The sequence below is a fragment of the Flavobacterium cyclinae genome, from assembly GCF_021172145.1.
Lineage (GTDB): Bacteria > Bacteroidota > Bacteroidia > Flavobacteriales > Flavobacteriaceae > Flavobacterium > Flavobacterium cyclinae.
In genome coordinates this window covers 115,343-230,685 of record NZ_CP089095.1, presented here as the reverse complement: position 1 = coordinate 230,685, position 115,343 = coordinate 115,343, and the positions used below count along the sequence as shown (strand labels likewise).

Annotated in this window: 109 protein-coding genes and 1 pseudogene (2 of these 110 running past the window's edge); 47 read left to right on the top strand and 63 right to left on the bottom strand. The window is 31.8% G+C overall.

Annotated features, from left to right (window positions below; genetic code table 11):
- The 4 genes from LOS86_RS01115 to LOS86_RS01100 form a co-directional block, all read left to right on the top strand.
- Positions 1–93 carry the 3' portion of a GIY-YIG nuclease family protein gene (locus LOS86_RS01115; RefSeq protein ID WP_231842833.1) on the top strand. Its footprint begins 213 nt before the window's first position, so the window shows 93 of its 306 coding nt (coding positions 214–306); the start codon falls outside the window, past its left edge; its stop codon occupies positions 91–93.
- Positions 94–134: 41 nt separating this feature from the next.
- Positions 135–914, top strand: coding sequence for a 16S rRNA (adenine(1518)-N(6)/adenine(1519)-N(6))-dimethyltransferase RsmA (rsmA, locus tag LOS86_RS01110; RefSeq protein ID WP_231842832.1), 780 nt, complete (start codon positions 135–137; stop codon positions 912–914).
- Positions 904–2,256: a magnesium transporter gene (gene mgtE / locus LOS86_RS01105; protein WP_231842831.1), complete on the top strand. Its 1,353-nt coding sequence runs from the start codon at positions 904–906 to the stop codon at positions 2,254–2,256. The genes rsmA and mgtE overlap by 11 nt, the downstream gene beginning before the upstream one ends.
- Before the next feature lie 67 nt (positions 2,257–2,323).
- The gene (locus LOS86_RS01100) at positions 2,324–3,934 is read left to right on the top strand and encodes a DUF4139 domain-containing protein (RefSeq protein WP_231842830.1); all 1,611 of its coding nucleotides are present in this window, start codon (positions 2,324–2,326) and stop codon (positions 3,932–3,934) included.
- 68 nt (positions 3,935–4,002) lie between these two features.
- On the opposite strand, the gene LOS86_RS01095 is transcribed toward LOS86_RS01100, so the two are convergent.
- The 3 genes from LOS86_RS01095 to LOS86_RS01085 all read right to left on the bottom strand — a co-directional run bounded on the left by LOS86_RS01095 (position 4,003) and on the right by LOS86_RS01085 (position 6,914).
- Positions 4,003–5,043, bottom strand: a complete 1,041-nt coding sequence (locus LOS86_RS01095; protein WP_231842829.1) for an aldo/keto reductase — start codon at positions 5,041–5,043, stop codon at positions 4,003–4,005.
- 102 nt (positions 5,044–5,145) lie between these two features.
- Positions 5,146–6,111, bottom strand: coding sequence for an OmpA family protein (locus LOS86_RS01090; RefSeq protein WP_231842828.1), 966 nt, complete (start codon positions 6,109–6,111; stop codon positions 5,146–5,148).
- Between the two features lie 41 nt (positions 6,112–6,152).
- Positions 6,153–6,914 carry an exodeoxyribonuclease III gene (locus LOS86_RS01085; RefSeq protein ID WP_231842827.1) on the bottom strand — a complete coding sequence of 254 codons (762 nt, stop codon included), beginning with the start codon at positions 6,912–6,914 and terminating at the stop codon, positions 6,153–6,155.
- A 194-nt stretch (positions 6,915–7,108) separates the two neighbouring features.
- On the opposite strand from LOS86_RS01085, the gene LOS86_RS01080 reads away from it, so the two are divergent.
- The gene (locus tag LOS86_RS01080; RefSeq protein ID WP_231842826.1) at positions 7,109–8,899 is read left to right on the top strand and encodes a GNAT family N-acyltransferase; all 1,791 of its coding nucleotides are present in this window, start codon (positions 7,109–7,111) and stop codon (positions 8,897–8,899) included.
- An 8-nt stretch (positions 8,900–8,907) separates the two neighbouring features.
- Here the strand turns inward: LOS86_RS01080 and LOS86_RS01075 are convergent, their stop codons facing one another.
- The 13 genes from LOS86_RS01075 to LOS86_RS01015 form a co-directional block, all read right to left on the bottom strand.
- Entirely contained in the window at positions 8,908–9,459 is a 552-nt protein-coding gene (locus LOS86_RS01075) for a hypothetical protein (protein ID WP_231842825.1), read from the bottom strand.
- A gap of 16 nt (positions 9,460–9,475) precedes the next feature.
- Positions 9,476–10,270: a M48 family metallopeptidase gene (locus LOS86_RS01070; RefSeq protein WP_231842824.1), complete on the bottom strand. Its 795-nt coding sequence runs from the start codon at positions 10,268–10,270 to the stop codon at positions 9,476–9,478.
- Entirely contained in the window at positions 10,254–10,700 is a 447-nt protein-coding gene (locus LOS86_RS01065) for a magnetosome magnetite crystal formation protein family (RefSeq protein ID WP_231842823.1), read from the bottom strand. The genes LOS86_RS01070 and LOS86_RS01065 overlap by 17 nt, the downstream gene beginning before the upstream one ends.
- Complete coding sequence (locus LOS86_RS01060; protein WP_231842822.1) at positions 10,697–11,110, bottom strand: DUF2752 domain-containing protein; 414 nt, start codon at positions 11,108–11,110, stop codon at positions 10,697–10,699. The genes LOS86_RS01065 and LOS86_RS01060 overlap by 4 nt, the downstream gene beginning before the upstream one ends.
- 2 nt (positions 11,111–11,112) lie before the next feature.
- Positions 11,113–11,454, bottom strand: a complete 342-nt coding sequence (locus tag LOS86_RS01055; RefSeq protein ID WP_231842821.1) for a TM2 domain-containing protein — start codon at positions 11,452–11,454, stop codon at positions 11,113–11,115.
- Between the two features lie 120 nt (positions 11,455–11,574).
- The gene (locus LOS86_RS01050; RefSeq protein ID WP_231842820.1) at positions 11,575–12,522 is read right to left on the bottom strand and encodes a 2-hydroxyacid dehydrogenase; all 948 of its coding nucleotides are present in this window, start codon (positions 12,520–12,522) and stop codon (positions 11,575–11,577) included.
- Position 12,523: 1 nt separating this feature from the next.
- Complete coding sequence (locus LOS86_RS01045; RefSeq protein ID WP_231842819.1) at positions 12,524–13,762, bottom strand: murein hydrolase activator EnvC family protein; 1,239 nt, start codon at positions 13,760–13,762, stop codon at positions 12,524–12,526.
- 48 nt (positions 13,763–13,810) lie between these two features.
- Positions 13,811–14,575, bottom strand: a complete 765-nt coding sequence (gene lolB1 / locus LOS86_RS01040; RefSeq protein ID WP_231842818.1) for a lipoprotein insertase outer membrane protein LolB1 — start codon at positions 14,573–14,575, stop codon at positions 13,811–13,813.
- Entirely contained in the window at positions 14,576–15,943 is a 1,368-nt protein-coding gene (locus LOS86_RS01035) for a tetratricopeptide repeat protein (RefSeq protein WP_231842817.1), read from the bottom strand.
- Positions 15,944–16,954 carry a sugar nucleotidyltransferase gene (locus tag LOS86_RS01030; protein ID WP_231842816.1) on the bottom strand — a complete coding sequence of 337 codons (1,011 nt, stop codon included), beginning with the start codon at positions 16,952–16,954 and terminating at the stop codon, positions 15,944–15,946.
- A 114-nt stretch (positions 16,955–17,068) separates the two neighbouring features.
- Positions 17,069–17,503, bottom strand: coding sequence for a dUTP diphosphatase (dut, locus tag LOS86_RS01025; protein ID WP_231842815.1), 435 nt, complete (start codon positions 17,501–17,503; stop codon positions 17,069–17,071).
- A 72-nt stretch (positions 17,504–17,575) separates the two neighbouring features.
- Positions 17,576–19,036 (bottom strand): lipopolysaccharide biosynthesis protein, encoded by a 1,461-nt coding sequence (locus LOS86_RS01020; protein WP_231842814.1) that lies wholly within the window; start codon positions 19,034–19,036, stop codon positions 17,576–17,578.
- 29 nt (positions 19,037–19,065) lie between these two features.
- Positions 19,066–19,518 (bottom strand): hypothetical protein, encoded by a 453-nt coding sequence (locus LOS86_RS01015; RefSeq protein ID WP_231842813.1) that lies wholly within the window; start codon positions 19,516–19,518, stop codon positions 19,066–19,068.
- Between the two features lie 50 nt (positions 19,519–19,568).
- Between LOS86_RS01015 and LOS86_RS01010 the strand changes: the two genes are divergently transcribed.
- Positions 19,569–21,725, top strand: coding sequence for a prolyl oligopeptidase family serine peptidase (locus LOS86_RS01010; protein ID WP_231842812.1), 2,157 nt, complete (start codon positions 19,569–19,571; stop codon positions 21,723–21,725).
- Between the two features lie 65 nt (positions 21,726–21,790).
- Here the strand turns inward: LOS86_RS01010 and LOS86_RS01005 are convergent, their stop codons facing one another.
- From LOS86_RS01005 to LOS86_RS00930, 16 genes are all read right to left on the bottom strand, one after another.
- Entirely contained in the window at positions 21,791–22,219 is a 429-nt protein-coding gene (locus LOS86_RS01005) for a GNAT family N-acetyltransferase (RefSeq protein WP_231842811.1), read from the bottom strand.
- A 1-nt stretch (position 22,220) separates the two neighbouring features.
- Positions 22,221–24,563, bottom strand: a complete 2,343-nt coding sequence (locus tag LOS86_RS01000; RefSeq protein ID WP_231842810.1) for a S9 family peptidase — start codon at positions 24,561–24,563, stop codon at positions 22,221–22,223.
- A gap of 572 nt (positions 24,564–25,135) precedes the next feature.
- Entirely contained in the window at positions 25,136–25,771 is a 636-nt protein-coding gene (locus tag LOS86_RS00995; RefSeq protein ID WP_231842809.1) for a hypothetical protein, read from the bottom strand.
- Between the two features lie 211 nt (positions 25,772–25,982).
- The gene (atpG, locus tag LOS86_RS00990; RefSeq protein ID WP_231842808.1) at positions 25,983–26,840 is read right to left on the bottom strand and encodes an ATP synthase F1 subunit gamma; all 858 of its coding nucleotides are present in this window, start codon (positions 26,838–26,840) and stop codon (positions 25,983–25,985) included.
- A gap of 76 nt (positions 26,841–26,916) precedes the next feature.
- On the bottom strand, positions 26,917–28,494 hold the full coding sequence (atpA, locus tag LOS86_RS00985) for a F0F1 ATP synthase subunit alpha (protein ID WP_231842807.1): 1,578 nt from the start codon (positions 28,492–28,494) through the stop codon (positions 26,917–26,919).
- Positions 28,495–28,517: 23 nt separating this feature from the next.
- Positions 28,518–29,051, bottom strand: a complete 534-nt coding sequence (gene atpH, locus LOS86_RS00980) for an ATP synthase F1 subunit delta (protein WP_231842806.1) — start codon at positions 29,049–29,051, stop codon at positions 28,518–28,520.
- Positions 29,052–29,055: 4 nt separating this feature from the next.
- Positions 29,056–29,556 (bottom strand): F0F1 ATP synthase subunit B, encoded by a 501-nt coding sequence (locus LOS86_RS00975; RefSeq protein ID WP_231842805.1) that lies wholly within the window; start codon positions 29,554–29,556, stop codon positions 29,056–29,058.
- 89 nt (positions 29,557–29,645) lie between these two features.
- Positions 29,646–29,843 (bottom strand): ATP synthase F0 subunit C, encoded by a 198-nt coding sequence (atpE, locus tag LOS86_RS00970; protein ID WP_057670617.1) that lies wholly within the window; start codon positions 29,841–29,843, stop codon positions 29,646–29,648.
- 35 nt (positions 29,844–29,878) lie between these two features.
- Entirely contained in the window at positions 29,879–31,021 is a 1,143-nt protein-coding gene (gene atpB / locus LOS86_RS00965) for a F0F1 ATP synthase subunit A (protein ID WP_231842804.1), read from the bottom strand.
- 117 nt (positions 31,022–31,138) lie between these two features.
- Positions 31,139–31,516: a hypothetical protein gene (locus tag LOS86_RS00960; RefSeq protein WP_231842803.1), complete on the bottom strand. Its 378-nt coding sequence runs from the start codon at positions 31,514–31,516 to the stop codon at positions 31,139–31,141.
- Entirely contained in the window at positions 31,509–31,736 is a 228-nt protein-coding gene (locus tag LOS86_RS00955) for an AtpZ/AtpI family protein (RefSeq protein WP_231842802.1), read from the bottom strand. The genes LOS86_RS00960 and LOS86_RS00955 overlap by 8 nt, the downstream gene beginning before the upstream one ends.
- A 56-nt stretch (positions 31,737–31,792) precedes the next feature.
- Positions 31,793–32,146: a bactofilin family protein gene (locus LOS86_RS00950; protein WP_231842801.1), complete on the bottom strand. Its 354-nt coding sequence runs from the start codon at positions 32,144–32,146 to the stop codon at positions 31,793–31,795.
- Between the two features lie 21 nt (positions 32,147–32,167).
- Positions 32,168–34,792 (bottom strand): type IX secretion system periplasmic lipoprotein PorW/SprE, encoded by a 2,625-nt coding sequence (gene porW / locus LOS86_RS00945; protein ID WP_231842800.1) that lies wholly within the window; start codon positions 34,790–34,792, stop codon positions 32,168–32,170.
- A gap of 106 nt (positions 34,793–34,898) precedes the next feature.
- Complete coding sequence (locus LOS86_RS00940) at positions 34,899–35,564, bottom strand: aspartate kinase (RefSeq protein WP_231842799.1); 666 nt, start codon at positions 35,562–35,564, stop codon at positions 34,899–34,901.
- Between the two features lie 61 nt (positions 35,565–35,625).
- Entirely contained in the window at positions 35,626–35,985 is a 360-nt protein-coding gene (locus LOS86_RS00935; protein WP_231842798.1) for a YraN family protein, read from the bottom strand.
- A 40-nt stretch (positions 35,986–36,025) separates the two neighbouring features.
- Entirely contained in the window at positions 36,026–36,982 is a 957-nt protein-coding gene (locus LOS86_RS00930; RefSeq protein ID WP_231842797.1) for a S66 peptidase family protein, read from the bottom strand.
- Positions 36,983–37,077: 95 nt separating this feature from the next.
- Between LOS86_RS00930 and metG the strand changes: the two genes are divergently transcribed.
- The 4 genes from metG (at position 37,078) to LOS86_RS00910 (ending at position 41,414) form a co-directional block, all read left to right on the top strand.
- Complete coding sequence (gene metG / locus LOS86_RS00925) at positions 37,078–39,135, top strand: methionine--tRNA ligase (RefSeq protein WP_231842796.1); 2,058 nt, start codon at positions 37,078–37,080, stop codon at positions 39,133–39,135.
- 72 nt (positions 39,136–39,207) lie between these two features.
- Positions 39,208–39,894 carry an HAD family hydrolase gene (locus tag LOS86_RS00920; RefSeq protein ID WP_231842795.1) on the top strand — a complete coding sequence of 229 codons (687 nt, stop codon included), beginning with the start codon at positions 39,208–39,210 and terminating at the stop codon, positions 39,892–39,894.
- On the top strand, positions 39,891–40,514 hold the full coding sequence (locus tag LOS86_RS00915) for a chloramphenicol acetyltransferase (RefSeq protein WP_231842794.1): 624 nt from the start codon (positions 39,891–39,893) through the stop codon (positions 40,512–40,514). Before LOS86_RS00920 ends, LOS86_RS00915 begins: the two co-directional genes overlap by 4 nt.
- Complete coding sequence (locus LOS86_RS00910) at positions 40,515–41,414, top strand: histone deacetylase family protein (RefSeq protein WP_231842793.1); 900 nt, start codon at positions 40,515–40,517, stop codon at positions 41,412–41,414.
- Here the strand turns inward: LOS86_RS00910 and LOS86_RS00905 are convergent.
- The 5 genes and pseudogenes from LOS86_RS00905 to LOS86_RS00885 all read right to left on the bottom strand — a co-directional run bounded on the left by LOS86_RS00905 (position 41,411) and on the right by LOS86_RS00885 (position 43,591).
- Entirely contained in the window at positions 41,411–41,857 is a 447-nt protein-coding gene (locus tag LOS86_RS00905) for a hypothetical protein (protein ID WP_231842792.1), read from the bottom strand. The two genes, LOS86_RS00910 and LOS86_RS00905, sit on opposite strands and share 4 nt — an antisense overlap.
- 134 nt (positions 41,858–41,991) lie before the next feature.
- Positions 41,992–42,438, bottom strand: a complete 447-nt coding sequence (locus tag LOS86_RS00900) for an HRDC domain-containing protein (RefSeq protein WP_231842791.1) — start codon at positions 42,436–42,438, stop codon at positions 41,992–41,994.
- 7 nt (positions 42,439–42,445) lie between these two features.
- On the bottom strand, positions 42,446–42,769 hold the full coding sequence (locus tag LOS86_RS00895; protein ID WP_166235216.1) for a single-stranded DNA-binding protein: 324 nt from the start codon (positions 42,767–42,769) through the stop codon (positions 42,446–42,448).
- Positions 42,770–42,833: 64 nt separating this feature from the next.
- The gene (locus tag LOS86_RS00890; protein WP_231842790.1) at positions 42,834–43,154 is read right to left on the bottom strand and encodes a single-stranded DNA-binding protein; all 321 of its coding nucleotides are present in this window, start codon (positions 43,152–43,154) and stop codon (positions 42,834–42,836) included.
- A gap of 109 nt (positions 43,155–43,263) precedes the next feature.
- Positions 43,264–43,591, bottom strand: a pseudogene (locus LOS86_RS00885) (four helix bundle protein).
- Between the two features lie 186 nt (positions 43,592–43,777).
- On the opposite strand from LOS86_RS00885, the gene LOS86_RS00880 reads away from it, so the two are divergent.
- The 6 genes from LOS86_RS00880 (at position 43,778) to LOS86_RS00855 (ending at position 49,180) form a co-directional block, all read left to right on the top strand.
- Entirely contained in the window at positions 43,778–45,304 is a 1,527-nt protein-coding gene (locus LOS86_RS00880) for a carbon-nitrogen hydrolase family protein (protein WP_231842789.1), read from the top strand.
- A 55-nt stretch (positions 45,305–45,359) separates the two neighbouring features.
- Entirely contained in the window at positions 45,360–45,836 is a 477-nt protein-coding gene (locus LOS86_RS00875; RefSeq protein ID WP_231842788.1) for a DUF6265 family protein, read from the top strand.
- A gap of 3 nt (positions 45,837–45,839) precedes the next feature.
- Positions 45,840–46,982: a hypothetical protein gene (locus LOS86_RS00870; RefSeq protein WP_231842787.1), complete on the top strand. Its 1,143-nt coding sequence runs from the start codon at positions 45,840–45,842 to the stop codon at positions 46,980–46,982.
- Positions 46,975–47,325 (top strand): hypothetical protein, encoded by a 351-nt coding sequence (locus tag LOS86_RS00865; RefSeq protein ID WP_231842786.1) that lies wholly within the window; start codon positions 46,975–46,977, stop codon positions 47,323–47,325. The genes LOS86_RS00870 and LOS86_RS00865 overlap by 8 nt, the downstream gene beginning before the upstream one ends.
- Positions 47,326–47,420: 95 nt before the next feature.
- Entirely contained in the window at positions 47,421–48,254 is an 834-nt protein-coding gene (locus LOS86_RS00860; RefSeq protein ID WP_231842785.1) for an SDR family oxidoreductase, read from the top strand.
- Between the two features lie 2 nt (positions 48,255–48,256).
- Positions 48,257–49,180, top strand: a complete 924-nt coding sequence (locus LOS86_RS00855) for a DMT family transporter (RefSeq protein ID WP_231842784.1) — start codon at positions 48,257–48,259, stop codon at positions 49,178–49,180.
- Positions 49,181–49,316: 136 nt separating this feature from the next.
- Here the strand turns inward: LOS86_RS00855 and LOS86_RS00850 are convergent, their stop codons facing one another.
- The 3 genes from LOS86_RS00850 to LOS86_RS00840 are packed head-to-tail and all read right to left on the bottom strand — an operon-like array spanning position 49,317 to position 56,407.
- On the bottom strand, positions 49,317–51,389 hold the full coding sequence (locus LOS86_RS00850) for a M13 family metallopeptidase (RefSeq protein ID WP_231842783.1): 2,073 nt from the start codon (positions 51,387–51,389) through the stop codon (positions 49,317–49,319).
- 3 nt (positions 51,390–51,392) lie between these two features.
- Complete coding sequence (locus tag LOS86_RS00845) at positions 51,393–53,003, bottom strand: S8/S53 family peptidase (RefSeq protein WP_231842782.1); 1,611 nt, start codon at positions 53,001–53,003, stop codon at positions 51,393–51,395.
- 14 nt (positions 53,004–53,017) lie between these two features.
- The gene (locus tag LOS86_RS00840; protein ID WP_231842781.1) at positions 53,018–56,407 is read right to left on the bottom strand and encodes a T9SS type A sorting domain-containing protein; all 3,390 of its coding nucleotides are present in this window, start codon (positions 56,405–56,407) and stop codon (positions 53,018–53,020) included.
- A gap of 132 nt (positions 56,408–56,539) precedes the next feature.
- Here LOS86_RS00840 and LOS86_RS00835 point away from each other — a divergent pair, with 132 nt between their 5' ends.
- The 4 genes from LOS86_RS00835 (at position 56,540) to LOS86_RS00820 (ending at position 62,134) form a co-directional block, all read left to right on the top strand.
- Positions 56,540–57,235: an SCO family protein gene (locus LOS86_RS00835; protein WP_231842780.1), complete on the top strand. Its 696-nt coding sequence runs from the start codon at positions 56,540–56,542 to the stop codon at positions 57,233–57,235.
- Positions 57,236–57,333: 98 nt separating this feature from the next.
- Positions 57,334–57,561 carry a FeoA family protein gene (locus LOS86_RS00830; protein WP_231842779.1) on the top strand — a complete coding sequence of 76 codons (228 nt, stop codon included), beginning with the start codon at positions 57,334–57,336 and terminating at the stop codon, positions 57,559–57,561.
- A 5-nt stretch (positions 57,562–57,566) separates the two neighbouring features.
- Positions 57,567–59,669 (top strand): ferrous iron transport protein B, encoded by a 2,103-nt coding sequence (gene feoB / locus LOS86_RS00825; protein ID WP_231842778.1) that lies wholly within the window; start codon positions 57,567–57,569, stop codon positions 59,667–59,669.
- Positions 59,670–59,902: 233 nt separating this feature from the next.
- The gene (locus LOS86_RS00820) at positions 59,903–62,134 is read left to right on the top strand and encodes a TonB-dependent receptor family protein (protein WP_231842777.1); all 2,232 of its coding nucleotides are present in this window, start codon (positions 59,903–59,905) and stop codon (positions 62,132–62,134) included.
- A gap of 202 nt (positions 62,135–62,336) precedes the next feature.
- Here LOS86_RS00820 and LOS86_RS00810 read toward each other — a convergent pair whose 3' ends face one another.
- Both LOS86_RS00810 and LOS86_RS00805 read right to left on the bottom strand, forming a co-directional pair.
- The gene (locus LOS86_RS00810; protein ID WP_231842775.1) at positions 62,337–63,155 is read right to left on the bottom strand and encodes a ZIP family metal transporter; all 819 of its coding nucleotides are present in this window, start codon (positions 63,153–63,155) and stop codon (positions 62,337–62,339) included.
- A 2-nt stretch (positions 63,156–63,157) separates the two neighbouring features.
- Complete coding sequence (locus tag LOS86_RS00805) at positions 63,158–63,805, bottom strand: metal-dependent transcriptional regulator (protein ID WP_231842774.1); 648 nt, start codon at positions 63,803–63,805, stop codon at positions 63,158–63,160.
- A gap of 84 nt (positions 63,806–63,889) precedes the next feature.
- On the opposite strand from LOS86_RS00805, the gene LOS86_RS00800 reads away from it, so the two are divergent.
- The 8 genes from LOS86_RS00800 (at position 63,890) to LOS86_RS00765 (ending at position 71,610) form a co-directional block, all read left to right on the top strand.
- On the top strand, positions 63,890–66,082 hold the full coding sequence (locus tag LOS86_RS00800) for a TonB-dependent receptor (RefSeq protein WP_231842773.1): 2,193 nt from the start codon (positions 63,890–63,892) through the stop codon (positions 66,080–66,082).
- Positions 66,082–67,224 carry a lycopene cyclase family protein gene (locus LOS86_RS00795; RefSeq protein ID WP_231842772.1) on the top strand — a complete coding sequence of 381 codons (1,143 nt, stop codon included), beginning with the start codon at positions 66,082–66,084 and terminating at the stop codon, positions 67,222–67,224. Before LOS86_RS00800 ends, LOS86_RS00795 begins: the two co-directional genes overlap by 1 nt.
- The gene (locus LOS86_RS00790; protein ID WP_231842771.1) at positions 67,221–68,120 is read left to right on the top strand and encodes a hypothetical protein; all 900 of its coding nucleotides are present in this window, start codon (positions 67,221–67,223) and stop codon (positions 68,118–68,120) included. The genes LOS86_RS00795 and LOS86_RS00790 overlap by 4 nt, the downstream gene beginning before the upstream one ends.
- 119 nt (positions 68,121–68,239) lie before the next feature.
- Complete coding sequence (locus LOS86_RS00785) at positions 68,240–68,650, top strand: BrxA/BrxB family bacilliredoxin (protein WP_231842770.1); 411 nt, start codon at positions 68,240–68,242, stop codon at positions 68,648–68,650.
- Positions 68,651–68,695: 45 nt separating this feature from the next.
- Positions 68,696–69,079: a hypothetical protein gene (locus LOS86_RS00780; RefSeq protein ID WP_231842769.1), complete on the top strand. Its 384-nt coding sequence runs from the start codon at positions 68,696–68,698 to the stop codon at positions 69,077–69,079.
- Between the two features lie 94 nt (positions 69,080–69,173).
- Entirely contained in the window at positions 69,174–69,911 is a 738-nt protein-coding gene (locus LOS86_RS00775) for a lysophospholipid acyltransferase family protein (protein ID WP_231842768.1), read from the top strand.
- A gap of 1 nt (position 69,912) precedes the next feature.
- Entirely contained in the window at positions 69,913–70,911 is a 999-nt protein-coding gene (locus tag LOS86_RS00770; protein WP_231842767.1) for an acyl-ACP desaturase, read from the top strand.
- 54 nt (positions 70,912–70,965) lie between these two features.
- Positions 70,966–71,610: an HD domain-containing protein gene (locus LOS86_RS00765; protein ID WP_231842766.1), complete on the top strand. Its 645-nt coding sequence runs from the start codon at positions 70,966–70,968 to the stop codon at positions 71,608–71,610.
- Between the two features lie 51 nt (positions 71,611–71,661).
- Here LOS86_RS00765 and gdhA read toward each other — a convergent pair whose 3' ends face one another.
- From gdhA to LOS86_RS00735, 6 genes are all read right to left on the bottom strand, one after another.
- Positions 71,662–73,005, bottom strand: coding sequence for an NADP-specific glutamate dehydrogenase (gene gdhA / locus LOS86_RS00760; protein ID WP_231842765.1), 1,344 nt, complete (start codon positions 73,003–73,005; stop codon positions 71,662–71,664).
- A gap of 107 nt (positions 73,006–73,112) precedes the next feature.
- Positions 73,113–73,889, bottom strand: coding sequence for an enoyl-CoA hydratase/isomerase family protein (locus LOS86_RS00755; RefSeq protein WP_231842764.1), 777 nt, complete (start codon positions 73,887–73,889; stop codon positions 73,113–73,115).
- Between the two features lie 15 nt (positions 73,890–73,904).
- Positions 73,905–75,317, bottom strand: coding sequence for a sensor histidine kinase (locus LOS86_RS00750; protein ID WP_231843954.1), 1,413 nt, complete (start codon positions 75,315–75,317; stop codon positions 73,905–73,907).
- A gap of 70 nt (positions 75,318–75,387) precedes the next feature.
- Complete coding sequence (locus LOS86_RS00745; RefSeq protein WP_231842763.1) at positions 75,388–75,942, bottom strand: CopD family protein; 555 nt, start codon at positions 75,940–75,942, stop codon at positions 75,388–75,390.
- Positions 75,943–76,040: 98 nt separating this feature from the next.
- Complete coding sequence (gene hemH, locus LOS86_RS00740; RefSeq protein ID WP_231842762.1) at positions 76,041–77,063, bottom strand: ferrochelatase; 1,023 nt, start codon at positions 77,061–77,063, stop codon at positions 76,041–76,043.
- Positions 77,064–77,154: 91 nt separating this feature from the next.
- A complete protein-coding gene (locus LOS86_RS00735) occupies positions 77,155–78,030 on the bottom strand; it encodes a helix-turn-helix domain-containing protein (protein WP_231842761.1) in 876 nt (291 codons plus the stop codon).
- 231 nt (positions 78,031–78,261) lie between these two features.
- On the opposite strand from LOS86_RS00735, the gene hemA reads away from it, so the two are divergent.
- The 7 genes from hemA (at position 78,262) to hemF (ending at position 85,584) form a co-directional block, all read left to right on the top strand.
- Positions 78,262–79,518, top strand: coding sequence for a glutamyl-tRNA reductase (gene hemA / locus LOS86_RS00730; protein WP_231842760.1), 1,257 nt, complete (start codon positions 78,262–78,264; stop codon positions 79,516–79,518).
- A complete protein-coding gene (gene hemC / locus LOS86_RS00725) occupies positions 79,515–80,435 on the top strand; it encodes a hydroxymethylbilane synthase (protein ID WP_231843953.1) in 921 nt (306 codons plus the stop codon). Before hemA ends, hemC begins: the two co-directional genes overlap by 4 nt.
- A 12-nt stretch (positions 80,436–80,447) precedes the next feature.
- Complete coding sequence (locus LOS86_RS00720; RefSeq protein ID WP_231842759.1) at positions 80,448–82,190, top strand: TrkH family potassium uptake protein; 1,743 nt, start codon at positions 80,448–80,450, stop codon at positions 82,188–82,190.
- 10 nt (positions 82,191–82,200) lie between these two features.
- Positions 82,201–82,908 (top strand): potassium channel family protein, encoded by a 708-nt coding sequence (locus tag LOS86_RS00715; RefSeq protein ID WP_231842758.1) that lies wholly within the window; start codon positions 82,201–82,203, stop codon positions 82,906–82,908.
- A gap of 1 nt (position 82,909) precedes the next feature.
- Positions 82,910–83,563: a uroporphyrinogen-III synthase gene (locus LOS86_RS00710; RefSeq protein ID WP_231842757.1), complete on the top strand. Its 654-nt coding sequence runs from the start codon at positions 82,910–82,912 to the stop codon at positions 83,561–83,563.
- 29 nt (positions 83,564–83,592) lie between these two features.
- Positions 83,593–84,618 carry a uroporphyrinogen decarboxylase gene (gene hemE / locus LOS86_RS00705; protein WP_231842756.1) on the top strand — a complete coding sequence of 342 codons (1,026 nt, stop codon included), beginning with the start codon at positions 83,593–83,595 and terminating at the stop codon, positions 84,616–84,618.
- 63 nt (positions 84,619–84,681) lie between these two features.
- A complete protein-coding gene (hemF, locus tag LOS86_RS00700; protein ID WP_231842755.1) occupies positions 84,682–85,584 on the top strand; it encodes an oxygen-dependent coproporphyrinogen oxidase in 903 nt (300 codons plus the stop codon).
- Positions 85,585–85,639: 55 nt separating this feature from the next.
- Here the strand turns inward: hemF and LOS86_RS00695 are convergent, their stop codons facing one another.
- Positions 85,640–87,532: a DUF4836 family protein gene (locus LOS86_RS00695; protein ID WP_231842754.1), complete on the bottom strand. Its 1,893-nt coding sequence runs from the start codon at positions 87,530–87,532 to the stop codon at positions 85,640–85,642.
- A 7-nt stretch (positions 87,533–87,539) separates the two neighbouring features.
- Positions 87,540–88,172 carry a hypothetical protein gene (locus LOS86_RS00690; RefSeq protein WP_231842753.1) on the bottom strand — a complete coding sequence of 211 codons (633 nt, stop codon included), beginning with the start codon at positions 88,170–88,172 and terminating at the stop codon, positions 87,540–87,542.
- A gap of 101 nt (positions 88,173–88,273) precedes the next feature.
- Here LOS86_RS00690 and hemB point away from each other — a divergent pair, with 101 nt between their 5' ends.
- A complete protein-coding gene (hemB, locus tag LOS86_RS00685) occupies positions 88,274–89,272 on the top strand; it encodes a porphobilinogen synthase (protein ID WP_231842752.1) in 999 nt (332 codons plus the stop codon).
- 69 nt (positions 89,273–89,341) lie between these two features.
- The gene (locus LOS86_RS00680; protein ID WP_231842751.1) at positions 89,342–89,755 is read left to right on the top strand and encodes a c-type cytochrome; all 414 of its coding nucleotides are present in this window, start codon (positions 89,342–89,344) and stop codon (positions 89,753–89,755) included.
- Between the two features lie 2 nt (positions 89,756–89,757).
- On the opposite strand, the gene LOS86_RS00675 is transcribed toward LOS86_RS00680, so the two are convergent.
- Entirely contained in the window at positions 89,758–90,444 is a 687-nt protein-coding gene (locus LOS86_RS00675) for a response regulator transcription factor (RefSeq protein ID WP_231842750.1), read from the bottom strand.
- Positions 90,437–91,705 carry a sensor histidine kinase gene (locus tag LOS86_RS00670; RefSeq protein ID WP_231842749.1) on the bottom strand — a complete coding sequence of 423 codons (1,269 nt, stop codon included), beginning with the start codon at positions 91,703–91,705 and terminating at the stop codon, positions 90,437–90,439. The genes LOS86_RS00675 and LOS86_RS00670 overlap by 8 nt, the downstream gene beginning before the upstream one ends.
- Positions 91,706–91,851: 146 nt before the next feature.
- Here LOS86_RS00670 and LOS86_RS00665 point away from each other — a divergent pair, with 146 nt between their 5' ends.
- The 4 genes from LOS86_RS00665 (at position 91,852) to LOS86_RS00650 (ending at position 95,145) form a co-directional block, all read left to right on the top strand.
- Positions 91,852–92,355 carry a DUF1573 domain-containing protein gene (locus LOS86_RS00665; RefSeq protein WP_231842748.1) on the top strand — a complete coding sequence of 168 codons (504 nt, stop codon included), beginning with the start codon at positions 91,852–91,854 and terminating at the stop codon, positions 92,353–92,355.
- A 67-nt stretch (positions 92,356–92,422) separates the two neighbouring features.
- Positions 92,423–92,896, top strand: a complete 474-nt coding sequence (locus LOS86_RS00660) for a methylated-DNA--[protein]-cysteine S-methyltransferase (RefSeq protein WP_231842747.1) — start codon at positions 92,423–92,425, stop codon at positions 92,894–92,896.
- A 59-nt stretch (positions 92,897–92,955) separates the two neighbouring features.
- Positions 92,956–94,119, top strand: coding sequence for a serine hydrolase domain-containing protein (locus LOS86_RS00655; RefSeq protein WP_231842746.1), 1,164 nt, complete (start codon positions 92,956–92,958; stop codon positions 94,117–94,119).
- A gap of 312 nt (positions 94,120–94,431) precedes the next feature.
- A complete protein-coding gene (locus tag LOS86_RS00650; protein ID WP_231842745.1) occupies positions 94,432–95,145 on the top strand; it encodes a 3'-5' exonuclease in 714 nt (237 codons plus the stop codon).
- A 48-nt stretch (positions 95,146–95,193) separates the two neighbouring features.
- On the opposite strand, the gene LOS86_RS00645 is transcribed toward LOS86_RS00650, so the two are convergent.
- Positions 95,194–98,151, bottom strand: a complete 2,958-nt coding sequence (locus LOS86_RS00645) for a S8 family serine peptidase (protein WP_231842744.1) — start codon at positions 98,149–98,151, stop codon at positions 95,194–95,196.
- A 123-nt stretch (positions 98,152–98,274) separates the two neighbouring features.
- On the opposite strand from LOS86_RS00645, the gene LOS86_RS00640 reads away from it, so the two are divergent.
- The 3 genes from LOS86_RS00640 to LOS86_RS00630 are packed head-to-tail and all read left to right on the top strand — an operon-like array spanning position 98,275 to position 102,527.
- Positions 98,275–99,714, top strand: a complete 1,440-nt coding sequence (locus LOS86_RS00640) for a spore maturation protein (RefSeq protein WP_231842743.1) — start codon at positions 98,275–98,277, stop codon at positions 99,712–99,714.
- Positions 99,715–99,721: 7 nt separating this feature from the next.
- Positions 99,722–100,870: a DUF6438 domain-containing protein gene (locus LOS86_RS00635; RefSeq protein ID WP_231842742.1), complete on the top strand. Its 1,149-nt coding sequence runs from the start codon at positions 99,722–99,724 to the stop codon at positions 100,868–100,870.
- Between the two features lie 55 nt (positions 100,871–100,925).
- On the top strand, positions 100,926–102,527 hold the full coding sequence (locus tag LOS86_RS00630) for a fumarate hydratase (protein ID WP_231842741.1): 1,602 nt from the start codon (positions 100,926–100,928) through the stop codon (positions 102,525–102,527).
- A gap of 61 nt (positions 102,528–102,588) precedes the next feature.
- On the opposite strand, the gene LOS86_RS00625 is transcribed toward LOS86_RS00630, so the two are convergent.
- The 10 genes from LOS86_RS00625 to trhO form a co-directional block, all read right to left on the bottom strand.
- Entirely contained in the window at positions 102,589–103,206 is a 618-nt protein-coding gene (locus LOS86_RS00625) for a hypothetical protein (RefSeq protein WP_231842740.1), read from the bottom strand.
- A gap of 187 nt (positions 103,207–103,393) precedes the next feature.
- Complete coding sequence (locus tag LOS86_RS00620) at positions 103,394–104,560, bottom strand: class I SAM-dependent rRNA methyltransferase (RefSeq protein ID WP_231842739.1); 1,167 nt, start codon at positions 104,558–104,560, stop codon at positions 103,394–103,396.
- Between the two features lie 132 nt (positions 104,561–104,692).
- Positions 104,693–105,352 (bottom strand): CoA transferase subunit B, encoded by a 660-nt coding sequence (locus LOS86_RS00615; RefSeq protein ID WP_231842738.1) that lies wholly within the window; start codon positions 105,350–105,352, stop codon positions 104,693–104,695.
- A 134-nt stretch (positions 105,353–105,486) separates the two neighbouring features.
- Positions 105,487–106,185 (bottom strand): CoA transferase subunit A, encoded by a 699-nt coding sequence (locus tag LOS86_RS00610; RefSeq protein WP_231842737.1) that lies wholly within the window; start codon positions 106,183–106,185, stop codon positions 105,487–105,489.
- Between the two features lie 19 nt (positions 106,186–106,204).
- Entirely contained in the window at positions 106,205–108,499 is a 2,295-nt protein-coding gene (locus tag LOS86_RS00605; protein ID WP_231842736.1) for a transglycosylase domain-containing protein, read from the bottom strand.
- Between the two features lies 1 nt (position 108,500).
- Positions 108,501–108,998, bottom strand: coding sequence for a gliding motility lipoprotein GldH (locus LOS86_RS00600; protein WP_231842735.1), 498 nt, complete (start codon positions 108,996–108,998; stop codon positions 108,501–108,503).
- Complete coding sequence (locus tag LOS86_RS00595) at positions 108,979–110,142, bottom strand: PSP1 domain-containing protein (RefSeq protein WP_231842734.1); 1,164 nt, start codon at positions 110,140–110,142, stop codon at positions 108,979–108,981. Before LOS86_RS00595 ends, LOS86_RS00600 begins: the two co-directional genes overlap by 20 nt.
- A gap of 178 nt (positions 110,143–110,320) precedes the next feature.
- Positions 110,321–110,551, bottom strand: a complete 231-nt coding sequence (locus tag LOS86_RS00590; protein ID WP_231842733.1) for a ferredoxin — start codon at positions 110,549–110,551, stop codon at positions 110,321–110,323.
- The gene (locus LOS86_RS00585) at positions 110,551–111,792 is read right to left on the bottom strand and encodes a peptidase U32 family protein (RefSeq protein ID WP_231842732.1); all 1,242 of its coding nucleotides are present in this window, start codon (positions 111,790–111,792) and stop codon (positions 110,551–110,553) included. Before LOS86_RS00585 ends, LOS86_RS00590 begins: the two co-directional genes overlap by 1 nt.
- Entirely contained in the window at positions 111,792–113,150 is a 1,359-nt protein-coding gene (gene trhO / locus LOS86_RS00580) for an oxygen-dependent tRNA uridine(34) hydroxylase TrhO (protein ID WP_231842731.1), read from the bottom strand. The genes LOS86_RS00585 and trhO overlap by 1 nt, the downstream gene beginning before the upstream one ends.
- A 196-nt stretch (positions 113,151–113,346) precedes the next feature.
- On the opposite strand from trhO, the gene recA reads away from it, so the two are divergent.
- The 3 genes from recA to LOS86_RS00565 form a co-directional block, all read left to right on the top strand.
- On the top strand, positions 113,347–114,351 hold the full coding sequence (recA, locus tag LOS86_RS00575; RefSeq protein ID WP_231843952.1) for a recombinase RecA: 1,005 nt from the start codon (positions 113,347–113,349) through the stop codon (positions 114,349–114,351).
- A 94-nt stretch (positions 114,352–114,445) separates the two neighbouring features.
- A complete protein-coding gene (locus tag LOS86_RS00570) occupies positions 114,446–114,847 on the top strand; it encodes a hypothetical protein (RefSeq protein WP_231842730.1) in 402 nt (133 codons plus the stop codon).
- An 11-nt stretch (positions 114,848–114,858) separates the two neighbouring features.
- Positions 114,859–115,343, top strand: partial view of an RNA polymerase sigma factor gene (locus tag LOS86_RS00565; RefSeq protein ID WP_231842729.1) — the 5' portion only. Its footprint extends 58 nt past the window's final position; only the first 485 of its 543 coding nucleotides appear in the window; it begins with the start codon at positions 114,859–114,861; its stop codon lies off the right edge, out of view.

Below are 115,343 nucleotides of genomic sequence, written 5' to 3'. Positions count from 1 at the left end.
AAATGGAATCGTAAATGGAAAATCGATTTAATTGAAAAAGAAAATAAAGATTGGGAAGATTTATCACTTGATTGGTACAATCATTCTAATTGAAAGATTCCCGATTTCTCGGGAATGAAAAAAAAGGAAGACACATGGAAAAAGTAACCGCAAAAAAACACTTAGGACAACATTTCCTAAAAGACGAAAGCATAGCAAAAGATATTGCTGATACACTTTCGCTAGAAGGCTATTCTAAAATTTTGGAAATTGGTCCAGGAATGGGTGTTTTAACCAAATATTTATTAGACAAACCAACCGAAACCTATGTAATTGAAATAGATAAGGAGTCGGTGGAATTTTTGGGTGTTCACTATCCAAAATTAGACAATCATATCATTTCAAAAGACTTCTTAAAATACAATTTAAACGAAGTTTTCAATGGCGAACCTTTTGCTATCATTGGAAATTTTCCGTATAATATTTCAACACAAATTGTATTCAAAACCTTAGAAATGCGTGATCAAATTCCCGAATTTGCTGGAATGTTTCAAAAAGAAGTTGCCGAAAGAATTTGCGAGAAAAAAGGTAGCAAAACCTACGGAATTTTATCCGTTTTAACCCAAGCTTTTTATGAAGCGGAATATCTATTTACAGTTCCGCCAGGCGTTTTTAATCCACCACCAAAAGTAGATTCAGGTGTAATGCGTTTACGACGAAAAGCAGATTATTCGTTACCATGTGATGAAAAATTATTCTTCAATGTGGTAAAAACGGCTTTTAATCAAAGAAGAAAAACATTGCGAAACAGTTTAAAATCGTTCAATTTCTCTGATAATTTAAAAGAAGATAGTATCTTTGACCTGCGTCCGGAGCAACTTTCGGTGGAACAATTTATCGAAATTACCCAAAAAATAGCAGCCGATGGAGTTTAAAATCAGCAGAGATTTTCTATCTGAAATAGAACAACTTATAAGTGAAAACAAGTCGCAAGAATTACTTTTGCTTCTTGAAGATATTCACTTTGCTGATATTGCAGAAATCATGGAAGAACTCGATGATTACGGCGCTTCCTATATATTTAACACTTTAGATTCTGAAAAAACAGCCGAAATTCTTCTGGAATTAGATGAAGAAGTTCGTGAAAAAATCTTGCGCAATTTATCTCCAAAAGAAATTGCAGAAGAGCTTGACGAATTAAGTACAGACGACGCTGCCGACATTATTGCCGAGTTACCTCAAGACAAAAAAGAGCAAGTAATTTCGGAGTTAGAAGACGTTGAACACGCAAAAGACATTGTTGACTTATTACGCTACGATGAAGATTCTGCCGGTGGTTTGATGGGAAAAGAGTTGGTAAAAGTAAACGAGAATTGGAATGTTTTAACTTGCGTGAAAGAAATGCGAGCTCAAGCAGAAAATGTTTCAAAAGTACATTCGATATATGTAGTAGATGATGAAGAACGATTAAAAGGTCGTTTATCGTTAAAAGATTTATTGACAACCTCAACGAAAACTCCTATTAGCGAAGTTTACATCAAAAAAGTAGATTACGTAAAAGTAGATACCAAAGATGTAGAAGTAGCGCGCATCATGCAAAAGTACGACTTGGAAGCCATTCCCGTTGTAGATGAACTAGGCCGTTTAGTTGGACGAATTACCATTGATGATATTATTGACGTCATCAAGGAAGAAGCCGACAAAGATTACCAGTTAGCAGCCGGGATTTCACAAGACGTTGAAGCGGATGATAGTGTTTTAGAATTAACAAAAGCGCGTTTGCCTTGGTTGGTTTTAGCTTTATTTGGTGGCTTTATTTCGGTACACGTTTTAGGAATTTTCGAACCGGTGATGGATTTACATCCTGAATTGTTTTTCTTCACCCCGCTAATTGCTGCGATGGCAGGTAATGTGGGAGTTCAATCCTCTGCGATTATTGTACAGGGTTTGGCAAACAATACTATAATAGGTCCAGTAGTGGAGCGTTTATTAAAAGAGCTTTCCTTAAGTTTACTTAACGGAATTATACTTTCTGCCATATTACTTTTAGGTAGTTACTTTTTATTAGGATACGAAATTCATGTTGGCTATACCGTTTCAATTGCCTTACTTTCTGTAATTATTATGGCGTCTTTAATTGGAACTTTTATACCAATTATTTTAAATAAGTACGGAGTTGACCCTGCATTAGCTACTGGTCCGTTTATCACAACTAGTAACGATATTTTAGGAATCTTGACCTATTTCACGATTGCTAAGATTATTTTGGGGATTTAATTTCACTTCCTTCCCAACCTTTTCCATTTTATTTCACTCTATAGTAGAAATACTAAAATTTATAGAGATGAAAAAAATATTCGTTTTAACCTTGTTCTGTTTTTCAGCAATGGTATTTGCTCAAAAACCAATTTTTACTTCAGCAAAAATTAAAAGCGCTACAGTTTATAGCAATTCGGCTGAATTATTACAATCAGCTTCCGTTACACTTCCATCAGGAACAAGCGAAATTGTTATTAAAAACGTAGCCGATTACGTAAATGAAAACACCATTCAAATTGGCGCTCCAGCTAATGTTACCGTTTTGTCGGTTCAGTTTACACGGAATTTTATTTCGGAATATGAAATTGACGAAAGTAATCCTGCAATCAAAAAAGTTCGTGATAGCATTGCCATCATTGAAAAAGAAATGGGCAAAATCACCAATGAAAAAGTTTCTTATTCCAAAACGATTGATTTATTAGATAAAAATCAAACGGTGGCTGGACAAAATTCAGGTTTAAATGTAACCGAATTAATGAAACTTGTAGATTATTATAGAGCGAAAAGAAATGAATTAAGTAATTTAATTGATTTGCTTTATGAAAAAGAAAACAAACTAAAAGACAAATTAGCTAAACTAAATTCTAAATTAGAATTGAATACCCAAAAGCAAGAAAAAACGTCACAAGGAAAACTAGTTTTACAAGTTATGACAAATGTAGCAAGTTCAGTGAATTTAGACATCAATTATTTAACGAATAACGCTTCTTGGTCACCATTTTATGATTTACGTGCCGACAATATCAATTCGCCAATCAATTTAATGTACAAAGCTAAAGTGGTACAAAACACAGGAATCGACTGGAAAAAAGTTAAACTAACCCTTTCTAGTGGCAATCCAAACCAAAACAACACAGCCCCTATTTTACAAGCTTGGTTTTTACGATTTGGCTATCCAAGAGTTTATCAATACGATAATTCCAATGCAAAGTTAAACACAGTTGTTATTTCAGCTGGCTACTTGAAAAAAGACAAAGCAGAATTAGACGAGTCATCAATCTCCAACTATACTACTATCAACGAAAACCAATTGAACATTTCATTTGACATTGATATCCCTTATGATATATTATCTAATGGAAAAGCACACAGTGTTGCTTTGAAAGATTTGAAATTACCTGCAACATATAAATATTACGCAGTACCAAAAGTAGAAAAAGAAGCTTTCTTGTTAGCTGAAATTAGCGAATATTCAAAATTCAATTTATTGCCAGGTGAAGCGAATATTATCTTTGAAGGAATGTATGTTGGTAAAACGATGATTAACCCAAATCAAACTTCAGATACTTTGAATTTGAGTATGGGAAGAGATAAAAAAATCGCTATCAAACGTGAAAAAATTGCAGATAAATCGGGAACTAAATTCTTATCAGGATATAAAGAACAAACGTTTACTTACGATATCACCGTGAAAAACAACAAAAAAGAAGCGGTTGAAATGTTGCTAAAAGATCAATATCCAATTAGCACAGATAAAGAAATTACGATTGAATTATTAGAAAACGGAAAAGCAAAAGTAAACCCAGAAACGGGAATCTTAACTTGGGATTTGAAACTTGGAGCAGGAGAAACCAAGAAATTCAGAATCAGTTATAAAATAAAATATCCAAAAGATAAGTATATAGACAATTTATAAAATAGTCACAGTTGACGGTCTCAGTTTTCAGTGCAATACTGCTAACTGAGACTGAAAACTGTTCACTATTAAGGCGCTGGATTCGGGATTAATTCTTGAATTTTCTCAATTTCAGCTATAATTTCATCTGATAAAATGGTGTCAAAAGCTTGAATGTTTTCTTGCAATTGTTCCATCGTAGTAGCACCGATAATAGTTGAAGTCACAAATTTTTGGCGGTGTACAAAAGCAATCGCCATTTGCGTTAACGTTAATCCGTTGGTTTCCGCTAATTCTTTGTATAATTTGGTTGCTTTGAAGCAATTTTCATTGGTATAACGAACGAAATTTCTAAACAAATCCAATCTTGAATTTTTTTGAATCCCATTCAAATGCTTCCCAGTTAAAAATCCGAAACCTAATGGCGAATACGCTAACAAACCAACATTTTCACGCATTCCAATTTCTGACAAACCAACTTCATATAAACGATTCAATAACGAAAAAGGATTTTGTATTGTGGAAATTCTTGGCAAACCGTGTTTTTCACTTTCCATTAAAAAGCGCATAACACCCCACGGATTTTCATTAGAAACCCCAATGTGTTTGATTTTTCCTTCTTTGATTAATCCGTCATACACTGTTAAAACATCAAAAATATTGTCTTGCCATTTGGTATCAATTTCTTGAACACCGCGCTTTTGAAACATGTTCATCACACGTTCTGGCCAATGCATTTGATACAAATCAATATAATCCGTTTGGAGATTTTTTAAACTCAATTCTACCGCTTCGTGAATACTTTTCTTAGAAAAATCTAATGGCTGACGAATGTATTCCATTCCTCTATTGGGTCCAGCAATTTTGGTAGCTAAAACTAATTTTTCACGTTCCGTAGCCCCAATTTTCTTAATCCATGTTCCAATGTGACGTTCAGTACTTCCAAAGATTTGAGCGTTGCCACCAATTGGGTACATCTCAGCCGTATCGATAAAGTTAATTCCTTTTTCAATGGCGTAATCCAATTGAGAATGCGCTTCACTTTCAGTATTTTGATTTCCAAAAGTCATGGTTCCTAAACAGATTTCACTGACTTTTAGTTCGGTATGAGGTAGTGTTGTGTAGTTCATTTTTGAGTTTAAAAATCTTAAAAGACAAATTTACAAAGTTTCAACCAAAGAAAAAGGCTTGAACTTAAAACTCAAGCCTTTTTATCAATCTTTTATGAAATGTTATAGTTCATTCATCAATTTTGAAATCTCATCTAACTTAGGTGTTAAGATGATTTCAATTCTTCTGTTTCTAGCTTTTCCTTCTGCCGTTTCGTTACTCATTAATGGTGCATATTCACCACGCCCTGCAGCAGTTAAATTCTTCTTATCGATTGCTTTGTTTTCAGATAAAATATTTACAATAGCAGTTGCACGTTTTGTAGATAAATCCCAGTTATTTTCTACTCCACCACCAATAGTTCCTGTAATTTTATCATTATCAGTATGTCCTTCAATCAATACAGAAATATCTGGATTTTGACCTAAAACATCTCCAACTAATTTAACCGCTTTTTTTCCTTCAACACCTACTGTCCAACTTCCCGATTCGAAAAGTAATTTGTTTTCCATAGAAACATAAACTTTTCCGTTTCTGTTTTCAACTGTTAAACCTTTACCTTCAAATGCTTTTAACGATTTAGATAAAGTTTCTTTTAACTTGTTCATTAATGCTTCTTTATCAGCAATCATTTTTTCTAAATCTGCTAATCTGCTAGAAGACGCTTCTAAATCTTTTTTCAATTTATTTAAACGGTCTTGCTCTGCAGCTAATGCTTTTTCTTTAGCTTCTAACTGCGCTAATAACTGTCTGTTTTTATTAATATTAGCTTCTAAAGCATCGTTACTATCTTTTTCAAGAGCCGCATAAGACGCTTTTAAATTGTCTAAATTCTTTTTAGTAGCCGCATAATCAGAAGCTAATTTATCGCGCTCTGCTTTTACCTTATCTAGTTCAGTTTGCAAGCTATTTTTATCTAATTCTAATTGGTTTTTATCTGTTTTAAGAGTTGTATTCTCATCAGATAACGCATTATTTTCTTTCTTTAAATCTGCGTATTTGTTTTCTAAATCTTGATAGATTTTTTTAGAAACACATGAAGTAGTTAAACTTAAAACTACACAGGCTAGGGCAATTTTTCTTATCATATTTTTGTGATTGAATTTTATATTTGAGATTGAATTTTTACTTATTTTATTTCTACTAAAACCGGACAATGATCAGAATGTTTAGCTTCTGGCAAAATTAATGCTCTTTGAATTTTATCTTTCAAAGGTTCGGCTGCCAAACAATAATCAATTCTCCAACCTTTATTATTATTTCGAGCATTGGCTCTGTAACTCCACCAACTGTAATTGTGTGGTTCCTTGTTTAAATGACGAAACGTATCGATGAAACCACTTTTCATAAAACCATCTAACCAAGCACGTTCTTCTGGTAAAAACCCTGAAATTTTTGCATTTCGAATAGGATCATGAATATCAATGGCTTCGTGACATATATTATAATCACCACAAATTACTAAATTTGGAACTTCTTTCTTTAACTCATTAATATAGTTTTGAAAGTCATCCATAAACATAAATTTATGTTCTAATCTATCAATATTTGTGCCAGATGGAAGATACAAACTCATAACAGATACGTCATCAAAATCGACACGTAAATTTCGACCCTCAAAATCCATATGTTGAATTCCAGTTCCAAAAACTACATTTTTTGGTTCCATTTTCGACAAAACGGCAACACCACTATATCCTTTTTTTTGAGCAGGAAAATAATATTGGTACGGATAACCGGCTGCTTCAATTTCTAGTTTTGGGATTTGGTCTTCAGTAGCTTTAATTTCCTGGAGACAAATGACATCGGGATTCGCTTGTTGTAACCATTCTAAAAAACCTTTGGTAATTGCGGCACGAATTCCGTTAACGTTGTAAGATATGATTTTCATTTACTCTTGTAGCTTTTGACCAAATATAAGGAAAAGCTTTCTAATATTAAAACTCAAAAAGGGTTCAATTTGTAATCAATTCGAAATCAGATTACTAAAAAATATAACAAATTTGTAGTTTTAAATACAAAATCTAATAGCACTCAATTCAGCAGAATTACTATCTTTGTTTCTTGCTCAATAAACAAAATTAAATGGGTTTAGTTACTGCTAAAGAAGTTGCAAAAGCAATCAATGCTGATAAATATGGGGTTTTCGGGACTTTCTCGGGTTGGTTACTCATGAAAGTGCTTAAGATTTCTACATTAAACAAGATTTACGATAGAAACAAACATTTGAGCGAATTGGAATTTTTAAATGCTATTTTAGATGAATTCCAAATCAAATTTGAAATCCCAGAAGAAGATTTAAAACGTTTGCCAAAAGACGGCGCTTATATTACCATTTCAAATCATCCACTTGGCGGAATTGACGGTATTTTACTTTTGAAATTAATGCTGGAAAGAGAACCTAATTTCAAAATTATTGCCAACTTTTTATTACATCGAATCGAACCGATGAAACCTTATATTATGCCGGTAAATCCGTTTGAGAATCATAAAGATGCTAAGTCTAGTGTTGTTGGAATTAAAGAAACCTTGCGCCATTTAAGTGATGGAAAACCTTTAGGGATGTTTCCTGCTGGAGAAGTTTCTACTTATAAAGATGGTAAATTAGTCGTTGACAAACCTTGGGAAGAAGGCGCTATCAAAGTTATTCGAAAAGCACAAGTTCCTGTAGTTCCTATATATTTTCACGCAAAGAACAGTAAGTTATTTTACTTCTTGTCAAAAATTGATGACACTTTAAGAACTGCAAAATTACCAAGCGAACTACTAACACAAAAAGATCGTGTAATTAAAGTTCGTATTGGTAAACCTATATCGGTAAACGAACAAAACGAATATCAAGACATTGAAAGTTATGGCGATTTCTTACGTAAGAAAACCTATATGCTCTCAAATGCTTTTGAAGATGAAAGTAAAATTAATTTGCCAAAATTAACGATTCCAAAACCACCAAAACAGATTGCCAAACCGGCTAATCATGATCAAATTTTGGAAGAAATGGCTTGTTTGAAAAAAGGTGATTATCGTTTATTACAAAGCAAGAATTATGAAGTGTATTTTGTAACTGCTGATAAAATTCCGAATATCTTACATGAGATTGGACGCTTACGTGAAATTACATTTAGAGAAGTTGGAGAAGGAACAAACGAATCGTTAGACCTTGATGATTACGATAAATATTATCACCATATGTTTCTATGGGATGATGATGCTCAATGCATTGCCGGTGCTTATAGAATGGGATTAGGTTCACGCATTTATCCACAACACGGAATTGATGGTTTTTATTTGCATGAATTATTCCGTTTTGAACCCGAGTTGTATGATATGATGAGCAAATCTATCGAAATGGGTAGAGCGTTCATTATTAAAGAATACCAACAAAAACCAATGCCTTTGTTCTTATTATGGAAAGGAATTGTGCATACAACTTTGCATTATCCTGAACATAAATATTTGATTGGTGGTGTAAGTATTAGCAATCAATTTTCGGATTTTTCAAAATCGTTAATGATTGAATTTATGAAATCGCACTATTACGATCCGTATATTGCGCAATACGTTCACCCGAAAAAAGAATACAAAGTAAAACTAAAAGACGCCGACAAAGATTTTGTATTTAACGAAACAGAAGCCGATTTGAATAAATTTGACAAAATAATTGACGAAGTAGAACCAGGAAATTTACGTTTGCCAGTTTTAATTAAAAAATACATCAAACAAAACGCTAGAGTTGTAGCATTTAATGTTGACCCATTATTTAACAACTCGGTTGACGGCTTAATGTACATTAAAATTGCCGATTTACCAGAAAGCACCGTAAAACCCGTTATGGAAGAATTTCAAGCGGAATTGGAAAGAAAAGAAAAAGGCTAATCGATTGATTAGCCTTTTATTATTAAATTTAGTCCACAATTCGGACATTCTAAAGTTTTTTCATCAATTGAACAATCACAACCTGGGCAATTATCCTTAATTAATTTAATTGGGGATTTAAATTCATTTGTTAATTTATCTATTAAATTGGAATCTTCAATTTTTTTAAAAATAAGATTCTCACTACTGCCTATCGCTTGTGAACTCAAAATTTCAAAAATATACTTCATATAAAACACATACCATCGTGTTAATTCTGCCCAATAAAAAGTATATTTTTTCTTTGAAACCGAATATCCAACAACAATAAACTCTTTTCGCACAGAATACATTTTTCTGAATGAAATACCTTTTTTGTATTCAAAAGGATTTAACTTACTCTCTTCTTTATTCAATCCTCTTTCACCAACAAATACAAGCTCTTGATTTTCCAAAAATTCAATAACATCATCTGAACTTAACTTTGGTGCAAATAAAAAAGGAATAAATAAATATTTAATCATCAAAAAAACTAGCGCGAAAAAAAATACAAATACAATAATCAATAAAATTATCTCCATTTAAACCTCAAATTTTTTACTCAAAATCCTCAACCTTTTCCTTAAACTCTTCCCAAGCTTCTTTAGTTAAAATTGGCTTTGATTTTATTTTTTTAGTTTTTAAATAATTCAGAATGGTTTTAGCTCTTGCTTCTGATTCAGGGTGTGTAGAAACCCAATACGTGTATTTGTGTATTTCATTATCTAAGGATAATTCATAAAGAAAATCAGCAAATGGCCTCGGGTCAACATTAGCATTTAACATGTATTTTACACTTTGCATATCGGCTTCGGTTTCTAAACTCCTATCGTAAGCTGATGAAGAAAGCGTTTTTAAAATTTCTCTTAAAACAGTACCATTTGAACCTGTTGTAATCGATAATAAAACGGAAAGTCCAATTTCTTTCGATAATTTTTTCATCACATGATTGCCTTCAATATGTGCAATTTCATGACCTAAAACACCTAATAAGGCTTGCTCGTTTTTACATTCTTTAATTAATCCCGTATACACTACCAAATGATTATCGGGCATAGCAAAAGCATTTACTTCGTCTTTATCAATGATATGCACTTTTAAACTGTCTCTTTCAATACCGTTTTCTTTGCAAATAGGCAATAATAAAGAATCTAATGTATTTACAATCGAATCATCTAAAATGATGGTTTCGGTATTTTCAATTTCATCCCAAATAACATCACCAAGCGTTTTTTCGGTTCCTGTTTTGGCTTCTTTTACTTTAAAATGTTTCACAAAATCAATTTGCGATAACAACATCCAAACACCAAAAAATAGTGCTACTACAATTAATCCTTTACTTAATACCTTCATTTGTTCTGCAAATTAAATTCGTAACATCTCCAAAAAAGAAAAATTCCGTGTGTTGTCCTTTTCTAACTTTAGTTGCTATAATTAAGGTTGAAAAAAACTCAATTAAGTTAAAAACAATTAAAGTTAAAATATAAGCAAAATAATAATTAGTAGCCGTTTCATCATAGAACAAAATAGAAACTGTCCACCAAAAACCAGCGCTGTTAAAGAAAAACAATCCTAACTGAGAAACCAAAGCTTGAGTACAATGCCATTTTACAAAAGCGGTACTTTTTCTGTTTCCTAAATAAAAGAACACACTTGCCATTAAGTTTAAGATGGGCAAAGGCAAACCACCAATTACAGCAACTAACGACATCAAATAGCTATTCGATGCACGTTCCAGTTCTGAATCGTGAGGTTGATAATTAAATTTTGTTGTTGTGATCATAGATTTTTTTTAATATTCCAAATCCAATTGGCAAGTACCAAAACAATAAGAACAATTGCAACTTTTCGTTTTCTTAAAGTGGATTCGATTTTTAAATAGGTTGTATAAAAAGATTGTTTTTTTTGAATAAGATCATAACTTATCCAAAGTGGAGCTATCACCATTATTAGTCCAACAATAATACCAAAAGGATTAATTAAAATTGCTGAGATACTATTTCCGCGCAAAAGTTGCATAACAGAACGTGTGGTTCCGCAAGAAGGACAAGGAACAGTGGTTACTTTTTTAAACAAACAAACGGTGAATTCTTGACTTTGAATTTCGTGTTCGTGTTGCAACGAAAAAAGCAACCAACTATACCCTACAAAACAAGCGAATAAAATAAAAAGATATAGCTTGTTTTTATTCATTATTAGAACATGAAAGTTCTGTTGAATAATTCCATGTTTTTCTCTTTGGTAGCACCTTGAATTAAGAACCAATCTACGATAGCCCAAACTCCTAAACCACCACAAGTAAGTAGTTTTCCAACTCCCATACCTGTATCACCGATATAGAAACGGTCAATTCCGTAAGCACCTGCAAAAATAGAAATTAATAAAGCAGTTGTTGGATCTTTAAATTGTAAGGTTTGAACCATTGGCCATTTATTATCATCCATTTGTAATAAACGTTCTCTGATGGCATTTAACTGATGACCTTCGAAAAATTTTGCATTTGACATCATGAACATGTCTACTTTTTGTGCTTCCATTGTAAAATTGATTGTTTTAGTTGTCTCCTACTCGTAAGGCTTTTCGGAATTCGCCATAAAGTGCTAATATAAAAATATTTTCCTTATTAGTCGAACACTTGTTAAAAAGTTACAATAGGGTTAAAACAAGTTTTTAATTTTATCTACTATGGTTTGGGCAAGTTTTTCATGACTTTCAAAAGTCCAGCCCGCTATATGGGGTGTTAACAGTACATTTTCAGCTTGTAAAAGATATTCAAAAGCGGCTGGTTTTTCACCTTCAAACAACGTTTCAAAAGATAGTTTTTCGTATTCCAAAACATCTAAACCAGCACCTATTATTTTTCCTGATTTCAACCCTTCAACCAAATCAGCGGTTACTACTGAATTTCCTCTAGCCGTATTTATCAACCAAAATGATTTTTTGAACTGATTAATGAAATCCGAATTAATCATTTTATCCGTTTCAGGTGTCCATGGTGTGTGCAAACTCAAAACATCGGCTCTTTCTTGAAGTTCGGATAATGAAACTTGCGTTGCATTGATATCACCCATATTCGGTAAAATATCATGACATAAAACGGTTACATCAAATCCACGAAGTTTCTTGGCGAATGATTTCCCCATGTTGCCATATCCAATAATTCCAACCGTTTTACCTTCTAATTCATGTCCTCTATTGGCTTCTCTTTTCCAATGACCTGATTTAACTTCGTTATTCGCTTTATTTAAATTATTGAAAAGGGATAATAACATTCCGAGTGCGTGTTCGCCTACAGCGTTGGCATTTCCTTCTGGAGCAGCGATTAGATGAATCCCCTTTTGAGTTGCATAATCACAATCAATACTTTCCAATCCAGCACCAACTCGGGCAATGAATTGCAAATTTGTGGCTTTATCTAAAAAGACTTTATCAATTTTAAAACGGCTTCTAATGACAATTCCGTGGTAATTTTCAATCTTGTTTTCCACTTCTTGCTTTGTAGACGTAAAATCAGCTTCGTTAGTGAAACCAGCTTGTTCTAATTGATCCCAAAGCAAAGGATGATTGCTATCGATATGAAGAATTTTGATGTCTTTTACTTTCATTTTAATTCAACCACAATTCAGGATTTAAATAAGTAGTGTTTTGTAAAACGGCAAATTTCATAGTAGTACTTCCAGAAGAATCGGTATGAATAGTTCCTAGCTTTTGTTTGATACTTACTTTTTGACCTTTTACCACATTAACCGAAGATAAATTCATGTAAATGGTAATAAAATCTCCGTGTCTTACATAAACGGCTTTCCAATTTCTATTATTTTCATTCACTTGGATTTGGAAAACTTCACCAGCAAATACAGCTCTTGCCGAAGCTCCTTTTTCTGTAGATATTTCTATACTACTATTATGAACCGTAAGGTTTTTATAAATAGGATGCGGTTGATCGCCATATTTTTGAAAAATATATCCTTTTTCTACAGGCCAAGGCAATTTCCCTTTGTTTGCTTTGAAATTGTTAGATTCAATCTTCCCTTCAGGAGTTAACATGAATTTGGCTGTACTAGCTGAACTAGATTTAGGAGCCGTTTTTCCTGTTTTGGCTGCATTTCTTTTATTTTCGGCAGCAATTTCGGCAGCAATAATCTGCTTAATTTTCTTTTCTAAAGCTTTTGCTTCTTTTTGCTTTTTATCAATTTCGGCAGCTAATTTCTTTTTATCTTTTTGAATTGCTTTTACTAAACGTTCTTGTTCTTGCTTTTCTTTTTCTAATTCTTGCTTTTCTTTTTCAGTTTCAACTAAAATAATTTCTTTTTCCTTTTTACTCTCAGTCAAACGCTTTTCTGCAACGGCTAATTTTTCTTGCTTTTCTTTGATTTCTTCTCCTTGCATTTTTCTAAATCCTGCATATTGTTTCATATACTGAATTCGTTTATAGGCTTGTAAAAAACTTTGAGAAGACAAAATAAACATGATTCTACTTTGTTCGTTTCTGCTTTTATATGATTTTACTATCATTTTTTGATAGTCTTCTTTCAACACTTTTAGTTCTCTGTTCAACTTGTTCATTTCTAATTGAGTTAGATAAATTTCATCACTCAATAAACGACTTTGCTTAGCAGTAGTAGACAACAATTGTTGTCTTAGTTGAATTAATTCTTTTTGTTGATCAATTTGTCTTAAAACCGATTTTTCTTTCTTTTTTTCAGATTCTAAACGCGTTTTATTTTCCGAAATTTCTTTTAAAATTTGGGCTTTTCGCGCCTCTAATTTTTGCTGTTCAGAAGGTTGAGCAAATGACAAAGAGGTTAAAAAAAAGAAAAATAATATTTTAAAAAAATAGTTCATGCAATTTTAAATTTTTACAAAGGTAATTTATTTCTTTCAATGAAAACATTAATTGATTTCAACTGCTGTATAACCGCTAGGAATTGAAAATGGATAACTCAAATTTTCATTAAATGTTGTGTGCTTATATTCGATATCAATAGTTACTTTATCTTTTTGTTCAGCTTTGATATTAATTTCGTTAGGTAAAAACATTCCTTTTTCTTCTTTAAAAGAAGGATACTGAATTTCTAAATTTCTATTTTGACTTGCCTGAGATAGGGTTTCTTTTTTGATTAAATAATTGGCTCCTTCAAAATAAAATTCTTTGGTAACATCTGTATTTTTAGGTAACGACAATTTGAACATTTTTTCTACAATTTCAGAAACCCATTTATCTTTTGTTAAATCGTCTATAGCTTTTCCAAGGAATAAATTTTGAACTTTTTGAAAATCCAAATCAGTTCCTAACCAATTGCTTAATAAACTAAAATCTCCTTCAAAATAAGTGTTATTTATCTTTTCGTAATAACTCACTTTTGTAGGAGTTATCAATGCTTTTGCCATAGGAATTCCTAAAAACTTAATATTGATCCAAATGATTTCATCTTTTTTAATACGAATATCAGCATTCATAGAATGGGATTGTTTCTCATCTTCGTATTTAGCATTCGCTCTAATGTTTAAAGTAGAGAAATCGTGTTCGTTTTTATAATGTCCTTTGATAACTTTAGAAACATCTGTATTCTCATTGGCAGCTGCTGTAGCAACCGTTTGCTTTGACTTACATCCGATTAAAAAAACGATTAAAATTGCTGATAGGATTGATTTCATTTAGTTTTGTAATTGCTTTAATTTGTTGGTGTACAATTGCACTTTTGCAGTATCATTTAAATTTTCATAACAAATGATTAACTGCTTGTAAAAATTGGCATTGAATCGATTGGTGTAAATTCCAGATTCAGATGGGCTAAATTCAACAACAAAATCTAAGCCATTTTCTAAAATGGTTTTTGCTTTCTTGTATTCTTTAAGTTGGTTGTATCCTAAACCTGCATAAAAATAAAAGCCAACTTGCGTAGGAAATGATTCTAAGAAATCTTCTGCCTTTTGAGTAAGCAATTGAAAATCTTGCTTTTGAATTAACACTTCTAAGTACAATTCCATTGCTTCTACATCATCAGGATTCTTCTTTAGACCTTTTTCAAAATAATACGCTGTTTTTTCCAAATCGTTCTTTTTCCAGAAAAATTTTGCCACTTCTTTTGCTACATTAATTTCTCTATCATCATCAAAATACGGAATGGCTTTATCGATGTTTTTTAAATAGGTTGGGTTTTTTACTGCAAAAATCAGGAATTCATTAAAAACACGATGCTTTATTTTTAAATCTACCTGATCATTTTCTATTACTTTGAACATGGATTTTGATGCATTTTCACCATCATTATTATTCAAGTGAAACTTCACCAAACTAACATGCGCCCAATCGGAATTAGGGATTTCTTTTTCCAATTGTTTGGCTACTTCAAACGCTTTATCTTCTTGATTAAAGCTCGTGTATAAAACAATTAAATCAATGTAATTTTGTTCAACTTTTGGATGCTTTTTAATTGCTTCTTCTAGTTGTTCTTTTTGAGGTTTTGCAAATCCATTGGCTTCTTGAATTTTTAACTTATAAAACTCCATTCTACTGGTTAATTTTGATGAAGCTTCCATTTCTGTCAATAATTCAAGTGCTTTTGCGTGCTGATTGGTATTCATGTAAAGTGAAACCAAATCTTCTTTCAAATTAGCATCAAACTCAATTAACTTTTCTACAATGGGAATTGATTTTTGAAAATCTCGGGTTTGATAATATACATCATACAATCCGTTCCAATACCATCGTTGTTTGTTATCTAACTCAACCGCTTTTTTGAAAGCATTTTCCGCCTCAACATAATTTTTTTGGCTCAAATAATTTTTGCCTAATTCATATTGAAATGCCGCATTTTTTGGGTCTTTTTCAATACATTTTTGAATCGCCACAATCGCTTTATCGTAATTTTCGATACCACGTTGTTTCATGGCTTCGTAAAAATTATTTTCCAATTGGTCATCCACCAAAGCAATCGCATCGGGATTTTCTTGCGCCAACAAGTGATTCCCAAAACTAAAAAGCAGGAATGTGAATAAAGCTATGTGTTCTTTCTTTATCATCTATTCTAAAACCGAATAATCTCCGATACTAATACTTGTAAAATTGCCATCAAAACTAGCGTGATTTCCTATCATTGCATTATCTAAATTGGCATTTTTGATATGAGCATGTGTTTGAATCAAACTATTTTTAATGGTTGAATTGATAACGTGACACCCTTTTCCTAAAGATACATTTGGACCTACTGTTGCATTAATCAACACCACATCTTCTGCAATAGAACAAGGCGGAATAATCGTTGCATTTTCCAATTTTACATCTGATGCTACTAAATTTTCACCATCGTTATGTAAAAAGCCTAACATTCTGGTGTTGGTTTCAACCGTAACGTTTTTATTTCCACAATCCATCCATTCGTCTACTTGACCTGGTACAAATTTCATGCCTTTTGCCATCATTTGTTTGATACCATCGTTGATTTGGTATTCACCACCATGAATAATGTTGTTATCTAACACCGATTGCAATTCGTTTTTCAACACCGCAATGTCTTTGAAATAGTAAATTCCTATAACCGCTAAATCCGATACGAATTCTTTTGGTTTTTCTACCAATTCGATGATTTCTCCATTAGCATTTAAGTTTACCACACCGAAAGCTTCTGGCTGATCCACTTGTTTTACCCAAATAACGCTATCAGCAGTAGTGTCCAAATCAAAATCGGCTCGAATTAACGTATCAGCATAAGCAATAACTGCTGGTCCACTTAAAGAATCCTTTGCGCACATAATGGCATGACCTGTTCCTAAAGCTTCATTTTGATAATAGATAGTTCCTTTTGCTCCTAATTTTTGGGCAATCGCAATTAAATCTGCTTCTACTTGTTTTCCAAAACTCTCATGTATAATAAACGCTACTTCGTCTATTTTCTGATTTAAAACGCCAGCAATATCTTCTACTAATCTATGAACGATTGGTTTTCCCGCTACTGGAATTAATGGTTTTGGAACTGTTAAAGTATGTGGGCGAAGGCGTGAACCACGACCTGCCATAGGTACAATTATTTTCATGTTTTTTATTTTAAACGCAAAGCTCGCAAAGGTTTTTCGCAAAGTTCGCTTAGATTTATTTTTATTTTATTCGGAACACTTTATACTGAAGACTGCGACTGAACACTGAAGACTTTACTTCACTCCTGTGCTGCCAAAACCACCTTCTCCTCTTGAAGTTTCAGATAATTCTGTTACTTCAACCCATTCTGCTCTTTCGTGTTTAGCGATGATTAATTGGGCGATTCTTTCTCCGTTTTCGATGACAAAATCTTCATTGGATAAATTTACTAAAATCACACCGATCTCTCCACGATAATCTGCATCTACTGTTCCTGGCGAGTTTAACACGGTGATTCCTTTTTTTGCTGCTAAACCGCTTCTTGGACGTACTTGCGCTTCGTAACCGATGGGTAATTCTATGAAAAGTCCGGTTTTTACTATGGTTCTTTCTAGTGATTTTAAAGTGATGGGGTCTGAAATATTCGCACGTAAATCCATTCCTGCCGAAGCAATAGTTTCATAATTTGGCAACTCGTGATTGGATTTATTGATGATTTTGATTTGCATTTTTAATTCTATTTTTTGGAACACAGATTTTAGAAATGGGAAAATCCTTACTTAATCTACAATCCAAAGTTATTATTTTCTTCTGATAATTGTTAAAATGGTTTCTTTTTCGTTTCGGTATACAAAGTAAGCAAAAAACAAGATAGCTACAATTCCAAACACATAGGTTTCACGTAAAATTTTCACATAAAACGAAATTCCAGAAAGTACAATTGCTAAACTTAAATAGGTAAATATTGATTTTTTATCGTAAGGAATTGGATATTTCTTTTGTCCCATATAATACGAAATCAACATCATTGCTCCGTATGCAAAAATTGTGGCAATTGCTGACCCCATATAGCTTATCATTGGGATTAAAATCAAGTTGAAAGCTAATGTTACTATGGCACCAACAATTGAAATATAGGCACCAATTTTAGTTTTGTCAATCAATTTGTACCAAACGGATAAATTGGTGTAAATCCCTAAAAAGAAATTAGCCAATACAATTAATGGCACAACTTCCATAGCATTCCAGTATATGGGGTTTGGTACTAAAATTAATTTCAAAATATCAGCAAAAACAATAACGCCTAAGCAAATAAACGAACCGAAAATAACAAAATATTTAGTTATCATGGCATAGGTTTGAGGAGCGTTTTCATCTTTAGCATGACTAAAGAAAAAAGGTTCAATTCCAAGAGTGTAAGCCGTACGAAATAACACCATAAACATCCCGATTTTATAACAAGCGGAATAGGCTCCAATATCTGCCATATCGACTTGCATCCAATCTAATAAGATTTTATCGAAATGTTCGTTGATAGCAAAGGCAATTCCGGCTATTAAAATAGGCAATCCATAATGCATCATTTTTTTCCATAAATCCGCATCAAATTGCCATTTAATTTTGAAATAATCGGGTAAAACAAAAAGAAGTGTTACCAAACTAGCAATTAAATTTGAAACGAAAATATAACCTATTTGAAAGTCATTATGATAGATAGTTTGTAATAACGGATTTGATGATTCATTGGCTAAATCAGGTAAATAGACTAAAAAGAAAATATTCAATAATAGATAAATTAACACATTGGTTATTTTTATTATTGCATATTTTATGGGACGTCCTTCCGCTCTTATTTTAGAAAACGGAATTATGGCTAAAGCATCCAATGTTAAAATCCAAATTGCAAAAACGATATATTCCACATTGATATTTGACCAATTTGCCAAGTTTTTTCGGAATAAAAGAAAAATGGCTAAGAATCCTAATGTTGACCAAAAAAGCGAAATAGTTGATGTTGAAATTACTTTACTTTTGTCTTCTACTTTGCTGTAAAAACGAAAAAAAGCAGTCTCCATTCCGTACGATAAAATAACATTGAAGAACACCAAATAGGAAAAAATAACGGAAACTTCTCCCATTTTTTCTTTATCCGATAGATAATAAACAAAAATTGGATTTAGAATAAAACTCATAATCCTTGGCAAGACTGTTGCGATGCCATAGATTGCTGTTTGTTTAAAAAGACTTTTGTAGAGACTCAATTCCGTATATTTTAGTTTAACAAATGTAATTAAAACTTTGGTTTTGCCGAAGGATATTCTAAAGCTGGTTTTTCAATAACTTTTGTTATTTTTTGTTGGTATTCTTTACCGTTTTTAGAAAAGATTAAAATAGCTTCATTTTCAGCTAAAGTTATAGCGTTTTTTGGACTGGAATAAATTTGAGAATCATCTCCATCATACTTTTGTTGATTGCCTTCTGTTTTTATTCTTGCCATAAAATGTAAGGCGTCTTGTTTTTCAAAAGGCACTTCATAACCTCTAAAAATCAACTTTTTTAATTGAATATTGCTAGGCAATTCTGATTTAAGTTCTAAAGAAAAATTAATTCCGCTTCCACCGCCACGAACACCGGCTATCCAGGTTTGATAGGTTGCAGATTCAATATTATCTTGAGCAATAATTTTTGAAGTGTTACAGGAAATTACTAAAATACTCATCAAAAAAATTGCAATATTTTTCATTTTCAATGCTTTTGAAATTAATTACTAATTTATAACAAAAAAAAGTCCAAATGAAAGTAAATCCAAATTTATTTGAATATTTTCGTGCTCAATTATTTTCTCACTTACATTATATGAAATCATACTTTTTCGCCTCTTTCTATTTAGTTTTCACATGTTTTAATTTGGCTTTTTCGCAACAAAAAGTTGACACTAAAAAACTTCCAACAACTTCATCTAAACACGGAATTACACTTCAAGATGATTACAATTGGTTAGAAAATACAACGGATAAAGAAGTAATTGATTGGGTTGAATTGCAAAATAATATCAGCGAACAAAAACTTAATGAAGTAGTTAAAAATTATAATTTCCCATTTAAAATTAAAGATTATGATTATTTATCTACCTATTCGATGCCGAAAAAAAAGGGAAAATATTTTTACATATCTTACAGAGTAGATAAAAAGAAACCAAGTGTATTGTATTACAAAGAAAGTTTAAATGATTTAGGTAAACCATTAGTAGACCCTTATGAAGTTTATAAAGACGAAAATGTGGTTTTATTAGGCTACTATCCTTCAAAAAACTCTAAATATTTAGCCTTTAAAATTAGTCCTAACGGAAGTGATCGACATGAAATTAAATTCAAAGACTTTGCTAACAAAAAATACCTTGATGATGCATTAACCGATATTAAATTTTCAAATGTAGCTTGGAATGATGATAAAGGAATTTTCTACAAAAAAAATTCTAATAAAGCGTTTTTTGAAAAAGATTCAACTTATCAATTGTATTATCATAAAATTGGAGATATTCAAAGTAAAGACAAATTAGTATTTGACACCACTAATAAAAAATCGAATTTTAGTTTTTTTACAAAAGAAAATAAACTGTTTATTATTGAAGCAAGTGAAGACGAAACTACAGTTAATTATTATTTTTCTGATTTAAATACAGAGTCGCTTCAATTCAATAATTTCTTAATAAATGACAAAAACAACATTGATTTTTTCAATATAAAGAACAATAATTTTTACTACTCTGATGAAAAATATCCATGGGGAAATGTGAGTTATTTCGATATTAACAATCCAGAAGAAAAACATATCTTAATCCCTCAAGTATATACGCATTTACTTATTGGAGCTACTTTTTTGGACAAATATATTATTTGTAAATATAAGAACATGGGTAAATATTATATGTCTATTTATGATTATACAGGCAAGTTTATTCGAAAATTTGAAGCGCCTCATAACATGGATTTTGATATTAATTATTGGGATGAAAAAACCGATGATCTTTTTGTTGTGTTTTATTCTTATACCATTTCATCACTTAATTATAAATTAAATATCACAACTGGAGCAAATGACATCTATTTTAATGATTTCATTCAACCAAAACCAACATTATTCCCTTTTAATTATTTTGAAACCAAAACAATTACATACAAAAGCAGAGATAATAAAGATATTCCAATAGTAATTATTCATAAAAAAGGCCTTGAACTGAACGGTAATAACCCCACTTTATTACAAGCTTATGGTGGTTTTGGTAGTGTTAGTAGTCCAAGTTACGATACTGGATTATTGCATTTTATGGAAAAAGGAGGTGTTTATGCTTTCGCTCAAATTAGAGGTGGTGGCGAAAAAGGTAAAAACTGGCACAAAGAAGGAAAAGGTTTGAAAAAAATTAATTCAATAAACGATTTTGTTGATGCTGCCGAGTTTTTAATTGCTGAAAATTATACCAATCCAAATAAACTAGCCATTAGTGGTGGTTCAAATGGTGGATTAGTAGTTGGTGCTGCAATGACACAACGACCAGATTTGTTCAAAGTTGTAGTGGCAAATGTTGGTGTTTTTGATATGATAAATGCTCAAAAATATACGGTAGGGAAATTTCATCTTGATGAATACGGAAATGCCGATATTAAAGAAGAGTTTCAGTCTTTATTAAATTATTCTCCGTTACACAACATTAAAGACGATGTAAATTATCCTACTTGTTTAATTATTACTTCTGAAAATGATGACAGAGTTCCGCCTTTTCATTCTTATAAATTTGTTGCAAAACTCCAAAATAGAACTGCACAAAAAAATCCAATTTATTTAAAAGTAAATAAAAATGCTGGTCATTATGGCAATATTTCAAGTTATGAGAACAGAGTAAAAAAAGAAAGTGAATTTTTCAGTTTTATTTGGGAATACTTGAATAATTAGGGTCAGCTGCAATAAGTTTGCAAGTAAACAACAATATTCTTTTTAAAAGCCACGGATTACACAAATTAATCCTTCAAATATTTCACAAAGTGAAACCCTTTGGGAACAAATCCGTGATTCATATAGAATTTTTGTGCTCCAAAATTTGTAGTATACGCATCTAAAGTAATCATATTACAATCTTCATCGATGGCTTTTTGATTGAGATATTCAGTCATAATGCTGCCAATTCCTTTGGAACGAAAATCTTCATGCACTACAACATTATCCATTTCTAGATATTTGCCACTCCATAGTTTAGTTGCAATCCAAAAACCTGCTAAACCCATCGTGATTCCGTTTTCCACTACAATTAATTGTTTGTAATTGTGCGGAATCATTTTGTCTAGTAAGTTGCCATAAATTTCAAGTGTATAATCGGGATATAATTGTTGGATAATGGATAATTGTTCCAACATTTCGGCTTTTGTTCCTAATTCAATTAACTGTGGCATTTTATTTTTGTACTAGATTTTCGTTGAATAAATTTAAAATCCTTCTGTATTCGTCTACCCAAGAATAGGTTTCCGTAAACCCATGAGATTCAACTGGAAAAACCGCTAAATCCCAGTCTTTCTTTCCTAATTCTATGAAACGCTGCGTTAATCGTACGATATCTTGAAATTGTACATTGTTATCCACCATTCCGTGTAACATTAATAATTTATCTTGTAAATTATTGGCAAAATAAATTGGCGAACTTTTTTTGTACGCTTCTGGATCGGTTTCAGGGAAGTTCAAAATGTTTGACGTATACCCATGATTGTAATGCGCCCAATCGGTCACCGAACGTAATGCAGCACCAGCTTTGAATTCGCCTGGTTCTGTTAGCAATGCCATCAATGTGATAAATCCACCATACGAACCTCCGTAAATTCCCACTCGGTTGGCATCAATTCCTAAATTTTGAACCAAATATTTTTTACCATCTAACTGATCCGATAAATCTTTTCCACCCATGTGACGGTAAATTCCCGTTCTGAAATCACGACCGTAACCATCACTAGCTCTGTAATCGATGTCTAAAACCGTGTAACCTAAATCAGTTAACATATTGTGAAACATGTATTCCCTGTGATACGTGCTCCAATAATTGTGTGCGTTTTGCAAATAGCCAGCACCATGAACAAAAATAACAGCGGCTTTGTTCTTGTTTTCTGCTTTTGGTTGGTATAATCGAGCGTAAACATTGGTTCCGTCCTCGGCTTTAAACGTTATAACTTCAGGAGTTTTCCAATTGTATTTTTTAAATTCTGGTGTAGTTGAAAACGTAATTTGTTTCAAATCCGAGTTTGGTTTATTAGCTCCTAAATACAATTCCCAAGGTTTATTTTTATAAGAATAACGCACTAAAAGCGACTTTTCGTCAGGAGATACTTCTACTTCGTAGTTGCCATCATTCGTTAAAATTCCGGTCATTTTTTTAGAGGCGATGTCTAATTTGTAAAAACTTCTGTTTCCTGGATGTGTTGTCGTTGTGGTGATGTAAAATGAATTTTTATCGTTTGATAATTTCACTTCACGAACTTCCCAATTCCCTTTTGTTAACGCTTCTTTTTTCTTGGTTTTCAAATTATAGGTGTACAAGTGTGAAAAACCAGTAGCTTCCGATTGAAAATAAAAAGTCGAATTATCAATAAAACCTAAAGTTCCGCCACTGAAACTGTAACCTGGAATTCCTGGTCCGCCAATCCAAGCTTCGTCGTGTTGGTGGTCTAATTCGTTGATTTTTCCTGAAACCAAATCCAATTGCACAATCCAACGGTGTTTGTTGTCTTGACTTCTCATTTCCAAAACGGCATTTTTCCCGTCTGGACTATACACAGGACTCATCATTACAATAGCGGTTTCGTAATCCGATTTATCTTTTAAATTATCGTATTCTTGATAGTATTTTGGTGCTTCTTTTATTCCCGATAAATTAGAAAACGAAACGTAATAGGTTGTATCTTTTTCAACATTAAAAATTCCAAATTTATGTTTGCTGAAATTAGAAGTCGAAACTTTGGCTCTTGCTTTTTCTTGACGTGTAAATCCATCAGCCGTAATGAAATTTTCAACATTTGTGGAAGTTTGACTTGGATAATCTGAAAGTCGGAAGGTTACAAATTTCCCGTCTGGCGAGGGTTTAATTTGCTCTAAAGAGGATTTGTCGTAATAGATTTCTTTTGGGAATTTTTCTTTCTTGTTTTTAGATTTTTCTTCATACCATTTGGAAGATGCTTCTTCATCGCGAACAAATTGAAACAACTCTTCTTGTTGGTTTTTTAAGAATGATTCTTCTTCTTTTAACGCTTTATTTTCTCTTCCCGATTTAAAATTGGTCAATTGAACTATCGAAAAATCTTTGGCATTGAATTGATATACATTTCTATTTTGCTGAAAAAAAATTATATGGGCATTCGTGCTTCGTTCAACTGAGTTAATTCTATCGGCTAATTGAATGACTTTTTTCGTCTTTTTAGTGGATTTGGTATACGAATATAAAACACCTTGATTTGTATAATACACCACATCATACTCTTTTTGAGTTGCCATGAAATCCAAATCGTAAATCGGATTTGAAGTCGTTACTTTTTGTGGTGTTTTTAAGGAAGCATTCCAGAAATAAGTACTATTTCCAATTTCGTTATTCGGATTCCAATCGAATAAAACGGTTTGCCCATCGATGGACCAACGGTGATTATCAGGTTGGTGCCCGATGAATTCATTTCCTTTCATGATGTCTTCTAAACGAAGATTTTGTGCCGAAACTAAACACGTAAAAAGTACTAAAACGAAATAAGAGAGTTTTTTCATTGGTAAAAATTGTTGTTCTTACAAATATACCAATAAAAGTAAATGAGGGAAAAAAGGTTTTGTTAAATGAATATGCTGTGTGGTGAATATTTCTTTGTTGTCACGGAATGTAATTCTAAGGTATCAGTAATTTATTATGTTTAATTTTTAATAATTTTTATCAAAGAAAATCTAATTGCTAAATATAATATAAGAATAGAAATAAATATAACCCACTGATTTGATTCCTTTAAAATATCAAAATTGAATGCTGTGATAAATATTATATTAATTAGAATTAACACAATAATTACTAATACCATTGTCAAAATACTAATTGAAGCTGAATCAGATGTATGCTTATCTGAACCTAGTCTATCATAAAAAAAAGTGTATAAACTTTTATAGAAATATCTTATTATTTTCATAGAATGAAATTAATCAATTCAATATATTAATGTAAATTTTTACAACTCTCACAAATATAAAACAAAAAAGTCTCGAATAAATCGGGAAAAAAAGGTTTTGTTAAATGAGTTTGTTGTTTGTGGAAAATTTTTGTGGGCACGGAATGCAATTCAGCGCTAACGGATTTATTCTACAACTATTGCATCTAAACAAGACTTTAAACATGGATATTTAATATGATTGAATGAATCTTCACTAATCAAACCTTTGTATGTACACATTAAATCAACATCTTCAACAAAATACTTCTTGATAATTATTTTTCTTTTTAAAACTTTATCTTCTTTTTTAAAGTGATAATCTTTTAAACTATCGATTAAACTTAATAAATCATTCCCATTAAATCCAGCAACTCGATAAGACATTCCTGTTTCTAAATCAAAAACTAAAACCATTTTACCATTACATTGAATTGAATAAAAAAAACTTACTATGCCAACATTATTTGGGTCGAGATTTTTATCATTATCAATAATATTTTTATCATTCAATTCTAAAGATTTAACAACAAATTTTTTTGGTAAATTAGAGCTAACATCCGATATTATTAATCTTACATTTGACATAAAAACTCTGTAAATCGAATCGTTTTTTATTGTAATTGTTTCTAATTTATTTATGTCTTTTAAATAATCAGAAGTTTTTTCTAAATAAATCCAATTCTTAAAAATGTGTTCAAAATTAATATTATGATTTTCCTGACAAAATCCACTAAATGAAAAGAAAAATAGTAATACAATAATTTTAAAAATATTTCCCATTGATATAAAAGTTAAGATGAGGCCGAGAATGAATCAATTTATAAATCTTACTCCTTAGTTAATCTAAGAACTTATTTCTAATTAATCTGGTTCATTGTATTTACAAATATAAAACAAAAAAGTCCCGAATAAATCGGGACTCTTTATAATATCTAAATTAACATTAGTTGTTCAAAGCTTCGCATTTTTGAATTTAAAATCTTTCAGATTTTTAATTATTCAAAGCTTCAGCTCCACCAACAATTTCAAGGATTTCTCCAGTAATTGCAGCTTGACGTGCTTTGTTGTAAGTTAATTTTAATTGGTTTCTTAATTCTGTAGCGTTATCAGTTGCTTTGTGCATTGCGGTCATACGAGCTCCGTGTTCTGCTGCAAATGAATCTCTAATAGACTTGTATAATTGTGTTTTTAATGATTTTGGAATCAAAGTCAACACAATTTCTTCTTTAGAAGGTTCAAAAATATAATCAGAAGCTACAACTTCACCTCCAACAATTGGAGCCAAAGGTAAAAACTGTTGGGTTCTAACAATTTGAGTCGCTGCATTTTTGAATTCGTTATACACGATTTCAATTTTATCATACTCACCTGCTACGAATTTATCCATTAACTGTTGCGCAATAGCAGCTGCATTGTCAAAAGTTAATTGGTCAAAAACACCATTTTGAACGTCAACTACATTATGTGTTTTACGTAAAACGTCGTTTCCTTTTTTACCGATAGCAAGAACATCCACTTGTTTTCCTTGGTAAGAATCAGCTACTACTTTTACTTGTTTGATAACGTTTGAATTAAACGCACCACACAAACCTCTATTAGAAGTGATTGCAACGATAAGCACTTTTTTTACTTCTCTTTGAGCTGTAAAAGCACCACCTACTTCTCCTTCAAGAGTTGCACTTAAGTTTTGTAATAGTTCAGTAAGTTTTTCTGCATACGGACGCATAGCCGTAATGGCATCTTGCGCTTTTTTTAATTTTGCAGCAGAAACCATTTTCATCGCCGATGTAATTTGCATCGTAGATGAAACAGAAGTAATTCTATTACGTATTTCCTTTAAGTTTGCCATTTTGTTAATTTGTCAATGTGCCAATTTATCAATGTGTCAATTAATTGTCTAATTGACACATTGTCTAATTGACTAATTAATTATATTTTGCTGAAATTTCTTTAGCTACGTTTTCTAAAACGTCAGTAATTTTGTCATCAAATTTACCTGCTTTTAACGAGTCTAATGTATCTCTGTGTTTTGCATTTAAGAACTCTAAATAATCTTTTTCGAATTCTTTTACTTTATCAACTGGTACATTTCTTAATAAGTTTTTAGAACCAGCATAGATAATTGCAACTTGACTTTCTACGTTAAATGGAGAGTTTAAACCTTGTTTTAAGATTTCAACGTTTCTCTTACCTTTTTCGATAACGTTTAAAGTTACAGCATCTAAGTCAGAACCAAATTTCGCGAAAGCTTCTAATTCACGGAATTGTGCTTGGTCTAATTTTAATGTACCAGCAACTTTTTTCATTGATTTGATTTGTGCATTACCTCCAACACGAGATACCGAAATACCTACGTTGATAGCAGGACGAACTCCAGAGTTGAATAAATCACCATCTAAGAAGATCTGACCATCAGTAATCGAAATTACGTTTGTTGGGATATATGCAGAAACGTCACCTGCTTGTGTTTCGATAATTGGTAACGCTGTTAACGAACCACCACCTTTAACGATTCCTTTGATAGAATCTGGTAAATCGTTCATGTTTTTAGCGATTTCGTCGTTAGCGATAACTTTACAAGCTCTTTCTAATAAACGAGAGTGTAAGTAGAAAACGTCTCCAGGATAAGCCTCACGTCCTGGTGGTCTTCTTAATAATAAAGATACCTCACGGTACGCTACTGCTTGTTTAGATAAATCATCATAAACAATTAAAGCTGGACGACCAGAATCTCTGAAATATTCTCCGATTGCAGCACCCGCCATAGGAGCGTAAACTTGCATTGGAGCAGGATCTGAAGCGTTAGCCGCTACGATGATTGTATATGCCATAGCTCCTTTTTCTTCTAATGTTTTTGCTAAAGCAGCAACAGTTGAAGCTTTTTGACCTACAGCAACATAGATACAGAATACAGGTTGACCTGCATCATAAAATTCTTTTTGATTTAAGATGGTATCGATACAAACTGTTGATTTACCAGTTTGACGGTCACCAATAACTAACTCACGTTGTCCACGACCTACTGGAATCATAGCATCAACAGCTTTTACTCCTGTTTGTAATGGCTCAGTTACTGGCTGACGGAAAATAACTCCAGGTGCTTTTCTTTCTAATGGCATCTCATATAACTCACCACCTATTGGACCTTTACCGTCAATTGGGTTACCTAAAGTATCCACAACACGACCTACCATTTGCTCTCCTACTTTAAGAGAAGCAATACGTTGTGTTCTTTTTACTGTAGAACCTTCTTTGATTCCTGTTGATGGTCCTAAAAGTACCACCCCAACATTGTCTTCTTCTAAGTTCAATACGATAGCCTCTAATCCGTTTTCGAATTGTACTAACTCTCCGTATTGAGCGTTTGATAATCCGTAAACACGAGCGATACCGTCTCCAACTTGAAGTACTGTTCCAACTTCTTCTAACGATGCACCAGATTCAAAACCTGATAATTGTTGTTTTAATATTGCTGAAATTTCAGCAGGTTTAATTTCCGCCATTTTGATATATCTTTAATGGTATATTAATTACTAAACTCTCTTTTTAAATTTTGCAGTCTGCTTGCCACAGATGCATTGTATTGTTTGTCGCCCATTCTTAAAATAAATCCACCAATGATAGCCGGATCTACAATATTTTGAATAGTTATTTTTTTATTTGAAAACGATGCAATTTTTGCCAATACTTTAGCTTCTAACTCAGCAGTCATTGGAACAGCTGTTGTTACTTTAGCTATCTCAATTCCGTTAAGTTCATCGTATAAAGCATTGAACTGTAAAGCAACATCGTTTAATAATTCAAATCTTTTGTTTGCTAAAAGCAATTGAAATAATCCTTTTGTCTCTTTTTGAGCAGAAGCAAAAATTTCATTTAAAGATGAAAATTTAATTTCCCCTTTAACAATTGGACTTTGCAAGAAGTCTTTTAATTCTGCACTTTCTTTAATTGCTTTTGCAATAGCAATCATATCTGCATTAACTGCATCTACAGAATTATTTACTTTGGCAATATCCAAAATAGCTTTAGCGTATCGAATTGCTGCTCTAGTTCCTGCCATGATATTAGTTTAATTTAGCGTCACCTAACATTTTCTCAACTAATTTAGTTTGAGCTTCCTTGTTAGATAATTCTTCTTTTAATAATGTCTCAGCAATTTCTAATGACAAAGAAGAAACTTGATTTTTCAATTCTGCCATAGCTGCATTTTTCTCACTTTCGATAGAAGCTTTAGCAGCCTCAATCATTTTTTCGCCTTGTGCTTGCGCTTCAGATTTAGCATCAGCAATCATTTTTTCTTTGATTTCTCTTGCTTCTTTAATCATCAAGTCTCTTTCAGCTCTAGCTTCAGCTAATAATTTTTCATTATCCGACTTCAAGTTTTGCATTTCTTTCTTAGCATTTTCAGCTGCTAATAAAGCGTTAGAAATTCCTTCTTCACGAGCTACAATTGAATTCATGATAGGTTTCCAAGCAAATTTAACCATTAGTAAAATTAATACTAATAAGATAATTGCTTGCCAGAAAAATAGTCCGAATGAAAAATCGTTAATTAATTTCTCCATGTTTTGAAAAATATATGTTTAAATAGTACTTTCTTTTTAAAAGCAGTACCTGTAACCAACCGTTACAGATACTGTTTTTTCTTTCTTTATTATTTTCCTAAGATTAAAGCAGCGAATGCTAAACCTTCTAATAAAGCAGCGATAATAATCATCGCTGTTTGAATTTTACCTGCAGCTTCTGGTTGACGTGCAATAGCGTCCATTGCAGAACCACCGATTTTTCCTAAACCTAAACCAGCTCCAATAACAACTAGACCTGCTCCGATTAAATTAAGAGTTCCCTCCATGATAATTAATTTATTAAATTAAACAATACTCAATTTTAATGATGATCGTCGTGATGATGATCTTGAACTGCCATACCAATAAACAATGATGACAACATTGTAAAGATGAAAGCTTGTAGGAATGCTACTAATACTTCAATAATAGAAATGAACAATGTTAATCCTAATGATATAGGTAAATCAGCTGCTAAATTTTTTCCAACAAAAATCATTGCAATTAAACTCATGATTACAACGTGACCCGCTGTAATGTTTGCAAACAAACGAATTAATAATGCGAATGGTTTTGTTAATGTTCCTAAAATTTCGATTGGCATTAAGATAATCTTCATTGGAACCGGAACACCTGGCATCCAGAAGATGTGCATCCAATAATCTTTATTTGCACTAAATTGTGTAATAAAGTATGTAAATAAAGCCAAACAAATAGTTACTGCAATATTACCTGTTACGTTGATTCCTAGCGGAGTCATTCCAAGTAAATTTAATAACCAAATTAAGAAAAACACAGTTAATAAATACCCCATGAATTTTCTATATTTTTTCTCTCCGATGTTTGGAATAGCGATTTCGTCTCTGATGAACAAAATAAGTGGTTCTAAAATTCTTCCAAAACCTGTTGGGATTGGTCCTTTTTTGTATGATTTAGCCAAACCAACGAACATTAATAATAACAACGCCGAAGCAAATAACATTGAAACTACATTTTTTGTTATTGAAAAATCTAGCGGCTTTGCATTTGTTGGATGATGGTGCTCGTCATAACTAATTGTTCCAGCAGCATCTGTTTTGTAAATTTTTCCGTGGTATAATTTGTAGAAATTTCCATCAACCTCAGCTACAGTTTCACCATGGTGAAATTTAGAAGAAGAAAACACTTTTAAACCATTATCAATCAAAATAACTGGCAATGAAAACCCATAATGTTTTCCTTCTTTTTCATCCGAGAAAAAAGTAAAATCATATGAATCTTGTAAGTGATGTTGAATGTAAGCATCAACTTTAGCTTTTTTATCTTGAGGTTCTGCAGCTGCTTCATGATGAACTTCTGCTGATGCATGAACTTCATGAGATTCATTTTTTACTGAATCATTGGAAACGTTTGCGAAACTAAATAAAGGCAACATCGCAATTGCGATAGCTGCTATTACATGAAGTGGTTTTCTTAAAATCACCATAATGATTATATTCTAAAATTTTGGTCTTAAAAATTTTTGCAAAAGTACAACTTTAATTAATATTCCAAGTTTGAAAAATATATTTTTTTGAATTTTTATTGATTTTTTTGCCTTAAATTACTTTTTGTTTAGCAATCTTATTGTAAAATAGACATCTAGACTTAAAAAAAACAGAAAAATAACGAAAAAATTAGTTTTATTAATTTGAAGCATTTCTTTATTTTGAAACAAATATCCAGTTGCAAAAAAATAACTGATTCCTACTTTTAATGTTGATAGTCCAAGAAAAGCAAATCCTAGTTGTTGTTTAGCTTGTTCATTTATTTTAATCAAAGCCATAATAATGGACAATGTCATTACTAACTGAATTGCATACGACGTGATAAATCTAGATACATCAATATGATTAAAAGAAGTTGCTATTCCAAAATGAACTAGAAAAAAAACAGTGGAAATTAATAGAATTTGAACGACAATAGGTAGTTTTTTAAACATCTTTTTTACTATTTAATTGATTTACTTGTTTAATTACATTATAGAGCGCTACAAAAACTCCAAGTAATGTTATACCCTTTAAAAAATAATTATCTGGATTAGGATATTTTTCATCAAGCCAACCACCAAGGTACGAAAAGCCAAAAATAATCAATCCCATTTGAAATGGAATATTCATAAAAACCAACCATTTGTTAGCTTGTTTCTTTTTAGAATCCATATTTGGCTTGAGTTTTTAGTTAACTCAAAAGTATTTACTTTTACTAGTTGTTATGATTAGGAGTTTCTCATTACGCAACTAGCTTCAAATCGAGCTCCTGGCTCTACTGCTAGCTTTCCTACAATTACTTCTCCTACTATATGTGCTTTAGACTTTATATTGAGCATTTCTTCTATTACTAATTTTCCGGAAAATTTGCCTTCAACATCAATATTTTTGCATTCAATATCTCCTACCACTTCACCCGTTGGACCAATTACAATTTTTCCTTCAGATGAAATATTCCCCGTTAACTTTCCGTCTAATCTTAAATCAGCCAATGTAGATATATTACCATTGATTGTTGTGCCTTCAACAATTCTGTTTGTTTTTCCTAACAAATGATCCTGGTTTTTTACTTTATCAAACATTATATTAAGGTTTTAGGATTATTATTTATTCATCAATATCCATTCTTCCAACTTCTTTTTCATTTGAACAATTTTATAATCTTCCGTTGAAATTATGTATACTTTATCTGTTAATTTGTAATTTTTATGCAATTGTAAAACAGCTAATACTGAAATTGCAGCATCTTTATTATCAAAACCATGAATTACAATAAAATTATCTGATAAAGTATAAATATCTTCAGATGATTTTAAAGCTACTGCATTCGTATCTTTTATATATTTAGTAATCTTTTCTATTACATTTTTAGCATCTTTATCATAAGGAAACTTCTTAGGGAAAATTATCTTATAACTTGTTGGCTCTTGCAAACCAAAGTCTAGCGCTTCAATTAAAGGTACTTCCATTTGCAGAATTTTTTCAGCTTGTTTTCCTTCTAATGAATTAGGATAAGTTAATGCAACAAAGTTTAAGGCTTTTTTATATTCTTCTACTCCTTTTAAACGTCCTAGAACTTTTGCCTTTAACATTTCAAATTTTGGAAGTGATTCTTCTCCTGTAAATTTGAAAATGGCTTCTTCTAATTCGGTATAAATTTCCCTTAATTGATTGTTCTCAAATTGTTTGTATAAAGCATTGAACACCATTTCTGGATTATCATTATCTGTAACTTCATTTTCAGGATTGTTTATAATTTGAGCATATCTACTATTTGGATATTTAGCTAAAATTTGATTTTTCATATCTGCCGCTTTTTCGGGCGATATCTGCTGATAAATTTTATATAAATTATACATTGAAGGCAGCACTAAACGTTCTTCTGGATTGTTTTTTAATAGTTGTTCTAAACGTGATGCTGCTAAATGTAATTCTTTAAATTTCTCTTTGTAAATTACTCCAAGTTGGTAGTAGGCAAAATTTCGGTCTTTAGCTAAACTATCTAATAACTTTTGGTCTGTAGGAATTTGGGACAAATAAAACTGAATGTCGTATTTTGGATTTATTTCACCTTTAGCACCTCCATTTATTTGGTCACCATCTACCAAAGTATCATTAACTGTTTGGCTAAAATTAGTATTGGAATTATTTACGGAAAGCCTCCAATTATCTTGTAATGTTCTTTTTCCCCAAATAGCTTGAAATTCTTTCTTTCCAAATTCAACTGCTACCGGATTATAAAAATAAAAACTACTTGTGTTGTTGTCCACCATCATACCAGGAGGCATCATAGAAGGTCCGCCAACATCAACATTTAAATCTTTTTTTCCAGATGGATTTATTTTATCAGGAGAAATTGCATTATTTGCTTGAATATTCGCTTCTTTTTCTGCTTTTTCTGCAGCAAGTTTTGCTTTCTTCTCGTCTTCTATTTTTAATTTTGCAATGTGACCCTCAAAATAGGATGTTCTTTCTAAATCACTCATTGCCACAACTTTTAAAATACTATCATTTTGTTGAGCAATAGTTTCATACTTAATTACATCTTCTAGATTATCTCTTTTTTTCTTGATTTTTCGATATTCTCTAGTTCTATCATTAAGTTGAATTAATGTACTATCATAGTACTTACCGGCTGTTTTATAAGCTGCTTCTTTAAAGAAAATTTCACCTAAATTTCTGTAATTTGAAGCCACTAAATACTTATCTCTTGATAGTGATTTTACTGATTTATTATAGTATTTTTTTGCTTTTTCATTTAACCCTAACTTATCATAAAATATTCCCATTTGATGATGTAAAATATCTAGATACGCTCTGTTCTCTCTATCTTCAATAAGTTTGTTAAATTTTTCAGTAAAAACTAATGTATCTCCTTTAGAATAATCAAACTGACTGGCTTGTTTTGCATGAGCTTGAATAACATATCTTCTCGGAGATTTTCTATTCATATCTATAACCTCCTGAAAAGCAAAATAAGCACTGTCGTTATATTCATAACTTTCATAAAGTTGCCCTAGAATAAATGTATACCGTGCTTTTTCGTCGTTATTATTTGTTGCTTCTTTTGCAATTTTTAAGGCTACAATTGCGGTATCATTAATTTTTAAATTAATATAAGCTTGTGCCAACATGGCATTAGCATCAGCTAAATCCTGACCTTTTATTTTTTTATCTTTTAAAAGTAATTTTAGATTTTTTATTGCTAAATCTTCATTATCTAAACGAATATTTACTTTTTCTCTCCACACTTTAGCATGATAAATTCTATCACTTAATGGGTATTTATAAAGAATGTAATTTAAAGCTTCAAGAGATGGAATAAATCGATTTTCGTAATAACGTGCTTTGGCTAATAAGAGATACGCTTCATCCATTTGTGGATTTCTTTCAGTACCCGCAATATTCATAGAATGCTTTTGAATAGCTTTAACTGCTTTTTCTTCAGCACGTTCAAAATTTTGATTTTTAGTTTGTCCTGGTAAAATAGCTTCTTCAGCATCAGAAGTTCTTTCTACTGGTAATAGTTCCCAGAAATTATCTCGATACGTAAGTTTTAATTCTTCAATTCCTTTTTCTAAGGCGATATTACCATTATATAAAACGTTATATTCTGTAGTAACTGCATGAAAATTTCGATTGATAAATTTATCTTTTTTGACAGAACAAGCTATCAAAAAAAACAAGAAACCAACCGCAAAAGAGTATTTAAATAAATTGCTTTTCAATGTTAAAGGTATTTGTACTCTAAACTACTAAAACGGTATTTTAGTATGTATAGAATGGTAAAAATACATTTATTTTTTGATGTGAAAAAAAATAGGCGATTTTTTATTAATCAAAGACATTTTTTAAGTCTTTAATTACCTTAAAGGCAACATCTATTTGATCATCACTAACAATTATTGTAAATTCATTAGTTGTTGAAATTACCTCATGAATGATAATTCCTTCCCATGCTAATCTTTGAAAGATATAATAATAAACTCCTGGTGTTGAAATATTTTCTTGAGGCAACTTAACGGTAATAGAAGAAAGATTTTCAATCTTATGCGTTAATTTCTCATTCTTAAAAATAGTTTCTATGAGTTGCTCAACAGAAGCGCTAATTACAATATTTGTTTCGTTTACACCTCGAGAAGAGGTATAGAAAATATCTTGGTTTTTATTAATCTCAGAAATCAATTTGGCTTGATTATCTAAAAGAGTATCTGAAATGATGTAAGTGAAATCTGTAAGTGAAGAACGAACTGTAATTTCACCAATATTCTTTAATACTTTTGAAATTTTATAATTGATTTTAAAATCTAATTCCTCAGAAAGTCTTTTTAAAGACATTACCACTGCTCCTTGTTTAACATCTTTCCCTAAATGTGCCTCTAATTCAGGCATCATTATTCGGGCTAGCGAGGTTAAGTTGATAATTCCTTGAGAAAGTGAACTCAATAAAAAAGGCTTAGATTTAATGTATTGTTCTACTACTGAAGATATTGTTTTCATTTTTTTATAGTTTGTTTGGGGCAAAGATAAAAATAAAAAACAAATTGTTATAAATTTAACATTAAAAATAATAAAACGCTTCTTCAATATGTTCTATAACAAATTCTGTGTTTTCTTTATGAATTGCAACAATGTCAAATCGAACTTCAACATCTAAGTCATTTTGAATAACATATTCATTTACAGCTTTTAACAATAATTGAATCTTTTTGGGTTTTACAAAATCTTGAGGTAAACCAAAATCAATGCTCGAACGCGTTTTTACTTCTACAACTGCCAGAATATTATCTTTTTGAGAAATAATATCGATTTCGGCTTTGTCAAAAACCCAATTCGTTTCCAAGATTTCGTAGCCGTTTTTTTCTAAGAAATCAACTGCTAATTCTTCTCCAAGTTTTCCTAAATCGTTGTGTTCTGCCATTTTTCAATGTGTCAATTATCAATGTGTCGATATGCCAATTTTAATGAAATTGAAGTTTTACTTCTTTTTCGTTAACTTCAAAATCTACTTGTTTCCCAAGAATCAAAGTGCGGTTGTCTTTTTGATGTCCCGCTGGAAATTCGAAAGCAATTGGAATGTTGTATTCCTTAGCAATTGCAGTAATAATTTGGACTTCATTTTGTCCGAACGGAATTTCGTTATCGTGCATATCAGACATGCTTCCCACAATAATTCCTTTTACATTTTCGAAATAACCATTGCGTTTTAAGTTGTACATCATTCTATCGATGTGATACAAATATTCGTCCAAATCTTCAATAAAGAGGATTTTACCTTTCGTATCAATAGAAGATTTTGAACCCAATAAACTATATAAAATTGAAATATTTCCGCCCACTAATTCGCCAGAAGCTTTTCCTTTTATATCATACGATTTTGATGGAATTGTATATGAAATAGCTTCTCCAAAAAGCGCTTTTCGCAAGGTTTCTTTCACTTCTTCTGGAGCTTTTGGAACCGTAAATGGCATAATTGAATGCAATGTAGCCACGCGTTCCACGTTCAATTGACTGTGTAAAACCGTTACATCAGAAAATCCCATAATCCATTTGGGATGCTTTTTGAATTTGGTGAAATCTAATGAATCAATAATTCGAACAGTACCATAACCACCACGAGCACACCAAATCGCTTTGATGTTGTCATCATCCATCATTTCTTGAAAATCGGCAATTCTTTCAGCGTCAGTTCCGCCAAGTTGGCAACTATCTAAACCTATGGTTCTGCCTAATTTGACCTTTAATCCCCAAGATTCTAATAATTCAATAGCAGGTTTTGCATCTTCTGGAAAAAATTTACGAGCCGTACAAACAATAGCAACTGTGTCGTCTTTTTTTAGATAAGGTGGAATTTTCATTTTCTTTTGCGAATGAGAAAAGTTTGAAATTAAAATAAGTACTAAAATAAATCTATACATCGTCAGATTTTATTAACTCAAAAGTAAACAAAATCCAATTAAAATTCGGGATTTCATCACTAATCGATTATTTTTGCAACAAATTTTATGATGATATGTTAGAAAATCCGAAAAGATATACGATTACAGCGGCTTTACCTTACACAAATGGTCCGATTCACATTGGACATTTAGCAGGTGTTTATGTTCCTTCTGATATTTATGCAAGATATTTGCGTTTGCAAGGAAAAGATGTGGCTTTCATTTGCGGAAGCGATGAGCACGGTGTGGCGATTTCAATGAAAGCTAAAAAAGAAGGCATTACGCCCCAACAAGTAATTGATAAATATGACGGAATTATTCGTCAATCATTTTTAGATTTCGGGATTTCTTTTGATAATTATTCGAGAACTTCTTCTGAGATTCATCATAAAACTGCATCAGAATTTTTCAAAAAATTATACGATAACGGAGATTTCATCGAAGAAACTACCGAACAATTATACGACGCGAAAGCGGACCAATTCTTAGCAGATCGTTTCGTAACCGGAACTTGTCCAAAGTGCGACAATCCTGAAGCTTACGGAGATCAATGTGAAAAATGTGGTTCGACTTTAAATGCAACCGATTTAATTAATCCGAAATCAACTATTACAGGCGAAACTCCAATTTTAAAATCTACAAAACACTGGTTTTTACCTTTAAATCGTTACGAATCATTCCTAAAAGAATGGGTTTTAGAAGGTCATAAAAACGATTGGAAACCGAATGTGTACGGACAAGTAAAATCATGGGTTGATGGCGGTTTAGAACCAAGAGCGGTAACACGTGATTTGGATTGGGGAATTGACGTTCCGGTTGAAGGTGCTGAAGGAAAAAAATTATATGTTTGGTTTGATGCGCCAATTGGTTATATTTCATCTACCAAAGAATGGGCAGCTCGCGAAGGAAAAGATTGGGAACCTTATTGGAAAGATGCTGATACAAAATTGGTTCACTTCATTGGAAAAGATAATATCGTGTTCCATTGTATTATTTTTCCAGCGATGTTAAAAGCAGAAGGAAGTTATATTTTACCTGATAATGTTCCGGCAAATGAATTTTTAAATTTAGAAGGAAACAAATTATCAACTTCTAAAAACTGGGCGGTTTGGTTGCACGAATATTTACAAGATTTCCCAGAAAAACAAGACGCATTACGTTATGCGTTAACGGCAAATGCTCCAGAAACAAAAGACAACGATTTTACTTGGAAAGATTTTCAAGCGAGAAACAATAATGAATTAGCGGCGATTTTTGGAAATTTCATCAACCGTGTCGTGGTGTTAACCAATAAATATTACAACGGAATTGTTCCAACTCCAAACGAATTTTCGGAAGTTGACGAACAAACATTAGCCGAATTAAAAGCGTATCCAGCTGTAATTTCAAGTTCGATTGAGCGTTACAGATTTAGAGAAGCATTAGGCGAATTAATGAATGTAGCTCGTTTAGGAAATAAATATTTAGCCGATGAAGAACCATGGAAAATGGTAAAAGAAAATCCGGCAAGAGTACAAACGCAAATGTATGTAGCATTGCAAATCGCTTCTGCTTTAGCGGTTTTATCGGAACCATTTTTACCTTTTACAGCTAAAAAATTATCAAATATTTTAAAAATCGATGCGTTAGGTTGGAACGATGTTACTACTAAAACAGACTTGTTACCAGCAGGACATCAAATTGGTCAAGCCGAAATCTTGTTTGCCCAAATTGAAGATGCCGAAATCCAAAAACAATTAGACAAATTAGAAGCAACTAAAACCGCCAATAAAGTGGAAAACGCAAAAGCTGAACCTCAAAAAGACATCATCACTTTCGAAGATTTTGCTAAAGTAGATTTACGAATTGGAACCATTATAGAAGCTGAAAAAATGCCAAAAGCTAACAAATTGTTAGTTTTAAAAGTAGATACAGGAATTGATGTAAGAACCATCGTTTCTGGAATTGCAGAGCATTTTACACCGGAAGAAGTTGTTGGAAAACGCGTAACGGTTTTAGTCAACTTAGCATCAAGAGCTTTACGTGGTGTAGAAAGCGAAGGTATGTTGTTATTAACGAACAACGCCGAAGGGAAATTGGTTTTCGTAAATCCAGATGCGGAAGGCGTGATTAATGGTGCGATGATATCTTAATGAAATAACCGCAGATTCTCAGATTAAAAAAATTTAAAAAAATCTGCGAATCTGTGGTAAAAAACTACAACTATGAATCCAAAAATAATCGCTTTCGACGCAGACGACACTTTATGGCACAACGAACCTTATTTCGATGAGGCGCAAGAACGCTTTTGTGTGTTGTTTCAAGATTATGCTTCGAGTCAAGAAATTTTGGGATTGATTCTGAATCATCAGGTAAAAAATTTGCCTTTGTACGGTTTTGGGATTAAAGCATTCACTTTGTCGATGATTGAAACCGCTTTGCAATTGACCAATCATCAAATTTCGGGAAAAGGAATTGAGCAAATTTTAGCTATTGGGAAAGATTTATTGCAAAAACCTGTCGAATTGTTACCTAACGTTGAATCCGTTTTGGAACAATTGAAAGGAAAATATAAATTGGTTGTAGCCACAAAAGGCGATTTAAAAGACCAGCACAGAAAATTACACGATTCGGGAATTGGACATTATTTTCATCATATTGAAGTATTGAGTGACAAAGCCGAATTAGACTACGAAAAAATGTTAGGTCGTTTAGATTGCAAACCAGAAGATTTTTTAATGATTGGCAATTCATTAAAATCGGATGTGTTACCAGTTTTAAACATTGGCGGACATGCGATTCACATTCCATATCACACGACTTGGGAATACGAAAAAATTGATTTCGAAATCAAGCACGAAAATTTCAAATCATTTGCAAGTATTACCGAAATCTTAGCTTTACTACAATGAAACAAAAAATAGACATATCATCTTGGAACAGAAAAGAACATTTTGAATTTTTCAATACTTTCGAAGAACCCTTTTTTGGAATTACCACTCAAATTGATATGACTATTGCACTTGAAAAGGCGAAAAAATTGCAAATTCCGTTTTTTGTTTATTATTTACACAAAACGATTGCTGCAATAAATCAAGTGGAAAATTTCAGATATCGAATTGAAGAAAATGAAGTGGTACTTTATGACGAAATTGATGCTTCTGCAACTATCATGCGTGAAGATAAAACATTTGGTTTTTCGTTTATGAAATTTCATTCTGATATTCAGGATTTTGCTAAAATAGCACAAACGGAAATCGAAAGAATTCAAACAACTCAAGGACTTTTTACAAGAGAATTTCCTGAAAATATTATTCATTTTTCTGCCGTTCCATGGATTAATTTTACGGGATTAACGCACTCCAGAAAATTCACTTTAAAAGATAGTTGTCCAAAAGTTTCCTATGGAAAGTTAATGACCGATAACGGTAAAAAAACTATGGCAATGACTGTTTTAGCTCATCATGGTTTAGTAGACGGCTACCACATGGGATTGTTTGTAGATGGTTTACAAAACTTACTAAATTCGTAAATGATTCCTATTGCATTTCATCCTATTTTTAAACATCCTTTACCTGAAGGACATCGCTTTCCGATGATAAAATATGAATTACTACCTCAACAATTATTGCACGAAGGCATTGCTCAAAAAGAGGATTTCTTTAAACCCGAAGTGGCTTCAATTGAAAACATCTTAACCGTTCACACAAAAGAATATGTTACCGATTTATTGAATTTAACATTAGATGCTCGAGCAGCTCGAAAAATTGGTTTTCCACTTTCCAAAGAACTAGTAGAAAGAGAATTACGAATCGCACAAGGAACTATTTTAGGCGCTGAAAAAGCATTTGAAACCAAAGTAGCATTCAATATTGCTGGTGGAACACATCATGCCTATTCTAATAGAGGTGAAGCTTTTTGTTTATTGAATGACCAAGCAATTGCTGCTCAATATTTGTTAGACACAAGATTGGCAAAAAAAGTATTAATCATTGATTTAGATGTTCATCAAGGAAACGGAACGGCTGAAATTTTTCAAAAAAACGATAAAGTCTTTACTTTTTCAACCCACGGAAAATCGAATTATCCCTTCAAAAAAGAAACTTCTGATTTAGATATTGCCTTTGAAGACAACACTTCTGATGAGGAGTTTTTGCAAACCATTTCAACAATTATTCCCAAATTAATAGAACAACAAAAACCCGATTTCATTTTCTATTTGGCTGGAGTTGATATTCTAGCTTCCGATAAATTAGGGAAATTAGGTTGCACAATCGAAGGTTGCAAAAGAAGAGATGAAATAGTTTTCAAAAATTGTAACCAATACGAAATCCCAGTTCAAGTAAGTATGGGTGGAGGTTATTCTCCAGAAATCAAAACGATCATTGAGGCACATACGAATACGTATCGTGTAGCACAAGTTATTTTTTAATTAATGTATGTCCAATTGACTCCGTCGCTAATCACAATAACTGTTCTTAGATTTCCTTCATACATATATAAATTAGAACTTCCAGTAGTTGAATTTTTAGGAAAAAACATACCCGAAGTAGTTGTTAACTGAGCTGTAACTGAATTTTGAATGTTTCTTATGATATAAATGCGTCCTGGAAATAATGAAGGATTTGGCAATTGAAATTTATCATCTGTTGCTAATGGACGAACCGAAATATAAACGCCATCATTGATTAGTGTAGCAGTACCTCCGCCACCAGAATTTGAGCCATTTAATGTTACTGTTTTAACAGACAAATTGCCATTAATATCTAATGTACTCAACGGAGTTGTTGTATTAATCCCAACTTGTGAAAAACTCAAGTTAGTAACGAATATAAAAGCCAAAAAAATGTAAAATGAATATAATTTCAACTTCATAATTTTCAAATTAATAATTTAAAGTTATCTTTTTGATAATAAATAAAAAAATACAGGTGTTTACGAAAACGTTTTAGTGTTGATAAATTCCTGATTTTGAACAAAAAAGCGACCTTATTTGGTCGCTTTTCATCTCAAACTGCATTCAAAATAGCTAAAATATCTTCCCCGAATCGTTCCGATTTTTGTTTCCCGAAACCTTTGATTTGTTGTAATTCATCTAAGTTGCTTGGCTTGTACATCGCTAGATCGATTAATTCTGAATTGTGGCAAATCATGAACTTTTTCAGTTTCAAAGCTTCTGATTTTTCGGTTCTCCACTGATTCAAATAACCGTAAACTTGTTTGTCTTTCGGATTCAAATCTTCATAAGATTTTCGTTCTAACCGTTCTGGTTTCTCTTGTTCTTCTTGTTCTTTTGATTCATAATGAACAATTACCGACCAATGTGCTTCTTCACTTTCAACAAATTGCGTGCTCGATTTTTTAAACGTAACCGAATTCAAAAAAGCATTCAATTGTTGTTGATCGTACTCCAAAAATGCGTTATCCAATCGGATGGAAAATACTTTAACTTGCATAACATCCTTATTTACCGATTAACAGAATTTCGTTTGCAACAACTTCTGTAACATAGCGTTTGTTTCCGTCTTTGTCGTCATAACTTCTGTGGGTTAATTTACCTTCAATTCCGATTTCTTTACCTTTGGTTACAAATCTTTCGATAATGTCGGCAGTTTTTCCCCAAGCGGTTACTCGGTGCCATTGCGTTTGTTCCACTTTGTCACCGTTTTCACGATAATACACTTCGTTTGTGGCGATGCTGATGTTTGCTAATTTTTTTCCTCCTTCAAGGTTTTTGATTTCTGGTTCTTGACCAACGTGTCCGATTAATTGTACTGAATTCTTCATGGCGTATAAATATTAAATGTTTGTGTTAATTGAATTTGTCCCGAAGCTTCGGGATTGAACTTGATTATTTACTTAATAAAACCAATTCATTCGCAACCACTTCTGTGATATAACGTTTGTTTCCGTCTTTATCGTCGTAGTTTCTGTGGGTTAATTTTCCTTCGATGGCAACGTAGCTTCCTTTAGTTAACAATTTTTCAATAATGTCAACTGTTTTTCCCCAAGCGGAAACGCGGTGCCATTCGGTTTGTTCTACTTTTTCACCTTTGGCGTTGGTGTAATTTTCATTCGTAGCGATAGTGAAGTTAGCTACTCTTCCAGATTCTAAGTTTTTGATTTCTGGTTCTTGACCTACATGTCCGATTAATTGTACTCTGTTTTTCATGGCGTGTAAATATTAATAATTATGTTACTTTTTAGTCGCAGTCGCAGTGTTCAGTCACAGGTGTTTAATTTTATGATTTACAACCAAATCTTGTTGGATTTAAAATCATCTAATTAATTAATTTACCAATTTCTTCGGATTTTCAACCATATCAATATGCTGTTCCTTTGATAAATAATTACATTCTAAAGCAAAATCTAACCAAACGGAAGTTTCAGAATTTTCACCATCTGAATCAGTAAGCTTACTTATAAAATGATTTATATATCTTCTCTTTCTGTAAGCTTCCGCAATATTGGCACATACACTTCTTGATGATCTTCTAACTTGATCTGTTAATGCATATTTTCTTCTTTTGGAAATGAATCAGATACTTTTTTAATTTCCATAGCTAATGAAAAAGCTTTTTGATAGGCTAATAATTCTTTAAAATCCATTCTGTTAATTTTTCTGAAAACTGTGACTGAAAACTGCGACTAATAATTCGTTCATTTCGACAGTGCAAAGATGTGGCAAGAAAAAAACGTTATTCGGTATTTAGCCACTTAATTTCGGTTGTAAATATTTGTAAGCGTTTGTAAATGGAAATTATTTTTATTATATTTGTTGAAAATCAATTATATATGCCAACAAATATTAAGTCTATCGAATTACGTAATCTTAAAATAGAAGATTACAAAGAATTAAAAAAATCCATGATTGAATCGTATCCTGATATGATGGATTCATTTTGGAAAGAAGATCAAATTGAACTTTTACTAGAAAAATTTCCAGAAGGACAACTAGTTATTGTTGTTGACGGAGTTGTAGTAGGCTCCGCCTTATCGCTTTTAGTAACAGAAGATTTTGCTTTTAAAACAAGAACCTACAAAGCGATTACTGCAAATTATACTTTCAAATCACATAACCCAGACGGAGAAGTTTTATACGGAATAGATGTTTTTATAAATCCGCAATATCGTGGATTACGATTAGGAAGACGATTATACGATGTAAGAAAAGAATTGTGTGAGCAATTGAACTTAAAATCCATCATTTTTGCTGGAAGAATTCCAAACTATGGAAAATATAAAGACGAAATAACACCAAAAGTTTATATTGAAAAAGTAAAGAAGAAAGAAATTTACGACCCGGTTTTATCCTTCCAATTGAGTAATGATTTCCACGAAGTTCGAGTGCTTAAAAATTATTTAGAAGGCGATGTAGAATCGCAAGAATATGCTGTTTTATTAGAATGGAATAATATTTATTATGACGATAGTCCAAAATTGATAAATACAGAAAAAAGTATTGTTCGTTTGGGTCTAATTCAATGGCAAATGCGTTCGCTAGGAAATTTAGATGCATTGTTTGAGCAAGCCGAATTTTTTATAGACGCCGTTTCGGGTTATGGTAGCGACTTTGCGCTTTTCCCGGAATTTTTTACCGCACCTTTAATGGCCGATTACAATCATTTGTCAGAAGCAGAAGCAATTCGAGAACTGGCTCGCCATACTGAAGCTGTTCGTTCAAAATTTCAAGAATTTGCAATTTCATATAACATCAACATCATTACAGGAAGCATGCCTTTTATCGAAAACGGACATGTATATAATGTAGGTTTTTTGTGTAAACGAGATGGAACAAGCGAAATGTATCGCAAAATCCATATTACACCAAACGAGGTGTTTCATTGGGGAATTACAGGTGGCGATACCATTCAGACTTTTGATACCGATTGTGGTAAAATTGGAATCATGATTTGTTATGATGTGGAATTTCCAGAGTTATCAAGATTGATGGCTGATGAAGGAATGAATATTTTGTTTGTCCCTTTTTTAACCGATACGCAAAACGGTTATACGCGAGTAAAACATTGTGCCCAAGCACGTGCAATTGAAAACGAATGCTATGTTGCTATTGCCGGTTGTGTTGGAAACTTACCAAAGGTAAACAACATGGATATTCAGTATGCACAAGCAGCGGTATTTACACCTTCTGATTTTGCTTTTCCAAGTAACGGAATTAAAGCAGAAGCCACACCAAATACTGAAATGACTTTAATTGTGGATGTTGACATCGATTTATTAAAAGAACTCCATGAACATGGAAGCGTGAGAACCATGAAAGATCGCCGAGTTGATTTGTACCAACTTAAAAAAAATAAATAATTAAATTTTGTCATTCTGAACTCGGTTCAGAATCTCATTTATCCAGAAAATAATTATGAAAAAGTTAGTTCTATTTTTATTATTCACAACTTTAGGTTTTGCCCAAAACACTCTGAATTATAACGATGAAAAAGGTTCGCCAAAAGCTACTTTACAAGATATAAAATGGATTGTTGGCAATTGGACAGGCGAAGCTTTAGGTGGCATTTGTCAAGAAACGTGGAGCGAACCGATTGGAAATTCGATGATGTTTAGCTTCAAATTAGTAGTAGATGGAAAAGTCGCTTTTTATGAATTGGGACACATTATTGAAACAGACAAAACCCTTTTATTACAACTCAAACACTTTGATGGCGAATTAAAAGGTTGGGAAAAAGCGGAAGTAAGCGAGAATTTCAGATTAGTAAAAATCACCCCAACACATGTGTATTTCGATAAATTTACGTTTGAGAAAATTTCGGATAACGAAATTAATATTTACGTGGTTTTTGAAGATAGCGGTAAAGAAATGAAGTTTAATTTTAAGAAGTAAAACTTGAAAAAAGTCATCTTAATACTAATTCTAATCCATTCACTATTTTCATTCAGTCAAAATGAAAATTTGAATCAAATTTATATGGATTGGGAAAACCCCAAAAACTTTGAAAAATTTAATTTAAAAAAAGTAACCGTTTTTTCGAAAGATGTCAAAAAGAATGGGAAAATTAAAAAAGATAGTTTGCTTCTTGCTAAATACGAATTCGATAAAAATAATTTCATAATAAAAGGAATAAATCATCATTCAATTATTATGCTTCATGGAGGTGAAAGTCAGCTAAAGTTTTATAATTTTAAAAATCAATATTTCTCAGATTCATTAATTGAAAAAAAAGAAAACAAAGAAATTCCAAAGGTTACCAAAGATAAAATTGTAAATAATTCTTTTGTAGAATTATATAAATATGACAATTTAAAAAGACTTATCTCTGATAAAAAATATTCTGAAGAGAACGAATATGATTTGTCAAAAAAAGACACTACAGCACATTACAGAAGTGTTTCATATCCCAAAATAACAGAATATAAATATGATTCTAAAAACCGAGTAATTAAAGAATACTTCACAAGAGATAGTTCAGAATATCATATTAATAGTTACAAAGACAAAAAAATTACATCTTCAAAAAGTTGCTATTATTGTGAAGAAAAATATTTACAACAAGAATGGAAATATGACGAAAATAAACTTTTAGAATGGACAACATATACTCATAAAAAAGAAAAGCATACTAAGAAAAATTATTTTTATGATGAAAATAAAAATCTAGTAAAACAAATTGATTCAACAGGATGGTATCTAGGCAAACCTTCTTTATCCTCAATTAAAGAAATTAGATTTGATGATAATATCAAAATCGAAATTCTGACAAAATTTAACGATGGTTCCTATTTCAAAAATGAAACTAGAAAATTTGACAATAATCAATTAGTTTATGAATTTTTAGAGGCTGAATATACTGAATACAATGTTGAAACTACTTACACATACTCTGAAAGTTCAATCAAAAAAACAACAAATAGATTTAAAAACGGAATAACCGTTGAAGAACATTTATTCAATAAAAAAGGACTCTTAATTGAACAGAAAACCTATTTGAATGCAATTCTAATCGAATATAAAAAATACTACTATGAGTAAAACCTGTTTAGAATGTGGCGATAAAATCATTGGTCGCGAAGACAAAAAGTTTTGTTCTGATGGTTGCCGCAATGCGTACAACAACAAAATGAACAAAGATCAGAACAATCTGATGCGCAACATTAACAACAAATTGCGTAAAAATTATCGTATTTTGTGTGAACTCAACCCAGAAGACAAAGCAAAAACTACCAAAACTAAATTGCTAAGTAAAGGTTTCGATTTTGAGTTTTTTACCAGCATGTTACAAACCAAAACTGGGAACACGTATTTCTTTTTGTACGACCAAGGCTATCGTGCTTTAGAAGACGATTTTTATATGTTGGTAAAGAAAGATAGTTAACACTCGTTTGTCATACTGAACTTGTTTCAGTATCTCATTTTCATAATTTAATCATAAACTAGATGCTGAAACAAGTTCAGCATGACAAAAATACAATGAATAAAATCTCCATACTCGGCTGCGGTTGGCTCGGATTACCGTTAGCCAAATCATTGCTTTCAAAAGGGTACGAAGTAAAAGGCTCTACGACTTCGGAAAGTAAGTTAGAAGTTTTGAAAAATGCTGGGATATCGCCTTTCCAAATTCAATTGGAAGAACATCAAATCATTGGAAATATGGAAGATTTTCTGAAAGAAACCGATGTTTTGATTATTGATATTCCACCAGGATTGAGAAGAGAAACTTCGACTTCAAACGAAATGACGTTTGTAAATAAAATCAAAAATCTAATTCCGTATATCGAAAAATCAGGGATTCAGAAAGTTATTTTTGTGAGTTCTACTTCGGTTTATGGTGATAGTTTTCCAATTAAAGAAATTACTGAAGAGACAACTCCAAATCCTGACATCGAAAGTGGTAACCAATTAGTTATTGCCGAAACTCTTTTACAATCAAACGAGCATTTTAAAACTACTGTAATTCGTTTTGGTGGTTTGCTTGGTGATGATCGTCATCCTATAAATTTTTTGGCAGGAAGAACCAATGTTGAAAATCCAGAAGCGCCTGTGAATATGATTCAAAGAGAAGATTGCATTGGAATTATAGAAAAGACTCTCGACTTCGCTCGAGATGACAATTGGGAATGGAATCAAACCTTCAACGCTGTCGCACCTCAGCATCCAACACGCAAAGCATATTATCACAAAAAAGCTGAAATTTTGAATTTGCCATTGCCTACCTTTGCCGAAGATTCAGCATCGAAAGGAAAAATTATTTCTAGTAAAAAAGTGGAAACGATTTTAGGGTATTCGTTCCAAAAAGAAATTTAATAATGGCTTATTTTAGCGTATTTCACAATTACATCCAGCAAAAGAAAAATGCTATTGGCTTGCCCATTTTAGCATTAATTTGGATTAGCTTTTTTTGGGGAACTACATGGATTGCTTCCAAAGAAGGCGTAAAACACATGCCTCCGATGCAATTGGTTGCGCTGCGTCAACTTTTTGGTGGATTGTTGTATTTGCTGTACTTCTTAATCAAAAAACATCCTTGGCCAAACAAAAGACAATGGCGCAATATTCTTGTTTTGAGTGCGCTAAATTTTATGCTAAGTAACGGATTAAGTACTTGGGGTGTTAAATATATTTCGAGTGGTTTGGGTGCGATTATTGGTTCTATTTTTCCACTTTGGATTGTAATAATCAGTTTGTTTCGCGGACAAAAAACATCTTGGAAAGCTGTTTTAGGAATGATTATTTCTTTTGGTGGTATTTGTGTGATTTTCTACGATTACCTCAACGATTTCTTAGAACCTGAGTTCCGTTTTGGGATTTTACTTTCGGTTATTGCAACGTTTACTTGGGCATTATCTTCAATTTATATCAAAGAAAACAAGACGAATTTCAATCCGTATTTTAGTTTGGGATTACAAATGTTGATTTCGAGTGTTGTGATTTCGAGTGTGATTGGATTTAATGGCACTTCGGTTCCGTTGACTGAAATCCCGGCTATTTCTTGGTGGTCGATTGGGTATTTAGTGGTTTTTGGTTCTGTTTTGACATTTATAGCTTATATATATGCTTTGGAAAATCTACCAACTGAAATTAGTAGTTTGTATGCCTATATCAATCCAATGGTAGCGTTGTTTTTTGGCTATTTGTTATTTAATGAACCTTTAACTACTGCGATTATCATTGGCGGAACAATCACGATTATTGGACTTTATATTGTAAATCGAGCGATTAAGAAGAAATAGTTTTAGCCACAGATTAAAGGATTTTCACGGATTGTAATCCTTCTAATCTATTAATCCGTGGCTGAAATCATAATAGTTTCATCAAACAAAAAAATCCCACCTAAAAAGATGGGATTTGATTGTATTTTGAGCTTGATTACCAAATTTTCACGCGTTTCTCAAAAGGCAAATACATACCGTTGTGTGGTAAAATATTGAACGCTTTATAAAACGCTTCCACATTTTGTAACGGCACATAAGCACGATACATTCCTGGTGAATGTGGATCAGTTTTTACTTGATTTTTAATCGCTTCATCACGCATTTTACTTCTCCAAATGGTTGCCCATGAAATAAAGAAACGTTGCTCTGGAGTGAATCCGTCGATTAAACCTGGATTTCCATTTTCTTTCAAATAGATTTGTAAACCATCAAATGCAGCATTAACCCCGCCTAAATCTCCGATGTTTTCACCTAAAGTGAATTTTCCATCAACAAAAATTCCCGGTAATGGCTCCAATGCTGAATATTGATCTGCTAATTCACTTCCTAAAGTAGTGAATTGTTTCAAATCTTCTTCACTCCACCAATTTACTAAGTTTCCATCCGCATTATATCTTGAACCTGAATCATCAAATCCGTGAGAAATTTCGTGACCAATAACTGCTCCAATTCCTCCGTAGTTTACTGCTTCATCCGCTTTGTAATCATAGAAAGGTGGTTGTAAAATAGCAGCTGGGAATACAATTTCGTTGTTTGTTGGACTGAAATACGCATTAACCGTTTGAGGCGACATTCCCCACTCTTCTTTGTCAACTGGTTTTCCTAATTTTTCAATATTTTTAATATGACTCCATTTTGCATACATTCTTGAATTTTCAAAATAGGTTCCACCTTGTTCAGGAGATTTTACTTGTAATGCTGAATAATCTTTCCATTTATCAGGATATCCAATTTTAACACGGAATTTATTCAATTTAATTTTTGCATTTTCCTTAGTAGCTTTTGTCATCCAAGGTAAATTATCAATTCTATTGTCAAACGCTTTCATTACGTTTGCAATCATTGCTTGTGCTTTTTCTTTAGCTTCTGGTGGGAATTTTTTTGCTACATATAGTTTTCCTAATGCCTCTCCTAATCTTCCGTTAACGGTTGCTAAAGCTCTTTCCTCAGCTGGACGTTGTTTTACGGCTCCCGTTAAGGTTTTTCCGTAAAATTCCCAATTTGCATTTTCAATTTCAGTTGATAATAAGCCCGATGTTCCTCTTAACGCAGTCCATCTCATGTATGCTTTCCAATCTTCAACTTGATTTTCGTTTAAAATACTTTCAACTGTTTGAATGTATTTTGGTTGTGAAACCACTAACGAATCTACTTTACCAATTCCAACACTTTGGAAATAAGAATCCCATTTTACTGTTGGTGCTAATTTTTGTAAATCAGCAAAAGACATTGGATTATAAGTGTTTCTTCTATCTCTTCTTTGTACACGGTCTAAAGTAGCGGTTGACATTTTAGTTTCTAATGCTAAAATTTTCTTTGCATTTGCATTAGCTGTCGCTTCAGTTTCTCCAAGAAATTGTAACATTCTTGTTATGTGAGACACATACTTTTCTCTTTTTTCTTGATTATCAGGCGCTTCAGAAACATAATAATCTCTATCTGGTAAACCAAGACTTCCTGTTCCTAAATAAATAACATTTTTATTACTATTTTTAGCATCAGCTCCTATATAACTTCCAAAGAAACCTAATCCCATTTCTGGTTCCATTTCTGCTAATAGTGCAACTAATTGTTCAGCATTTTGAACGGCATTAATTTTAGCAATATAAGGCTTCAATGGTTCAATCCCTTGTTTGTTTCTAGTTACGGTATCTAAAACCGTTTTGTATAAATTGATAGCTTTTGCTTGGTCAGAATTTGGATCTATTGTTTTGTCATTTATGGCTTCTTTTAATATGGCCATAACATCGTCATCGGTATTTTTACGAAGTTCGTCAAAACTTCCCCAACGTGTTCTATCGGCTGGGATTTCGGTTTTATCTAACCAAGTTCCATTAACATAACGATTAAAATCATCTGCAGGATTTACGGATTTGTCCATATATCCAATATTAATTCCTACTGGTTCTTTTTTTTGTGCAGTTGCTTCTTGTGTGGATTTACAAGATGATAAAGCAGCAGACAAAATAAGAAAACCTAAACTTCCTTTTAAAATAAATTTATTCATAGTTTAGTTTTTAATGATTCTTTTAATTATTGATTGATTATTTGCTGTTATTTTTAAAAAGTAGATTCCTTCAGATAGTTCAGATAAATTTAATTGAATCTCACCATTTGAAGTACTAAAATCATTTTCGGTCACTACTGCTTTCCCCATTATATCATATACTTCAATAGTAGAAATTTCATTAAAACCAATTGCGATATTAATAATATCATTTGTAGGGTTAGGGTAAATATAAACAGAATTTTCTAAAAATGTTTCATTATTCAATGTTTGCTGTATTAAATTAATAGCCGCTAACATATTAGGAAATGGACCTATAGGCTTAGAAACATCACCTCCTTGAGGAATTCCGGTATTTTTTAGAATTGCCCTCATCTGTTGAGATGTTAGTGTATTGTTGGTTTGACTTTTATAATAGGATTGTAATACGGTAACTACACCACCTATTTGAGCTGTTGCTGAACTAGTACCTGTGAAAGTCATGTAAGATTGATTAAAATCATTACCTATTAAAGTAAATCCAGAATTTGGAATAGCTCCGGTTGTTCTTACATTTTCAAACCAACCTTGAACATCAACTCTATTTCCAAATGTACTTGAATAAGTTATTCCACTAACCACATAAGGAGGAAAAATGGCATGAGTTGTATTGGCTGTTCCGCCTCCAACAATAATAGCCCCACTATCTCCATAGTTCATATAGTTTTCATAATCTAAACTATCTAAATTTTGGAATCCATTTCCTGCAGCTGCGACTACAATTCTCCCAGAATCTGTTAGTGCTTTTGTAAGATTCCAAACTAGAATGTCATATTCTGCTGGAACAAAACGAGGATTTGAAACAGTTCCATTAAAACCGTAAGCTTGCATTTCAAAAACAATTACGTCTCCAACAGTTGAATTATTTAATGCTTGAGTAATAGCATTAATTCTACTATACCCGCTTTGCTGCCATTCAGGATACAACCAAACTTGTTGAGCCCCATGGGCAATTCCAGTAATACCATAAGTACCATTATGTCCAAATAGAACTCCCATAGTAGCTGTTCCATGTTCTGTATAACTAGCTGTAGCACTAGAATTAACATCCATTCCTGTTGCTATATGACAATTTGTTTCATTAAACTCTTCATGATTTTTATTAAAACCATATTCAATATTATGAATCGTAATATTTTGTCCTGAATATCCTAAATTCCATACAGCTTGAACATTTAAACCTGGGTTTGATTGCAAATAAGTTTGTTGGGAAACATATGCCGGTGTAATTGGTAAAATATCCCCGGGTGGTGGAACTATTCTTTCTGTATAAGCAAAAAAAGGAATTTTACTTGTTGATAAAAAATCTATAAGAAATTGATTAAAATTAGATATGATAAAATAGTTTTTTAATTTTTTTACACTAAAGTCAGTCCCAGAAATTCTCAAAGCATCTTGCTCTAAAAACTTGTAATTTTCTTCAGATATTTTATATAGAGGTTCAATTAAAAAACCATTATTATCAATAAAACTAACAACTTCATTTTTCTCAATATCTAAACAAACTATCAATTTATTTTGACTTGTTAAAAAAGATATAGAAAACAAAAAAAAGATTGTTAGTTTTATTTTCATACCTATATATATATTTATTTTTTAATTACACGTTTCACAACAGAGGAATTTTCAGTTGAAATTTTAACAAAATAAACGCCTTGCTGTACAGAAGATAAATTTAAATTCTTCTCTGATGAAGAGTTACTTACATTGTAATTTGACCAAACTATTTTTCCTGTTAAATCATAAACTTCAATTGCATTTGGTTTCACATCTCCCCAATTAATGTAGAAATTCCCTTCAGATGGATTTGGATAAAGAACTATGTTTTGGATTTCTAAATTTTCATTTGAAAGTGTTCCGTCAATTAAAAAATCATCAATATTAACACCTAATCCTACAACTGATGAATCTGAGTGGAATACAATTCTGAAAATAATATTTGTTTCAGAATTTAAAGCATTTAATGGATAACTATAAGTAGTTAAATTAACATTTGAACCTGTCCATTGAGCTCCTGGACAATTATAACAATCATTTCCTGTAGTTGCAGAAGTTCGATCACTATTATACCATGTAGCACCCATAGTTCCTAAAACCGACCATGAAGCACCAAAATTTGTTGAGTATTCTACATATGCAACATCCCAATTTTCTTCAAGCTCATATTTCATTGAAAAGCTAATTTGCGGATTTATCACATTAGATAAATTATAACATTGAGAAACTAAATATGCTTTTGTATTATTTGGATAGTTTCCGTTTGTATTAGTCGAATATACTATATTACTTGAAGAGGACAAACCATCTGTCCTAACAGTTCTAACCCATTGAGCTCCAGTAGCGCCTTCTTTATAAGAAATTAATTGGTCAGTAGTATTTGTAAATGTATTGGTCAATCCAATTGTTCCTGAATCATTAACATAAAAAGTTGCACTTCCTTGATTATTATCTGAGAAAGCATCATTAGTTGTAGTAGTTGTTACATTCATAGAATGCATTCCACGAGATAATGTTACTGCAGGTAAATCAATTGAAGTTACTTCATTTGATAAAATTGTACCTGACCAGTTATACGTATATGGAGTAGCATCAATTGTATAATCAACCGAAATGGTATTTAATGTTGTTAATCCGTTATTCTTAACTTGAATTTGTGGCACTACATTATCATTACAATTAATATTGATTCCTGGATTTTGAATGGCAATAAACTTTACATCTACATTAGCTAATTGAACTGTAATTGGAGTTTCCCAAACTCCTCTACCATATGTAGCCGCAATTAGTTTTGCATCTTCTAAATTAATTTCTAAATCACGAACTGAAACATTTGGTAAATTCGTATCAAATGGCTCCCATTGTGCCATTGAATCATCTCTGTAATAAACACCTAAAGTTGTTCCTAAATAAAGAGGATTATCTGTATTTCTTCCTTGATGAACAATGCAATTTTTCCCAATAGAAGGCAATCCATTAGAAATATCTGTAAAATTAATTCCACCATCTGTTGATTTTAAAACTGCTCCCGAAGAACCGCTTGAAACTAAATAAACTATGTTACTATCTGTTGAATGAACCTCAACTGATTGTATGTTACCACTTGGTAAATTATACACATTTGTAAAATTCACACCTCGGTTAGTACTTTTATATAAAGCAAAACCATTTGCCACATACATAATATCATCATTAGATGGATCAACTTCAATGATGTCTACATTACCCGACCCTAATGGATCTGCATTTTGTAATGTCCAACTTGTTCCATTTAACTTATATAATCCATCAAAACCCGAAAATAATTCACCACTATTGTTAGCAATTAAAGGAGTAACCCAGTTGCCACTAACCCCAGGTGATGAAACAGAACCTGTAATTCCATTACCAGCAGAATCACTTATGTACAAAGTACTACCGTTTTGAATAAAACCATAATATTGATTTTGATTGTTTGGATTAATTGCAGTATCCATTCCGTCAGCGCCATAATAATTTTTCCAAATTCCTCCGCTGTACGCATGACCACCATTATCTTGCAATCCTCCTACCATATTGGCAGAAGATTGTTTTGATACTGCAATTCTATAAAACTGACTAATTTGTACACCGGCTGTTAAATCAGTGAAATTACTTCCATTATTATCTGAAACGTAAATTCCTCCATCCGTTCCTGCAAATAATCTTGTGCCGTGAAATCCTAAGTAATGGATATCGGCATGTGTATATGATGGTCCGCTTGGATTACTCCAACTGTTTATTTTTGTTATACTTGTACCTCCACTTACTGATTTCCAAACATTCAAACAACCTGTATAAATTTCCTCTGCATTAGTTGAAGAAACTGCCAAAGCTAAATCATACCAAGATTGATTAGATTCAAAAACATCAGTTGTAGTGTTTCTTGCCGTAAATGTTGTTCCTCCATCAGTAGATCGATAAATTCCTTGAAATTCCCCTCCACTTGCAGCACTTAAAACATAAACATAATCTACATTGGCCGGAGTAACGTCTAACAATAATCTACTTGAAGCAGTTGGTAAACCTGAAGTTATTTGAGAAAAACTAGAACCTGTATTAGTTGAACGATAAAATGCATTATCAGAAACTGCATAAACAATATCTGGACTTCCAGGTTTTAATCGAATACTTCCTTGAGAAAAATCTCCAAGTCTTACTCTAGACCAAGTTGCTCCAGCGTTTGTCGTTCTATAAATTCCAGAATTGGTTGCACACCAAAGAATTTGATTATTGGTTGGATGAATTAATATATCTCCTGCTCTTGAAGGATTTGAAGTAGTTCCCATTATTCCAGTTGGATTCCAAGTAGCGCCTCCATCAGTGGATTTATAAACCCCTACAGAGTAAGAATCTCCTGCATCTTTATCACCGGTTGCAATATAAATTGTATTTGAATCAGAATAATCAACCGCAATTCCTGAAACTCCAATTTGAGGTAGCTCATCTGTTAAAGGCGTCCAAGTTGAACCATTATCTGTTGATTTCCAGATTCCACCAGCAGGTGCGCCTAAATATATTGTGTTTGAATTTGAAGGATCTACATGAACAATATTAACTCTTCCTTGACCAGAAGACCAAGAACCGGTATTGGTATGTGTAAAAGGTCCAACAGCCTGCCAATTACTTATCGGTAATGACAAAACCGCATTTCTACTAGTTATTTTTGATTGTTTCTTTTGTTTCCAAGCATTCCAAAATTCTTCTGAAGATTGAATAAAACCTTGTTCGTTTGTGAAACTTCTCCAATGAAATTCAGAACGCATAAAGGGCTTATATCCTGATCCTTTGACGTTTTTATCATGAGTTAACCAATACTGATTAAACGCCACAACTAATTCATCAATAGTAACTTCTCCTTTCTTTGAAGCATTAATTTCGTCCATCCAAGGAGCTGCAGGATTAAATTGTGAAAACCCTAAAAAGGAACACAATAGACAGATAATAAGGTAATTTTTAGTCATTTTTTAGTAGTTTTTTGGGTATAATCTCACAAATATAATGAAGAAAATCAAGAAATTAGAATTTTAACAAATGTCTATTGGCGAATTAACAAAACTCTTTTGAATATTGACTATTTTTGCAAAAAAATAATCATGCTTAATTTTTTAGCTCCTTATAAGAAATTTTTTATCATTTTTGGAATACTTTCCATCATTATATATTTTGGAATTTACAATTTATTATCTCCAGAAAAAATGCTTCCAATATACTCACCAAGAGATATTAATCCTGAGTTAGTAGATTCTACCGTTCAGCATATTGGCAATGATCATAAAATTGAAAATTTTGCTTTCACCAATCAAAATGGAAAAATAATCACACAAAAAGATTATGAAAACAGCATTTATGTAGCCGATTTCTTTTTTACCACTTGCCCCACAATTTGTCCTAAAATGACTGATAACATGGTTTGGTTACAAAATCAATTAAAAAATAATCCTGAAGTAAAATTGTTATCCTTTTCGGTTACTCCTGATATCGATACTCCTGAAGTTTTGAAAAAATATGCCATCGAAAAAGGTGTTGATGATTCGCGTTGGAATTTAGTTACCGGAGATAAAAAGGATATTTATTTCTTAGCTCGAAAATCTTATTTAGCAGTAAAAACTGGCAAACCAGAAGAAATGTATGATATGGTTCATACCGAAAATTTTATCCTAGTCGATAAGAATAAACGAATTCGTGGTTTTTATGATGGTACAAATTTAGACCAACCTACAAATGACCCAAAAACAAAGAACATGAAACAACTTTTAGAAGATATTTTGTGGCTTTGTGAAAATCAATAACTATAATTTCAATAAATAATTTGCTAAAATTGACAATTATCAGCTTTAGTCCAATTTAAATTTTTACTTTTGTATTTTAATTCAATCTAAATAAGGAAATGGAAATTAGTTCTTCTGAACTTAAAATAGGAGAAGTAGCTACAATTACTTCAATTAATCTAGATGAAATCCCGCTTAAGTTATTAGAAATGGGATGTTTACCTGGAAATTCCATTACTTTAATTCAAATTGCACCTTTTGGTGATCCTTTGTATTTTAACGTAAATGATTCTCATGTGGCTATTCGATTAGAAACAGCTAAAGAAATTACGGTTGCCAAATTATAATAATCATGAGTAAAAATCCTATCAAAGTTGCTTTAATTGGAAACCCAAATGTGGGAAAAACATCCGTTTTTAATGAATTAACAGGATTAAATCAACAAGTGGGAAATTACCCAGGAATTACCGTTGAAAAAAAACAAGGGGTTTGTAAACTTAACGACAACACGAAAGCAAAAATCATCGATTTACCCGGAACTTACAGTTTAAATGCCAGTTCAATTGATGAAAATGTGGTAATCGAATTATTACTAAATAAAAACGATGAAGATTTTCCTGATGTTGCTGTAGTAGTTACTGAAGTGGAAAATTTAAAACGTAATTTTTTACTTTTTACTCAAATTAAAGATTTAGAAATTCCAACCATTTTAGTCATCAATATGGCTGATAGAATGGAATTGAAAGGAATTGAATTAGACATACCTGTTTTAGAAAAAGAACTAAAAACAAAAATTGCATTAATTAGTTCAAGAAAAAAAATAGGGATTGAAAACTTGAAAAACTTAATTCTGAACTATGAATCGCTTTCAACAGAACCATGTTTGAATGCTTCTTCAATAGATCCAGAATATTTTAATAACTTAAGAAGAGCTTTTCCAAATCAATTATTGTACAAACTTTGGTTAGTAATTACACAAGATGTTAATTTCTTGAATTTAGACCGAAACGAAATCAAAAGCTCGTTTACCAAATCGCATTCCGATTTGAAAAAACTCCAACAAAAAGAAACCATTAAACGGTATCAATTTATTAATGACACACTGAAATTAGGTCAAAAAATTGATGTTTCAAAAGCTACTGATATTCGTGCTAAGATTGATCGTGGACTGACACATAAGATTTTTGGATATTTGATTTTCTTTAGCATTTTGATGTTGATATTCCAATTTTTGTTTGATTGGAGTAGTATTCCAATGGATTTTATTGATGAAACATTTGCTAATTTAAGTTCATTGGCAAAACAACATCTTCCGGCTGGAGAATTTACCAATTTAATCAGTGAAGGATTGATTCCTGGAATTGGTGGTATTGTAATTTTTATTCCACAAATTGCCTTTTTATTTTTGTTCATTTCAGTATTAGAAGAAAGCGGCTATATGAGTCGCGTAGTATTTTTGATGGATAAAATCATGAGAAAATTTGGTTTATCTGGAAAGAGTATTGTTCCCTTAATTTCTGGAACGGCATGTGCCATTCCGGCCATTATGAGTGCTCGTAATATTGAAAATTGGAAAGAACGATTAATAACAATTTTAGTTACGCCATTTACCACTTGTTCAGCAAGATTGCCTGTTTATTCCATCTTAATTTCCTTAATTATTCCTGATAAAAGAGTCTTTGGTTTCTTAAGTTTACAAGGATTAACCTTAATGGGATTGTATTTATTAGGATTTGGAATGGCAATATTTTCAGCTTATTTATTAAACAAATTTTTAAAATTAAACTGCAAATCGTATTTCGTAGTTGAAATGCCAAGCTATAAAATTCCAATGTTTAAGAATGTTGGAATAAATGTTTTAGAAAAAACAAAAGCATTTGTAACTGGTGCCGGAAAAATCATTTTAGCTTTATCGGTTATATTGTGGTATTTGGGTTCGCATGGTTTAAGTGATGATTTCAACAATGCGGAGCAGATTATTACGCAACAAAATCAAAACAAAACAATTACAACCGAAGAATTTGAAGACCAAGTAAACTCATTCAAATTAGAAAATTCTTATATCGGTTATATGGGAAAAGCTATTGAACCCGTGATTCGTCCATTAGGTTACGATTGGAAAATTGGAGTTGCAGTTGTGAGTTCTTTTGCCGCTCGTGAAGTATTTGTGGGGACTCTAGCTACTATTTATAGCGTGGGAAGTCACAGCGAAGAAGAAACAACTATTAAAAACCGAATGGCTGCCGAAGTTCATCCAATAACAGGTAAAAAAATATTCAACTTTGCAACAGGAATTTCATTGCTACTATTTTATGCATTTGCAATGCAGTGTATTTCTACTTTAGCTATTGTTAAAAAAGAAACCAACTCATGGAAATGGCCGATAATTCAATTGGTATTTATGAGTGGATTTGCCTATATAACTTCTTTAATAGCCTACCAATTTTTAAAATAAATTGTTACCACCCAATAATATCCTGCAATAACAATTGAATATTTCTCAATAAATAGTCAATTTAAATTAAATAAAGTCACGATTTTATTGTTATTTTTTTCAATTTATAAAGATTAAGCATAAAATAAATGCATTTTTACAAATCGTAAATAGAATTCAAAAAAATTAATTTATAATTTGTCTAAATAAATTTTAGGGTTTAATTTTGCTGTATAGAATTAATCTAAATAAAAATGAAGTATTTTACAGCAGTAATGTTCGTATGTTGCGTATTATCAAGCAACTTAAAAGCACAAGAAATAGAATCTAATGATTCAATAGTGAAATTAAATTCTGTTACGATAACTCCCATTCAACAAAGTCCTGAAAGAATGCCCGAAACTAAAGGGAATGTAATTTTTTCAGGAAAGAAAAATGAAGTTATTAAATTAAATGCTATCAATGCAAACTTAACTACAAATAATGCTAGAGAAGTTTTCTCAAGAATTCCTGGAGTTACAATTTGGGAAAATGAAGGTTCTGGAATTCAAATAAATGTTGGTGTAAGAGGTTTAAGCCCTAATCGAAGTTGGGAATTAAATACTAGACAAAACGGGTATGATATTTCATCAGATGTTTTTGGATATCCAGAAGCTTATTATAATCCACCATTAGAAGCCGTTGAATCATTAGAATTAATTCGTGGTGGCGCTTCATTACAATTTGGACCACAATTTGGAGGTATGCTAAATTATGTTTTAAAAAGAGAAACTAAAAAGAAATTTTCATTTGAAACTCAAAACACAGCTGGCAGCTATAACTTAATGAGCTCTTATAATGCTATTGGAGGTAAAGTAGGTAAATTCTCTTATTACGCATATAATCATTCAAGAAGTGCTGATGGATGGAGAGAAAACAGCGAGTATAAAGTAAGAAATTCTCATGTTTTTCTAGAATATGCATTTACATCAAAAACGAAATTGTCTGCAGAATATACCAACATGGATTACAAAATGCAACAAGCGGGTGGTTTAACAGATGAACAATTTAATAGTAACCCAAGACAATCCTTGAGAAACAGAAACTGGTTTGGAACTCCTTGGAATGTATTTTCATTAAACTTTGATACAAAAATCAATAATAAATTAAGTTCAAGCACTAAATTATTTGGATTAATTGGGGAAAGAAATAGTGTTGGATTCACGGCAACTCCAAATAATCCAGATGCTATTAACCCAATAACTAATGACTTCGAAAACAGAAGAGTTGATAGAGATTCCTATAAAAATTTTGGATTAGAAAACAGAAATTTATTCCAATATAATATTGGGAAAATTGAAAATAATTTAGCTTTCGGATTTAGATTATATAAAGCAAATACTATCAGACAACAACAAGGAACTGGAACAACGGGTTCTGACTTTGACTTATCTACAGAAAATGGATTTCCAAGAGATTTGGATTTTCACACTGAAAACGTAGCTTTATTTGTTGAAAATCAATTTAAATTAACAGAAAAATTAAGTATAACTCCAGGTTTAAGATATGAATATATTAAATCTAATGGAAGTGGAAGATTTGGTGTTAGCTCAGGAAATGATATTCCATTTGAAGAAAAAGAAATTAGCAGAAGCAAACCATTATTTGGTTTAGGAATGGAATATAAACTTGGAACAACTAACATATATGCTAATATTACACAGGCCTATAGACCAGTGCTTTTTTCAGATATTACACCAGCAGCAGTTACAGACCAAATTGACCCTAACTTAAAAGATGCTTCAGGATTTAACGCCGATTTAGGATACAGAGGCATTTTCAAAAACTATTTGAACTTTGATTTTAGTTTGTTCTATCTTTCATACAACAATCGAATTGGAGGAGTGAGACAATTTATTAATAACGATCCAACTCAAGGAACTTATTTATATAGAACTAACTTAGGTGAAACTATTAATAAAGGAATTGAAGGATTTGTAAATTTAAGTGTTACTAAATTTTTAGAAATTGACGAAAAAATGGGTAACATCGACTTATTTGCAACAATTAGTTTCATCGATTCGAGATATACCGATTTCAAAACCTATACTGCAACAGGTACTGCACCCAATGTAATAATTACTGAAAGTAACCTTAAAGGTAATAGAGTAGAAAATGCTCCTCGTTACATTCACAATTTTGGTTTAGGCTGGAACAACAACAACTTCTCTGCTACATTACAATATAAAATGTCTGGGAAAATTTTTACTGATGCTAACAACACTGTAACTCCTTCTGCTAATGGTGTAACAGGATTATTAGACAAATACAATGTATTAGACATTTCTGCAGAATATAAATTCTTAAAAAAATACAACCTAAGAGGCGGTATTAACAATGTAACTAACGAAATGTATGCTACTAGAAGAGCAGGTGGATATCCAGGTCCTGGAATTTTACCAGGAGAAGGAAGAACCTTTTTCTTATCAATAGGCGTTAAGCTTTAATTGTTTAAAGTAAATTTTAAGTTAATAAAAAAAGCAATCTCAATTAATAAATGAGATTGCTTTCTTATTTTTGTACTATGGATATACAACAAATCTTAGTTTACCTTTCTTTAGCCATTGCGGTAGGTTTTTTAGTAAAAAAATTCTTTTGGAAAAAACGTACTAAAAAATCAAAACCTTGCGGTGATGATTGTGCTTGTCATTAACCCAATGCCACGTCTAAAGTCATCATTACAATAAAACCACCTATAAAACCTAAAGTGGCAATATCCGTATTTTTATCTTGTTGCGTTTCTGGAATTACTTCTTCCACAACCACAAAAATCATAGCTCCCGCAGCAAAAGCCAAAGCATAAGGTAAAATAGGAGTAAAAAAAGTCACAGCAACTGCACCTAAAACACCGAAAATGGGTTCAACCAAAGCAGAAGATTGTCCAAAAGTAAAGCTTTTTAATCTGCTCATTCCCATTCTTCGTAACGGCATAGAAACGGCAATTCCTTCGGGGAAATTTTGAATTCCAATTCCAATAGCCAAAGTAACCGCTCCCGCAATGGATGCTTCTGGAATTCCCGCTGCGACTCCACCAAATAAAACCCCAACTGCTAATCCTTCTGGAATATTATGCAATGTAATGGCTAAAACCAAAAGTGTTGTACGTTGCCAAGGCGATTTTATACCTTCGGTTTCTTTGAAGTTAATATGCATATGAGGCAATACTTTATCTAATCCGAAAATAAATATTGCACCTAATAAAAACCCAACTGCTGCTGGAATTACTTTCATAAAACCATCGCCTTTACTCATTTCAATGGCAGGAGCTAATAAACTCCAAAAACTTGCCGCTACCATTACGCCTCCTGTAAAACCCAACATTCCGTCTAATACAACCCGATTCATAGTTTTAAAAAAGAATACAAAAGATGCACCAAAAGCGGTTAATGCCCAAGTAAATGTTGTAGCTAGTAATGCTGCCAAAATAGGATCGATACTTTCAAAAAACTGAATAATAGAATCAAACATAATTATTGTACGTATAAATTATTAGCAATCTTATTCGAAATCGTTAAGCGTTTTCCGTCAATTTCAACGGTTAATGTATCATCAAAATCTTCCTTTTCTATCACTGTAATTACAGAACCTAAAGCAATTTTTTGTTTGTCTAAATATTTTAAAAAATCAGTAGAAGAATCTTTCACGCCTACGCAATGAAAGGAGGTATTAATTTCAACTTCTGATAAGAGTTGTTTCTCAATTTTCTTAATCACACCTTTCGCATCTGGAATGGGATCACCGTGTGGATCTGCTACTGGAAATCCTAAAAACGCATCCAATTTATTAATCAATTGTTCGGATTTGATGTGTTCTAATTCTTCAGCAATTTCATGTACTTCATCCCAAGAAAAACCTAATTTATCCACCAAAAAAACTTCCCACAAGCGGTGTTTTCTCACTATCATTTTGGCTGAATAAAATCCTTTATCTGTTAAAGTAACACCTTGATATTTCTGATACGTCACTAAATCTTTATCCGAAAGTTTCTTCATCATATCAGTAACCGAAGAAGCTTTGGTATCTAACATTGCTGCAATTGCATTCGTATTCACGCCTTTTGGTGAAACCAACGACAAATGATAAATAACCTTAATATAATTCTCTTCTGAAATGGTCATAAACAATTCATTTTGACAAATATAGTTTCTTTTTTTAGATTGATAAATATTTTATTTTTAGTTTTGTCTAAATTTATTTTTAATATGTATAAAATTTTAATTTACACAACACTGCTTTTTTCGTTATTTTCCTATTCTCAGAATAGTATTTCTGGAAAAATAACAGCTGATCATGAACCATTAGCCTTTGCCAGTATTTATATCAAGGAACTTCGTAAAGGAGTAGAATCTAATGAAAATGGTTTATATGAATTCAAAGAGATTCCTAGTGGCTCTTATACAATTACTGCTTCGTATATAGGTTTCAAATCGGTTACGAAAAAAATTCAATTAGCAAATATTGGAGTAACAATCCATTTTAATTTGATTGAAGATGCGAGTAATTTAGAAGAAGTTGTAGTTTCTGGAACACTAAAACCTGTTTCTCGAATGGAAACTCCAGTACCAGTTGAAGTTTACACAACAGCTTTTTTGAAAAAAAACCCTACATCTAATATTTTTGAAGCTTTACAAAATGTGAATGGCGTTCGACCTCAACTAAATTGCAACATTTGCAACACTGGCGACATTCACATCAACGGTTTAGAAGGTCCGTACACAATGGTTACGATTGATGGAATGCCGATTGTAAGCGCACTTTCAACTGTTTATGGTTTGTCGGGAATTCCGAATTCTTTGATTGATAGAGTTGAAGTCGTTAAAGGTCCGGCTTCAAGTTTATATGGAAGTGAAGCCGTTGGCGGACTGATTAACATCATTACCAAAAAACCTTTAAATGCACCTAAGTTTTCTGCAGATATTTTTTCAACTTCGTGGTTGGAAAATAACATTGATTTAGGTTGGAAAAGTTCGGTTGGAAAAAAAGCAACGACCTTAATTGGCATCAATTATTACAATTATAACCAACCTATCGATAACAACAATGATAATTTCACCGATGTTACGTTACAAGAACGAATTTCCATCTTCAACAAATGGAACTTTGATCGAAAAAATAATAAAGAATTTTCCGTCGCAGGAAGACTGTTTTATGAAGACCGTTGGGGTGGCGAAATGCAATGGAACAAATCGCATCGTGGTGGTTCAGAAGTGTATGGTGAAAGTATCTATACAAAACGTGTGGAAATTTTGAGTAAATATCAATTACCTACTTCTGAAGATATGTATCTTTCATTTTCGATGACGGCTCACGATCAAAATTCAGTATATGGAAATACAGTTTATTTAGCCAATCAAAAAATAGCTTTCGGACAATATACTTGGGATAAAAAATTAGAAAATCACAATTTGTTATTGGGTGCCGCTTTTCGTTATCAATATTATAATGATAATACACCAGCAACAACTTCGGCAGAAAAAACCTCTATCTATAGTGTTTTTCTTCAAGACGAAATAAAGTTGGCCGAAAAGCATCATCTCTTATTAGGCACTCGATACGATTACAATAACAATCACGGTTCTATATTTACTCCGAGAATTGCCTACAAATGGAACCCAACAGAAAATGATGTATTCCGAATTAATGCGGGAACTGGATTTCGAATCGTAAATTTATTTACCGAAGATCACGCTGCTTTAACCGGTTCAAGAGACGTAATCATTACCGAAGATTTAAAACCTGAAACTTCGTATAACATTAATTTCAATTATTTGAAAAAAATCAGATTTGAAAACGGTATTTTTTTAGGCTTTGAAACTTCAGCTTGGTATACCTATTTTAACAACCAAATTATACCAGATTACGACACCAATCCGAACCAAATTATTTATTCAAACCTTAACGGATATGCTCAAACATTAGGAATAAGCGGCAATATTGATGTAGTTACGCCTTTCGGATTAAAAGCAATTGTTGGTTTTACAATTATGGAACCTAAAAATGTACAAAACGGAGTAAATTCAACCCCAATTTTAACCGAAAAATACAGCGCTAATTGGACAATTAGTTATGATATCCCAAAATGGTTTTTATCCATCGATTACACAGGAAATTTATACGGACCCATGCGATTGCCCTTATTAAGTGATTCAGATCCAAGACCTGAGTACTCTCCTATTTGGAGTTTGCAAAACATTCAGTTTACTTATAAAAAAATTCGTAGTTTTGAACTTTATGGTGGTGTAAAAAATATTTTGAATTGGACCCCAAATAAAGGAACTCCATTTTTAATATCGGGAGCAGCAGATCCTTTTGGAGACAATTTTGATGCTACCTACATATATGCTCCAAATCAAGGAATTAGAGGTTTTTTAGGAATTCGATATACCATTTATTAATGCAACATTATCAGTACATTTTCACAGGTTCAGGATTGTCAGCTTTAATGACGGTTTATGAAATGCTTGTATCTGGAAAATTTGAAGATAAATCGATTTTATTAATTGATGAAAATGCTAAAAAAGTAAACGATAGAACTTGGTGCTTATGGGATGAAAATAATTTGTTTGATGAAATCGTTTCAAAAAAATGGAATCAAGCGGTTTTTGCTAATGAAAAATTCAATCGAATTTTAGAACTTACGCCTTATCAATACAAAAAAATAAATGGTTTAGATTTTTACGAATTGGTTTTCAAGAAGATTTCCAAACATAAAAACATTCATTTTCTAAATCAAAAAGTGATTGATTTTTCTGAACTAGGCAATCATTGCATTGTAAAAACAGAAAACAAAACCTTCACTTGCAACAAAGTTATCAATTCAATTTACCATCCAGAAGTTGCAAAAGTGCAATCTAAATTTCCATTAATTCAACAGCATTTTATTGGTTGGTTCATCAAAAGTAAAGAAGCGGTTTTTACACCTAATTGTGCCACTTTCATGGATTTTTCGGTGGAACAAAAAGGCAATACGCGATTTATGTATGTTTTACCAACTTCTGCAACTGAAGCGTTGTTAGAATATACGTTGTTTTCAAAAGACTTACTTTCAAAAGAGGAATATGAATCCGAAATTCAAAAATACATTGAAAATCTCGGAATAACAGAATACGAAATCATCGAAAAAGAACAAGGAAATATTCCGATGACGTGCTATCCGTTTTGGAAACACAATACAAAAAATATCATCAATATTGGATCGGCTGGCGGTTGGACAAAAGCTAGCACAGGTTATACGTTTAAAAATGCTTCCAAAAAATCAAAAGTTTTGGTTGAGTTTTTAAAATCAGAAAGAGACTTCACAAAATTTCATAAAAAAGATAAATTTTGGTTTTATGATTTATTGTTGTTAGATATTTTGAATTCGAAAAACGAATTGGGTTCCAAAATATTTTCATCGATGTTTAAAGTAGGAGACTCGACTGTAATTTTCAAATTTTTAGATGAAGAAACATCAATTTGGGAAGATTTACAAGTGATTTGGAAGTGTCCAAAAATGCTATTTGTGAAAGCACTAGTTAAAAGATTATCTAAAATATGAAAAAAAGCTTATTTCTAATTTCTATTGTTACATTAACAATACTTTCTTGCAAAAGTTCCTACACTAATATTGGTGATAAAAATGCAAATTATATTCCTTACTATTTAAAAGCATACGAAGCAGATAGTTTATGTTTAATTGGAAATTATCAACGTTCCTATGAAATATTAGATAGTCTATTTAAAAAATATGAACCCACAAATATGGATAATGTAAATGAGTATTCTAATTATATAGCTTGCTGCGTAATGACTGGAAATATTGAAAATTTAGATGAAAAAATAAGAATTGGAATTTTAAAATATGGTAGCATAATACGAAATCATCCAGATGGAGATACAATTTACACTCGTTTATCTAAAATTACAAAAGTTTCAAGAGAAGAAATGAAATTGTTAAGTCAAAAAAATGGTGAACAATATAATACTGAATTAAGGAATAGGATAATAAGGATGGAAGATGAAGATCAAAATGTAAGAATTCCAGTATTGAATCATGCCAAAATGGATGAAATCCAAAAGAAACATGAAAAAGAAATTGATGAAATAATTTCTGAATTTGGCTATCCAAATCATAATGTTACGGGATATTTATTAAATGAGAACTATGAGCCAGTAAGTTTCGATGTGATTTTTTATCATCAAACTACTGAAAACAAAAAAAAGTATTTACCACTACTTTATGACAATCTTGTTAAAGGGAAACTTTCACCAAACGAATATGGCGGAATAGTTGATAAAATTTATCTTGACGAGGGTTCATTATATTATGGAACTTTTACTGGCAAAGTCCCATTAGTAAATGAAAAGAAAATTGATTCGATAAGAAAAACAATAGGATTACCTGGTTATGGATATGAGGAATGGGCTTTTAAAAGAATCTTTCCTAATCCATAATATTAATAAAAAAGATTGTTTCAATTTATCAAATCATAACAAATCTTTATGAATTGGTATTTTGCAACAAATAAAAAACTTGTAACTTTGTCATTCGATAATTTTCAACAAAATATATTATGTATCCAGAAGAAATGGTTAGCCCGATGCGCGCTGAATTAACAGACGCAGGTTTCAAAAATTTATATACAGCTGATGACGTTAAAAATGCTATCAAATCAGAAGGAACTACTTTAGTAGTAATTAATTCTGTTTGTGGTTGTGCTGCAAGAAATGCGCGTCCGGGAGTAAAAATGAGTTTAGAAGGTGCTAAAAAACCAGCAAATTTAATCACCGTTTTTGCAGGTGTAGACAGAGAAGCTGTTGATGCGGCAAGAGCAGAAATGTTTCCTTTTCCACCATCGTCTCCAAGTATGGCTTTATTCAAAAATGGGGAATTAGTTCACATGTTAGAACGTCATCACATTGAAGGTCGTCCTGCAGAATTAATTGCTGAAAATTTAAAAGACGCATACAACGAATTTTGCTAAACAACGCAACCTTTTCATGGTTTTTCAATCTTAATAAAAAAGATTATGAAAACTATAATTAAATTTTTATTCTTAGCAACATTATTACAAAGTTTTCAATGTAATGAAGAAGAAACTGTAACTTCGGTTACACCAGAACAATTGCTTCAAAAAAAGCAAGAAATTCTTGATTATATCAATAGTTTTTCTTGTGCCGAAGCTTCTGGATGTAATTATATTGCTTTTGGTGCTAAACCTTGTGGTGGTCCGAGAGAATTTTTGGTTTATCCAAATACGGTTAATCAAGCTACACTTGAAAATTTAGTAAATGAATATTACGAAATGGACAATGAATACAACATACAAACGGGAGCAGTTTCTGATTGTATGATAGTGGGTCCACCACGTTCAGTGGATTGCGTTAATGGTGTTTGCACAATTATAGATTAAAAATAATTATTTTACTATGCTAGCATACAGAAAGACCACCTATTATGGTGGTTTTTTTATTTTATAAGTTACTTTTGCATAAATGGTTTTTTAAATGGAAAAAATAGTATCGTATCCTCTTTCAATAGTTTATTACATTTTTTTTATTCTTTGGTTATTAATTTTTCATCCTATCCAATGGGTATGCTTTAATCTTTTTGGATATAATGCGCACCGAATAAGTGTTGCCTACTTAAATTTCTTTTTAGTAAGAACTGCACATGTTTTAGGGACTACTTATCACATTAGAGGAATGAGAAATGTTCCCGAAAACAAACCGTTAATTATTGTGGCCAATCATCAAAGCTTACATGACATAACAACCATAATTTGGTTTTTACGAAAAGTACATCCAAAATTTATCAGTAAAATTGAATTAGGAAAAGGAATACCAAGTGTTTCCTATAATTTAAAACATGGAGGATCGGCTTTGATTGACCGAAAAGATCCAAAACAAGCCTTACCCGAAATTAAAAAAGTAGCTGAGTTAATCAACACAAACAACTACTCCGTAGTAATATTTCCAGAAGGAACTCGAAGCAAAACAGGAAAACCTAAACCATTTGCCGTTAATGGACTAAAAATGCTGTGTAAGTTTGCCCCTGATGCCTACATATTACCTATTACCATAAATAATTCATGGAAAATGACCAAGTTTGGTACATTTCCACTAGGATTAGGAACTTCTTTAAAATTTATTATTCACAAACCTTTAAAAGTTACTGATTATTCATTTGAAGAAATCTTCGAAAAAACAGAAACAATAATTACAAAACATATCAAAATAAAATAAAATGTCGATACAAAATGTCCGTTTAGAAGTGATGCAATTTTTAGAAAAGAAAATTGACCACTTCATGGAAGAATTCTTAATTCCAGTAGAAAAAATTTGGCAACCTACTGATTTATTACCTGATTCTTCTAAAGAAAATTTCTTAGAAGAAGCAAAGGAACTTAGAGAAATTGCAAAAGATTTACCTTATGATTTTTGGGTAGTTTTAGTTGGAGATACTATTACTGAAGAAGCATTACCAACTTACGAAACTTGGTTAATGGATGTTGAAGGTGTTAAACAAAAAGGAGAAAAAGGCGATAATGGCTGGGCAAAATGGTTACGCCACTGGACAGGTGAAGAAAATCGTCATGGTGATGTATTAAACAAATATTTATACCTTTCTGGAAGAGTAAATATGCGTGAAGTAGAAATTACAACACATCATTTAATTAACGATGGTTTTGACCCAGGAACTGACAGAGATCCTTATAAAAACTTTGTATTTACAAGTTTTCAAGAATTAGCTACTTATGTTTCACACAATCGTGTGGCCCAAATGGCAAAGAAATTTGGTGATAAAAAATTACATAAAATGTGTAATTTAATTGCTGGAGATGAAATGCGTCATCACCTTGCTTATAGTGAATTTGTAAAACGTATTTTTGAAATTGATCCAAGCGAAATGATGTTATCATTTCAATATATGATGAAGAAAAAAATTACGATGCCTGCTCATTTAATTAGAGAATCTGGCGAGAGTATTGGAACAGCATTTGAAAAATTTTCAGAATCAGCCCAACGTTTAGGTGTTTATACAGCTATGGATTATGTTGAAATTTTGAAAAAATTAAACGTTAAATGGGAAATTGATAAAATTACGAATCTTAGTGATGAAGCAGAAAAAGCAAGAGATTATTTAATGAAGTTACCTGAAAGAATGACCAAAATTTCGGAAAGAATGGTTGTTCCTATGGAAGAACAGATTTTTAAATGGGTACAACCTGCATTGGTAAAGTAAAATTTCAAATCCAAATTCATAATTGAATTTGGATTTTTTTTGTAAATTGTAAGCATGCAATTAATTGATAATACAATACTTTTTGTAAAAAATAAATTAGCTAATGCTGAAGGCGGACACGATTGGTTTCATATTGAACGTGTTTACAAAAATGCTATGCTAATTGCTGAAGAAGAAGAATGTAATTTAACAATTGTAAAATTAGCAGCGCTTCTTCATGATATTGCAGATTCCAAATTTCATAATGGTGATGAAAGTATTGGTCCTAAAGTAGCACGAGAGTTTTTAGAATCTCAAAAAGTTTCAGAAGATATCATTTTACACGTAATTGCAATTATTGAAAATATTTCTTTTAAAGGCGGCGTTTTTGATAAAAAATTTCATTCTAAAGAATTAGATATTGTACAAGATGCCGACCGACTTGATGCTATTGGTGCAATAGGAATTGCTCGTACTTTTAATTATGGAGGGTTCAAAAATCGTGTTATATACGACCCAAATATTCCACCCAAAATAAACATGAGTAAGGAAGAATATAAAAATAGTGAAGCCCCAACATTAAATCACTTTTACGAAAAACTCTTACTTCTAAAAGACAAAATGAACACCAAAACTGGAAAGAAAATTGCGCAAAAACGTCATGATTTTATGGTGACTTTTTTGAGTCGGTTTTATTCAGAATGGGATGGCGAAGAATAAAAAAGCGGTTCTCTTTTTTAAGAAAACCGCTTTTAATTTTTAAAGTACAGATTATACTACTCCTTGTGCCAACATAGCATCGGCAACTTTTACGAAACCAGCAATATTGGCTCCTTTTACATAATCTATATAACCATCTTCATTTGTTCCATATTTCACACAAGATTCATGAATATCACTCATGATTTTGAATAATTTTTGATCTACTTCTTCTGTTGACCAACTTAATCGTAATGAGTTTTGTGACATTTCTAAACCAGATGTTGCTACTCCTCCAGCATTTGAAGCTTTTCCTGGTGCAAATAAAATTTTTGCTTTATGAAATACTGCAATCGCTTCTGGAGTTGAAGGCATATTAGCTCCTTCGGCAACACAAATACAACCGTTATTTACTAAGGTATTTGCTTCTTCTCCATTTAATTCATTTTGAGTTGCACAAGGTAATGCAATATCACCTTTTACTTCCCAAGGGCGTTTACCTGCTACAAATTTTGCATTAGGATATTTGGCAACATAGTCAGAAATTCTACCATAGTTTACATTTTTGATTTCCATGATAAAAGCCAGTTTTTCTGCGTCAATTCCTTCTGCGTCATAAATATAACCAGAAGAATCAGAAGCAGTAACCACTTTAGCTCCTAACTGTGTAGCTTTTTCAATTGCATATTGAGCAACATTACCAGAACCCGAAACTAATACTGTTTTCCCTTGAAAAGAACTACCTTTAGTCGCTAACATACTTTGTGCAAAATAAACCGTTCCATAACCAGTGGCTTCAGGACGAATTAATGAACCTCCAAAAGAAATTCCTTTTCCGGTTAATACTCCAGTAAATTCATTTCTAAGCTTTTTATATTTTCCAAACATATAACCTACCTCTCTTCCTCCTACACCAATATCTCCTGCAGGCACATCTGTATCAGAACCAATATGTCTAAATAATTCATCCATAAACGCTTGACAAAAACGCATAATTTCAGTATCTGATTTTCCTTTTGGATCAAAGTTTGAACCTCCTTTTCCTCCACCCATTGGTAGAGTCGTTAAGCTATTTTTAAATACTTGTTCAAAAGCCAAAAACTTCAATATACTCAAATTAACTGATGGATGAAAACGCAATCCTCCTTTATAAGGTCCGATAGCAGAATTCATTTGAATACGATATCCTTTATTAATTCTTGTTTTTCCTGCATCGTCTATCCATGCTACACGAAACATAACTACCCTTTCAGGCTCCACCATACGCTCTAAGAGCATTTTGTTGTTATACTTGCTGTTGCTCTCAATAAATGGAATAACAGCTTCTGCTACTTCTTGTACAGCTTGTAAGAATTCAGGTTCATTAGGGTTTGATTTTGCTACTTCCGCAACAAAATCATTAATTTTTTGGGTCATAATTGTTGTGTTGTTTTTAATGAATTATTAATAAAGTTAAAATTCGTTTCAAAATTAATAATTTTAACAACACATAATTATGAAATTAATAAAAAAACCAAGAATAATTACTTCCCTGGAAATTCTGCTTTTCTTTTTTCTAAAAATGCTGTGGTTCCTTCTTTAAAATCTTCGGTACCAAAACAATATCCAAAATTTTCAATTTCTACTTGGTAGCCATTAACACCATCTGTGTAATTTGCATTAACTGCTTGAATTGCTTTTGCAATAGCCACACTAGAATTTTTAGTTATTTTTGAAGCAATTCCTTTAGCAAATTCTAATAATTCTGCTTGCGGAACTACATGATTTACTAAACCATAGTTTTTTGCCGTTTCAGCATCAACCATTCCTGCTGTCATTATCATTTCCATGGCACGGCCTTTACCAACTAATTGCGCTAAACGTTGTGTTCCTCCGTAACCTGGAATTACTCCTAATGTTACTTCTGGCAATCCCATTTTTGCATTATCAGAAGCCACTCTAAAATGACATGACATTGCCAATTCTAATCCTCCACCTAATGCAAAACCATTAACTGCTGCAATAACAGGCGTATCTAAATTTTGAACAAAATCAAATAATAATTCTTGTCCTTGAGCTGCTAATTTTCCTCCTTCTTCTACAGAAAAATGAGCAAATTCTGAAATATCGGCTCCAGCTACAAAAGCTTTTTCTCCACTTCCGGTTACAATAATTGCTTTAACTGATTTATCTTCGTTTAAGGATTTAAATCCATCGTGTAATTCTTGAATAGTTGCTTTGTTTAAAGCATTTAACTTTGTAGGTCTGTTAATGGTTACAATTGCAATTGCTTCTTGTTTTTCGATAAGAATGTTTTCCATTTTTAGTTGTTTTGATTATTTATTTATTGGGAATGAAACCAAGAATTCGGTTCCCGAATTAGGTTCCGTTTCAAAAGTAATGGTTCCGTTATAATTTTCAATGATATTTTTAATAATAGCTAAACCAAGTCCCATACCACTTGACTTTGTAGTGAACTTTGGCTCAAAAACGTGTTCTTGATTCTCTACAGAAATACCTTTTCCGTTATCTTTTACTGCAATTTTTACTTCGTTATCTTGTCTAAAAACGGTAACAAAAACAGATTTGTTTTCTTGTTCTTCAGGTATGGCTTGAATGGCATTTTTTACCAAATTTGTAATGACACGAATAAGTTGCGTTCTGTCTAATTTGGCAATTATCTCGTCTTCTAATGCAGAAAATTGAATATAATCTTCATTAAAAATTTCCAATGCCATTTTAACAATTTTAACCACATTTAAGGTTTCGTTTTGCTGTGCTGGCATTGCTGCAAAATTTGAAAAAGCACCAGCAACAGCTGTCATAGTATCAATTTGTTGTAAAATTGTTTTCGTATAATCGTCTAATTTTTTTGTAATATTTGGGTCATTTGAATCAAATTTTCTTTGAAAATTTTGAACCGTTAAACGCATAGGTGTTAATGGGTTTTTTATCTCGTGTGCTACTTGTTTAGCCATTTCCCGCCAAGCTTGTTCTCGTTCACTTTGAGCTAAAATGGTGGCACTTTCTTCTAATTTATCCACCATATTGTTGTATGAATTAATTAAAAGGTTGATTTCTTTACTTCCATCTTCGATAACAATTTTTTCATTGCGTTGATAAAGTTCTGTTTCTTGAAGTTTATCACTAATTATTTTTAATGATTTTGTAATATAGCTCGACAAGAAATAAGATAAAACTATAGAAATAAAAAACATAAAAATATAAACTTGTCCAAATCGAATTAAAAAGTTTTGTACTTCATTGTCGTAAAACTCTGTATTCTCTTCATAAGGTAAGTTTAAAATACCCATTGGTTTAAACTTCGTATCTTTTAAATAAGAATAAGAAGAACGAATCGATTGCCCGTCCACTTCTGAAAACTCAATATATCTTTTATCTAAAGAAGATTGAATAATTTTTAATGTAGATGGATTAATTTGTGGGTTGTCTTTATCTAGTTTGAAAATGGCTCTTGATGAAATTAATAAATTTCCTTTTAAATCAAATAAATTGATTTCCATGCTATGAACATCAGCTATTTCAGTTATTTTCTCTCTAAAAATATATTTTAAATTTTCAGTCGTTAACTCGAAACTAGTGTTTTGAAGTACATAATTAATATGTTCTGTAATGGCAATTTCTTTTCGTTCTAATCGATCTTGATGGTATTCACGAGCTTCTTTTCTGAATTGGTAAATAGAAACCGCAGCAATTAGGACAGACGCAATTAACGTTAAGAATATCATGGAAAGAAATATTCTTACACGCAAGGATAGATTTTTAAAGTTTAATATTCTGTCCATGTTTGTGCTACTATTAGCTGTTGTTTTTTTCTCGTATTTTTTTATAAAATTTAAAACCTACCATTATTAATAATGAGAATGCAATAATACCTACTACTCCAAATATCCAATTAATTGCACTTTTTAAAATTACTAAAAAAACAACTGCAAAAAGAATAATCGTTGCTCCTTCGTTCCAGATTCTGAAAAAATTGGATGATTTTTTAACCTCTCCCCTTTGTAATTGTTTGAATATCTGATGACATTTAATATGATACAAGTACAATAAAAAAACAAAAGCTAATTTAACATGCATCCAAGGTTGGGCTAACCAAACTTTACCAACTTCTGTAAAAAACAACATCCAAAAGGCAAAAATACTAGCCAAAATTGCACTTGGCCAAGTGATAATGTACCACAAGCGATACTGCATTAATTGGTATTGTTTAATTAAAATATCTTGTTCAGGTTGTGGCTTTTGTTTGGCTTCAGCGTGATAAACGAATAAACGAACAATGTAAAACAAACCTGCAAACCAAGTAACAACAAAAATTAAATGCAGTGATTTTATGTAGTTGTAAAGTTCCATTTCATATGTTTAAAATTTATTTTTTAGCGGTAACATATGTTATCGCCTTTTTAATTATTGGTGTTTGCAAGCAAACTTGTGTTTATGGCGATTTCATATTAATTTTGAAAAGCCCATTGGTCAATCCAACGGCTCATAGTTTTTACCCAATCTTCACTATCATTTAAACACGGAATAGATAAGAAATTTTCTCCACCATTTTCTTTGAAACTATGAGCTGCTTCCATTCCTATTTCTTCTAAAGTTTCCAAGCAATCTGAAACAAAGGCTGGAGTTACAACTGCCAAGTTTTTTATCCCTTTTTGAGCCAATCCATCAATAGTAGCATCGGTGTAAGGTTGTAACCAAGGATCGCGACCTAAACGTGACTGAAAAGAAGTGCTGTATTTTCCTTCTTCTAAACCTAAAAATTCGGCTACTTGTTTTGTGGTTTCATAACATTGATGGCGGTAGCAAAATTCATGTGCTTTTGATGGAGTATTGCAACAACTTCCATCTATTTTACAATGCGATTTAGTAACATCTGATTTTCTAATATGACGCTCTGGAACACCATGATACGAAAACAATAAATAATCAGATTTAAAATTATTTAAAGCCAATTTTATGGAATTAGACAAATCTCGAACATAATCGGGTTGGTTATAGAAAGCTGGAAGTATTGTAAATTCCATATTAGGGAATTGTTTTTTACGAATTTCTTCAGCCAAAACTAAAATCGTTTCAGTAGTTGCCATCGCAAACTGAGGATATAATGGAATTAATAAAACCTCATCTACTCCTTGATCATGCAATTGTTGCAAACCAAATTCGATACTTGGATTTCCATATCTCATGGCTAAAGCAACTGGAATACTTACTTGTTCTTGTACTTTATTTTGTAATCTTTTTGACAAAACAATTAATGGAGAACCTTCTTCCCACCATATTTTTTTATACGCTTTAGCTGATTTTTTTGGACGTGTATTTAAAATAATTCCTTTTACCAAAAATGCTCTAAGTAAATAGGGAACATCGATAACGCGTTCATCCATTAAAAATTCATCTAAATATTTTTTTACATCTTTTGGTTCAGGGCTATCAGGCGAACCTAAATTAATCAACAATACTCCTTTTTTCATTTTCTTTTTTTTATAAAAGTAATCAATCTTGTTTTTAAGGAAAATTTTAAATTCGTTTTTTATCTATTATACGATTTGTAAAATCTATAAATCATTCTAAGTTAGCATTCAAATTCATCAGATATTTTTTTGGGGTGGTTCCAAATTTTTTCTTGAAAGCCGCAATGAAATGACTTCCGGTACTATATCCAATTTTTAGTCCAACTTCGTTAACATTATACGATCCACTGTCTAATAGCTGGCGCGCATAATCCATTTTATAATCGAATAGAAATCCATACACCGTATCGCCATAAATTTGTTTGAAACCCATTTTTAGCTTTTTAAGACTCAACCCTACTTGTTCAGATAAAGTTTCTAATGTAGGAGGTTCGGCCATATTGGCAATGATAATTTCTTTTGCTTTCTTAATTTTTAAAACATTTTCTTCATCTATCAAAAACGGACATTGTTCTGCATTAGGATCTTCTGAACGATTAAAATACAAACTTAATAGTTCGTATCCTTTCCCTTTATAGTATAAATTTTTAATGAATGAATTTAAGTTGTAATGAAAAATCTGACTTAAAACAATTGACATAGAAGGACTAATATCATTCTCTTTATAATATTTTTTATCTTTATTTTCCTCACTTAAAAAAGGGATGTTTTCAGCTTCAGAAGAAAATAAACCATGAAATTTTTTTATCGAAACTATTACAGAAATTACCCAAGTATTAGGCGCTAATTCTAAATGAATAGGCAATACTTTTTGAGGATTATAAAACAAAAGCGACTTTTCTTCTTTTAAATCTAAGGCATAATTTCCTTGATTAAAAATAAATTTCCCCTTTCCTTTAAGTCCAAAATGAAACTGAATAAGGCCTTGATTAACAGGTCTTTCAATCTTAATGGTTTCGTTACTATCATTTTGAAAACGCAATAAAATAAAATCATTTTCAATTTTTATTTCTTCCTGTGAACTCATAGCGATATTTTTTTATCTCTAAGTTTTTGAAACTTATTTTGTGTTATTTAGAATTATTCTATATAATGCAATTGTAAATGCTTGAATTTATTACAAATTTAGAAGAAATATTACAATACATAACAAATGAAATAAAAATAACTTCAAGCGACATAAAAAGTCCTTCAAGCGTTGTTTTTATAAAAATGGAAAATATAATTTTGTTCTACTTTTAGGTAGAGAGTAAACAATATGGAAAACAATACATTTGCAAAGCATCCCACTTTTTATGCGGTTGGCTTGAGCTATAAAAAAGCTGATGCTGAAATGCGGGGAAAATTTAGTTTGGATGACCAAGCTAAAAATAACTTATTGCTACAAGCAAAAGCAGAAGGTATTGATAGTCTAATTGTAACTTCAACCTGTAATAGAACTGAAATCTATGGTTTTGCTCAACACCCTTTTCAGTTAATCAAATTGTTATGTGAAAACAGTCAGGGTACCGTTGAAGATTTTCAAAAAGTAGCTTTTGTATACAAAAATAGTGATGCAGTAAACCATATGTTTCGCGTGGGTACTGGTTTAGATAGTCAAATTTTAGGTGACTTTGAAATCATTAGCCAATTAAAAAATGCATTTGTTATTAGTAAAGAATTAAATTTGGTAAATGCTTTTTTAGAAAGACTAGTAAATGCGGTTATTCAAGCCAGTAGAAAAATCAAAAACGAAACCGAAATTTCTTCTGGAGCTACTTCTGTTTCTTTTGCATCAGTTCAATATATTTTTAAAAATGTAACGGACATTGCTTCCAAAAATATTTTACTTTTTGGAACTGGAAAAATTGGAAGAAATACTTGTGAAAATCTAGTAAAACATACGAAACACGAGCAAATTACTTTAATTAATAGAACCAAAGAAAAGGCAGAAAAATTAGCAAAAAAATTAGATGTTATTGTTAAAGAATATGCCGATTTACAAATAGAGCTTCAAAAAGCAGATGTAGTGGTGGTGGCAACCGGAGCTCAAAACCCAACAGTTGATAAAGCCATTTTAAATCTGAAAAAACCTTTATTGATTTTAGATTTATCGATTCCGAAAAACGTGAACGAAAATGTAAGAGATTTAGAAGGTGTAACTTTAGTTCATATGGATGAATTATCTCAAATTACCGATGAAACTTTAGAAAACAGAAAAAAACACATCCCTGCTGCCGAAGCCATCATTGAAGAAATTAAAGACGAATTTATGGCTTGGACAAAACAGCGTAAATTTGCACCTACTATTCATGCTTTAAAAGCAAAACTGAATACAATAAAAGAGGGAGAATTAAATTTTCAACGTAAAAAATTGGCTAATTTTGACGAAGAACAAGCCGAATTAATTACAACCAGAATCATTCAGAAAATCACAAATCACTTTGCAAATCATTTAAAAGATGACGAAACTATGGTGGATGAAAGCATTGAATGGATTGAAAAAATTTTCCAACTAGAAACAGTTTCAAAATAATGAGCAAAACAATCCGAATAGGAACTCGTGATAGTGAATTAGCCCTTTGGCAAGCACACACCGTACAAAAAAAATTAAACGATTTAGGTTACAAAACTGAAATTGTTGCTGTAAAATCTCAAGGAGATATTATTCTTGACAAACCTCTTTACGAATTAGGAATCACTGGAATTTTCACTAAGACTTTAGATATTGCCATGCTAAATGGTCAGGTTGATATTGCGGTGCATTCTATGAAAGATGTGCCAACGGCTTTACCAATTGGGATAGTGCAAGCTGCCGTTTTAGAACGTGCCAATACAGTGGATATATTAGTTCATAAAGGTAATTTAGATTTTTTAAATTCGGAAGGAATAATAGCTACAGGAAGTTTAAGAAGACAAGCGCAGTGGTTAAATAAATACCCTAATCACAAAGTGGTAGATTTACGTGGAAACGTTAATACCCGTATGCAAAAACTAGAAGATAGTGATTGGAATGGAGCTATTTTTGCAGCAGCAGGTTTAGAACGCATCAATTTAAAACCAGAAAATTATATCGATTTAAGTTGGATGATTCCAGCTCCTGCTCAAGGAGCTATGGTAGTAGTCGCAATGGAAAATGATGATTTTTGTAAAGAAGCGTTAGCAAAATTAAACCATTCAGAAACTGAAATTTGTACGCATATTGAACGTGAATTCTTAAAAACACTTGAAGGAGGATGTACAGCTCCTATTGGTGCTTTAGCAAAAATTACTGATAATAATATAGATTTTGAGGGTGTTTTATTCTCTTTAGATGGAAAAGAAAAACATACAATCAAAAAAAGTTGTACTTTTGATTCTTATAAAAACTTCGGAAGAAATTGTGCCGAAGCAATTTTAAACAACGGCGGAACTACATTAATGGAAAGCATTCGTCGTGATTTAAAAAAGTAATTTTATTCCAAAATGGAGAAAGAATCGTTACTCAATTATTTATATCGTTTTTTTGATATTATCGTATTACTTTTTATTGTTTTTGACTTTGGATACGATTTTAAAGAAAACTATAATTCGCCCCATGTTATAGGTTTAATTTTCTTGTCAATTGGATTATTAGCTTTCAATTCTTTTAAATTTTTTATCTATAAATATAGAAGCAATAAGAAAGTTGCGCTTACCAATATGGTATTACTTACCGGAATATTAATTGCTTGTGGTGTAATATCGATACTAAACTTAAATTTTTCCACTGATTATATTCTGCAAAAAGTAAAACCTGTTTTAGAAGGCGGTCTTATTTTTTATTTTTTACTTCGCCTTTTAGTTTTAGTCCGACATATTTATGATATTTACTTCAATCCGGCAATTGTTTTTGTGGGAAGTTTTATCATATTAGCTTTGACAGGTGGGTTTCTTTTAATGCTTCCAAGTGCCACTACAAATGGAATAACTTTTACAAACGCAATTTTTACTGCAACTAGTGCTGTTTGTGTAACTGGACTTACTGTAGTTGATACTTCATCTGCTTTTACTATTGTGGGGCAATCTATAATCTTAGTTTTAATTCAGTTAGGAGGAATTGGAATTTTGACTTTTACTTCTTTCTTTGCTTTCTTTTTCAGAGGAAGTTCTTCTTTTAAAGAAGGATTAAATACAAAAGATTTTATTGCACAAGAAGGATTAAAAGATGTATTTAGAGCTGCTTTAAATGTTGTAATGTTTACAATTGGTGTAGAACTTTTTGGGGCCTTTTTTGTGTATTCTTCAATTATAGATAATAGTACAATAGACAATAAACTATTCTTTTCTGTATTTCATTCAATTTCTGCTTTTTGTAATGCTGGTTTTTCAATACTATCTGCTGGAATATATGATGAAGGCATTCGTTTTAATTACTATTTACAATGGATTTTAATCATAATGATTGTACTTGGTGGATTAGGACATAATATTGTATTTAATTTTTATCAAAAAATTAAAACCCATGTTATTGAATGGTTTGATAAAACAATTATTCATAAAAAAGTACGTATTATTACTTTAAACACACAAATTGTAATTTATACCACTTTAGTATTATTGATAGGTGGTTTTATTTTTCTATTTATATCTGAATACAACAACACTTTATTAGAACATCATACAATTTTTGGTAAAATAACTGCAGCATCTTTTAATGCTGTTACTCCAAGAACTGCCGGATTCAATGCTGTTGATTTCACGCAAATGAATGTGCCTTCTTTATTGTTTATTATCTTTTTAATGTGGATTGGTGGCTCTCCTGCTTCAACTGCCGGAGGTATTAAAACCAGTACTTTTGCATTAGCAACATTAAATATATTTGCAGTAGCAAGTGGTAAAAGTAGAATTCAACTTTTTGGAAGAAGAATTTCATCAGAATCTACTTCTCGTGCTTTTGCAATTTTATGTATCTCATTAATTACAATTGGAATTTCAATTGTGGCTTTATTGATCTTTGAACCTAAAGGAACACCTTTATTAACAGTAGCTTTTGAATGTTTTTCAGCATATAGTACTGTTGGTTTAAGCTTAAACTATACCCCAACACTGACCGAACCAAGTAAATACGTCATAATTGCAGTGATGTTTATTGGTCGAATAGGAATGCTCAACTTAATGATTGGATTACTTAGAAGAATGAATCATCAATTCTATGAATATCCAAAAGAAAATATTTTAATTAACTAAACTTGTCCAAATGAAAATTATCGTATTTGGTTTAGGAAACTTCGGAATGTCGCTTGCTATCAGTCTAACTGAAACAGGAAACGAAGTAATAGGTGTTGATAAAAACATCGAGAAAGTAAATTTAGTAAAAGACAAAATTTCTCATGCTATTGCATTAGATTCTACTAATGAATTGTCTTATGAAGCATTGCCTTTAAAAGATGCCGATAAAGTAGTTGTTGCCATTGGAGAAAATGAAGGTGCTGCTATTATTACAACTGCTATCATTAAAAAATTAAGCGATGTAAAAATCATTAGTAGGGCTTTATCACCTATTCACGATACCGTTCTAGAAGCAATGGGAATTCACAGCATTATTCACCCAGAGCAAGAATCTGCGGATAGATTAACTAAGCAAATCAACTTTAAATCTACTTTAGAGAATTATCAATTAGATGATAATTATACCATCTCAGAAGTAAAAGCTAAGCCTGAGTTCTTTGGAAAAACACTTGCTGAATTAGATTCAATTGATAAGTATCATTTGACTTTAGTTACCATTATTCGAAAAAGAGAAAAACGTAACCTTATAGGTAAAAAAACTATTGTAAAAGAAACCATTGGACGTCCTGATCCAGAGACTGTTGTTCAAGAGGAAGATATTTTAGTAGTTTATGGTAATAACAAAGACATTGAAACTTATTGTTTAGGACAAGAAGAACACCAAATTAGAAGCTAAAATGACCCGAATTCTCTCTACAAAAAAACTTTCGAAAGCATTAAAAAACAAACTCTCTGATGCTAGAATTGAACTTGTAGAGAAGAATTTTATACAAACTAAAGCGGTACAAATTGAAACCCCTAAACTAAACAATTACTTAATTTTTACAAGTAAAGAGGCGGTAAAAAACATACTGAATTTAGAAAACGTTCATTCAAAGTCATGTTTTTGCGTAGGAAGCAAAACTCGAAGTTTTCTTGAGAAGAAAGGATTCAAAGTTATTGAAAGTGCTGATTATGCTGAAGATTTAGTTCAAATCATCGATTCGAAATATAAAGACAATTCGTTCACCTTCTTCTGTGGAAACATTAGAAAAAATACGATTCCAAACTATTTTCAAGAAAATAAAATCACATATAACGAAATTGTCGTATATGAAACAAAACTGAAACCACACCAAATAAAAGAACAATTTGATGGTGTTTTATTTTTCAGTCCGTCTGGCGTAAATAGTTTTTTGGAAAACAACACATTAGAAAATAAAACATGTTTTTGCATTGGAAAAACCACCGCAAAAGCATTAGAAAACAAAACAGAAAAGATAATAATTGCATCGCAACCAATAGTTGAAAATGTAATTACCGAAATAATAAAATTTTATAAACGCTTATAGCCAATTGCTTAAAGCATAAAGCATAAAAAATGATTAAAAACGACTTATTTTTACGAGCACTAAAAGGAGAAACTGTTGAACGTCCACCAGTATGGATGATGCGTCAAGCCGGAAGATATTTACCAGAATTTAGAGCATTACGTGATAAATACGATTTTTTTACCCGTTGTGAAACTCCCGAATTAGCAGCTGAAATCACAGTGCAACCTATTCGAATTGTAAAACCAGATGCTGCTATTTTATTTTCAGATATTTTAGTAGTTCCAAGAGCAATGGGAATTCACGTAGAATTAAAAGACAATATCGGTCCAATTATTCCAAATCCTATTCGTTCAATAGAGCAAGTAAACCAAGTGTTTATTCCCGATGTAAATGAGTCGTTAGGGTATGTAATGGATGCTATAAAATTAACAAAAGAAATGTTGAACAACGAAGTACCGTTAATTGGTTTCGCTGGTTCGCCATGGACTATATTTTGTTATGCAGTTGAAGGAAAAGGATCTAAAAGTTATGATACAGCTAAAGGTTTTTGTTTTTCACAACCAGAAGCGGCTCATACTTTATTACAAAAAATTACCGATACTACAATTTTATACTTAAAAGAAAAAGTAAAAAACGGTTGTAACGCGATTCAAATTTTTGATTCTTGGGGAGGGATGTTATCTCCTGTAGATTATCAAGAATTCTCTTGGAAATACATTAACCAAATTGTAGAAGCATTAGCTCCCTTAACAGAAGTTATTGTTTTTGGTAAAGGGTGTTGGTTTGCCTTAAATGAAATGTCAAAATCAAAAGCATCTGCTTTAGGAGTAGATTGGACGTGTTCGCCAAGAAATGCCCGTTATTTAACTGGTGGCGATATTACTTTACAAGGGAATTTTGATCCAAGTCGTTTACTTTCTCCAATACCAACCATCAAAAAAATGGTACACGAAATGATTGACGAATTCGGAAAAGACAAATACATCGTAAACTTAGGTCACGGAATTTTACCAAATATTCCCGTTGATCATGCTAAAGCGTTTGTTGAAGCGGTTAAAGAGTATCAAAAGTAGACAGTCTCAGTCTCAGTTTACAAATGAACTGCGACTGAAAACTGCAACTGAAAACTGATTAATATGAAAAACAAATTCTACACCTACATACAAAACCTACAAGATCAAATCTGCAAAGGATTAGAAAATATTGATGGTGGCACCCAATTTCGTGAAGATATTTGGGAACGACCAGAAGGCGGTGGCGGTCGAACACGCGTTATTGAAAACGGAAAGGTTTTTGAAAAAGGCGGTGTAAATATTTCGGCTGTTCATGGCAAACTACCCGATACCATGCAAAAAATGTTTGGTGTAGGAGAAGCTGATTTTTTCGCTTGCGGATTAAGTTTGGTGATTCATCCTAAAAACCCTATGGTGCCAACGGTTCATGCTAATTGGCGTTATTTTGAAATGTACAATGAGAATGGAGAAATCATAAACCAATGGTTTGGTGGCGGACAAGATTTAACTCCGTATTATCTGTTTGAAGAAGATGCCAAACACTTTCATCAAACCTGCAAAAATGCTTGCGATAAACATAATCCTGAATTTTATCCGAACTATAAAAAGAAATGTGACGAGTATTTCTGGAATGCACATCGCAATGAAGCAAGGGGAATTGGCGGTTTGTTTTTCGATTATTTAAAAACATCCGAGGAAATGTCTATGGAAAATTGGTACAATTTCGTGACGGAAGTTGGAAATTCGTTCTTACAAGCATATGTTCCAATTGTAGAAAAAAGAAAAGATTTATCGTATACAGAAGCAAACAGAACTTGGCAAGAAATTCGTCGTGGTCGCTATGTAGAATTTAATTTGGTTCACGATAAAGGAACACTTTTCGGACTAAAAACCAACGGAAGAATTGAAAGTATTTTGATGAGTTTACCACCCCATGTGCAATGGGTATATGACCATCATCCAGAAAAGGGAAGTGAAGAAGAAAAACTATTGAAAATATTAGCAAAACCTATCGAATGGGTATAAATAAAAATTCCGCTATTTTTTGTAGCGGAATTTTTATTTAAAGTATCGTTTAGATTTAATCAAAAAAATCAATTAAATCTAAGGTTTGAAGAACGATATTTTCATTTGAAAAATTGGAATTCATTTCCATTTCTAAATTCATAACATTATTCTTTATTTTATTAGATGCTTTAAATTCCATATTTTTAAATTGATTCGCTAATCGATTCATCTTTGCGGTATCGCTTCCTAAATCTAAACTCATTACATACGATTTGAAAAAACGTTGGATTTCAATATTTCCATAAAAATAATTCTTAGCTAAATTTTTCTTTACTTTTTTTGTAAAATCAGATGGGGAACCATTATTTAAATAATTCATGCCATTTGTAAAAATCATGACATCTCCTTTTTTGAAAATTACTAAATCACCTAACTCTTCAGATGGGTTAACCAAATAATAATCATCTACTTTTTGCAACATATTTTTTCTAACGCCTAAATTCAATAATTTATTTCCCATTGTAGGATGAGTAGAAGTCATAATCATAGTAAAAATAGGGCGGGTTTTTGTAATGGTTTTTTCTTCTTCAATCTCTTCAAAATCTTCATCAAAAGATCGAGACATAAAAGTACTTTCATAGGTTTCCATTGCATGCAAGAACATAGAAATATCGCCATCAAAAAGAGTTGCTGTTGCTTCTTCATCAACAACCGTAGTAATTAAGTCTGTAATAATCTCCGTATCTTGTTTATCAATAGCCATATTACTTAAAAATTGCTCCATAATACTTGGATAATTTTTTAGAAGTTCTTCTGTATTCGTATGATACGAAAAATAGGCTAATGGTTCTTGCTTTGGGAAAAAGTTGAAAATATTTTTATTTGGTTTTCTTGAAACTACTTTTTCCATTACATTGCTAAGCGATTCTGAATATTCAACTTTTTGTTCCATTCGCGCTTTATTATTTTCAAAATAGAAATCCATATTCATTCCCTTTATCAAGTTATTAGAACCTTTGTTGGAATTAATAGAACCTCCCATTAAATAATAAATCGAACTCATTCTGCCATAAACGGCTTCATAATTAATCCAACACGAAATATCAGCATTGGTATTTATTTTTGAAGTTGATGGTGAAACAAATCCGTTTTCAAACAAATGAGCGATTTGTGCTTCCTGTTTTTCGTGTTGTAGAATTCGTTGTTGCATTTGTTCTTTTTCAAAAGAAGCAATCCACTGTTTGTAGGCTTCTTCATCAAACTCATCTTCTTCTTCCTCTTCAATAACTACTTCTATATTATTATCTTCCCATTCTTCTATTGGAGCATCTTCTTCAACAATAATTTTTTTATCTAGAATAACTTTTGTTGGAACTTCTTCAACCACTTCTACCGCCTCTACAGGCATATCATCATAAAAATCATCATCTATAGCTACTGCGGCAGTATCAACAATTATTGATTCATCAGAAAAATTATTGAAAGCAAAATTGTTTCTAGTTTCCATCAATTCATAAATAATAAAATTGTTCTCATTCCAGGCCATAGAATAATCACTATTTTTAGGCGAATAAACTGAAAACTTTTCATGATCTTTTATGATTTCCTTAATTGAATCTGACGATTTTAAATTGTAGTTATTTACTTTGTTTTGCATGAAAGTATTACATTTTTTTCCATCAATTAAAGAAAATGTCATTTGATAATAGGGTATACTATCTGTAAAATTACCGTGAATAACAACAGGTTTAGACTTATCAATGAACGAAATGAATTCGTTTAATTTAAAATCAGAATCTGTTTGATTTACTTTTTTAAAAACTTTGTGATTAAACAAACTATCAATATCTACTTTTTTAGCAAATTGTGGTGTGTTGAATTGTACAAAATAGTCATACTGTTCCTGTTTTTCTTGACTAAATACAAAAACCGGAAATACTAATAAGAAATAAAAAATCTTTTTCATAATAACGTTAAGGATTGAAACTTATGGAATTGTTCATTAATTTATTGTTATTTAAAACATTCCATATATTCTGTTTTAAAAACACTGTTTTTTTAGATTTAGATAGTTTGCAATTTACATTTTGTACAGTTGAAACGTTTTTATCAAAAGTATAAACGGCTATAATATTTGCTTTAAGTAAATCTTCTTTTTTATCTTGATTTTTGGTTAGATTTTTAGGTAATGGATAGGAAGCTATTCGTTCAAACTTACCATTAGTATTCCTAAAATGAACTAAATTATTATTCTTATCCATTACGTTTAATACCGCATTTAAAGTTTCTATTGAATTGTATGAAAAATTGATTTTAAAGATATAGGTATTAAAATCATATGAAGTTGAAATTTTAGAAGTCCCTTTTATTTTAGATGCTTCCATTCTAAATTGGGCCAATTTTGATTTGATATCTTCTTCATTAGGAATGCTAACACCATCAACCTCTTCGAGCATAATAGCGGATTTAGTTTTTAACCAAGAACTTGAAAAATCAACAACCAAACTATAATCCCCACTTTGGTCACTATTGTGTTTGATTTTTTCAGTGATTTCAAAACAACTGGTTAACAACAAACAAATGAATAAAATGAAAAACTGCTTCATTCTACAAAATTAGGAATATTTTTACAGATTTACATGATTTCTAAAAGAAAGAAATCGATGAAAAATTAGTAACTTTACACTTTAATTTTCAAGAACAAATTATGTTTCCAATACACAGAGGTCGTCGTTTACGAGTAAACGAATCTATAAGAAGTTTAGTTCGCGAAACCAGCTTGAGTCCAGCTGATTTTATGTTTCCAATGTTTATTATGGAAGGTGAAAATACAAAAGTAGAAATCCCTTCTATGCCAGGAATTTTCCGTCGTACATTAGATTTAACGGTGGAAGAAGTGAAAGAATTATTCGCTTTAGGAATTCGTGCCGTAAATATTTATGTAAAAGTTAGCGATGATTTAAAAGATAATACTGGTAAAGAAGCCTGGAACGACAATGGTTTGATGCAAAGAGCCATTCGTGCTATTAAAGCAGCTTGTCCTGAAATGATTGTAATGCCTGATGTAGCGTTAGACCCATATTCAATTTATGGTCACGATGGAATTATCGAAAAAGGTGATGTGGCTAACGATGCTACCAATGATGCTTTAGTAAAAATGGCGGTTTCTCATGCAAAAGCTGGTGCCGATTTCGTTGCACCAAGTGATATGATGGATGGTCGTGTTTTGCGTTTACGTCAAGGTTTAGATACAGCAGGATTTCACAATGTTGGCATTATGAGTTATTCGGCAAAATATGCTTCTGCTTTTTATGGTCCGTTTAGAGATGCTTTAGATTCGGCTCCAAAAGATGCTGATGTTGAAGTACCGAAAGACAAAAAAACCTATCAAATGGATTACGCTAATCGCATCGAAGCAGTTAAAGAAGCACTATGGGATGTAGAAGAAGGTGCTGATATGGTGATGGTTAAGCCAGGAATCGCTTATTTGGATATTGTTCGTGAAGTGAAAAATGCTGTGGATGTTCCGGTAACGGTTTTCCATGTTTCAGGAGAATATGCCATGATTAAAGCGGCGTCAGAAAGAGGTTGGTTAGACCATGACAAAATTATGATGGAGCAATTAATGTGTATCAAAAGAGCGGGTGCGAGTTTGATTTCGACTTATTTTGCAAAAGAGGCAGCGATTTTGTTAAATAAAAAGTAATGTGACATTTGTCACAAACAAAGTGAAATCGATGATGTAATTTTATCGATATTTCTAAATAAACTTAAAATGAAACTTGTTTTAAAATCTTTTGCTGTTTTTGCCTTAGCGATTTCGTTAACCAATTGTGGCGATAAAAAAGAAACCGACCCTTACGGAAATCCCGTTAAAGAAAAAACTGAGGCAACAACGGATACTACAGTTGATCCATTATTTGCAAAAGGACAAGAACTTTTTGAAGGAAAAGGAACTTGTACTGCTTGTCACAAAGCTGACACAAAAGTAATTGGACCAGCAATAAAAGATATCGCTAAAATTTACAAAGAAAAAGGAGCTAGCATTGCTGCTTTCATCAACGAAGAAGGCGAACCTATAGTTGACCCATCACAATATGAAACTATGAAAACTAACTTTACTATCACAAAAGCCATGACGGCTGAAGAACGTAAAGCTTTAGAAGTTTATATGATGAGTTTCGAATAATATTATTCGACCACCAATTTAAAGCCCACGCGCGGAATGTTTTCAATTCTCACGTGGGTTTCTTCTTTTATGATTTTTCGCAATCTTGAAATAAATACATCCAAACTTCTGCCTAGGAAATAATCATCACTTCCCCATAATTCCATCAAGATTTTTTCGCGTTTTAAAACCGTATTCGGATTGTCTAAAAACAATTTTAAAAGCGATGCTTCTCTTTCGGTTAACGTAATGCTTTGATTCTCATTTTTCAACAAATAATTTTCGGGTTCAAATTGAAAACTTCCAAAAGTATATTGTTTTTGATGCGAATTATCAGTTGATTTTTGACTTCGGTTTAAGAAAATTTCGATTTTTAATATTAATTCTTCAATCGAATACGGTTTCACTAAATAATCGTCGGCTCCCAATTTCAAACCTTTAATTCGGTCATCTTTCATTGTTTTAGCAGATAGAAAAATTATTGGGATTTCTTGATTGCGCTTTCTTATTTCGGTAGCAATTTCAAAACCATCCATTTCAGGCAACATGATATCCAAAACACATAAATCAAATGATTCTTTGCAAAATAATTGAAAAGCTTCTTTTCCATTAGCGCAATGAGTAACATCAAAATGTTGTTCTAAATTATCAGCAGTTAAAAACGCTAAGGTTTCATCGTCTTCAACATATAAAATGCGTTTCTTACTCATAATCTTTTTTATTTATTTGAATGGTTATTGTAATTCCTTTTTCAATGTTGTTTTTAGCTTCTACTTTCCATTTATGCCATTCGCAAACACGTTTGACATAAGAAAGTCCTATTCCAAATCCTTCTATATCTTTGCTATCTTGTCTTGCAACTCTATAGAATTTATCAAAAATAAAAGGTAAATCGTTATCGGGAATACCGCTACCATTATCAGAAAAATGTAATACCAACCCTCTAGAATTTTCTTTAGATGTTATATGTATTTCTGGTGTTTGAATGGAATATTTTACCGCATTATCCAATATGTTATACACTACATTATATAAATGAAATTCATCAGCAATAACAAAATAATCGCGTTGAAATTCAATATTGATATGCATTTCTTTTTGATGCTTTAATACGATATTGTCTTTTACCAAGTCTATTAAAGAAGCAATATTGACTTTTGTTTTATTTAATACAATTTGTTTGCTTTCGGTTTTAGCAACGTATAAAATTTTCTCAATATGCTGATTTAGTTTATTACTTTGATTAATAATAATTTGGATGTATTTAGACAATTTTGGGTTTTCATTAATTTCTTTTTGTGTATTAGCATAATTAGACGCTATTAATATAGATGCTAAAGGAGTTTTAAACTCATGCGTCATATTATTAATAAAATCTTTTTGTAAATCGGTATATTTTTTTTGCTGTAACATGAGCAAAACGGAATAAACATAAATGATTAAAACAAAAAACAAAACACCTGTAAATATCCAATATTGCGATATGCTTTTGAAATATGTTTGTTTTAAGTTTGGAAATCGAACGGCAAAATAATATGTAAGTTCATTATTCTTAGGAAAACAATCGGCGCAAAATTTTTCGGGTTTCCCGTCTATAGAGATATAATTTCCATAAACCATTTCATCAGAGCTACAATCGTATATAGCATACTCAAAATCCAATTCTAATTTAACTTTTTCAAATTCAATTTTTAAATATTCTTCTAAAATTTGATTTTCAAAAACATCGTTTACATTTACAATAAAATAATTCTCAGATACTTTTTTTATAGGATTTGTTATTGGTAATTCTGATTTATTATCTCTGTATATTTTTTCAACCACATCTTGTAAAGCAAAATGGATTTTATCTTCCATGTCCTTTTTTTCAAATATATAGGCTTGATTTAATAAAAACAATTGCATAACAATTACGCCAACAATTGCTAAAAAGCCAATGATAATAATGGTATTAAATCTAGTGAATTTCATATATAATTCGATATTACAAAAAAATGTAGTTTATAAATTAACTGTTAACAAGTCATTAACAATCATTAAAATATAATTAACAATGTAAAATAAAAAGTTATTTAGTTTTGTATAACAAATTTAAAACATCTTAAAACATATATTCTATGAAATCAATTAAATTATCAATTTTTGCAGTTCTTTTGGCTTCTGCTTCTTTTGCACAAGTTAAAGATGCTAAGATAGCTCCTTCAAAAGAATTAAAAACAGAAACAGCAAAAGTAGTTCAAGCAACTCCTGCTGAAGTTAAAGCAACACCAATACCATCAACAATTAAGTGGGATCAGGAAATGCATGATTTTGGTGAAATTGAAAAAGGAAAACCTGTTACTTATGAATTTTCTTTTACAAACAATACTAAAGAAACTGTATTAATTACAAATGTAAGACCAGCTTGTGGTTGTACTGCTGCTAATTACACTAAAACACCTATTAAACCAGGTGAAAAAGGAATGGTTGCTGCAACTTTTAATGCTGCAAATGTTGGTGTATTTCAAAAATCTGTTACCATTACAACTAATGAAAATGGTGTAGATGCAGTTAAAACCTTATCTTTTAAAGGTAAAGTTCTAGATCCAAATTCAGACAAAAAAGAAGAGATAAAATCATAATATTATTAATTCAGCTTTTACATCTTATTAAACCACCTTACCAAAATAAGGTGGTTTTTTTATTAAAATGGAAACGATTTATATAAATACTCCTATTGGAATAATGAAATTACAAGGCAATGAAAGTGGAATTTCAAAAATTTGCCTGCTTAATGAAGCAATAGAAATATCAACTAAAATACCTAAGATATTTAATTCTTCAATCCAACAACTTAATGAGTATTTTGAAGGGAAAAGAACACATTTTACTTTTCAAATTAACCCCATTGGTACTGAATTCCAGAAAAAAGTTTGGCAAGAATTAATTAATATTCCATATGGGAAAACATGTTCATATTTAGAATTATCAAAAAAATTAGGAGATGTAAAAGCCATTCGTGCTGTTGCAGCTGCAAATGGTAAAAATCCCCTATTAATAATAATACCTTGTCATCGAGTTATTGGAAGCGATGGTTCTTTAACTGGTTATGCAGGAGGTTTATGGCGAAAAAAATGGTTATTGCATCATGAAAACCCTTTAAAACAAGAAAGTTTATTTTAGAATATTGATAATCCAAACGCTTTTTGTTATTTTTATAACGCAATCCTATAATTAAGTACATGAAATTTTTAGTAAAATTCTTCAAATGGTTTATCATTGTCCTAGCTAGCATCATATTATTGATGTATATTTTTAATGTTGATTATCTATTAAGGGCTGTGAAAACAATATACTTTAAAGGATATACAACTGCATTTCTTGAAGATTATAAAGAATTTCCTAATCGAGAAATTAAAAAAGGAATTGCACAACCTTGGGCAATTGCAACAGACTATAATACAATTCCAGCAACTGAAACACTTCAAAAGACTCATAAAGAACTTCAAACCATAGCTTATTTAATTATAAAAAATGATAGTATTTGGCATGAAAGTTACTTTGATGGATTTGATAAAAACGCTAAAACCAACTCTTTCTCAATGGCAAAAAGTATTGTTACTATGGCCATGGGGAAAGCTATAATGGAAGGAAAAATTAAAAGTTTAGATCAAAAAGTAATTGATTTTTTTCCTGAATTAAAAGGCCAATTTGCAAAAGAAGTCACCGTGGGTGATTTATCTTCAATGGCATCTGGTTTAAGTTGGGACGAAAAATATTATAGCCCATTTTCAATTGTAACACGTGCTTATTTTGATGACAATTTAAAAGAAATCATTTTAGGTTTAGAAATCAACGAAAAACCTGGGCAATCTTTTAAATACTTAAGTGGTGCTACTCAATTATTAGCAATGTGCATTGAAAAAGCCACTGGAGAACATTTATCAGATTATGTTTCGAAACATTTTTGGCAACCAATGGGAGCAGAAAACGAAGCTTTATGGCAATTAGACGAAGCACCTGATGGAATAGAAAAAGCCTATTGTTGTATAGCAAGTAATGCAAGAGATTTTGCACGATTTGGTAAACTATATCTAAACAATGGTAAATGGAATGATAAGGAAATTTTAGATAGTACATTTGTGAAAAAATGTATTACTCCTCGTTTTGAAAAAAGCCCAGAATATGGCTACGGTTGGTGGATGCACAACTTTTTAGGTAAAGATTTATATTATATGCGAGGACATTTAGGGCAATTTGTCATTGTAATACCTGAAGACAAATTAATTATTGTGCGATTAGGCCATTTAAAAGGAATACAAACTACATATGATCCTCATAGTGAAGATTTATACGTTTACGTTGAAGAAGCTTACAATATGCTTGAAAAAAAGAAAAAGAAATAATGAGCGGACATTTTTTTGCATTGAAAAATAGGGAGAAAATTAGTGAAGCAAAAAAGGCTTCTCTAAGAGCATCTATTAGCCATAAAAAAACAAATTTGATTAACAATACCGAAAGCAATTCAAATGTTGAAGAAGTTCAAATTTCAAGTAATGAATTAAATGAAATTAAAAAACAAATAAGATTAAAAATTAAAATTAGAGAAAATAAACAAAACTTGATGTTTGCTTTTAGTTTTTTTGCTCTTTTATTAATTCTTATTCTTTTAAGTATAAAATTTAACGTTTTTTGAAATTAACCATAAATACGAAAAAATGATAGAGAAAATAAATTTAAATAACATTTTATTTTTGGATATTGAAACGGTTCCTGAATATCACAATTATAGAGGATTAGATCATGAAACCCAACAACTTTGGGAACAAAAAACTCAATACCAAAGAAAAGATGAAGTTTCTGGTGAAGATTTTTATGAGCGTGCTGGAATTTGGGCCGAATTTGGAAAAATCATCACAATTTCCGTAGGATATTTTGTTAACAAAGCGGATATCCGAAACTTTCGTGTTACTAGTTTTTGGGGTGATGAAAAAAAAATATTACAAGATTTTTCAAATTTATTAAATACCCATTTCAATGGAGTACAACACCTTTTGTGTGGACACAATGCTAAAGAGTTTGATATCCCATTTATAGCAAGAAGAATGATTATAAACGGAATTGCTTTACCTAACAAACTAAATTTATTTGGTAAAAAGCCATGGGAAGTTCCACACTTAGATACTCTAGAATTATGGAAATTTGGTGATTACAAACATTTCACTTCATTAAAACTATTAACTAAAGTTTTAGGAATTCCTTCTCCAAAAGACGATATCGATGGTAGCGAAGTAGCTCATGTTTATTACGTTGAAAATGATATCGACCGAATCATAACTTACTGCGAAAAAGACGTTATTGCTGTAGCTCAAATTTTCTTAAGATTAAGACGTGAGGATTTGTTGGTGGAAGAAGAAATAATACATGTATAAATAAAAAGGGAGCAAATTGCTCCCTTTTTATTATATATCAACACATGATTAATTATTAATAACCACTTTTTTCGTTGTTTTTGCACTTCCATTTTGAATGCTCAACATATAAATTCCGTCAGATAAATTTTCAACGTTTAATGTTTCGAAATTATTTGAAGAAACTTTAGTAATAACTTTTCTTCCTTGAACATCAAATAATTCATAAGTAGTATCTCCTGTAACAGCTCCTGCTAAATCAATATTAACAGTTCCTTTTGCTGGGTTAGGGAAAACACTTAACGAATTAAATACATTATCATTTGAACTTAATGATGCAGTTACAGCACATATTTCAATTGTGAAATTAGAAATAGTTCCACCATCTCCATTAAATGGATCATCTACCAATAGTGTCCATACACCATCTGCATTTAAACCATTCAAATCACTTAAAGGAGAAAATGGTGCAATATCACCAGAAATAGCAGGAACACCTGTACATGCTGGTGGTGATCCAGAATCAATAAATCTACAACTAATATCGTCATTGTCTCCACATGGTTGTTGCAATAAAGTTACAATAGGGCTGCCAATAGAAGGAGGTCCTTGTAATGTTATTGTCATATCTTGAACATAAGTATGTGTCATATCAAATGAAACTCTCATTTCACCAATTGTTAAACCACCCGTAACAGTTACAGGTACACTTGCTGATGAATTAGCAACATCTGCCAATACAGCATCTGAAAAATCAGTAGCAGAAAAAGTATTTCCACAAGATAATATTCCGGTTCTAAATGAATTTACAACTGCCGAATTTTCATTTTCAGCACCACATCTATTAGAAGGTACAATTCTCCAATAATACATTGTATCTTGATTTAAACCAGAAACAATATAATTTGAATTTGATGTAGATTGATTTACTACATATGAAGAAAAAGTAGGACTAGTTGACACTTGAACCAAATGATTTTCAACATTTGAATTTGGTTGCCAACGAAGATTAACAGTAGTTGCTGTACCATTAAAACCATTAGTAGGTGATAAAATAGATACTGGAGCAAAAGTTCCACTATAAAGTTTCAAAAATTTAGTTCTTGTTTCTGTTTCAATTCCATTATTTCCAACGATACCCACACTATATTCACCAGGTGTAACAGCAGGTAAATTAGAAACTGTTAATGTTACAGTACCATTTGAACTTAAACTTGTTGGCGAAATAGAATAATTTGCCCCTGCAGGAATACCTATAGGTGAAAAATTAGTTGTTGTAGTCGTCCTATTTTGAATATAATCAAAAGTATAAGTTGCAGACTGATTTTCACATAATTCAACATCATCAGAATTTGAAATAATCCCAAAATTAGATGTAATTCCAGTAACAATTAATGAATAGTTTTGAGACCCTGATACTAATGTTCCCTTGTGTGATACTGAAATAACATAATCACCAGCAGTTGGATTATCAATTTTAATTATTTCAATATTATCAACATTATTATCTGAACTTCTTATGGCTAAAGAACTAGGATTTGATGGTAATTTCCAAGGATAAAAAGTTGTAACTCCATCTTTTGTGATTCTGATGTCTAAATCATTGACTAATACTGGTTCGGAATAATTATCTCCTAAATTACCATAATTAGCTTCTCCTGGTAAATCTGTCCATGTTATAGAAGCAATTAATGGATTTGATACACCCCCTTCTGAGGTAACAGTCATAGTAAATATTTCATCTTGCAATAATTTATTTTCTGAAATCCAAGAATTTAATCCATTTCCTGAAATTGTTTCTACTGCTTTTTTTGCATTTAAAAGTCCCCAACCAAATCTAGGATCAGGACCTACTACACCAGCATCATCAGCAGTATGGCAAGCTAATCCTCGCAAAGTTGCAGATTTCATAAAACTATTTGTTAAATTTTTATAATGTTGTTGCAATAATAATAATGTTCCCGCTACATTTGGGCTAGACATAGATGTCCCTGAATAAGTATCTGTTGCGGTATTATTTGTTGAAATTACAGATGTTACTCCAGTACCATTACCCGTAATATCTGGTTTAATTCTTCTGTCATCCGTTGGGCCTTGACTACTGCCAGAATTAATTGAAACACTTATCAAAGATCCATCTGTTGCTATATTTGCATCTTGAGCATTAGCTACTATTAATGTATTCTTTGATGTTTTATTTCCAGTTAATTTATCAAAACCTATAGAAATTGGATTTGAATTATTATTATTAAGACCATCATTTCCTGCTGACATAACAGGTAAATAATAAGGTGCTAAATAAGTAATCTCGTCCCAATTTCTTGCTGAAACCGTATATGCACCAATATACCATGCAGGTAAAACTGAAGTACCACTACCAATTGGCACTCCATATGAATGATTAGAAATTGTCATTCCTTCTAAAACTTCACTTAAAGCTTCTGATTCATCATTGTCCCAATTGAACGTTCTAGCAGTTGCTTGAGTAGCCATACCTTTAACGTTTGCTGAAGTTAAATCCCAAGGTAATGCAAGAATAGTTCCTGTAACATGGGTTGCATGACTACTATAAGAAGTTCCTGAAATATCATCAACAGTAGTAACTCTTCCACTAAATCCATTATGAGTTCTTCTTGCAGTACCACCGTCCCAAACTCTCGCAACCATGTTTTGTCCATCCAAAGAAAGTCCTAAACCTCCTCCAGTATTTAAAAAATTAGTTCGAGTTGATCTTGCAGCAGCAACATTATTTGTAGAATAATAAACTGGATAACCATCTGGGGTTAATTTCATTAATTCTTGAAAGGTCCCATCTTCTTTTTCAATAATAACAGGCCATCCATTAATTTTTGCAGCTTCATATGCTGCCTTTTTCTCAGCTTCCTCTTTCTTTTTATAAGTAACTTCTAATTCTTTAATTTTTTCAAAATCGTAATTCTTGATAATTTTATCTACATCTTCTTTCGTTTGAGAGAAAACCAATACAGAAAAAAGTATAGAAATAAACAGTAAAACTTTGATTTTCATATTAATTAGTAGGTTTGGTTAATGATTAATTAACAAATATAAAATTATTTATCTTAAATTCTAAAAATTAATATCGATTTAATATTTGTTGATTTAATATTACATTTACAAAAAATTAATTTTATGGTTTTAAGCAGATTTTGGTTGGTAATTTTTATTTCCTCCATCTTTTTTATTGTTTTTGGATTATTTTCATCTCAATACTATTCTATTGACTATGTGTTGAATGGCAAACAAGGCGAACCCCTTTTAATTGGAGAAAAGTATTTAAATGAAGTGCCAAAGTTTGTTAAAGACAGTTTAGAAAACGCTGATGATAAAACTTTCATAATAAATAATAACATTGCAGATGCTGATACGACCTATGTGTACAACAATCACACCGTAAAAATCTACAGCGGAAAACAAAAAGCCGATGGTTTACTTCCAATGACCAAAAGCAGTTTGTTTGACTTAATTTTACCATTAATTGCCTATTTAGCATTCTTTTGTGGTATTATGGAATTACTTATTATTTCTGGAGCATCTGAAAAATTGGCTAAAAAATTAAGCCCGTTATTTGCAAAAGTATTCCCTTCTATTCCTAAAAATCATGAATCGATTTCTTATATGACGTTAAACTTTTCTGCTAACTTTTTAGGATTAGATTCTGCTGCTACTCCGTTTGGACTTAAAGCCATGCAAAGTTTACAAGAACTAAACCCAGATAAAGACAGCGCTAGTGATGCCCAAATCATGTTTATGTGTTTACATGCGGCTGGTTTAACATTAATCCCAACATCAATTATTGGTTATCGTGCAGCAGAACATGCGGCAAATCCTGCTGATGTAATGTTACCATGTATTATTACGTCTTTTGTGGGAACTATTGCAGCTTTTATTTTAGTTGGAATTAAACAACGCGTTAATTTCAAAAGTGCTTCTTTATTAGCAGCTTTAATGGGAGTTATCGGTGCGATTGTGGGATTATTATTTTATGTTAATAGTTTAGATTTAATCGGAAAAAACTATTTTACTTCTAACCTTTCGGGATTATTGTTAATCTTAATTATAGGTGGAACGTTGATATTTTCTTTCGTTCAAGAAAAGAAATTCGTGGAACAAAAAACAACCATTTTCGACACTTTTGTAGCTGGAGCCAATAACGGATTAAAAACTGGGGTGACTATTTTCCCTTATGTAATGGGAATGTTAGTGGCGATTTCTTTATTCAGAAATAGTGGGTTATTTGAAATTATAGCCAATGGGATTTCCTTTTTATTTGCACATCTTGGGGTAGCTAAAGAAATCACGGATTCGCTTCCTGTGGCGATGTTGCGCCCTTTTAGTTCTGGTGGTTCACGTGGTTTTATGATTGATGCAATGAAGCAATTTGGACCCGATTCTTTAACCGGAAGACTAAGCTGCATTTTCCAGTGTAGTGCCGAAACGACTTTCTACGTAATTGCGGTTTATTTTGGAAGTATCAACGTGAAAAACACCCGTTATACTTTAGGAATGATGCTTTTAGTGGATTTAATCTGTGTGATTACAGCGATTTTTGTAGCGAGTTGGTTTTTTTAATTAGATTATGAGAAAATTTTTAATCCTTTATTCAGTCACACTCTTCATGTTATCATGTGATAAAGAGAGTAAATCTTCAAATGATAAGTATATTGGTGATTGGTATTTCGAAAAAGAACTTTACTCAGAGAAATTGAAAAATTCTCATCCTGTTCACCCAAATGAAAAAATAAATTTCTCAATAATTAATGATAGTATTTTGGATTTTAAAAGTGGTTTTTTTTATTTAATAAAAGATAGATTTACCCTTCCCGACAGCACTCTTGAGTATCGCTTTTCTTATTATTATCTTGGAACAGAAACTAAATATAAAATTGAAAATTCTAATATAATTTTTTACAATAAATCTGAAAACATTTGGGATACTATAAAAGTTATGGGTATTTCAAATAATGAAATTAAAATTAAAAATTATAATGACAGGATTTTTCAATTAAAGAAAATAGAAAAGGAATCCAATAATAATAAAGATGAATTTGATGCAATAATTGTGGATAGAAGTCCTTGTTTTGGTTCTTGTCCATTTAATTCAACTTATATTAATAGAAATGGGGAATTATATTTTAAATCATATGGTTCAAATACTGTATATGATAATTACTTTTCTAAATTAGATGAATATACAACAAAATTATTATTTAAATCTTTTGACAAAATTAATATTAATCATTTAAAAAATAGATATTCTATAAATGCAACTGATAGTCAAACAAATACGATATCATTCATAAAAAATAATAAAATAATTAAAACCGTTGAAACCTATATTGATTGTCCTGTAAATTTAGAAAAAGCAATAAATGAGTTAAGTTTTGCCTATCAAAAAATAAACTTAAAATATCAAGATAATTTTCCGTTTGATAATAAATTAATGAATACTTTTTTGTTTGATGAAAATTCAAAAATTTATTTTAAAGATTCAGAATTTTTTTTACTTGAAGTTGAATTGTTAAAAGGTAAAAAATATGAAGGGAAATTTAGAGAAAAATATACATTAAAATTTCATGAATGGACTTTGAAGAATACCATAAAAAAAATAACAACAGATGGGCAATATTATAAAATTGTATATTCTGATAATACTTCAAAAACAATTGATTTAGGCTACAACTTTATTGAACAAAATTCAATTATAAAAAACAATAAATACGAATAACAAGACAACTAAATAATCAAAAATCCGTAACTTTACCTTTCAAAACATACACACAATGGACTTTTTATATCAAGACCCGTATCCAATTTTAAAAGACGATACACAATACAAAAAATTAACTTCTGATTACGTAAAAGTGGAGCAACTTGGCGACAGAGAAATCGTAGTGGTTGACCCAAAAGGATTAGAGTTATTAGCGCAAGAAGCTATGAACGACGTTTCATTTATGTTGCGTTCGGCACATTTACAAAAACTAAGAAACATTATTGAAGACCCAGAAGCAACAGACAACGATCGTTTTGTGGCTTATAATTTATTACAAAATGCCGCGGTGGCAGTAGAAGGAAAATTGCCTTCTTGTCAAGATACTGGAACAGCTATTGTAGTTGCTAAAAAAGGAGAAAGTGTATACACCGGTGTTGATGATGGCGAATGGTTATCAAAAGGGATTTTTAACACCTACCAAAATAAAAACCTTCGTTACTCGCAAATTGTGCCGATTTCGATGTTTGAAGAAAAAAATTCGGGTTCAAACTTACCAGCTCAAATTGATATTTATTCCAAAAAAGGGAATTCGTATGAGTTTTTATTTTTAGCTAAAGGTGGTGGTTCTGCTAACAAAACGTTTTTATATCAAAAAACTAAATCCTTATTGAATGAAAAATCGCTAGATGAATTCATTCGTGAGCGCATTATGGATTTAGGAACAGCGGCTTGTCCTCCCTATCACTTAGCTATCGTTATCGGTGGAACTTCTGCGGAAGCGAATTTAGCAGCCGTGAAAAAAGCTTCTGCTGGTTATTATGACAATCTTCCAACTTCTGGAAACATGGCAGGTCAAGCTTTCCGTGATTTGGAATGGGAAAAACGTGTTCAGCAGATTTGTCAAGAAAGCTCTATTGGAGCCCAATTTGGCGGGAAATATTTAACACATGATGTTCGTGTAATTCGTTTACCTCGTCACGCAGCATCTTGTCCAGTGGGAATGGGAGTTTCTTGTTCGGCAGATAGAAATATCAAAGGAAAAATCACGAAAGACGGTATTTTCTTAGAGCAATTGGAAACGAATCCAGGTCAATTTTTACCTGAAACTGCTCCACATTTAGAGCCAGCGGTGGAAATTGATTTGAACAAACCAATGAAAGAAGTATTGGGAGAATTATCAAAATACCCAATCAAAACACGTTTGAAATTAAACGGAACTTTGATTGTAGCACGCGATATTGCTCATGCCAAAATCAAAGAATTATTAGATGCTGGAAAACCAATGCCAGAATATTTTAAAAATCACCCAGTATATTACGCAGGTCCTGCAAAAACTCCAGACGGAATGCCTTCAGGAAGTTTTGGTCCAACGACTGCTGGAAGAATGGACGTTTATGTAGACGAATTCCAAGCGGCTGGTGGAAGCATGATCATGTTGGCAAAAGGAAACCGAAGCAAAGACGTAATGAACGCTTGTAAAAAACACGGTGGATTCTATTTAGGTTCGATTGGTGGTCCTGCTGCAATTTTAGCAAAAGAAAACATCTTATCAGTTGAAGTTGTAGATTTCCCAGAATTAGGAATGGAAGCTGTGCGTAAAATTGAAGTAAAAGATTTCCCAGCGTTTATTATTACAGATGATAAAGGGAATGATTTCTTTATGAATCTTTAATCTTAAAATAAAGAGATTAGAAAATATACAAACCTGTAAGTCTTTCAACTTACAGGTTTTTTTAATTTCCATTTACTACAACATCAAAACATTCTTTTGTAGATAAATTAATTTTAAATCTAAAAAAACAAGGTCCACCATCATGAACTGTTCCAATAAAATATTTGAATGAATCTTTAGCTATTCCTGAACATGTGCAATTAACCCAAACTTCTATTTCGCCATTCTTGTTTTTTGTTGCTATAAACTGTTTCGAATAGTTGTCTGTTTTCTTCACTCCTTTGAAATAACTTGTTTTATTCATGTAAATTGGCAAAATAGAATCTATTGTAAGTAAATCATTTTCTGTTAATTCGTAAGGAATAGCTGTTTCGTTAAAATGATTATTTTGTTTTGATTGACTAAATGTAAAAGTTGTATAAGTTGGAAATTTTTGAAAATCAATTTTAGAATTTGAATTTATTTTCGAATTTAAGATTTCATATTTTTCATATTCATCGTTAGATTCAATAAAATTATTTTTTAAAACCCCATTAAAATTAAAATCACCATAACAAACAAGTGTGTCATTTACTAATTTATATTTTCCTTTAAGAATTTCATTTTTTATAGAATCAAATTCATATATACTTTTAAAAATGTAAGTGCTATCAGAATAAAGTCTAAAGTCAATTTTCATATTAAAAGACTTCATTTCAGCTTGTACTATTTCTGTTTTCTGTTTACAACTAAACAAAAAAAGAGTAAAAAGTAAGAAGCTAAAAAATCTTATCATAATTTAAAAAAACTTTATGAGATTCCTTCGGAATGACAAACAATGTGTAAAACACTGAACACTTCAAACTGAACACTGAACACTTTCAAGTCTACTCTACAAACAACACCAATCCTTTTAAATAATGACCTTCGGGATGGTAAATATTCGTTGGGTGATCGGGTCCTTGTTCTAATTTGTGTAAAACTCTGATGTTTCTTCCGGTTTCTATGGCTGCTGCGGCAACTGTATTGTAAAATAAAACATCGTCAATGACTTGAGAGCACGAGAACGTGAATAAAATTCCGTTTGGAGCTAAAGCTTTTAAACCTGCAATGTTTAAACGTTTGTAGGCTTGCGTTGCGGTGTGTTTACTTTTGATGCTTTTTGCAAATGCGGGTGGATCTAAGACAATTACATCATAAATTTGATGATTCTCTTTCATGAAGTTGAATACATCATCAGCTACAGCTTTATGGTTGGCGTTTGGAAAATTCAATTCCATATTACTAGCAGCCAAATCCACCGCTTTTTGAGAAATATCTACCGAAGTTACCAACTCAGCTCCCGCGCTCATGGCGTAAATTGAAAATCCGCCTGTGTAGCAAAAGGTGTTTAATACTTTTTTACCTTTTGAGAATTCGCCTAGTAATTTTCGGTTTTCACGTTGGTCTAGGAAGAAACCTGTTTTTTGACCTTCTACCCAATTTACCGAAAATAAAATGTTGTTCTCTTTCGCAACCGCTTCTGCTTTATTTCCAAATAAGAAATAATCGGTTCCTCTATTAGGTAAAGTTCCTGAACTTTTACAATAAATGGTTTCGCAAAAATCTGAGAAATTGATTTGAATCGCTTTTGCAATTTCCGCCATTTGAAGAAAAATTCCAGTAGAATGGGCTTGAATTACCCAGTTCTTATCGTAATAGTCAATGATTAATCCTGGAATTCCATCTCCTTCTCCGTGAATTACACGAAAAGCATTCGTAACTTCTAAATTCAATAATTTCAATCGCAACTTCCAAGCCGATTGCAATTTTTCATTCCAGAAATTCTCAGAAAAAGTTTCATCGCCGAAAGTCAAAATTCGAACTACGATACTTCCTTTATCACTGAAATATCCCGTTCCTAAATGATTGTTTTTCGAATCGACTACATCTACCATTTCGCCATCATTAATTTCACGACTCACGCCATAAACCGCACCACTGAAAATCCAAGGATGACGACGTTGAATAGATTTTTCTTTACCTGATTTTAGAATTACTTTTGGTAAGCTCATTTTTCTTGAAAATATTACCGCGGATTCGCAGATTATTATTTGTTTTTTATTGGATTAAATAGAAGTAAAAAGCAGATCCACAGATGTTAAAAATTGTAATCTGCGAATCTGCGGTAAACAAAAAATTTATTATTAATCGATTTTCATTTCAGGAATATCTCCTTCAATGATTAATTCTGCTTCTGTTGCTTTAATAACATCTTCAACTGAAACGCCTGGTGCTGTTTCTAACAATTTGAAACCTCTTGGAGTAATTTCTAAAACTGCTAATTCTGTAACTACTTTTTTCACACAACCAACACCTGTTAATGGAAGTGTACATCTTTTTAGAATTTTAGATTCTCCTGCTTTATTAACGTGCATCATAGCTACGATAATATTTTCTGCCGAAGCTACTAAATCCATAGCACCACCCATTCCTTTTACCATTTTTCCTGGGATTTTCCAGTTGGCAATATCACCATTTTCAGAAACTTCCATAGCTCCTAAAATCGTTAAATCTACTTTTTGAGCGCGAATCATTCCGAAACTAAATGCTGAGTCAAAGAAACTGGCTCCTGGTAAAGTGGTGATGGTTTGTTTTCCTGCGTTTATGATATCCGCATCTTCTTCTCCTTCAAAAGGGAAAGGTCCCATTCCTAAAACCCCATTTTCAGATTGAAATTCAACTGAAATATCGGTACGAACATAATTGGCAACTAAAGTTGGGATTCCGATTCCTAAATTAACATAGTAACCGTCTTTTACTTCTTGTGCTATTCTTTTTGCGATTTGATTTTTATCTAATGCCATAGTATAATGTGTCAATGTGATAATGTGTCAATGTGCCTATTTTTATGTGTCAATTTGAAAATGTGTCAATGTGTCAATTAATTTTATTGACTAAATGGCTCATCGTCTAAATGGCTCATTTGCATATTGGCTAATTATTTTTGTCTAACGGTTCTTTGCTCAATTCTTTTCTCAAATTTCTCACCCTGGAAAATACGATTAATCATAATTCCTGGAATGTGAATTTCATTTGGATCTAAAGTTCCAGCTGGTACCAATTCTTCAACCTCAGCAATTGTGATTTTTGCTGCGCCAGCCATCGGTGCATTAAAGTTTCGGGCTGTTCCTTTGAAGATTAAATTTCCTGCTTCGTCACCTTTCCAAGCTTTTACAATTGAAAAATCGGCTTTGAAAGCATGTTCTAAAACATGCATTTTTCCGTTAAATTCACGAACTTCTTTTCCTTCAGCTACTTCTGTTCCGTAACCTGCTGGAGTAAAGAATGCTGGAATTCCTGCTTGAGCAGCACGACATTTTTCAGCTAAAGTTCCTTGTGGTGTTAGTTCTACTTCTAATTCACCTGAAAGCATTTGTCTTTCAAATTCAGCATTTTCTCCTACATAAGAAGAAATCATTTTTTTGATTTGGCGTTTTTGTAATAATAATCCCAATCCGAAATCATCAACACCTGCATTATTGGAAATACAAGTTAAATTGGTAACTCCTTTATTTACTAATTCGGCAATACTGTTTTCGGGAATTCCACAAAGACCAAAACCACCTAACATGATGGTTTGTCCGTCTTGAATGCCTTCTAAAGCCTCTTTAACGTTGTTAACTTTTCTAGAAATCATATATTAGTTTGTTGTTGTTTTATATTCCAAATTCATTCATATCAGGTTCATCTGTTGGAACAGCAGTAGAATCTACTACTTTTTTAGGCGTCCAACAATCCACCTTGATTTTTAAATCATCAGGTCGTTCAAATGGGTCTTTTGATACATCTAAATCACTATCGGCATAACATTTTTTCATAAAAATACCCCAAATTGGTAGTGCCATTGTTGCACCTTGTCCATAATGAGTAGATTTAAAATGAGCGGCTCTATCTTCATTTCCTACCCAAATTCCGGTGGCTAAATTTGGAACCATGCCTATAAACCATCCATCAGAATTATTTTGAGAAGTTCCTGTTTTTCCAGCTATTGGATTACCAAAACTATAATCATAATTTCGGAATCCTGCTCCTCCCCATTTTAATCGTGAACCTGTTCCTGATTGGGTTACCCCTTCCATTAACTTAACTACTGCAAAAGCTACATCTTTGTTAACCACATCTTTAGTAACCGGTATTGGTTGATCTAAAACTACACCATTTTTGTCTTCAATTTTAATAATGAATGAAGGCTTAACATACACCCCTTGATTGGCAAATGTACTCATGGCACCCACCATTTCTTCAACAGTTATATCAACTGCCCCTAAAGCAATAGATGGTTGTACTGGAATTTTTGAAGTAATTCCTAATTCTTTTGCCATATCTACTACTGCTTGTGGTCCTACTCGATCTATTAATTTTGCAGAAACCGTATTAACCGAATTGGCTAATGCTTTTTGTAATGTAATGGTTCCTCTATAATTGCCATCCGAATTTTTTGGTGACCAATCGGCATCAATTCCCCATCTCCCTTTTGGCATGGTAAAATAACTATCGATAATTGAATCACATGGTGACATTTGTAATTGTTCAATTACTGTAGCATAAACAAAAGGTTTGAATGTAGAACCTACTTGTCTTGCACCTTGTCCTACGTGATCATACTGGAAGTATTTATAATTTACACCTCCAACCCATGCCTTAATATGACCTGTACGAGGTTCCATTGCCATCATTCCAGTTTGTAGAAAATGTTTATAGTAAATAATGGAATCCTTTGGTGTCATAATGGTATCTTTTTCACCATCGTATGTAAAAATTTTCATTTTTGCAGGCACATCAAAAGACTTAATTATTTCTTCTTTTGTTTTTCCATTCAAATCCATTTTACGCCAACGCTCTGAGTTTTTCATTGCTTGGTTCATAATGTTTTGGGTTTGTTCTGGAGTAATATCAACAAAAGGAGCATTTTCTTGATCTTTCTTTCCTTTAAAAAATTCTTTTTGAAGATTTTTAAGATGTTCGTATACCGCTTCCTCTGCATATTGTTGCATCTTAGAATCGATAGTAGTATAAATTTTTAAACCATCTCTATACAAATCGTATTCTGTACCGTCAGATTTTAAATGGTCTTTTACCCATTTTTTCATGTAATCTCTTAGATATTCTCTAAAGTAAGTTGCGCTTCCTTGTGCGTGACTTTCAGGTCTAAAATCTAATTTAATAGGTAGTTTGCTTAATTCTGCTTTTTTTGTTTCAGAAATAACGCCATTTTTTACCATTTGCCCTAAAACTGTATTTCTACGATTTAGAACCAATTCTGCGCGTTTTTTACGATTAGGATTATATAACGAAGGATTTTTTAACATTCCTACAAACAAAGCCGATTCCTCAATTGTTAAATCTTTTGGTTCTTTATTCATGTAGATTTTAGCTGCCGAACGAATTCCAACTGCACCATTTACAAAATCTACTTGATTTAAATAAAGTGCAATAATTTCTTGTTTCGTATACTGACGTTCCAAGCGAATTGCAATAATCCATTCCTTTACTTTTTGAATTACCCTAAAAAGAATAAATTTTGACCCATCACTTCCATGAAATAGATTTTTTGCTAATTGTTGGGTTAATGTACTTGCTCCTCCATCTCTACCAAGTCTTACTACTGCACGTAATGTACCTTTTGCATCAATACCCGAATGATCGTAAAAACGTTCGTCTTCAGTTGCTACAAGAGCTTTTACTAAATGTTGTGGTAACTCTTCATATTTTACTGGAGTTCTATTTTCTTTGAAAAATTTTCCAATAACAACTCCGTCAGAAGAGATGATTTCAGTTGCCACATTAGAGTCTGGATTTTCTAAATCATCAAATGAAGGCATTTTTCCAAAAAATCCCCATGAAGCAAATAAGAATAATAAAATTATCCCTAAAAAACCATAGGCAAATAGTTGCCAAAACTTTCTTTTATACTCAGAAAAATCGTCTGTATTTGCTTTTTTAGTAGCCATACTAATTTATTTTTTCGATTCTTAATCCTAATTCTGTAATCCCTTTTAATTCTGCTACACCCTCTACTTTTCCTAGTTCCCTTACAGCCTGAACTACTTCCACATTATACTTTCCAGCTTTCTTGAACTTGAAATTTTCTAAATACCACAATTTACTTTCTTTAATGTCTGAAAAACCTTCACCTAACAAAGTTCCATCTGGATTTGCCATAAGATATTCTAATGTATCTACTTTAATTGTTGGGTTTTTCCCCGGTTCTTTCATAGTTACAATCAAGTACATATTGCTAAAAGGATAATCATTATTATTTCTAACATTTAGAAACAAATGATATGGATTTACTGTATCATTTTGATCAAAAGTAAATCGTAATGTATCCGCTTTTTTCCATGTACCATCAAGTTCTTTATATTCGCTAAAAAATTGCTTTTTGTCACAAGAAACAAAAAACATGATGACAAAAAGTGTAATGATAAAATTAATCTTTTTTAGGTGCATTTTTAAAATTTGTTGGTTTCCTTTTTTTATTTCTATTGTTCGATTTCTTTTTAGGTTGATCAAAACGTGTTAAACTATCTTGACCCACAACGTTTTCAAATTTTTTCTCAACTTCGCGCGTACTCTCCACTACATAATCTTCTAAAGCTGCTACTTTTTCTTTCTTTTTATTAAGAGCTACTATTTCTTTAACTTTTGCTACAGGTAATACTAACCATTGAGCGGGAGCATTAGCATACGCAAACCACATAATTTCTTTAAAAATATCTACTTTTTGGCAATAAGCATCTCCTTTTTCTGTATACAATTTTGTATCCATATCGGGAAATCCTTTTAAAGCATCCAAATAAGTATCTAACTCATAATTTAAACAGCATTTTAATTTTCCACATTGACCTGCTAGTTTTTGTGGATTTAATGATAATTGTTGGTAACGCGCTGCCGAAGTATTTACACTTCTAAAATCGGTTAACCAAGTAGAACAACATAATTCTCTTCCACAAGAACCAATTCCTCCTAAACGAGCGGCTTCTTGGCGAAATCCTACTTGCTTCATTTCAATTCTAATCTTGAATTCTTGAGCAAATTCTTTAATCAATTGACGGAAATCTACTCGATCATTTGCAGTGTAATAAAACGTTGCTTTAGAACCATCACCTTGAAATTCTACATCCGAAATTTTCATTTCCAATTTCAAATCAATTGCAATTTCTCTAGCACGCATACGTACCGATTCTTCTTTGTTTCGAGCTTCTGTCCAAATATCAATGTCGCGTTGTGATGCTTTTCTGTAGATTTTTGCCAATTCCTTATCCGGATTTTCGCCTTTCTTTTTCATTTGAATTTTTACCAATTCGCCAGTCAAAGTCACAATTCCGATATCGTGCCCTGGTGAAGCTTCAGTAGCCACAATATCTCCTATAGATAATGTTAGCTTTTCAGTATTTCTGAAAAATTCTTTTCTTCCGTTTTTAAAACGAATTTCAGCTGCATCAAATGGTTCTTGACCACCCGGCAACGTCATATTTGACAACCAATCGAAAACCGAAAGTTTGTTGCAGCTATCGGTGCCGCAAGTCCCGTTATTATTACATCCTTTTGGTGTGCCGTCTTTAGCACCCGTGGAACAGTTTGTACATGCCATAATTGAAATATATATTGATTGTCCGTTTTTGGACTACGTTTCTAAAATGTTTTTGAGCGTAAAGATATTGAATTTTTATGGAAACTTTCAAAAATCAATCTTGAAGTTCCCCAAAAAGAAAAAACCCATCTCATAGTTAAACGAAATAGGTTTTCATATAGTATTGTAAAACACAAAATTATGTTTCCTTTACAGTAATAATATGGACTGGACAAGCTTTTGCTGCTAATTCACAATTTTCAACAATGGTATGATCAGGTGATTTTAAGGAGTGAAATCCTTTTGAATCAACCGATTTAATTAATACTGATTTTCCGTCTTTTTTAGACATTTGGAATTGAGCAGGTGCCATTTCTACACAATAATTACAACCAATACATTTGTCTCTTTGAAGCGTAACAACAACCATTAGTTTTCTACAATTTTATACATTTTGTCTGACAAACGAATGCGGAACGGCACTTTCAAAGTGCAACTATCGCCTTTGGTTGCTTTTTCAGAAGTTACGTCATTCACAAAGAAATCTTCTAAAATTAATTCTTGCGCTCCTGTTGATGGACCTGTAATTAAAATTTTATCGCCTTTTTTAATATCGTAAGCTTCAATTTTGAATTCGGCGATGCTTGATTTTGGGAAATAATGCATACCTTTTCCAACGTACACTTTTTTCTGAGTCGCATTAGAACCTGGATTATCAGACCATTCGCCTAATTTTTGTCCCAAATAATAACCGCTCCAAAAGCCACGATTGTAAACCGTTGCCAAAGCTTCCATCCAAGTTTGAATTTTTTCTTTAGTGAAGGTTCCTTCGTAATAGGAATCAATTGCTTCGCGATAGGTTTTGATAACGGTTGCCACATAATCAGCGGCTCTTCCTCGACCTTCAATTTTCAATACTTTTATTCCAGAATCGATAACTTGATCCAGAAAATCTAACGTACATAAATCTTTTGGCGACATCATGTATTCGTTATCGATTTCGATTTCAAAACCACTTTCTTGGTCGATTACCGTGTATTTTTTACGACAATTTTGTTTGCAAGCACCACGATTTGCCGATGAATTATGCGAATGCAAACTCAAATAACATTTTCCAGAAACGGCCATACACAAAGCGCCGTGACCAAAGATTTCAATCTCAACTAAATTGCCGCTTGGCCCTTTGATTTGTTCTTTTTCGATATCATCTGTGATTTTCTTTACTTGACGTAAACTCAACTCGCGAGATAATACAATTGTATCGGCAAACATCGCATAGAATTTTACAGTTTCGATGTTCGTTACATTCAATTGAGTGGAAATGTGTACTTCCATCCCCATAGTGCGAGCCGTCATAATAACGGCTTGGTCTGAGGCAATTACGGCTGTAATTCCTGCTTCTTTGGCTTTGGTTAAAAGTGTTTTTACAATCGATAAATCATGATCGTAAATAATCGTATTTAAAGTTAGATACGTCCTAACATTTTTTTCGTTACAACGACGCGCAATTTCTGGTAAATCATCTAAAACGAAATTTACTGTTGCTCGAGCGCGCATATTTAATTGTTCGACACCAAAATAAACAGAATCACAACCATTATCTAATGCCGCCTGAAGCGATTCGAAATTACCGGCAGGCGCCATTAATTCAATTCTTCCTGTAGTTGTCATTAGTTTAAGATTTTAAATAGTTTATCTGATAATCGCACTCTAAATGGCAAGGCAAATGTTACTTTGTCGCCGGGTTTTGCTTGATTGGCTTCGGTTCCATTAACGAACATTTTTTCTACAACCAATTCCTCATTTCCAGTGGTTGGTCCTGAAATTAAAATCTTATCTCCTAAATTCAATTCGTTGTTTTCAATTTCAAATAGACCTACTTGAGCTTTTACATAGTAGTGTTGTGCTTTCCCTAAAATCACTTTTTTCTCTTTGATTTTTTGGCGAATGTCTTTAACCGGATTTACAGTTGCAATTGGTGCATCAGGTAACTCTCCCGATTTTTTAAACTTCAAAGCTTCTGATTTTCCTTTACGGAACACTTTATTTCCAACTTGTTTACCACTTCTCAATTTTACTTGTTCAGCTAATGGTAAATGTGTGATTTCCAAACATTCAGTTGAACAGCAATTTTCCATAGCTGCTTTACATTCGTCACATTGAATGAACAATAAATGACAACCATCATTAGCGCAATTGGTATGATTGTCACAAGGTTTCCCACATTGGTGACATTGCGAAATAATATCTTCAGTGATTCGTTCTCCTAAACGATTATCAAATACGAAATTCTTTCCAATGAATTTGCTTTCCAAACCTTCTTCTTTGATTTGTTTGGCGTAATTGATGATTCCACCTTCCAGCTGAAATACATTTTTAAAACCTTGATGTTTGAAATAGGCAGATGCTTTCTCGCAACGAATTCCACCTGTGCAATACATCACCAAGTTTTTATCTTCTTTAAAATCTTTTAATTGTTCGTTGATGATGGGTAAAGACTCTCTAAAAGTTTCCACATCTGGTGTAATTGCTCCTTTAAAATGTCCTACTTCACTTTCGTAATGATTTCTGAAGTCCACTACGATAGTATTTGGGTCTTCTAAAATTTCATTGAAAGATTTGGCGTTTAAGTGAACCCCTTTATTGGTAACATCAAAAGTTTCGTCATTTAAGCCATCAGCTACAATTTTATGACGCACTTTAATGGTTAATTTTAAGAAAGAATGATCATCTTGTTCAACAGCTACATTCAATCGGATGCCACGCATGAAATCATAGACTTCTAACGTTTCGCGAAAAGCTTCAAAATTTTCTGCTGGCACACTCATTTGAGCGTTAATTCCTTCGTGAGCAACGTAAATTCGGCCTAGTGCATCGAGTGCATTCCAAGCTACAAATAAATCATTACGAAATTTTTTGGGATCTTCAATTTTGGCATACGCATAGAAAGACAACGTTAATCGTTGCTTACCGGCTAAATCAATTAGCTCTTTTCTTTCTTCTGCGCTTAAAGTGTTATACAGTTGCATGCTATAAACGTTTTAAGATTAGAAAATTAGAGACGTTATAAATCACGTCTGTACGAAATAGAATTCTAAATGGAAGAATTCGGGCACAAAGGTAATAAAATAGATTAAAAATCAAATCTTTAATAGCCCATCAAAACATATTAACAATTTTTGTATCGAATAAAAAAAGATGTATTTTTACGAAAAATATTTTATTATGAGCTCAGATAAAGACGCAAAATTAAAAGCCTTACAACTAACATTAGACAAACTTGACAAGACGTACGGAAAAGGAACCGTAATGAAATTAGGTGATAGCGCTGTTGAAGAAGTAGAAGCTATTCCGTCAGGTTCATTAGGGGTTGATTTAGCTCTTGGAGTAAATGGATACCCAAGAGGAAGAATCATAGAAATCTACGGACCAGAATCGTCAGGTAAAACCACGTTAACATTACACGCCATTGCAGAAGCTCAAAAAGCGGGTGGAATTGCAGCATTTATTGATGCTGAGCACGCATTTGACCGTTTTTATGCTGAGAAATTAGGGGTTGATATTGACAATTTAATTATTTCGCAACCCGATAATGGTGAGCAAGCATTAGAAATTGCCGAAAGTTTAATTCGTTCTGGAGCTGTTGATATTGTAGTAGTTGACTCGGTTGCCGCTTTAACACCAAAAAGCGAAATTGAAGGTGACATGGGAGACTCTAAAATGGGATTACATGCTCGTTTAATGTCGCAAGCGTTGAGAAAGTTAACAGGAACGATTCACAAAACCAATTGTACAGTGTTTTTCATTAACCAATTACGTGATAAAATTGGAGTAATGTTTGGAAATCCTGAAACTACTACAGGAGGAAATGCATTAAAGTTCTATGCTTCGGTTCGTATTGATATTCGTAAATCAACTCAAATTAAAGATGGTGAAAACGTAATTGGTAACAGAACCAAAGTTAAAATCGTTAAGAATAAAGTAGCACCACCTTTTAGAACTGCTGAATTTGATGTCATGTACGGAGAAGGAATTTCTAAAGTAGGAGAAATTTTAGATTTAGCTGTTGATTTTGAAATCATTAAGAAAAGTGGTTCTTGGTTTAGTTATGGTGAAACAAAACTAGGTCAAGGTAGAGATGCTGTTAAAGTTTTAATTAAAGACAATCCGGAATTAATGGATGAATTAGAACAAAAAATAAAAGAAACCATTAAAGAAAACAATGGTTAACAAATTATCCCGATTTTTTCGGGATTTTTTTTTTGTAACTTAACGCAACCTTTTACCTAAAATTACATCTACAAAATATAATAAATCATTACAAATGAAAAAATTAATATTATTAGTAAGTATTCTTTTTTTATTTAATTCATGTCAATCAGATGAATTTAACTATCGTGTTGAAATTTTACCTGTACATAATGTAGAAATACCTACGGAATTTGAACTTGGTCGTACTTATCAAATCTCAATGCAATATTACAGGCCATCAAGTTGTCATTCACCTTATGGCATTTATTATGAAAAAGATTTGAACGTTAGACGATGTGCAGTACAAAATATAATTGAAGAAAGGGGAAATTGTCTTCCTCTTGAAAATATATTAGTTGAAGAAACTTTTAATTTTCATGTAACCAATACAGGGAATTATGTGTTTAAATTTTGGACAGGTACTGATGACAATGGAGAGGATACTTTTTTAATTTATGATATTCCAGTAAATTAATAGTAAACAAATTGATAATAGAGCAACTTATACATGAGTGTGGTAATAACAATACTAAAGCACAAGAGCAAGTTTATCGCTTATTAGCGCCAAAATTATTTGCTGTGTGTTTAAAGTATTCGCGCAATTATGAAGAAGCTCAAGATAATTTACAAGAAAGTTTTTTAATCATATTTGATAAAATAAAACAATATAAAAGTTCTGGTTCATTTGAAGGTTGGGCAAAGCGAATTGTAATCAATTATGTTTTACAACAATATCGCAAGCAAAATATATTTGAAATTGTTTCAGAGAAAATTCCGGCTGAAGAAGAAATTGAAATTGATGATGAGAATATAAGTTTAGAATTTCTAACCAAAATAATACAAGAGTTACCCGACAGGTATCGATTGGTATTTAATCTTTATGTTTTAGATGGATATTCTCATAAAGAAATTTCTGAAATGCTAGAAATTAATATTGGAACATCAAAATCAAATTTAGCTAGAGCCAAAGC

What these genes read in the sequence shown, in the direction of transcription:
- LOS86_RS01005 (WP_231842811.1), bottom strand. Translation starts at nt 22,219, where the DNA reads ATGCCACAGTTAATTGAATTAGGAACAAAAGCCGAAATGTTGGAACAA.
- LOS86_RS01100 (WP_231842830.1), top strand. Translation starts at nt 2,324, where the DNA reads ATGAAAAAAATATTCGTTTTAACCTTGTTCTGTTTTTCAGCAATGGTA.
- LOS86_RS01080 (WP_231842826.1), top strand. Translation starts at nt 7,109, where the DNA reads ATGGGTTTAGTTACTGCTAAAGAAGTTGCAAAAGCAATCAATGCTGAT.
- LOS86_RS00775 (WP_231842768.1), top strand. Translation starts at nt 69,174, where the DNA reads ATGGAAAAAATAGTATCGTATCCTCTTTCAATAGTTTATTACATTTTT.
- LOS86_RS00845 (WP_231842782.1), bottom strand. Translation starts at nt 53,003, where the DNA reads ATGAAAATAAAACTAACAATCTTTTTTTTGTTTTCTATATCTTTTTTA.
- LOS86_RS00905 (WP_231842792.1), bottom strand. Translation starts at nt 41,857, where the DNA reads ATGAAGTTGAAATTATATTCATTTTACATTTTTTTGGCTTTTATATTC.
- LOS86_RS00600 (WP_231842735.1), bottom strand. Translation starts at nt 108,998, where the DNA reads ATGCACCTAAAAAAGATTAATTTTATCATTACACTTTTTGTCATCATG.
- LOS86_RS00950 (WP_231842801.1), bottom strand. Translation starts at nt 32,146, where the DNA reads ATGTTTGATAAAGTAAAAAACCAGGATCATTTGTTAGGAAAAACAAAC.
- hemA (WP_231842760.1), top strand. Translation starts at nt 78,262, where the DNA reads ATGGAAAACAATACATTTGCAAAGCATCCCACTTTTTATGCGGTTGGC.
- LOS86_RS01000 (WP_231842810.1), bottom strand. Translation starts at nt 24,563, where the DNA reads ATGAAAAAACTCTCTTATTTCGTTTTAGTACTTTTTACGTGTTTAGTT.
- LOS86_RS00800 (WP_231842773.1), top strand. Translation starts at nt 63,890, where the DNA reads ATGTATAAAATTTTAATTTACACAACACTGCTTTTTTCGTTATTTTCC.
- LOS86_RS00820 (WP_231842777.1), top strand. Translation starts at nt 59,903, where the DNA reads ATGAAGTATTTTACAGCAGTAATGTTCGTATGTTGCGTATTATCAAGC.
- LOS86_RS00875 (WP_231842788.1), top strand. Translation starts at nt 45,360, where the DNA reads ATGAAAAAGTTAGTTCTATTTTTATTATTCACAACTTTAGGTTTTGCC.
- LOS86_RS00830 (WP_231842779.1), top strand. Translation starts at nt 57,334, where the DNA reads ATGGAAATTAGTTCTTCTGAACTTAAAATAGGAGAAGTAGCTACAATT.
- LOS86_RS00780 (WP_231842769.1), top strand. Translation starts at nt 68,696, where the DNA reads ATGAAAACTATAATTAAATTTTTATTCTTAGCAACATTATTACAAAGT.
- LOS86_RS00770 (WP_231842767.1), top strand. Translation starts at nt 69,913, where the DNA reads ATGTCGATACAAAATGTCCGTTTAGAAGTGATGCAATTTTTAGAAAAG.
- LOS86_RS01055 (WP_231842821.1), bottom strand. Translation starts at nt 11,454, where the DNA reads ATGGAAGCACAAAAAGTAGACATGTTCATGATGTCAAATGCAAAATTT.
- LOS86_RS00805 (WP_231842774.1), bottom strand. Translation starts at nt 63,805, where the DNA reads ATGACCATTTCAGAAGAGAATTATATTAAGGTTATTTATCATTTGTCG.
- dut (WP_231842815.1), bottom strand. Translation starts at nt 17,503, where the DNA reads ATGCAAATCAAAATCATCAATAAATCCAATCACGAGTTGCCAAATTAT.
- LOS86_RS00910 (WP_231842793.1), top strand. Translation starts at nt 40,515, where the DNA reads ATGATTCCTATTGCATTTCATCCTATTTTTAAACATCCTTTACCTGAA.
- LOS86_RS00620 (WP_231842739.1), bottom strand. Translation starts at nt 104,560, where the DNA reads ATGAGCTTACCAAAAGTAATTCTAAAATCAGGTAAAGAAAAATCTATT.
- LOS86_RS00590 (WP_231842733.1), bottom strand. Translation starts at nt 110,551, where the DNA reads ATGGTTGTTGTTACGCTTCAAAGAGACAAATGTATTGGTTGTAATTAT.
- LOS86_RS00850 (WP_231842783.1), bottom strand. Translation starts at nt 51,389, where the DNA reads ATGAATAAATTTATTTTAAAAGGAAGTTTAGGTTTTCTTATTTTGTCT.
- LOS86_RS01070 (WP_231842824.1), bottom strand. Translation starts at nt 10,270, where the DNA reads ATGAAGGTATTAAGTAAAGGATTAATTGTAGTAGCACTATTTTTTGGT.
- LOS86_RS01050 (WP_231842820.1), bottom strand. Translation starts at nt 12,522, where the DNA reads ATGAAAGTAAAAGACATCAAAATTCTTCATATCGATAGCAATCATCCT.
- atpE (WP_057670617.1), bottom strand. Translation starts at nt 29,843, where the DNA reads ATGGAGGGAACTCTTAATTTAATCGGAGCAGGTCTAGTTGTTATTGGA.
- LOS86_RS00680 (WP_231842751.1), top strand. Translation starts at nt 89,342, where the DNA reads ATGAAACTTGTTTTAAAATCTTTTGCTGTTTTTGCCTTAGCGATTTCG.
- LOS86_RS00860 (WP_231842785.1), top strand. Translation starts at nt 47,421, where the DNA reads ATGAATAAAATCTCCATACTCGGCTGCGGTTGGCTCGGATTACCGTTA.
- LOS86_RS00960 (WP_231842803.1), bottom strand. Translation starts at nt 31,516, where the DNA reads ATGTTTAAAAAACTACCTATTGTCGTTCAAATTCTATTAATTTCCACT.
- LOS86_RS00615 (WP_231842738.1), bottom strand. Translation starts at nt 105,352, where the DNA reads ATGGCATTAGATAAAAATCAAATCGCAAAAAGAATAGCACAAGAAGTA.
- trhO (WP_231842731.1), bottom strand. Translation starts at nt 113,150, where the DNA reads ATGCAACTGTATAACACTTTAAGCGCAGAAGAAAGAAAAGAGCTAATT.
- atpH (WP_231842806.1), bottom strand. Translation starts at nt 29,051, where the DNA reads ATGGCAGGAACTAGAGCAGCAATTCGATACGCTAAAGCTATTTTGGAT.
- LOS86_RS01060 (WP_231842822.1), bottom strand. Translation starts at nt 11,110, where the DNA reads ATGAATAAAAACAAGCTATATCTTTTTATTTTATTCGCTTGTTTTGTA.
- atpB (WP_231842804.1), bottom strand. Translation starts at nt 31,021, where the DNA reads ATGGTGATTTTAAGAAAACCACTTCATGTAATAGCAGCTATCGCAATT.
- LOS86_RS00840 (WP_231842781.1), bottom strand. Translation starts at nt 56,407, where the DNA reads ATGACTAAAAATTACCTTATTATCTGTCTATTGTGTTCCTTTTTAGGG.
- LOS86_RS00940 (WP_231842799.1), bottom strand. Translation starts at nt 35,564, where the DNA reads ATGAAAACAATATCTTCAGTAGTAGAACAATACATTAAATCTAAGCCT.
- LOS86_RS00670 (WP_231842749.1), bottom strand. Translation starts at nt 91,705, where the DNA reads ATGAAATTCACTAGATTTAATACCATTATTATCATTGGCTTTTTAGCA.
- LOS86_RS00935 (WP_231842798.1), bottom strand. Translation starts at nt 35,985, where the DNA reads ATGGCAGAACACAACGATTTAGGAAAACTTGGAGAAGAATTAGCAGTT.
- LOS86_RS01010 (WP_231842812.1), top strand. Translation starts at nt 19,569, where the DNA reads ATGAAAGTAAATCCAAATTTATTTGAATATTTTCGTGCTCAATTATTT.
- LOS86_RS00675 (WP_231842750.1), bottom strand. Translation starts at nt 90,444, where the DNA reads ATGAGTAAGAAACGCATTTTATATGTTGAAGACGATGAAACCTTAGCG.
- hemH (WP_231842762.1), bottom strand. Translation starts at nt 77,063, where the DNA reads ATGAAAAAAGGAGTATTGTTGATTAATTTAGGTTCGCCTGATAGCCCT.
- mgtE (WP_231842831.1), top strand. Translation starts at nt 904, where the DNA reads ATGGAGTTTAAAATCAGCAGAGATTTTCTATCTGAAATAGAACAACTT.
- LOS86_RS00690 (WP_231842753.1), bottom strand. Translation starts at nt 88,172, where the DNA reads ATGAAGCAGTTTTTCATTTTATTCATTTGTTTGTTGTTAACCAGTTGT.
- feoB (WP_231842778.1), top strand. Translation starts at nt 57,567, where the DNA reads ATGAGTAAAAATCCTATCAAAGTTGCTTTAATTGGAAACCCAAATGTG.
- LOS86_RS00640 (WP_231842743.1), top strand. Translation starts at nt 98,275, where the DNA reads ATGGTTTTAAGCAGATTTTGGTTGGTAATTTTTATTTCCTCCATCTTT.
- hemE (WP_231842756.1), top strand. Translation starts at nt 83,593, where the DNA reads ATGATTAAAAACGACTTATTTTTACGAGCACTAAAAGGAGAAACTGTT.
- LOS86_RS00790 (WP_231842771.1), top strand. Translation starts at nt 67,221, where the DNA reads ATGAAAAAAAGCTTATTTCTAATTTCTATTGTTACATTAACAATACTT.
- LOS86_RS00650 (WP_231842745.1), top strand. Translation starts at nt 94,432, where the DNA reads ATGATAGAGAAAATAAATTTAAATAACATTTTATTTTTGGATATTGAA.
- LOS86_RS00835 (WP_231842780.1), top strand. Translation starts at nt 56,540, where the DNA reads ATGCTTAATTTTTTAGCTCCTTATAAGAAATTTTTTATCATTTTTGGA.
- LOS86_RS01015 (WP_231842813.1), bottom strand. Translation starts at nt 19,518, where the DNA reads ATGAAAAATATTGCAATTTTTTTGATGAGTATTTTAGTAATTTCCTGT.
- atpG (WP_231842808.1), bottom strand. Translation starts at nt 26,840, where the DNA reads ATGGCAAACTTAAAGGAAATACGTAATAGAATTACTTCTGTTTCATCT.
- hemF (WP_231842755.1), top strand. Translation starts at nt 84,682, where the DNA reads ATGAAAAACAAATTCTACACCTACATACAAAACCTACAAGATCAAATC.
- LOS86_RS00865 (WP_231842786.1), top strand. Translation starts at nt 46,975, where the DNA reads ATGAGTAAAACCTGTTTAGAATGTGGCGATAAAATCATTGGTCGCGAA.
- LOS86_RS00975 (WP_231842805.1), bottom strand. Translation starts at nt 29,556, where the DNA reads ATGGAGAAATTAATTAACGATTTTTCATTCGGACTATTTTTCTGGCAA.
- LOS86_RS00735 (WP_231842761.1), bottom strand. Translation starts at nt 78,030, where the DNA reads ATGAGTTCACAGGAAGAAATAAAAATTGAAAATGATTTTATTTTATTG.
- LOS86_RS00660 (WP_231842747.1), top strand. Translation starts at nt 92,423, where the DNA reads ATGGAAACGATTTATATAAATACTCCTATTGGAATAATGAAATTACAA.
- LOS86_RS00930 (WP_231842797.1), bottom strand. Translation starts at nt 36,982, where the DNA reads ATGTATAGATTTATTTTAGTACTTATTTTAATTTCAAACTTTTCTCAT.
- LOS86_RS00995 (WP_231842809.1), bottom strand. Translation starts at nt 25,771, where the DNA reads ATGGGAAATATTTTTAAAATTATTGTATTACTATTTTTCTTTTCATTT.
- LOS86_RS00710 (WP_231842757.1), top strand. Translation starts at nt 82,910, where the DNA reads ATGACCCGAATTCTCTCTACAAAAAAACTTTCGAAAGCATTAAAAAAC.
- hemB (WP_231842752.1), top strand. Translation starts at nt 88,274, where the DNA reads ATGTTTCCAATACACAGAGGTCGTCGTTTACGAGTAAACGAATCTATA.
- LOS86_RS00755 (WP_231842764.1), bottom strand. Translation starts at nt 73,889, where the DNA reads ATGGAAAACATTCTTATCGAAAAACAAGAAGCAATTGCAATTGTAACC.
- LOS86_RS00745 (WP_231842763.1), bottom strand. Translation starts at nt 75,942, where the DNA reads ATGGAACTTTACAACTACATAAAATCACTGCATTTAATTTTTGTTGTT.
- LOS86_RS00665 (WP_231842748.1), top strand. Translation starts at nt 91,852, where the DNA reads ATGAAATCAATTAAATTATCAATTTTTGCAGTTCTTTTGGCTTCTGCT.
- LOS86_RS01090 (WP_231842828.1), bottom strand. Translation starts at nt 6,111, where the DNA reads ATGATAAGAAAAATTGCCCTAGCCTGTGTAGTTTTAAGTTTAACTACT.
- gdhA (WP_231842765.1), bottom strand. Translation starts at nt 73,005, where the DNA reads ATGACCCAAAAAATTAATGATTTTGTTGCGGAAGTAGCAAAATCAAAC.
- LOS86_RS00880 (WP_231842789.1), top strand. Translation starts at nt 43,778, where the DNA reads ATGCCAACAAATATTAAGTCTATCGAATTACGTAATCTTAAAATAGAA.
- LOS86_RS00750 (WP_231843954.1), bottom strand. Translation starts at nt 75,317, where the DNA reads ATGATATTCTTAACGTTAATTGCGTCTGTCCTAATTGCTGCGGTTTCT.
- LOS86_RS00785 (WP_231842770.1), top strand. Translation starts at nt 68,240, where the DNA reads ATGTATCCAGAAGAAATGGTTAGCCCGATGCGCGCTGAATTAACAGAC.
- LOS86_RS01075 (WP_231842825.1), bottom strand. Translation starts at nt 9,459, where the DNA reads ATGGAGATAATTTTATTGATTATTGTATTTGTATTTTTTTTCGCGCTA.
- LOS86_RS01045 (WP_231842819.1), bottom strand. Translation starts at nt 13,762, where the DNA reads ATGAACTATTTTTTTAAAATATTATTTTTCTTTTTTTTAACCTCTTTG.
- LOS86_RS00605 (WP_231842736.1), bottom strand. Translation starts at nt 108,499, where the DNA reads ATGGCTACTAAAAAAGCAAATACAGACGATTTTTCTGAGTATAAAAGA.
- metG (WP_231842796.1), top strand. Translation starts at nt 37,078, where the DNA reads ATGTTAGAAAATCCGAAAAGATATACGATTACAGCGGCTTTACCTTAC.
- LOS86_RS00715 (WP_231842758.1), top strand. Translation starts at nt 82,201, where the DNA reads ATGAAAATTATCGTATTTGGTTTAGGAAACTTCGGAATGTCGCTTGCT.
- LOS86_RS00570 (WP_231842730.1), top strand. Translation starts at nt 114,446, where the DNA reads ATGAAAAAATTAATATTATTAGTAAGTATTCTTTTTTTATTTAATTCA.
- LOS86_RS00695 (WP_231842754.1), bottom strand. Translation starts at nt 87,532, where the DNA reads ATGAAAAAGATTTTTTATTTCTTATTAGTATTTCCGGTTTTTGTATTT.
- lolB1 (WP_231842818.1), bottom strand. Translation starts at nt 14,575, where the DNA reads ATGAAATCAATCCTATCAGCAATTTTAATCGTTTTTTTAATCGGATGT.
- LOS86_RS00810 (WP_231842775.1), bottom strand. Translation starts at nt 63,155, where the DNA reads ATGTTTGATTCTATTATTCAGTTTTTTGAAAGTATCGATCCTATTTTG.
- LOS86_RS00765 (WP_231842766.1), top strand. Translation starts at nt 70,966, where the DNA reads ATGCAATTAATTGATAATACAATACTTTTTGTAAAAAATAAATTAGCT.
- LOS86_RS00610 (WP_231842737.1), bottom strand. Translation starts at nt 106,185, where the DNA reads ATGATTTCTAGAAAAGTTAACAACGTTAAAGAGGCTTTAGAAGGCATT.
- rsmA (WP_231842832.1), top strand. Translation starts at nt 135, where the DNA reads ATGGAAAAAGTAACCGCAAAAAAACACTTAGGACAACATTTCCTAAAA.
- LOS86_RS00625 (WP_231842740.1), bottom strand. Translation starts at nt 103,206, where the DNA reads ATGAAAATTGACTTTAGACTTTATTCTGATAGCACTTACATTTTTAAA.
- LOS86_RS00635 (WP_231842742.1), top strand. Translation starts at nt 99,722, where the DNA reads ATGAGAAAATTTTTAATCCTTTATTCAGTCACACTCTTCATGTTATCA.
- recA (WP_231843952.1), top strand. Translation starts at nt 113,347, where the DNA reads ATGAGCTCAGATAAAGACGCAAAATTAAAAGCCTTACAACTAACATTA.
- LOS86_RS00855 (WP_231842784.1), top strand. Translation starts at nt 48,257, where the DNA reads ATGGCTTATTTTAGCGTATTTCACAATTACATCCAGCAAAAGAAAAAT.
- LOS86_RS01030 (WP_231842816.1), bottom strand. Translation starts at nt 16,954, where the DNA reads ATGAAAATAATTGTACCTATGGCAGGTCGTGGTTCACGCCTTCGCCCA.
- atpA (WP_231842807.1), bottom strand. Translation starts at nt 28,494, where the DNA reads ATGGCGGAAATTAAACCTGCTGAAATTTCAGCAATATTAAAACAACAA.
- LOS86_RS00895 (WP_166235216.1), bottom strand. Translation starts at nt 42,769, where the DNA reads ATGAAGAATTCAGTACAATTAATCGGACACGTTGGTCAAGAACCAGAA.
- LOS86_RS01035 (WP_231842817.1), bottom strand. Translation starts at nt 15,943, where the DNA reads ATGATAAAGAAAGAACACATAGCTTTATTCACATTCCTGCTTTTTAGT.
- LOS86_RS00720 (WP_231842759.1), top strand. Translation starts at nt 80,448, where the DNA reads ATGGAGAAAGAATCGTTACTCAATTATTTATATCGTTTTTTTGATATT.
- LOS86_RS00900 (WP_231842791.1), bottom strand. Translation starts at nt 42,438, where the DNA reads ATGCAAGTTAAAGTATTTTCCATCCGATTGGATAACGCATTTTTGGAG.
- LOS86_RS01085 (WP_231842827.1), bottom strand. Translation starts at nt 6,914, where the DNA reads ATGAAAATCATATCTTACAACGTTAACGGAATTCGTGCCGCAATTACC.
- LOS86_RS00655 (WP_231842746.1), top strand. Translation starts at nt 92,956, where the DNA reads ATGAAATTTTTAGTAAAATTCTTCAAATGGTTTATCATTGTCCTAGCT.
- LOS86_RS00920 (WP_231842795.1), top strand. Translation starts at nt 39,208, where the DNA reads ATGAATCCAAAAATAATCGCTTTCGACGCAGACGACACTTTATGGCAC.
- LOS86_RS00630 (WP_231842741.1), top strand. Translation starts at nt 100,926, where the DNA reads ATGGACTTTTTATATCAAGACCCGTATCCAATTTTAAAAGACGATACA.
- LOS86_RS00795 (WP_231842772.1), top strand. Translation starts at nt 66,082, where the DNA reads ATGCAACATTATCAGTACATTTTCACAGGTTCAGGATTGTCAGCTTTA.
- LOS86_RS00595 (WP_231842734.1), bottom strand. Translation starts at nt 110,142, where the DNA reads ATGGCATGTACAAACTGTTCCACGGGTGCTAAAGACGGCACACCAAAA.
- LOS86_RS00585 (WP_231842732.1), bottom strand. Translation starts at nt 111,792, where the DNA reads ATGACAACTACAGGAAGAATTGAATTAATGGCGCCTGCCGGTAATTTC.
- LOS86_RS00915 (WP_231842794.1), top strand. Translation starts at nt 39,891, where the DNA reads ATGAAACAAAAAATAGACATATCATCTTGGAACAGAAAAGAACATTTT.
- LOS86_RS01095 (WP_231842829.1), bottom strand. Translation starts at nt 5,043, where the DNA reads ATGAACTACACAACACTACCTCATACCGAACTAAAAGTCAGTGAAATC.
- LOS86_RS00955 (WP_231842802.1), bottom strand. Translation starts at nt 31,736, where the DNA reads ATGGATTCTAAAAAGAAACAAGCTAACAAATGGTTGGTTTTTATGAAT.
- LOS86_RS00645 (WP_231842744.1), bottom strand. Translation starts at nt 98,151, where the DNA reads ATGAAAATCAAAGTTTTACTGTTTATTTCTATACTTTTTTCTGTATTG.
- LOS86_RS00890 (WP_231842790.1), bottom strand. Translation starts at nt 43,154, where the DNA reads ATGAAAAACAGAGTACAATTAATCGGACATGTAGGTCAAGAACCAGAA.
- LOS86_RS01065 (WP_231842823.1), bottom strand. Translation starts at nt 10,700, where the DNA reads ATGATCACAACAACAAAATTTAATTATCAACCTCACGATTCAGAACTG.